This is a genomic window from Pantoea sp. DY-15, assembly GCF_019795935.1.
GTDB lineage: Bacteria > Pseudomonadota > Gammaproteobacteria > Enterobacterales > Enterobacteriaceae > Pantoea > Pantoea leporis.
Genome location: NZ_JAIMIF010000009.1, coordinates 1 through 114153 on the forward strand (window position 1 = coordinate 1; position 114153 = coordinate 114153).

The 114153-nt window shown below is 54.3% G+C and carries 111 protein-coding genes and 1 riboswitch (1 of these 112 only partly in view); of the genes, 70 read left to right on the forward strand and 41 right to left on the reverse strand.

All coding sequences use genetic code 11. From position 1 onward, the window contains the following. Positions 1 to 358: 358 nt before the first annotated feature. Together murI and btuB are read right to left on the reverse strand one after the other, a co-directional pair. A complete protein-coding gene (murI, locus tag K5Y32_RS23925) occupies positions 359 to 1210 on the reverse strand; it encodes a glutamate racemase (protein WP_008109644.1) in 852 nt (283 codons plus the stop codon). Continuing rightward, positions 1155 to 3035, reverse strand: a complete 1881-nt coding sequence (gene btuB / locus K5Y32_RS23930) for a TonB-dependent vitamin B12 receptor BtuB (RefSeq protein WP_222186064.1) — start codon at positions 3033 to 3035, stop codon at positions 1155 to 1157. Before btuB ends, murI begins: the two co-directional genes overlap by 56 nt. A 68-nt stretch (positions 3036 to 3103) precedes the next feature. After that, positions 3104 to 3286: riboswitch (cobalamin riboswitch) on the reverse strand. A gap of 112 nt (positions 3287 to 3398) precedes the next feature. On the opposite strand from btuB, the gene trmA reads away from it, so the two are divergent. After that, entirely contained in the window at positions 3399 to 4502 is a 1104-nt protein-coding gene (gene trmA, locus K5Y32_RS23935; protein WP_222186065.1) for a tRNA (uridine(54)-C5)-methyltransferase TrmA, read from the forward strand. Positions 4503 to 4534: 32 nt separating this feature from the next. Here trmA and K5Y32_RS23940 read toward each other — a convergent pair whose 3' ends face one another. After that, positions 4535 to 4891, reverse strand: coding sequence for a YijD family membrane protein (locus K5Y32_RS23940; RefSeq protein WP_061720276.1), 357 nt, complete (start codon positions 4889 to 4891; stop codon positions 4535 to 4537). A gap of 18 nt (positions 4892 to 4909) precedes the next feature. After that, positions 4910 to 5554: an HTH-type transcriptional repressor FabR gene (gene fabR / locus K5Y32_RS23945; RefSeq protein WP_008109648.1), complete on the reverse strand. Its 645-nt coding sequence runs from the start codon at positions 5552 to 5554 to the stop codon at positions 4910 to 4912. A gap of 194 nt (positions 5555 to 5748) precedes the next feature. Between fabR and sthA the strand changes: the two genes are divergently transcribed. Further along, positions 5749 to 7149, forward strand: a complete 1401-nt coding sequence (sthA, locus tag K5Y32_RS23950; protein WP_101760632.1) for a Si-specific NAD(P)(+) transhydrogenase — start codon at positions 5749 to 5751, stop codon at positions 7147 to 7149. Here sthA and oxyR read toward each other — a convergent pair. Continuing rightward, positions 7132 to 8049 (reverse strand): DNA-binding transcriptional regulator OxyR, encoded by a 918-nt coding sequence (gene oxyR / locus K5Y32_RS23955; protein WP_008109652.1) that lies wholly within the window; start codon positions 8047 to 8049, stop codon positions 7132 to 7134. The genes sthA and oxyR overlap by 18 nt on opposite strands. A gap of 129 nt (positions 8050 to 8178) precedes the next feature. Here oxyR and K5Y32_RS23960 point away from each other — a divergent pair, with 129 nt between their 5' ends. Beyond that, the gene (locus K5Y32_RS23960) at positions 8179 to 8913 is read left to right on the forward strand and encodes a glutathione peroxidase (RefSeq protein ID WP_176972232.1); all 735 of its coding nucleotides are present in this window, start codon (positions 8179 to 8181) and stop codon (positions 8911 to 8913) included. Between the two features lie 212 nt (positions 8914 to 9125). Here the strand turns inward: K5Y32_RS23960 and argH are convergent, their stop codons facing one another. The 4 genes from argH to argC form a co-directional block, all read right to left on the reverse strand. Then, complete coding sequence (gene argH, locus K5Y32_RS23965; protein WP_222186066.1) at positions 9126 to 10499, reverse strand: argininosuccinate lyase; 1374 nt, start codon at positions 10497 to 10499, stop codon at positions 9126 to 9128. Positions 10500 to 10574: 75 nt separating this feature from the next. Then, on the reverse strand, positions 10575 to 11792 hold the full coding sequence (locus K5Y32_RS23970) for an argininosuccinate synthase (protein ID WP_222186067.1): 1218 nt from the start codon (positions 11790 to 11792) through the stop codon (positions 10575 to 10577). A 14-nt stretch (positions 11793 to 11806) separates the two neighbouring features. Continuing rightward, on the reverse strand, positions 11807 to 12580 hold the full coding sequence (argB, locus tag K5Y32_RS23975; protein ID WP_007885411.1) for an acetylglutamate kinase: 774 nt from the start codon (positions 12578 to 12580) through the stop codon (positions 11807 to 11809). Positions 12581 to 12595: 15 nt separating this feature from the next. After that, positions 12596 to 13600, reverse strand: a complete 1005-nt coding sequence (gene argC, locus K5Y32_RS23980) for an N-acetyl-gamma-glutamyl-phosphate reductase (protein WP_222186068.1) — start codon at positions 13598 to 13600, stop codon at positions 12596 to 12598. Between the two features lie 169 nt (positions 13601 to 13769). Between argC and argE the strand changes: the two genes are divergently transcribed. Together argE and ppc are read left to right on the forward strand one after the other, a co-directional pair. Further along, a complete protein-coding gene (argE, locus tag K5Y32_RS23985) occupies positions 13770 to 14918 on the forward strand; it encodes an acetylornithine deacetylase (RefSeq protein ID WP_007885409.1) in 1149 nt (382 codons plus the stop codon). Between the two features lie 247 nt (positions 14919 to 15165). Then, positions 15166 to 17817: a phosphoenolpyruvate carboxylase gene (gene ppc, locus K5Y32_RS23990; RefSeq protein WP_222186069.1), complete on the forward strand. Its 2652-nt coding sequence runs from the start codon at positions 15166 to 15168 to the stop codon at positions 17815 to 17817. A gap of 124 nt (positions 17818 to 17941) precedes the next feature. Here ppc and metF read toward each other — a convergent pair whose 3' ends face one another. The 3 genes from metF to metB all read right to left on the reverse strand — a co-directional run bounded on the left by metF (position 17942) and on the right by metB (position 22652). Beyond that, a complete protein-coding gene (gene metF / locus K5Y32_RS23995; protein ID WP_222186070.1) occupies positions 17942 to 18838 on the reverse strand; it encodes a methylenetetrahydrofolate reductase in 897 nt (298 codons plus the stop codon). A gap of 218 nt (positions 18839 to 19056) precedes the next feature. Then, positions 19057 to 21489 (reverse strand): bifunctional aspartate kinase/homoserine dehydrogenase II, encoded by a 2433-nt coding sequence (locus K5Y32_RS24000; protein WP_222186071.1) that lies wholly within the window; start codon positions 21487 to 21489, stop codon positions 19057 to 19059. A 2-nt stretch (positions 21490 to 21491) separates the two neighbouring features. Next, entirely contained in the window at positions 21492 to 22652 is a 1161-nt protein-coding gene (metB, locus tag K5Y32_RS24005) for a cystathionine gamma-synthase (RefSeq protein WP_008109665.1), read from the reverse strand. Between metB and K5Y32_RS24010 the strand changes: the two genes are divergently transcribed. Together K5Y32_RS24010 and metJ are read left to right on the forward strand one after the other, a co-directional pair. Then, positions 22651 to 22881 carry a hypothetical protein gene (locus K5Y32_RS24010; protein WP_217550441.1) on the forward strand — a complete coding sequence of 77 codons (231 nt, stop codon included), beginning with the start codon at positions 22651 to 22653 and terminating at the stop codon, positions 22879 to 22881. The genes metB and K5Y32_RS24010 overlap by 2 nt on opposite strands. A gap of 45 nt (positions 22882 to 22926) precedes the next feature. Then, the gene (metJ, locus tag K5Y32_RS24015; RefSeq protein WP_007885403.1) at positions 22927 to 23244 is read left to right on the forward strand and encodes a met regulon transcriptional regulator MetJ; all 318 of its coding nucleotides are present in this window, start codon (positions 22927 to 22929) and stop codon (positions 23242 to 23244) included. Between the two features lie 77 nt (positions 23245 to 23321). On the opposite strand, the gene rpmE is transcribed toward metJ, so the two are convergent. Then, a complete protein-coding gene (gene rpmE, locus K5Y32_RS24020) occupies positions 23322 to 23537 on the reverse strand; it encodes a 50S ribosomal protein L31 (protein WP_007885402.1) in 216 nt (71 codons plus the stop codon). Between the two features lie 210 nt (positions 23538 to 23747). Here rpmE and priA point away from each other — a divergent pair, with 210 nt between their 5' ends. The 6 genes from priA to rraA all read left to right on the forward strand — a co-directional run bounded on the left by priA (position 23748) and on the right by rraA (position 30818). After that, positions 23748 to 25946 (forward strand): primosomal protein N', encoded by a 2199-nt coding sequence (gene priA / locus K5Y32_RS24025; RefSeq protein WP_110868178.1) that lies wholly within the window; start codon positions 23748 to 23750, stop codon positions 25944 to 25946. Between the two features lie 166 nt (positions 25947 to 26112). Continuing rightward, positions 26113 to 27150: a DNA-binding transcriptional regulator CytR gene (cytR, locus tag K5Y32_RS24030; protein ID WP_061720292.1), complete on the forward strand. Its 1038-nt coding sequence runs from the start codon at positions 26113 to 26115 to the stop codon at positions 27148 to 27150. Between the two features lie 151 nt (positions 27151 to 27301). Continuing rightward, the gene (gene ftsN / locus K5Y32_RS24035) at positions 27302 to 28210 is read left to right on the forward strand and encodes a cell division protein FtsN (RefSeq protein ID WP_222186072.1); all 909 of its coding nucleotides are present in this window, start codon (positions 27302 to 27304) and stop codon (positions 28208 to 28210) included. Between the two features lie 89 nt (positions 28211 to 28299). Further along, positions 28300 to 28836: an ATP-dependent protease subunit HslV gene (hslV, locus tag K5Y32_RS24040; RefSeq protein WP_101760642.1), complete on the forward strand. Its 537-nt coding sequence runs from the start codon at positions 28300 to 28302 to the stop codon at positions 28834 to 28836. 5 nt (positions 28837 to 28841) lie between these two features. Then, positions 28842 to 30179, forward strand: coding sequence for an HslU--HslV peptidase ATPase subunit (gene hslU, locus K5Y32_RS24045; protein WP_007885388.1), 1338 nt, complete (start codon positions 28842 to 28844; stop codon positions 30177 to 30179). 153 nt (positions 30180 to 30332) lie between these two features. Then, on the forward strand, positions 30333 to 30818 hold the full coding sequence (rraA, locus tag K5Y32_RS24050; protein WP_061720294.1) for a ribonuclease E activity regulator RraA: 486 nt from the start codon (positions 30333 to 30335) through the stop codon (positions 30816 to 30818). Positions 30819 to 30868: 50 nt separating this feature from the next. On the opposite strand, the gene zapB is transcribed toward rraA, so the two are convergent. Continuing rightward, on the reverse strand, positions 30869 to 31108 hold the full coding sequence (gene zapB, locus K5Y32_RS24055; protein ID WP_007885384.1) for a cell division protein ZapB: 240 nt from the start codon (positions 31106 to 31108) through the stop codon (positions 30869 to 30871). Positions 31109 to 31528: 420 nt separating this feature from the next. Here zapB and K5Y32_RS24060 point away from each other — a divergent pair, with 420 nt between their 5' ends. The 3 genes from K5Y32_RS24060 (at position 31529) to glpX (ending at position 35023) form a co-directional block, all read left to right on the forward strand. Beyond that, positions 31529 to 32377 carry an MIP/aquaporin family protein gene (locus K5Y32_RS24060; protein WP_061720295.1) on the forward strand — a complete coding sequence of 283 codons (849 nt, stop codon included), beginning with the start codon at positions 31529 to 31531 and terminating at the stop codon, positions 32375 to 32377. 30 nt (positions 32378 to 32407) lie between these two features. After that, positions 32408 to 33916, forward strand: a complete 1509-nt coding sequence (gene glpK / locus K5Y32_RS24065; protein WP_110868179.1) for a glycerol kinase GlpK — start codon at positions 32408 to 32410, stop codon at positions 33914 to 33916. 96 nt (positions 33917 to 34012) lie between these two features. Beyond that, positions 34013 to 35023 (forward strand): class II fructose-bisphosphatase, encoded by a 1011-nt coding sequence (gene glpX, locus K5Y32_RS24070; RefSeq protein ID WP_176972241.1) that lies wholly within the window; start codon positions 34013 to 34015, stop codon positions 35021 to 35023. Here glpX and emrD read toward each other — a convergent pair. After that, positions 35013 to 36209 carry a multidrug efflux MFS transporter EmrD gene (emrD, locus tag K5Y32_RS24075; RefSeq protein ID WP_225614599.1) on the reverse strand — a complete coding sequence of 399 codons (1197 nt, stop codon included), beginning with the start codon at positions 36207 to 36209 and terminating at the stop codon, positions 35013 to 35015. The two genes, glpX and emrD, sit on opposite strands and share 11 nt — an antisense overlap. A gap of 283 nt (positions 36210 to 36492) precedes the next feature. Here emrD and fpr point away from each other — a divergent pair, with 283 nt between their 5' ends. From fpr to tpiA, 3 genes are all read left to right on the forward strand, one after another. Next, positions 36493 to 37239: a ferredoxin--NADP(+) reductase gene (gene fpr / locus K5Y32_RS24080; protein WP_110868182.1), complete on the forward strand. Its 747-nt coding sequence runs from the start codon at positions 36493 to 36495 to the stop codon at positions 37237 to 37239. A 106-nt stretch (positions 37240 to 37345) separates the two neighbouring features. Further along, positions 37346 to 37936, forward strand: coding sequence for a YiiQ family protein (locus K5Y32_RS24085; protein WP_222186073.1), 591 nt, complete (start codon positions 37346 to 37348; stop codon positions 37934 to 37936). Positions 37937 to 38056: 120 nt separating this feature from the next. Further along, entirely contained in the window at positions 38057 to 38824 is a 768-nt protein-coding gene (gene tpiA, locus K5Y32_RS24090) for a triose-phosphate isomerase (RefSeq protein WP_008109693.1), read from the forward strand. Positions 38825 to 38906: 82 nt separating this feature from the next. On the opposite strand, the gene K5Y32_RS24095 is transcribed toward tpiA, so the two are convergent. From K5Y32_RS24095 to K5Y32_RS24115, 5 genes are all read right to left on the reverse strand, one after another. Then, positions 38907 to 39665 carry a CDP-diacylglycerol diphosphatase gene (locus K5Y32_RS24095; RefSeq protein WP_222186074.1) on the reverse strand — a complete coding sequence of 253 codons (759 nt, stop codon included), beginning with the start codon at positions 39663 to 39665 and terminating at the stop codon, positions 38907 to 38909. A 63-nt stretch (positions 39666 to 39728) separates the two neighbouring features. Further along, the gene (gene hisD, locus K5Y32_RS24100) at positions 39729 to 41027 is read right to left on the reverse strand and encodes a histidinol dehydrogenase (protein WP_222186075.1); all 1299 of its coding nucleotides are present in this window, start codon (positions 41025 to 41027) and stop codon (positions 39729 to 39731) included. Next, complete coding sequence (locus K5Y32_RS24105) at positions 41024 to 42178, reverse strand: ester cyclase (protein WP_061720303.1); 1155 nt, start codon at positions 42176 to 42178, stop codon at positions 41024 to 41026. The genes hisD (K5Y32_RS24100) and K5Y32_RS24105 overlap by 4 nt, the downstream gene beginning before the upstream one ends. A 152-nt stretch (positions 42179 to 42330) precedes the next feature. Next, positions 42331 to 43299: a nuclear transport factor 2 family protein gene (locus K5Y32_RS24110; RefSeq protein ID WP_110868187.1), complete on the reverse strand. Its 969-nt coding sequence runs from the start codon at positions 43297 to 43299 to the stop codon at positions 42331 to 42333. Continuing rightward, complete coding sequence (locus K5Y32_RS24115) at positions 43299 to 44366, reverse strand: LacI family DNA-binding transcriptional regulator (protein WP_222186076.1); 1068 nt, start codon at positions 44364 to 44366, stop codon at positions 43299 to 43301. Before K5Y32_RS24115 ends, K5Y32_RS24110 begins: the two co-directional genes overlap by 1 nt. 299 nt (positions 44367 to 44665) lie before the next feature. Between K5Y32_RS24115 and K5Y32_RS24120 the strand changes: the two genes are divergently transcribed. The 8 genes from K5Y32_RS24120 to K5Y32_RS24155 all read left to right on the forward strand — a co-directional run bounded on the left by K5Y32_RS24120 (position 44666) and on the right by K5Y32_RS24155 (position 53316). Beyond that, entirely contained in the window at positions 44666 to 45901 is a 1236-nt protein-coding gene (locus tag K5Y32_RS24120) for an MFS transporter (RefSeq protein ID WP_222186077.1), read from the forward strand. Next, entirely contained in the window at positions 45898 to 47199 is a 1302-nt protein-coding gene (locus tag K5Y32_RS24125) for an amidase (RefSeq protein ID WP_222186078.1), read from the forward strand. The genes K5Y32_RS24120 and K5Y32_RS24125 overlap by 4 nt, the downstream gene beginning before the upstream one ends. A gap of 170 nt (positions 47200 to 47369) precedes the next feature. After that, positions 47370 to 48689 carry a histidinol dehydrogenase gene (hisD, locus tag K5Y32_RS24130; RefSeq protein WP_137386759.1) on the forward strand — a complete coding sequence of 440 codons (1320 nt, stop codon included), beginning with the start codon at positions 47370 to 47372 and terminating at the stop codon, positions 48687 to 48689. 10 nt (positions 48690 to 48699) lie between these two features. Further along, positions 48700 to 49461 carry an SDR family NAD(P)-dependent oxidoreductase gene (locus tag K5Y32_RS24135; RefSeq protein WP_222186079.1) on the forward strand — a complete coding sequence of 254 codons (762 nt, stop codon included), beginning with the start codon at positions 48700 to 48702 and terminating at the stop codon, positions 49459 to 49461. Positions 49462 to 49471: 10 nt separating this feature from the next. Next, complete coding sequence (locus K5Y32_RS24140) at positions 49472 to 50653, forward strand: MFS transporter (protein ID WP_158238591.1); 1182 nt, start codon at positions 49472 to 49474, stop codon at positions 50651 to 50653. A 2-nt stretch (positions 50654 to 50655) separates the two neighbouring features. Beyond that, complete coding sequence (locus K5Y32_RS24145; RefSeq protein ID WP_222186080.1) at positions 50656 to 51372, forward strand: alpha/beta fold hydrolase; 717 nt, start codon at positions 50656 to 50658, stop codon at positions 51370 to 51372. Then, complete coding sequence (locus tag K5Y32_RS24150; protein ID WP_101760659.1) at positions 51354 to 52136, forward strand: HpcH/HpaI aldolase/citrate lyase family protein; 783 nt, start codon at positions 51354 to 51356, stop codon at positions 52134 to 52136. The genes K5Y32_RS24145 and K5Y32_RS24150 overlap by 19 nt, the downstream gene beginning before the upstream one ends. 10 nt (positions 52137 to 52146) lie before the next feature. Further along, complete coding sequence (locus tag K5Y32_RS24155) at positions 52147 to 53316, forward strand: cupin (protein WP_222186081.1); 1170 nt, start codon at positions 52147 to 52149, stop codon at positions 53314 to 53316. Between the two features lie 45 nt (positions 53317 to 53361). Here the strand turns inward: K5Y32_RS24155 and K5Y32_RS24160 are convergent, their stop codons facing one another. The 4 genes from K5Y32_RS24160 to cpxP form a co-directional block, all read right to left on the reverse strand. Continuing rightward, the gene (locus K5Y32_RS24160) at positions 53362 to 54351 is read right to left on the reverse strand and encodes a sulfate ABC transporter substrate-binding protein (protein WP_101760661.1); all 990 of its coding nucleotides are present in this window, start codon (positions 54349 to 54351) and stop codon (positions 53362 to 53364) included. 146 nt (positions 54352 to 54497) lie between these two features. Further along, positions 54498 to 55460 (reverse strand): 6-phosphofructokinase, encoded by a 963-nt coding sequence (pfkA, locus tag K5Y32_RS24165; RefSeq protein ID WP_101760662.1) that lies wholly within the window; start codon positions 55458 to 55460, stop codon positions 54498 to 54500. A gap of 209 nt (positions 55461 to 55669) precedes the next feature. Further along, positions 55670 to 56572, reverse strand: a complete 903-nt coding sequence (gene fieF / locus K5Y32_RS24170) for a CDF family cation-efflux transporter FieF (protein WP_008109699.1) — start codon at positions 56570 to 56572, stop codon at positions 55670 to 55672. 202 nt (positions 56573 to 56774) lie between these two features. Further along, positions 56775 to 57287, reverse strand: a complete 513-nt coding sequence (gene cpxP / locus K5Y32_RS24175) for a cell-envelope stress modulator CpxP (RefSeq protein WP_222186082.1) — start codon at positions 57285 to 57287, stop codon at positions 56775 to 56777. A 150-nt stretch (positions 57288 to 57437) separates the two neighbouring features. On the opposite strand from cpxP, the gene cpxR reads away from it, so the two are divergent. The 3 genes from cpxR to trmL are packed head-to-tail and all read left to right on the forward strand — an operon-like array spanning position 57438 to position 60018. After that, entirely contained in the window at positions 57438 to 58136 is a 699-nt protein-coding gene (gene cpxR / locus K5Y32_RS24180) for an envelope stress response regulator transcription factor CpxR (protein WP_222186083.1), read from the forward strand. Beyond that, a complete protein-coding gene (gene cpxA / locus K5Y32_RS24185; protein WP_101760665.1) occupies positions 58133 to 59509 on the forward strand; it encodes an envelope stress sensor histidine kinase CpxA in 1377 nt (458 codons plus the stop codon). The genes cpxR and cpxA overlap by 4 nt, the downstream gene beginning before the upstream one ends. Before the next feature lie 35 nt (positions 59510 to 59544). Continuing rightward, positions 59545 to 60018 carry a tRNA (uridine(34)/cytosine(34)/5-carboxymethylaminomethyluridine(34)-2'-O)-methyltransferase TrmL gene (gene trmL, locus K5Y32_RS24190; protein ID WP_101760666.1) on the forward strand — a complete coding sequence of 158 codons (474 nt, stop codon included), beginning with the start codon at positions 59545 to 59547 and terminating at the stop codon, positions 60016 to 60018. Here the strand turns inward: trmL and cysE are convergent. From cysE to K5Y32_RS24215, 5 genes are all read right to left on the reverse strand, one after another. Next, positions 60015 to 60830 carry a serine O-acetyltransferase gene (gene cysE / locus K5Y32_RS24195; protein ID WP_008109705.1) on the reverse strand — a complete coding sequence of 272 codons (816 nt, stop codon included), beginning with the start codon at positions 60828 to 60830 and terminating at the stop codon, positions 60015 to 60017. The two genes, trmL and cysE, sit on opposite strands and share 4 nt — an antisense overlap. 69 nt (positions 60831 to 60899) lie before the next feature. Continuing rightward, positions 60900 to 61919 (reverse strand): NAD(P)H-dependent glycerol-3-phosphate dehydrogenase, encoded by a 1020-nt coding sequence (gpsA, locus tag K5Y32_RS24200; RefSeq protein ID WP_154194956.1) that lies wholly within the window; start codon positions 61917 to 61919, stop codon positions 60900 to 60902. Then, positions 61919 to 62383: a protein-export chaperone SecB gene (secB, locus tag K5Y32_RS24205; protein WP_222186084.1), complete on the reverse strand. Its 465-nt coding sequence runs from the start codon at positions 62381 to 62383 to the stop codon at positions 61919 to 61921. Before secB ends, gpsA begins: the two co-directional genes overlap by 1 nt. Positions 62384 to 62423: 40 nt before the next feature. Continuing rightward, positions 62424 to 62678: a glutaredoxin 3 gene (gene grxC, locus K5Y32_RS24210; protein ID WP_007885328.1), complete on the reverse strand. Its 255-nt coding sequence runs from the start codon at positions 62676 to 62678 to the stop codon at positions 62424 to 62426. Positions 62679 to 62696: 18 nt separating this feature from the next. Then, complete coding sequence (locus tag K5Y32_RS24215) at positions 62697 to 63128, reverse strand: rhodanese-like domain-containing protein (RefSeq protein ID WP_222186085.1); 432 nt, start codon at positions 63126 to 63128, stop codon at positions 62697 to 62699. 249 nt (positions 63129 to 63377) lie between these two features. On the opposite strand from K5Y32_RS24215, the gene envC reads away from it, so the two are divergent. Genes envC through K5Y32_RS24235 form a run of 4 tightly spaced genes read left to right on the forward strand, consistent with a single transcriptional unit; the run spans position 63378 to position 67723 of the window. Next, complete coding sequence (gene envC / locus K5Y32_RS24220) at positions 63378 to 64679, forward strand: murein hydrolase activator EnvC (protein WP_222186086.1); 1302 nt, start codon at positions 63378 to 63380, stop codon at positions 64677 to 64679. A gap of 3 nt (positions 64680 to 64682) precedes the next feature. Next, positions 64683 to 65579, forward strand: a complete 897-nt coding sequence (locus K5Y32_RS24225) for a divergent polysaccharide deacetylase family protein (protein WP_222186087.1) — start codon at positions 64683 to 64685, stop codon at positions 65577 to 65579. Positions 65580 to 65598: 19 nt separating this feature from the next. Beyond that, positions 65599 to 66819 (forward strand): glycosyltransferase, encoded by a 1221-nt coding sequence (locus tag K5Y32_RS24230; protein WP_222186088.1) that lies wholly within the window; start codon positions 65599 to 65601, stop codon positions 66817 to 66819. Next, on the forward strand, positions 66812 to 67723 hold the full coding sequence (locus tag K5Y32_RS24235; protein WP_222186089.1) for a hypothetical protein: 912 nt from the start codon (positions 66812 to 66814) through the stop codon (positions 67721 to 67723). The genes K5Y32_RS24230 and K5Y32_RS24235 overlap by 8 nt, the downstream gene beginning before the upstream one ends. Before the next feature lie 30 nt (positions 67724 to 67753). Here the strand turns inward: K5Y32_RS24235 and tdh are convergent, their stop codons facing one another. Further along, the gene (tdh, locus tag K5Y32_RS24240; protein WP_101760674.1) at positions 67754 to 68782 is read right to left on the reverse strand and encodes an L-threonine 3-dehydrogenase; all 1029 of its coding nucleotides are present in this window, start codon (positions 68780 to 68782) and stop codon (positions 67754 to 67756) included. Then, positions 68779 to 69987: a glycine C-acetyltransferase gene (locus K5Y32_RS24245; RefSeq protein ID WP_222186090.1), complete on the reverse strand. Its 1209-nt coding sequence runs from the start codon at positions 69985 to 69987 to the stop codon at positions 68779 to 68781. The genes tdh and K5Y32_RS24245 overlap by 4 nt, the downstream gene beginning before the upstream one ends. A 231-nt stretch (positions 69988 to 70218) precedes the next feature. Between K5Y32_RS24245 and rfaD the strand changes: the two genes are divergently transcribed. From rfaD to rfaC, 3 genes are read left to right on the forward strand one after another with little or no spacing between them, the layout of a single operon-like run. Then, the gene (gene rfaD, locus K5Y32_RS24250; protein ID WP_222186091.1) at positions 70219 to 71151 is read left to right on the forward strand and encodes an ADP-glyceromanno-heptose 6-epimerase; all 933 of its coding nucleotides are present in this window, start codon (positions 70219 to 70221) and stop codon (positions 71149 to 71151) included. Positions 71152 to 71168: 17 nt separating this feature from the next. Then, the gene (gene rfaF, locus K5Y32_RS24255; RefSeq protein WP_222186092.1) at positions 71169 to 72212 is read left to right on the forward strand and encodes an ADP-heptose--LPS heptosyltransferase RfaF; all 1044 of its coding nucleotides are present in this window, start codon (positions 71169 to 71171) and stop codon (positions 72210 to 72212) included. Between the two features lie 2 nt (positions 72213 to 72214). Beyond that, the gene (gene rfaC / locus K5Y32_RS24260; RefSeq protein ID WP_222186093.1) at positions 72215 to 73183 is read left to right on the forward strand and encodes a lipopolysaccharide heptosyltransferase RfaC; all 969 of its coding nucleotides are present in this window, start codon (positions 72215 to 72217) and stop codon (positions 73181 to 73183) included. A gap of 19 nt (positions 73184 to 73202) precedes the next feature. On the opposite strand, the gene K5Y32_RS24265 is transcribed toward rfaC, so the two are convergent. Beyond that, positions 73203 to 74174 (reverse strand): polysaccharide deacetylase family protein, encoded by a 972-nt coding sequence (locus K5Y32_RS24265; RefSeq protein ID WP_222186094.1) that lies wholly within the window; start codon positions 74172 to 74174, stop codon positions 73203 to 73205. 318 nt (positions 74175 to 74492) lie between these two features. Here K5Y32_RS24265 and K5Y32_RS24270 point away from each other — a divergent pair, with 318 nt between their 5' ends. The 8 genes from K5Y32_RS24270 (at position 74493) to coaD (ending at position 82665) form a co-directional block, all read left to right on the forward strand. After that, a complete protein-coding gene (locus K5Y32_RS24270; protein WP_222186126.1) occupies positions 74493 to 75617 on the forward strand; it encodes a glycosyltransferase in 1125 nt (374 codons plus the stop codon). 42 nt (positions 75618 to 75659) lie between these two features. Then, positions 75660 to 76769, forward strand: coding sequence for a glycosyltransferase family 9 protein (locus K5Y32_RS24275; RefSeq protein ID WP_222186095.1), 1110 nt, complete (start codon positions 75660 to 75662; stop codon positions 76767 to 76769). Continuing rightward, positions 76766 to 77767, forward strand: coding sequence for a glycosyltransferase (locus tag K5Y32_RS24280; RefSeq protein ID WP_222186096.1), 1002 nt, complete (start codon positions 76766 to 76768; stop codon positions 77765 to 77767). Before K5Y32_RS24275 ends, K5Y32_RS24280 begins: the two co-directional genes overlap by 4 nt. A 73-nt stretch (positions 77768 to 77840) precedes the next feature. Then, on the forward strand, positions 77841 to 78917 hold the full coding sequence (gene rfaQ / locus K5Y32_RS24285; RefSeq protein ID WP_222186097.1) for a putative lipopolysaccharide heptosyltransferase III: 1077 nt from the start codon (positions 77841 to 77843) through the stop codon (positions 78915 to 78917). Continuing rightward, a complete protein-coding gene (locus K5Y32_RS24290) occupies positions 78910 to 80043 on the forward strand; it encodes a glycosyltransferase family 4 protein (RefSeq protein ID WP_222186098.1) in 1134 nt (377 codons plus the stop codon). The genes rfaQ and K5Y32_RS24290 overlap by 8 nt, the downstream gene beginning before the upstream one ends. 85 nt (positions 80044 to 80128) lie before the next feature. Further along, a complete protein-coding gene (gene waaA, locus K5Y32_RS24295) occupies positions 80129 to 81403 on the forward strand; it encodes a lipid IV(A) 3-deoxy-D-manno-octulosonic acid transferase (protein WP_101760684.1) in 1275 nt (424 codons plus the stop codon). Positions 81404 to 81406: 3 nt separating this feature from the next. Then, positions 81407 to 82183, forward strand: coding sequence for a glycosyltransferase family 2 protein (locus K5Y32_RS24300; protein WP_222186099.1), 777 nt, complete (start codon positions 81407 to 81409; stop codon positions 82181 to 82183). Beyond that, complete coding sequence (gene coaD, locus K5Y32_RS24305; protein ID WP_110868213.1) at positions 82180 to 82665, forward strand: pantetheine-phosphate adenylyltransferase; 486 nt, start codon at positions 82180 to 82182, stop codon at positions 82663 to 82665. The genes K5Y32_RS24300 and coaD overlap by 4 nt, the downstream gene beginning before the upstream one ends. 1 nt (position 82666) lies before the next feature. Here the strand turns inward: coaD and mutM are convergent, their stop codons facing one another. The 4 genes from mutM to radC form a co-directional block, all read right to left on the reverse strand. Further along, the gene (gene mutM / locus K5Y32_RS24310; protein ID WP_222186100.1) at positions 82667 to 83476 is read right to left on the reverse strand and encodes a bifunctional DNA-formamidopyrimidine glycosylase/DNA-(apurinic or apyrimidinic site) lyase; all 810 of its coding nucleotides are present in this window, start codon (positions 83474 to 83476) and stop codon (positions 82667 to 82669) included. A gap of 69 nt (positions 83477 to 83545) precedes the next feature. Beyond that, entirely contained in the window at positions 83546 to 83713 is a 168-nt protein-coding gene (rpmG, locus tag K5Y32_RS24315) for a 50S ribosomal protein L33 (protein WP_001051798.1), read from the reverse strand. Between the two features lie 11 nt (positions 83714 to 83724). Next, positions 83725 to 83961, reverse strand: coding sequence for a 50S ribosomal protein L28 (gene rpmB / locus K5Y32_RS24320; RefSeq protein WP_007885297.1), 237 nt, complete (start codon positions 83959 to 83961; stop codon positions 83725 to 83727). A gap of 243 nt (positions 83962 to 84204) precedes the next feature. Beyond that, positions 84205 to 84861, reverse strand: a complete 657-nt coding sequence (radC, locus tag K5Y32_RS24325) for a DNA repair protein RadC (protein WP_101760688.1) — start codon at positions 84859 to 84861, stop codon at positions 84205 to 84207. Between the two features lie 185 nt (positions 84862 to 85046). On the opposite strand from radC, the gene coaBC reads away from it, so the two are divergent. The 3 genes from coaBC (at position 85047) to slmA (ending at position 87415) form a co-directional block, all read left to right on the forward strand. After that, the gene (gene coaBC, locus K5Y32_RS24330; RefSeq protein WP_222186101.1) at positions 85047 to 86267 is read left to right on the forward strand and encodes a bifunctional phosphopantothenoylcysteine decarboxylase/phosphopantothenate--cysteine ligase CoaBC; all 1221 of its coding nucleotides are present in this window, start codon (positions 85047 to 85049) and stop codon (positions 86265 to 86267) included. Beyond that, the gene (dut, locus tag K5Y32_RS24335; protein WP_222186102.1) at positions 86245 to 86703 is read left to right on the forward strand and encodes a dUTP diphosphatase; all 459 of its coding nucleotides are present in this window, start codon (positions 86245 to 86247) and stop codon (positions 86701 to 86703) included. Before coaBC ends, dut begins: the two co-directional genes overlap by 23 nt. A 115-nt stretch (positions 86704 to 86818) precedes the next feature. Then, entirely contained in the window at positions 86819 to 87415 is a 597-nt protein-coding gene (slmA, locus tag K5Y32_RS24340; RefSeq protein WP_008109747.1) for a nucleoid occlusion factor SlmA, read from the forward strand. A gap of 57 nt (positions 87416 to 87472) precedes the next feature. Here the strand turns inward: slmA and pyrE are convergent, their stop codons facing one another. Both pyrE and rph read right to left on the reverse strand, forming a co-directional pair. Then, positions 87473 to 88114: an orotate phosphoribosyltransferase gene (gene pyrE / locus K5Y32_RS24345; protein WP_008109749.1), complete on the reverse strand. Its 642-nt coding sequence runs from the start codon at positions 88112 to 88114 to the stop codon at positions 87473 to 87475. Positions 88115 to 88163: 49 nt separating this feature from the next. After that, a complete protein-coding gene (gene rph, locus K5Y32_RS24350) occupies positions 88164 to 88880 on the reverse strand; it encodes a ribonuclease PH (RefSeq protein WP_101760691.1) in 717 nt (238 codons plus the stop codon). A gap of 144 nt (positions 88881 to 89024) precedes the next feature. On the opposite strand from rph, the gene K5Y32_RS24355 reads away from it, so the two are divergent. Beyond that, the gene (locus tag K5Y32_RS24355; RefSeq protein WP_222186127.1) at positions 89025 to 90209 is read left to right on the forward strand and encodes a NupC/NupG family nucleoside CNT transporter; all 1185 of its coding nucleotides are present in this window, start codon (positions 89025 to 89027) and stop codon (positions 90207 to 90209) included. Between the two features lie 30 nt (positions 90210 to 90239). On the opposite strand, the gene K5Y32_RS24360 is transcribed toward K5Y32_RS24355, so the two are convergent. Next, the gene (locus K5Y32_RS24360) at positions 90240 to 90683 is read right to left on the reverse strand and encodes a DUF3574 domain-containing protein (protein WP_210081787.1); all 444 of its coding nucleotides are present in this window, start codon (positions 90681 to 90683) and stop codon (positions 90240 to 90242) included. A 156-nt stretch (positions 90684 to 90839) separates the two neighbouring features. Between K5Y32_RS24360 and K5Y32_RS24365 the strand changes: the two genes are divergently transcribed. From K5Y32_RS24365 to K5Y32_RS24435, 15 genes are all read left to right on the forward strand, one after another. Then, positions 90840 to 91703: a YicC/YloC family endoribonuclease gene (locus tag K5Y32_RS24365; RefSeq protein WP_061720336.1), complete on the forward strand. Its 864-nt coding sequence runs from the start codon at positions 90840 to 90842 to the stop codon at positions 91701 to 91703. A gap of 676 nt (positions 91704 to 92379) precedes the next feature. Then, the gene (locus tag K5Y32_RS24370; protein ID WP_222186103.1) at positions 92380 to 92907 is read left to right on the forward strand and encodes a fimbrial protein; all 528 of its coding nucleotides are present in this window, start codon (positions 92380 to 92382) and stop codon (positions 92905 to 92907) included. 72 nt (positions 92908 to 92979) lie between these two features. Continuing rightward, entirely contained in the window at positions 92980 to 95508 is a 2529-nt protein-coding gene (locus tag K5Y32_RS24375; RefSeq protein WP_222186104.1) for a fimbria/pilus outer membrane usher protein, read from the forward strand. 69 nt (positions 95509 to 95577) lie between these two features. Beyond that, positions 95578 to 96330: a fimbria/pilus periplasmic chaperone gene (locus K5Y32_RS24380; RefSeq protein WP_370635138.1), complete on the forward strand. Its 753-nt coding sequence runs from the start codon at positions 95578 to 95580 to the stop codon at positions 96328 to 96330. Positions 96331 to 96332: 2 nt separating this feature from the next. Continuing rightward, positions 96333 to 96845: a fimbrial protein gene (locus K5Y32_RS24385; protein ID WP_222186105.1), complete on the forward strand. Its 513-nt coding sequence runs from the start codon at positions 96333 to 96335 to the stop codon at positions 96843 to 96845. Positions 96846 to 96856: 11 nt separating this feature from the next. Continuing rightward, complete coding sequence (locus tag K5Y32_RS24390; RefSeq protein WP_222186106.1) at positions 96857 to 97348, forward strand: fimbrial protein; 492 nt, start codon at positions 96857 to 96859, stop codon at positions 97346 to 97348. Beyond that, a complete protein-coding gene (locus tag K5Y32_RS24395) occupies positions 97349 to 97816 on the forward strand; it encodes a fimbrial protein (RefSeq protein WP_222186107.1) in 468 nt (155 codons plus the stop codon). 20 nt (positions 97817 to 97836) lie between these two features. Then, positions 97837 to 98340, forward strand: coding sequence for a fimbrial protein (locus tag K5Y32_RS24400; protein WP_255602833.1), 504 nt, complete (start codon positions 97837 to 97839; stop codon positions 98338 to 98340). After that, a complete protein-coding gene (locus K5Y32_RS24405) occupies positions 98340 to 99137 on the forward strand; it encodes a hypothetical protein (protein ID WP_222186109.1) in 798 nt (265 codons plus the stop codon). The genes K5Y32_RS24400 and K5Y32_RS24405 overlap by 1 nt, the downstream gene beginning before the upstream one ends. After that, positions 99103 to 100863: a PglL family O-oligosaccharyltransferase gene (locus K5Y32_RS24410; RefSeq protein WP_222186110.1), complete on the forward strand. Its 1761-nt coding sequence runs from the start codon at positions 99103 to 99105 to the stop codon at positions 100861 to 100863. The genes K5Y32_RS24405 and K5Y32_RS24410 overlap by 35 nt, the downstream gene beginning before the upstream one ends. 296 nt (positions 100864 to 101159) lie before the next feature. Further along, positions 101160 to 102083, forward strand: a complete 924-nt coding sequence (gene lpxP / locus K5Y32_RS24415; protein ID WP_222186111.1) for a kdo(2)-lipid IV(A) palmitoleoyltransferase — start codon at positions 101160 to 101162, stop codon at positions 102081 to 102083. Between the two features lie 16 nt (positions 102084 to 102099). Then, the gene (locus tag K5Y32_RS24420) at positions 102100 to 103242 is read left to right on the forward strand and encodes an alanine racemase (protein ID WP_222186129.1); all 1143 of its coding nucleotides are present in this window, start codon (positions 102100 to 102102) and stop codon (positions 103240 to 103242) included. A gap of 111 nt (positions 103243 to 103353) precedes the next feature. Then, complete coding sequence (locus tag K5Y32_RS24425; RefSeq protein ID WP_176971633.1) at positions 103354 to 103749, forward strand: polyketide cyclase; 396 nt, start codon at positions 103354 to 103356, stop codon at positions 103747 to 103749. A 434-nt stretch (positions 103750 to 104183) separates the two neighbouring features. Then, a complete protein-coding gene (locus K5Y32_RS24430; RefSeq protein ID WP_222186112.1) occupies positions 104184 to 104450 on the forward strand; it encodes a hypothetical protein in 267 nt (88 codons plus the stop codon). A 74-nt stretch (positions 104451 to 104524) separates the two neighbouring features. Beyond that, positions 104525 to 105169 (forward strand): oligosaccharide flippase family protein, encoded by a 645-nt coding sequence (locus K5Y32_RS24435; protein ID WP_222186113.1) that lies wholly within the window; start codon positions 104525 to 104527, stop codon positions 105167 to 105169. An 80-nt stretch (positions 105170 to 105249) separates the two neighbouring features. Here K5Y32_RS24435 and K5Y32_RS24440 read toward each other — a convergent pair whose 3' ends face one another. After that, the gene (locus K5Y32_RS24440) at positions 105250 to 105942 is read right to left on the reverse strand and encodes a LuxR C-terminal-related transcriptional regulator (protein ID WP_222186114.1); all 693 of its coding nucleotides are present in this window, start codon (positions 105940 to 105942) and stop codon (positions 105250 to 105252) included. A gap of 291 nt (positions 105943 to 106233) precedes the next feature. Between K5Y32_RS24440 and K5Y32_RS24445 the strand changes: the two genes are divergently transcribed. Beyond that, complete coding sequence (locus K5Y32_RS24445; RefSeq protein ID WP_008109765.1) at positions 106234 to 106851, forward strand: trimeric intracellular cation channel family protein; 618 nt, start codon at positions 106234 to 106236, stop codon at positions 106849 to 106851. Here K5Y32_RS24445 and ligB read toward each other — a convergent pair. Then, complete coding sequence (ligB, locus tag K5Y32_RS24450) at positions 106765 to 108534, reverse strand: NAD-dependent DNA ligase LigB (protein WP_222186115.1); 1770 nt, start codon at positions 108532 to 108534, stop codon at positions 106765 to 106767. The two genes, K5Y32_RS24445 and ligB, sit on opposite strands and share 87 nt — an antisense overlap. 240 nt (positions 108535 to 108774) lie before the next feature. Here ligB and gmk point away from each other — a divergent pair, with 240 nt between their 5' ends. The 5 genes in view from gmk to recG are tightly spaced (at most 57 nt apart) and all read left to right on the forward strand, a layout consistent with a single transcriptional unit that may run on beyond the window. Beyond that, on the forward strand, positions 108775 to 109398 hold the full coding sequence (gene gmk / locus K5Y32_RS24455; RefSeq protein WP_222186116.1) for a guanylate kinase: 624 nt from the start codon (positions 108775 to 108777) through the stop codon (positions 109396 to 109398). 57 nt (positions 109399 to 109455) lie between these two features. After that, positions 109456 to 109731, forward strand: a complete 276-nt coding sequence (gene rpoZ / locus K5Y32_RS24460; RefSeq protein WP_007885265.1) for a DNA-directed RNA polymerase subunit omega — start codon at positions 109456 to 109458, stop codon at positions 109729 to 109731. A 20-nt stretch (positions 109732 to 109751) separates the two neighbouring features. Further along, on the forward strand, positions 109752 to 111863 hold the full coding sequence (spoT, locus tag K5Y32_RS24465) for a bifunctional GTP diphosphokinase/guanosine-3',5'-bis pyrophosphate 3'-pyrophosphohydrolase (RefSeq protein WP_101760709.1): 2112 nt from the start codon (positions 109752 to 109754) through the stop codon (positions 111861 to 111863). 3 nt (positions 111864 to 111866) lie between these two features. Beyond that, on the forward strand, positions 111867 to 112562 hold the full coding sequence (gene trmH / locus K5Y32_RS24470; protein ID WP_210081773.1) for a tRNA (guanosine(18)-2'-O)-methyltransferase TrmH: 696 nt from the start codon (positions 111867 to 111869) through the stop codon (positions 112560 to 112562). Continuing rightward, positions 112559 to 114153 carry the 5' portion of an ATP-dependent DNA helicase RecG gene (gene recG / locus K5Y32_RS24475; RefSeq protein ID WP_222186117.1) on the forward strand. Its footprint extends 484 nt past the window's final position, so only the first 1595 of its 2079 coding nucleotides appear in the window; the start codon lies at positions 112559 to 112561; the stop codon falls past the right edge of the window. The genes trmH and recG overlap by 4 nt, the downstream gene beginning before the upstream one ends.

Here is a 114153-nt window from a genome sequence, read left to right on the forward strand (position 1 = left end):
TGTAAAACGTCATAATGAATTTCATTATGTGTTCACTCGTGAGGCTTTGATATTTTGTTGCGTCCGGAGACGCTGATATCAATCCTGCGAGTGCCCACACAGATTGTCTGATAAATTGTTAAAGAGCATGCCGCGATTTCTCTAGCGGCGCGGGATGCGTATATTACGCTTTCCGCATTCTCAGTCAAGCATTTATTTTTGCTTTTCTGAAGGTTGCCTTGAAGACCACCTCCTGAACACATCGCTTCGTAAGCCGTTGTTCCGTGTCAGTGGAGGCGCAGTATAGGGATTTCTTCGGAGCTGACAAGCGCTAATTACAAATTAATTTCCGAGTGCTGATTTTTTCGTCGAAACGCCACTAAACTGCTAATTTTTCCAACAATGGGAAGCCATAACGCTGTAAAATCGGTGACAATTTCGTCACTTCATCATCCATACGCGTACAGAACGCTAAATTCTGACCGGATGAAACCGCCTGCGGTGCTTCATGCTCTAATAACCAAACGGTACGACGCGCAATAGCCGCGCCCGAATCCACCAACCTTGTCCCTTCCGGCAGCACCAATTGCAGCTCATCACGCAGTAAAGGGAAATGCGTACATCCAAGGACCACGGTATCAGGTGGCTCTTTCATGCGTAGCCAGGGTTGCACGGCGCGTCGCACATCAGCTAACTCAACATCTTCGCCATGCAGCTTGGCTTCCGCCAGCTCCACCAACTCAGCAGAACCGAGCATTTCGATTTTGCAGTCGCGGGCAAATTGCGCCACTAACTCATGCGTATAAGGACGTTTGACCGTGCCGCGAGTTGCCAGCAATCCCACCACGCCATTACGCGTCAGGCGCGCAGCAGGTTTAATCGCAGGCACCACACCCACCACAGGGAATTCGAAGCGCTCACGCAGAGCCGGCAAAGAGATAGTGCTGGCCGAGTTACAGGCGATGATCACCAGCGCAAGCGGAAAACGCTGAGTGATAGCTGTCACCACCGCCACCACACGCTCGACAATAAAGTCCTCGGATTTTTCGCCGTACGGGAAACCTTCATTATCGAAGGCGTAGAGATAATGAAGATCCGGCAGTAAATGCCGGACCTCATCATAAACGGAGAGCCCACCCACGCCGGAGTCAAACACCAGCACGGTGGGGCGGAGATCAGAAGCTGTAGCTGGCGCTGAGGTAATACTCCGTTCCTGGAGTTGGATAGCCATACACTGTCTCGTAGTTTTTATCGAACAGGTTGGCAATTCTACCACGAACGGTAAGCTGTGATGTGACCGGATACGAAACTGCCAAATCCCATAAACTTACACCGCCCAAGTTGACGCGCTCCGCAGTATAGGAGTGGTTGTAGTCGGTATCGTAACGATCGCCAAGGTAGTGATAAGTCACAGACCAGTCAAAATCATAGAAGGTCCAGTCGAGCTGATATTTAACCTGCTGCTTAGCGCGGCGCACCAACTGCTGGTTGGTTTCTGCATCACGCGCATCAACATAATCATATGAAATCTGATGACTCAGCGGACCGGTATCAAATGAAGCCGTTGCCTCAACACCTTTAATACGCGCTTTATTAATATTGTAATAAACGTAGGTATTGGGATCGCTATCAATCAGATTATCGATATCGTTGCGATAACCCGACACTCGCCAGTTCACTGGACCAGTCAGACCGTCAAAGCCACCTTCCCACTGTTTGCTCTCTTCCGGCTTAAGATCGCTGTTGCCATAAGATCCATATAATTGGCCAAGACGCGGAGCTTTGTAGGCTGTGGCATAGTTAGCAAAGACGCTATAGCCTTCAACAAACTCCCAGGAAGCGCCACTCTGCCAGGTGCTGTGCCAGCCAAACTGGCTATTGTCATCACCACGTACCGCGCCTTCTACAGTGATGCTGCCAAACTGCTGCTGAGCCGTCGCATAAATGCCCGTATCGCGCTGTTCAGTGCTGCTGGTGACATACGCCGTTCCAGGCTCAGTAGTCTGTTTTTGCCAATCCACACCACCACTCACCGTACCAGCTCCAACCAGGAAGGTATTTCCCCATTGCAGGTTGTACTGCTTACTGTCATCAAGCGTGGTCGCCGGGCCATAGCGGCCGGTACGCGGATCGTAGTTAAAATCTTTCGTTCGGCTATAGCTGGCAATTAGCTGAGTTGAATAGATGTCATGGTTGTAACGCAGGCCGGTGTCCCAGGTCTGGCTATAAAGCTGGCGGGTATCATTCAGCCCCAGGATATTGAAGCTGCTGTCATAGCTATAAGTACCGTCGTAAGCCGTGCGATTATCAAAACCGTAGCCGCGCACGAAACCGCTCAACTCATCGCTAAACTGGTGCTCCAGTGAGCCATACAGTGATTTACTCATAAAGCCATCGCGATCTTTCTGCGCTGGATCGCCATATACGTCAGGCAGGTTAGCCACCACGTCGTAGCCTCTGCTATAGGTGTAATTACCCGCCATCGTCAGCTTAGTGGCATCACCGATCTGCTGCTGCGTCGAACCTTCATAACTCTGGTAGCCTTTAGAGCCCACGCCCGCCGTCAGTGTGGTACCTGGTTTTGCACGGCCGGTAATAATGTTAACTACTCCGCCAATCGCATCCGAGCCATATACCGCCGAGCGAGCCCCGCGCACATACTCAATGCGCTGCACCAGCGAAAGAGGAATCTGGCTGAGATCGGATGAACCCGAAACGCCAGCCTGATTAAGACGAATACCGTCGATCAGCACCAGCACATGGCTAGAGTTAGTTCCGCGAATAAACAGGGAGCTGTTCTGGCCTAATCCCCCATTCTGTGCAACATCTACACCCGGCAAGCGGCGCATTACATCCGTGAGGCTTTTTGACTGCCAGCGATCAATCTCTTCACGGGTTACAACGGTAGTCGGCGCCAGCACCGATGAGACCGGCTGTGCGAAGCGGTTAGCGGTAACGATTTGCGTATCATCATTCTGCTGAGCGTAGCCAAATTGCGCCCAGAGAGACAACGCCGTTGCACTGAAGGCAAACAGCGAAGCATGTGTTTTTTTCATTGTTATAGCATCCAAAAGACGAAGCAGGATGCCGCACGACTACAACCAATAGCTCGCGATGGTCGTATGTATTGCGACGTCACACCGGCAGGTCTTCGGGCTGAGAATCATAAATGGTGAAAAAACTTCCCATCCGGCAGGACAGTGTTTGTAATTGCCATCACCACGACATTCTTTACCGCTGCGCGTCAGCTCCAGATTCACACTGGATTCCCTTTTAACTCAAAGAGGCCGGCAGGCGCAGTCTACGGCCAGGAAGGCCGGAAATCCAGACTTCCAGCCATCTTGTTTTCCGCAGGGCTGGACATCAGCAGTTGAATGCCTACAATCGCCCGGCAAGCCAGCTTATTACCAGGATTAAAGATGACACCCGAACAGCTCCCGATTGAACAATACGACGCGCAACTGGCGGAAAAAGTCAGCCGCTTACAGGCGATGATGATGCCCTTTGCCGCGCCCGACGTGGAGGTGTTCCGTTCGCCGGTCAGCCACTATCGGATGCGTGCCGAATTCCGCATCTGGCACGACGGAGACGATCTCTACCACATCATCTTTGATCAACAGACCAAGCAACGTATCCGCGTCGATCAATTCCCGGCGGCCAGTGAATTGATCAACCAGCTGATGCCAAAACTGATCGCGGCGATCCGTGACAACCGCACGCTGCGTTTCAAACTGTTCCAGATCGATTACCTGTCGACGATGAGCAACCAGATTGTTATCTCGCTGCTCTATCACCGCAAGCTGGAAGAGGAGTGGACCGCCGCCGCCAGCGCCCTGCGCGACAGCCTGCGTGCTGAAGGCTTTGACGTGCAGCTGATTGGCCGCGCCACCAAAACCAAAATCTGCCTCGATCGCGATTACGTGGATGAGCGCCTGCCGGTCGCGGGGAAAGAGATGATTTATCGTCAGGTGGAAAACAGCTTCACCCAGCCAAACGCGGCGATGAATATTCAGATGCTGGAGTGGGCGCTGGACGTCACGCAGGATTCGCAAGGCGATCTGCTGGAACTCTATTGCGGTAACGGCAACTTCTCGCTGGCGCTGGCGCGTAACTTCCGCAGCGTGTTGGCCACGGAGATTGCCAAGCCGTCGGTCGCGTCCGCGCAATACAACATTGCCGCCAACCATATTGATAATGTGCAGATTATTCGTATGGCCGCTGAAGAGTTTACCCAGGCGATGACGGGCGTTCGCAGCTTCAATCGTTTAGAAGGCATCGACCTGAAGAGCTATCAATGCGAAACCATTTTTGTTGATCCGCCACGTAGCGGGCTGGATGAGGAAACTGTGAAGATGGTGCAGGCCTATCCGCGCATCCTTTATATCTCCTGCAACCCGCAAACGATGTGCGACAACCTCGCGGTGCTGGGAGAAACGCATGATGTCACGCGTCTGGCGCTGTTCGATCAGTTCCCGTATACCCATCATATGGAATGCGGCGTGCTGCTGACGCGCAAGGCCTAAACAACAACGGGAACCCCAAGGTTCCCGTTTTTTCACTGCTTGCTCTTCGCGCGGCGAAAACGCATACCAATCCAGAACACCAGCGCCACCATCAGAATGGTCGGGATGAAGTTAGAGCCGATATCCGGATATTCAGCCCGCACCAGCGCGCTATAAACCAAAATACCCAGCAGGAAGAACGCCGCCGCCAGTGAAGGCATGCCGTCTGGCATATTGCGGTTGAGATAACGCTGATGCAAACACCAGGCCGCGAGGCCAAGCGCAATCAGCGGGAATATCGAAAAGGGAACAAACGTGCTGAACAGCACCGAAAAGGAGCCGTTGATCGCTAAACCGGTGATAAAAGCCAATAAAAGCGTTCCTTTATCGCGTGGGTTTTGCTCAATCATTTCATTATCCTTATCACATTACTCTTCGGGTTTTTCCAGGGTAACCGCCAGACGCTCTTGCTCCCGGCGATACCAGTAATAAGCGCCTTTGGCGATCATGCGCAGCTGCAGCACTAATCGATCCTCAAGCTTACGGCGCTGCTCAATATCAACGTCCAGCGCTTCGGCACCCGCGCTAAACACAATCGTCACCATGGCTTCGGCCTGCGCTTCGGTGAAGCTGCGCGGCATGCGATTTTCTAATTCAAGATAATCGGCCAGTTCGGCGATGAAGTGCTGAATCTCACGCGCGACTGCGGCACGAAAGGCCGCCGAGGTTCCGGAGCGCTCGCGTAGTAAGAGCCGAAAAGCGTTGGGATTGTTCCCGATGAACTCCATAAAAGTTGCCACCGAGGTTTTGATAATGCTGCCGCCCTTGGCAATACGCTGGCGCGCCTGACGCATTAACTGGCGCAGCATCAAGCCGCTTTCGTCCACCATGGTCAGGCCCAGCTCATCGACATCGCGGAAGTGACGATAAAATGAGGTCGGCGCAATCCCCGCTTCGCGTGCAACTTCGCGCAAACTCAGGCTGGCAAAACTCCTTTCTGCACTTAACTGACTGAAGGCAGCCTCAATCAGTGAACGTCGTGTACGTTCTTTTTGTAGCGCTCTGACGCCCATTTTCCCGGCCTTTTAGGTGATTTGGCAGGCACTATAACAAACTTTTCAGCGTACAGCGGTGCAAACTTTGTGAACGCCTGTGAACCTCACGCTTTGTCAAACTTCAGCAATTTACGCTGTTAGAATTCAGATGTGCGCGGCGAGATGTTAGAATCTCGTTGTAAAAATGTGATAAAAAAATAGGACGTACTGGTATGCAAAAGTCTTACGATTACGATGCCATTGTGATTGGCTCCGGTCCGGGCGGCGAAGGTGCGGCGATGGGGCTGGTGAAGCAGGGAGCGCGTATTGCAGTGATCGAACGCTACCACAACATCGGCGGCGGTTGTACACACTGGGGAACCATCCCTTCCAAAGCCCTGCGTCACGCTGTTAGCCGTATCATCGAGTTCAATCAAAACCCACTTTACAGCGATCACACTCGCCTCCTGCGCTCCTCATTCGCCGACATTCTCAACCACACCGAGAACGTGATCAGTCAGCAAACCGCGATGCGTCAGGGCTTCTACGAGCGCAACCGCTGTGAACTTTATCAGGGCGATGCCCGATTTGTTGATGCCAACACCATCGAAGTGGAACAACCCGACGGCACCCGCGAGCGATTAACCGCGGCGAAATTCGTGATCGCCTGCGGTTCTCGTCCGTATCATCCCGCGGATGTCGATTTCACCCATCCGCGCGTTTACGATTCCGACTCCATCCTCAACCTGCATCATGAACCTGGCCACGTCATCATTTATGGCGCCGGCGTAATTGGCTGTGAATATGCCTCGATTTTCCGCGGCCTGAACGTCAAGGTTGACCTGATCAACACTCGCGACCGTCTGCTGGCATTCCTCGATCAGGAGATGTCAGATTCCCTCTCCTATCACTTCTGGAACAGCGGCGTGGTGATTCGTCACAACGAAGAGTTCGAGAAGATTGAAGGCGTTGATGACGGGGTGATTATTCACCTTAAATCGGGCAAAAAAGTGAAAGCCGATTGCCTGCTGTACGCAAACGGTCGAACCGGTAACACCGATTCACTGGCGCTGGAAAACGTCGGACTGGAAGCGGATGGTCGTGGCCTGCTGAAAGTGAACAGCATGTATCAAACCGCGCTGCCGCATATTTACGCGGTTGGCGACGTGATTGGTTATCCAAGCCTGGCTTCTGCTGCATACGATCAGGGCCGCATTGCCGCGCAGGCGATCATCAAAGGTGAAGCTACCGCGCACCTGATCGAAGATATTCCAACCGGGATTTACACCATTCCGGAGATCAGCTCAGTGGGTAAAACCGAACAGCAGCTGACGGCGATGAAAGTGCCGTATGAAGTGGGTCGTGCGCAGTTTAAACATCTGGCGCGTGCGCAGATTGTTGGCATGCACGTCGGCAGCCTGAAGATTCTGTTCCACCGCGAAACCAAAGAGATTTTAGGGATTCACTGCTTTGGCGAGCGTGCTGCGGAGATCATTCACATCGGCCAGGCCATCATGGAACAGAAGAACGGCGGCAACACGATTGAGTACTTCGTGAATACCACCTTCAACTATCCCACCATGGCCGAAGCCTATCGCGTGGCAGCGTTAAACGGCTTAAACCGCCTGTTTTAACGAGGTATCCAGATAACCCTTCATGTGGGTTTTGATTGCTTCTGCCAACTGCTCATAGCGGCTGCGCAGAGGCGATCCTGGACGATAGACCAACGCAATGGTGCGCTGCGGCACCGGCTTGTAACACGGTAGATAGCAGACGCCATCACGTTCGCGTTCATTCGGCACGGACAGCGCAGGCAGCAAGGTAATGCCGCTTCCGGCGGCAACCATGTTGCGCAGCGTTTCCAGACTGGTGGCGCGGAAATGCGTATCTTCATCGGCACCGGCTTCGAAGCAGAAGCCCATCGCCTGATCGCGCAGGCAGTGCCCATCTTCCAGCATCAGCAATTTCTCACCGGCCAGATCCGACATCGGCACGCGATCGCGATCGCGCCACGGATGATCGGCATACACCGCCAGCGTCATTGGCTCATCAAACAGCGGCACCTCAATAAAGGCTTCACTCTCTTTCACCAACGCCACGATGGCGCAATCCAGCTTGCCGCTGTCGAGCTGTGCCAGCAGTTGCTGCGTCTGCGCTTCATGCAGGTACATTTCGAGTTTGGGGAAGGTTTTGTGCAGCATCGGAATGATGTGCGGCAGCAGATACGGCCCGGTGGTTGGAATCAAACCAATGTGCAGCGGTCCAGACATCGCTTCGCCTTGCTGGCTCGCCATCTCCTTCAGCACTTTCACTTCGCGCAGCACGGTTCGCGCCTGATCCACCAGCAACAGTCCAGCCTGAGTAAACAACACCTTACGGCTGGTTCGCTCCAGCAGCATCACGCCAAGTTCATCTTCCAGCTTACGAATCTGTCCACTTAAGGTAGGTTGGCTGACATGACATGCGTCAGCTGCACGCCGGAAATGGCGATGCTCCGCAAGTGAAACCAGGTATTCGAGATCACGAATATTCATTGAAATCCTCCAAACCACGATAGCCCGTGGCGATAGATAGAATAGCAATGAACGATTGGCCCTATCAAGGCGCGAGCGGGAATAATACGCCTCATCTGATTTAAGACCATTGAATTGTGAGGAGAAGATATGTTCGCAAGCCAGGAAGGCAAAGCCGTACCGCAGGTCACCTTTCACACGCGTCAGAGCGATCGCTGGGTTGATATCACCACTGACGAACTGTTCAAAGACAAAACCGTTATCGTGTTCTCGCTGCCGGGTGCGTTTACGCCAACCTGCTCATCGAGCCACCTGCCGCGCTACAACGAGCTGTTCAGCACCTTTGCACAGCACGGTGTCGACAGCATTCTGTGCGTGTCAGTGAACGATACTTTTGTCATGAATGCGTGGAAAGCCGATCAGCGCGCTGAACATATCACCTTTATCCCGGACGGCAATGGCGACTTCACGCGCGGCATGAACATGCTGGTTGAAAAAGCCGATGTCGGTTTTGGTCCGCGCTCCTGGCGTTATTCGATGCTGGTGCGCAACGGCGTAATCGAGAAGATGTTTGTTGAGCCGAACAAGCCGGGCGATCCGTTTGAAGTGTCTGATGCCGATACGCTGCTGCGTTATCTGGCACCCGAATTTAAGGTGCAGGAATCTGTGTCGCTGTTTACTAAGCCGGGTTGTCCGTTCTGCACCAAAGCGAAACAGCTGTTGATCGATCACAGCATCGCATTTGAAGAAATCGTGCTGGGGCAAGATGCCACAACCGTGAGTCTGCGTGCCGTATCAGGCCGCGCAACGGTGCCTCAGGTGTTTATCGGTGGTCGTCATATTGGCGGTAGCGACGATCTGGAGCAGTACCTGCAATCTGCTTGAAACCAATCACTGTGCTGGCCGGGAGTGGCCAGCCCTTGATGATGTGCCTATAACAATATGTAATTCCGAAGCTAGAGGTTGGCGGGCTACCGAAGAGGTGCCCGCTTTTTTTTGCTTGTCGCTCGCCTGCTGGATATCAACAGAGCGCGATAAATCGCGCCGCTACGCATTCCTGCACATACCGTAGCGGCGCAATTTATTGCGCATAGCTTTTAACCCAAACGCTTCTGCGCTTCGCCGATGGCAAACGCAACTTGCTGCGGTGACACGCCGCCTTGCGCATTACGCTTATCCAGGCAGGATTGCAGCGACAGAATTGGATACACGTCATCCTCAATCACCGCGCTGAACTGCTTCAACTGCGTCAGAGTGAGCGCTTCCAGCGCCACGCCTTGCTTGATCGCTTCCACCACGGTTTCACCCACAATGTGGTGGGCTTCGCGGAACGGAACGCCTTTTGCCACCAGATAATCGGCCAGCTCGGTCGAGTTGGCGTAGCCCTGCTCAGCGGCTTCCTGGCAACGTGGACGTTTTACCTGAATGCCGTCCAGCACCAGCACCGACATATGCAGGCAGTCGAGCCAGGTATCAAGCGCATCGAACAGCCCTTCTTTGTCTTCCTGCATATCTTTGTTATACGCCAGCGGCAGGCCTTTCAGCGTCATCATCATGCCGGTCAGCGCACCTTGCACACGGCCACATTTGCCACGGATCAGCTCCAGCGCATCCGGGTTTTTCTTCTGCGGCATCAGCGAAGAGCCGGAAGTGACTTTATCCGACAGCTCAAGGAAGCCCGCTTCACCGGTGTTGAAGAAGATCAGGTCTTCTGCAAAGCGCGACAGATGCACCATGCCAATCGAGGCGTCTGACAGCAGTTCCAGCACGTGATCGCGATCGGAAACGGTATCAAGACTGTTACGCGTGGCAGAGGCAAAACCTAACCAGCCGGCCAGCTGCTGACGATCGATCTCGTAAGCGGTACCCGCCAGCGCGCCGCAACCCAGCGGACTGACATCCATACGCTTCAACGCATCCTGCAGACGGCTCTCGTCACGCGCCAGCATCTCAACGTACGCCAGGCACCAATGCGCGAAAGTCACCGGCTGCGCGCGCTGCAGGTGCGTATAACCCGGCATCACCGCGTCCTGATTGGCTTGTGCCGTGGCGACCAGCGCCGATTGCAGCTCGCGCGTCGCCTCCAGCAGCACCGCAACTTGCTCTTTGCACCACAATTTCAGATCGGTCGCGACCTGATCGTTACGGCTACGTCCTGTATGCAATTTCTTGCCCAGCGCGCCTACTTTGTCGATCAGCTTGCCTTCCACCCAGCTGTGAATATCTTCCGCATCGCTTTGCAGAATCTGCTCAGGATTGGCGCGTACCTCGGCCAGCAGCTCATTCAACGCGCTTTCCAGCTGTTGCTGCTCTTCATTAGTCAGCACGTTGACCGTCACCAGCGCTTTTGACCAGGCAATCGAGCCGGTAATGTCCTGCTCGGCCAGGCGATAGTCAAAACGCAGCGAGTCGTTGAACTGTTTAAACCGTTGGTCTGCTGCCTGCGAAAAACGTCCGCCCCAAAGTGCCATCTGAATTACTCCTGAATCCGTTATAGAAAAGGCGGCCCGAAGCCGCCCTTGCAAATTATGTCGATTGCTGCGGAATTACTTCTTCTGCTCGTTCAGCGCGCGAATGCGTGAAGAGAGCGAGAACAAGCGGATAAAGCCACCCGCGTGACGGTGATCGTAAACTTCGTCTTCGCCAAAGGTGGCGAACTCTTCTGAGTACAGGCTGTTAGCAGAGGTTTTCTGAATCGCCGTAGCTTGGCCTTTATACAGCTGCAGTACCACTTCGCCGTTCACCTCTTCTGCCAGTGATTCAGCAGCGGCCTGGACGGATTTACGCAGCGGCGCGAACCAGCGGCCATCGTAAACCACGTAAGACATTTCATGACCCAGTTGCTCACGCCATTTGAAGCTATCGCGATCCAGCACCAGCTGTTCAACCGCACGCAGCGCGTTAACCATGATGGTGCCGCCTGGAGTTTCGTAGCAGCCGCGGGACTTGATGCCTACCAGACGGTTTTCCACGATGTCGATACGGCCGACGCCGTGTTTGGCGCCCAGCACGTTGAGTTTTTCCAGGCACTGGAACGGGCTCAGCGTCTCACCATTCACCGCCACCACGCGACCTTTCTCCACGGTAACGGTGACGTTTTCTGGCTGATCTGGCGCTTCCAGCGGATCAACGGTCCACACCCAGCAATCTTTGTTCGGTGCGTTAGCTGGGCTTTCCAGCACGCCGCCTTCGGTAGAGATGTGCCATGCGTTCTCATCGCGGCTGTAGATTTTTTCCAGCGATGCGGTGGTCGGGATATTGCGCTCTTTCAGGTAATCCAGCAGCGCCTCACGTGAACGCAGGTCCCATTCACGCCATGGCGCAACCACTTTCAGTTGTGGTGCCAGCGCGGTGTAGGTGGTTTCGAAACGCACCTGATCGTTACCTTTACCGGTTGCGCCGTGGCACAGCGCATCTGCGCCCACTTTCAGTGCCAGCTCAACCTGGGCTTTAGCGATAATCGGACGCGCCATTGAGGTACCCAGCAGATAAGTGCCTTCGTACAGGGCGCCAGTCTGCAGAACCGGATACACGTAATCGCTGATGAACGCTTCACGCAGGTCAACCACGTGGCACTCAGACGCACCTGACTGCAGCGCTTTCTTCTCAACGCCTTCCAGATCGGCCGGATCCTGACCAATGTTCGCCACGAATGCCACCACTTCACAGCCGCCGTAGTTCTCTTTCAACCATGGAATGATGGCTGAAGTATCCAGACCGCCGGAGTAGGCCAGAACGATTTTTTTGATGTTTTGCGTGCTCATGTCTTAATCCTTGATTATGCGAGAATCCGGGTGCCAATCGACACGCCGTTGAAAAGGGTTGGCAGTTGTTCAGCATGACGCCAGCTGGCGATATCGACCGGGCGACCGAGCGTGCGGGCGGCATCAAGTGCCGCGTTCACTTTCACGATCATGCCATCGGTGATGATGCCCTGCGCAATCAGCTGCTCCGCTTTCGCGGCGGTCATCTCTTCGATGCGCTGACCTTTGCCGTCGAGAATACCGCTGACGTCAGACAACAGCACCAAATCGGCACCGATGGTCGCCGCCAGCGCGGTGGCGGCCTGGTCGGCGTTGACGTTCATCAACTCGCCGCCGTCGGTGATGCCAATCGAGCTGATCACCGGCATGTAGCCCGCCGCCAGCAGCGTGTTCACCAGCGCCGGATTGCCAGGCGTCGCGTTGCCAACGTGTCCCAGCTCTTCATCGAACTGCGCTACGTTGACCAGACCGGCATCGCCGAGGCACAAACCCACCGCGCCGATGCCATATTTCTTCGCCCACGCCAGCAGCGTTTTGTTGGCGGTACCGGCTAACGCGCCGGTAATAATGTCAATCTGATCGGCTGGCGTCACGCGCAAACCGTTCTTCTTTTTCACCGGCAGCGCGAGCTTCTTCATCAGCTCGTCCACCACGCAACCGCCGCCGTGCACAATGATCAGCGGACGCTGATGTTCGTTGCGGTATGCCAGCAGGGCATCAAACAGACGAGCCAGCGCTTCTTCGCTATCCAGCAGCACGCCACCCAGTTTAATGATCAATGGATTCATTGCGTTATCCGTTCGTTAAATCAGAGACAGCGTTTCGGGGAAGCCGAAACGAATGTTTAAACACTGAACCGCCTGCGATGAGGCGCCTTTCAGCAGGTTATCTTCGGCGGCCACCACAATCAGGTGCTCGCCTTGCATGGCGAAGCCGATGTCGCAGAACGGCAAACCGACCACCGCTTTCAGCGCCGGTACGCCTTTGTCATAGACGCGCACCAGCGGTTTGTCGTGGTAAGCGTTATGGAAGGCATCCGCCACATCCTGCTGCGTCACGCCCGCTTTCAGGCGGCAAGTGGTGGTCGATAAAATCCCGCGTGGGAAGCTGCCCAGATGTGGCGTGAAGATCACCGGCGTACCGAGATGCGCCACAATTTCCGGGTGATGACGATGATTAAACAGGCCGTAAGGCTGCAAGCTCACTTCACAGAAGCTGGTGCCAACGTTGGCTTTGCGCCCTGCGCCGCTCACGCCGCTGGTGGCGTTGATCACCGGCCACTGTGCATCGCTGAGCAGGCCCGCTGCGATCAGCGGTTTCAGCGAAAGCTGGGCTGCGGTTGGGTAGCAACCCGGCACCGCAACCAGCTCCGCATCTTTGATTTTGTCGTGCTGCCATTCGGCCAGGCCGTAAACAGCCTTGTCCAGCCAATCCTGATGCTGATGGCTGAAACCGTAATATTGCGTATAGAAAGCGTCGTCGTTTACGCGGAACGCGCCGGAGAGATCGAACACCACGCAACCGGCTTTGAGGAATTCAGGTGCCAGATCGTGGCTGACTTCGTGAGCGGTGGCGAGGAACACCACATCCACTTTGTCGGCCCATTCGGCGGCATCGCTCAGCGGCTGCAACGGCAAATCGACAATGCCTTTGAGCTGCGGATGCAAATCCGACAATAACTTTCCAGCATCCGGGCTTTGCGCTGAAACCGCCAAAGCGGTTATGTTCATATGCGGATGGCGATTCAGGTAGGTGGCAAGCTCTACGCCAGCGTAACCACTGGCACCAACGATCAGCGTATTCAACATCAGGCTGTATACCTTATTACAGTCACACGTATCGGGTCGCGGCCTTGCCCCGTTGCCCAGAATGCCGTTTGCAGAAGATTTGATGCTTCACATGCAAGCGACGTTATTGTATTTTTATTCACTATTAATGCATGAATATTGATACATCCTAACCCAAGGACCGTCAACAGTGAAGACAAAATTACCACCTTTTATCGAACTCTACCGCCAGTTGATTGCCACGCCATCAATCAGCGCAACCGATAGCGCACTGGATCAGAGTAATGAAACTTTAATCAATTTGCTGGCCGGCTGGTTCCGCGATATTGGCTTCAGTGTCGAAGTGCAGCCGGTGCCTGGCACGCGGCATAAATTCAACATGCTGGCGCGCAGCGGATTGGGCGCAGGCGGCTTGTTATTGGCCGGTCATACCGACACCGTGCCTTACGATGATGGCCGCTGGACGCGCGATCCTTTCACGCTGACCGAACACGACAACAAGCTGTACGGCCTGGGCACCGCCGATATGAAAGGCTTCTTCGCCTTTATTCTGGATGCGCTGCGTGACGTTGACGTGACCAAACTCAGCAAGCCGCTCTACATCCTCGCCACCGCCGACGAGGAGACCACCATGGCGGGCGCTAAGTATTTCTCTGAATCAACGCAGCTGCGTCCGGATTGCGCCATCATCGGCGAGCCCACCTCGCTTAAGCCGGTGCGCGCGCATAAAGGTCATCTGTCGAATGTGATTCGTATTCAGGGGCAATCAGGCCACTCCAGCGATCCGTCACGCGGCGTTAACGCCATTGAACTGATGCATGAATCCATTACCCAGCTGATGCAGCTGCGTAACACGCTGAAAGAGCGTTACAACCACGATGGTTTTGCCATTCCTTATCCAACCATGAACTTTGGGCATATTCATGGTGGCGACGCGGCCAACCGCATCTGCGCCTGCTGTGAATTGCACATGGATATTCGCCCGCTGCCGGGCTTAACCCTGAGCGATTTGGATGGTCTGCTGAATGACGCGCTGGCGCCGGTAAGTGCGCGCTGGCCGGGACGTCTCACCGTAGGCGAGCTGCATCCGCCGATTCCAGGCTACGAATGTCCGGCCGATCATGAGCTGGTGCAAGTGGTGGAGAAGCTGCTGGGCGTACCAACCGAAGTGGTGAACTATTGCACTGAAGCGCCTTTTATCCAGCAATTGTGCCCAACGCTGGTATTAGGCCCGGGATCTATCAATCAAGCCCATCAACCTGATGAGTTTATTGATACCGCATTTATCAAGCCGACTCATGCGCTTATCACCCAGGTCGTACAGCATTTTTGTCATTGATGAACAACAAATGGGGCATTTCACTGTTAAATCAGCAAATTGCCCCGTCATTGTTCGGGATTTGATAATAAGAATAACTTATCTCGCTTCGATGCAAGCAAATTCTTTGAATTTCCGCCATTTAGCAGCACATTTACGTAGATTTAAGGCAATTGACGCGCAGGAAGATACGTGGCTAGATAAAAGACGATGTTATGCCCGTTGGGCGTAAGAGTATTAAAAAAGACGATAAGGGTGTCAGGGTCCAATGAACGAACAATATTCCGCAATGCGAAGTAATGTCAGTATGCTCGGCAAACTGCTCGGGGATACGATTAAGGATGCACTAGGAGAGAACATCCTCGACCAGGTGGAGACCATCCGTAAACTCTCTAAGTCATCCCGTGCGGGAAATGACACTCATCGTCAGGAACTGCTGACCACGCTGCAAAATCTGTCGAATGACGAGCTGCTGCCGGTGGCGCGTGCGTTTAGCCAGTTCCTTAATCTCACCAACGTGGCAGAACAGTATCAAACCATTTCGCGTAGCGGCGATGGGGCGAACCATCCTGAGCTGCTGAAAAAGACTTTCGAGCGTCTGAAACAGCAAGGCGATATCAGCGAAGCGGCGATCCGCCAGTCGATTGAAGAGCTGTCGCTGGAGCTGGTGCTGACTGCGCACCCCACCGAAATTACCCGCCGCACGCTGATCCATATGCTGGGCGAAGTGAACAGCTGTTTGCAGCAACTCGATCACAGCGATATCTCTGACTACGAACGTACCCAGGTGATGCGCCGTCTGCGTCAGCTGGTGGCGCAAGCATGGCACACTGACGAGATCCGTAAATACCGTCCAACACCGATTGATGAAGCCAAATGGGGCTTTGCCGTGGTGGAAAACAGCCTGTGGCAAGGCGTGCCAGCCTTCCTGCGTGAGCTGAATGAGCAAGTGGAAGAGACTTTTGGCATTAAGCTGCCGGTCGATTTCGTGCCGATTAAATTTACCTCGTGGATGGGCGGCGACCGTGACGGCAACCCGAACGTTACCGCACCGATTACCCGCCACGCGATGCAGCTGAGCCGCTGGAAAGCCGCTGACCTGTTCCTGCGCGATATCGGCGTACTCATTTCTGAGCTGTCGATGTCCGAATGCAGCGACGAAGTGCGCGAGCTGTGCGGCGATGCGGACGCGCTGGAGCCGTACCGTATGGTGCTGAAGCGCATCCGCGGCCAGTTGATGACCACGCAGGCCTATCTTGGCCGTCGTCTGAAAGGCGAGCGCCTGCCGCGTCCGGCCGATCTGCTGGTCTCCAACGATCAGCTGTGGGATCCGCTGTTCGCTATCTATCAATCTCTGCAGCAGTGCGGCATGGGCATCATCGCCAACGGCCAGCTGCTGGATACGCTGCGCCGCGTGAAGTGTTTCGGCGTGCCGCTGGTGCGTATTGATATCCGTCAGGAGAGCACCCGCCATACCCAGGCGATTGCCGAAGTAACGCGCTATCTCGGCCTCGGTGATTACGAAAGCTGGTCAGAAGCGGATAAACAAGCCTTCCTGATTCGCGAACTGAACTCTAAGCGTCCGCTGTTGCCGCATCAGTGGGAGCCGGGCGATGAGACGCGCGAAGTGCTGGATACCTGCAAAGTGGTGGCCGAAGCGCCGCAGGGTTCAATTGCTTCCTACGTGATCTCCATGGCGAAAACGCCGTCGGACGTGCTGGCCGTGCATCTGCTGCTGAAAGAAGCCGGCATTCCTTACGCTATGCCGGTTGCGCCGCTGTTCGAAACCCTTGATGACCTGAACAACGCTAACGACGTGATGACGCAGTTGCTGAACATCGACTGGTATCGCGGCTTTATCAATGGCAAACAGATGGTGATGATTGGCTATTCCGACTCGGCGAAAGATGCCGGCGTGATGGCCGCCAGCTGGGCGCAATATCAGGCGCAGGATGCGCTGATCAAAACCTGTGAAAGCGCGGGCATCACGCTGACGCTGTTCCACGGACGCGGCGGCTCAATCGGTCGTGGCGGCGCACCAGCCCATGCGGCGCTGTTGTCACAACCGCCAGGCAGCCTGAAAGGTGGCCTGCGCGTAACCGAACAGGGCGAGATGATTCGCTTCAAATACGGTTTGCCAGAAGTCACCATCGCCAGCCTGTCGCTTTACACCGGCGCGATTCTGGAAGCCAACCTGCTGCCTCCGCCGGAACCAAAGCGCGAATGGCAGGAGATCATGAATGGCCTGTCGGCGCACTCCTGTGCGATGTATCGCGGCTATGTGCGTGAGAATCCGGACTTCGTGCCCTATTTCCGCTCGGCCACGCCAGAGCAGGAGCTGGGCAAATTGCCGCTGGGTTCACGTCCGGCTAAACGTCGCCCAACCGGCGGTGTGGAATCGCTGCGTGCCATTCCGTGGATCTTCGCCTGGACGCAGAACCGCCTAATGCTGCCAGCCTGGCTGGGCGCGGGTGCCGCGTTGCAGAAAGCGATGGATGAAGGTCATCAGGATGAGCTGGAGAACATGTGCCGCGAGTGGCCGTTCTTCGCCACACGCCTTGGCATGCTGGAGATGGTGTTCTCGAAAGCCGATCTGTGGCTGGCGGAGTACTACGATCAGCGTCTGGTGGATAAATCACTGTGGTCGCTCGGCAAGCAGCTGCGCGATCAGCTGGATGCGGATATCAAAGCGGTGCTGACCATCGCGAACGATGCCCATCTGATGGCTGACCAACCGTGGATTGCCGAGTCCATCGCGCTGCGTAACGTTTATACCGATCCGCTGAACGTGTTGCAGGCTGAACTGCTGCATCGTTCGCGTGCGCAGGAAGAGCGCGGTGATGAGCCAGATGCGCGTGTTGAACAAGCGTTGATGGTGACGATCGCAGGTGTTGCAGCGGGTATGCGTAATACCGGTTAATCTAGTGACATGATGTGAAAAAGGAGCCAACTGGCTCCTTTTTTATTGTTTTACCGGTGCGCATGAATGCGCACCCTACAAAACCGGCAATCAGTAGGGTCGCCATTCATGGCGACCACCAAACTTAACCACCTATCGCCGGACGCACGCCCAGCGTGTGGCAAATGGCGTAACTCAACTCGGCGCGGTTCAGCGTATAGAAATGGAAATCCTTCACCCCTTCCCGCGACAGGATTTTCACCATGTCCATGGCGACGCTGGCACCCACCATTTTGCGCGTTTCCGGATCGTTATCCAGACCTTCAAACATCGCACTCATCCAGCCCGGCACCCGCACATTGGTCATGGTGGCGAAGCGTTGTAGCTGTTTGAAGTTAGAGACCGGCAAAATACCCGGCACGATTTCCACGTCGATACCGGTTGCGACACAGCGATCGCGGAAGCGCAGGTAGCTTTCCACGTCGAAGAAGAACTGCGTGATGGCGCGGTTAGCACCGGCATCAATTTTGCGTTTCAGGTTAATCAAATCGGCCTGCGCGCTTTTCGCTTCGGGATGCACTTCCGGATAGGCCGCCACCGAGATGTCGAAATCGCCAACGTCTTTCAGCAGCGCCACCAAATCCGAACCGTACATCTCCGGCTTGCCGCTGCCTGGCGGTAAATCACCGCGCAGTGCCACGATATGACGAATGCCGCTATCCCAGTAATCACGCGCGATACCGCGCAACTCATCACGCGTGGCATCGATGCAGGTCAGATGCGGTGCGGCTTCCAGACCGGTACGATCTTTAATGCCTTTGATAATGCTGTGTGTACGATCGCGCTCGCCCGAGTTAGCGCCATAGGTGACGGAGACGAATTTCGGCTTTAGGCTGCTCAGTCGATCGATTGAGCTCCACAGGGTTTCTTCCATTTCACTGGTACGTGGCGGGAAAAATTCGAAAGAGACATTAATTTGCCCGTTCAGCTCAGCCAGGCTCTGGTTCAACGCTTCGCGTTGATTGGCGTGAAAGAAACTCATCCTAATTACCTCGTCATCACATATCGATTATTTTGCGGCCTTCGAACATCCATACGTTTAGACGTCCAGATGCACAAAATGAACGATTCACACGCCAGCGTCAACTGAAAATTAATGAACAGGCGTGACAAATCTTCACTCAAGGTGAAGGCGTTTCATGATGCGCGGGAGAAGGTGAAGAATGCAGACGGACGATGCCGTCTGCAGAGTGAGGCAGATTACAGCAGCTGTGCGAGGCGGTTGATATCCGATTGCAACGCGCCCGCCGTAACATCGCGGCCTGCGCCCGGTCCGCGAATCACCAGCGGATTATCGCGATACCAGCGGCTTTCGATGGCAAACACGTTATCGCACGGCAGCAATGCGGCCAGCGGATGCTCGGGGCGCACCGCTTCCACGCCGACGCGCGCTTTGCCATTGGCATCGAAGCGCGCCACGTAACGCAGCACTAAACCCATCTCCTGCGCCGCTTCCAGACGCTGCAGCATCTGGTCATTCAGCTCGTCGGCGTTTTCGAAGAAGTGATCAATCGACTCACCGTCGCAAATCGCCGGCACCAGCGACTCGACACGCACCTGATCCGGCTCGATGTCGTAGCCCGCTTCACGCGCCAGAATCACCAGCTTGCGCATTACGTCCTGCCCGGATAGATCAACGCGCGGGTCCGGTTCGGTCAGGCCTTGCTGCCACGCCTGATCGACCAGCTCGCTGAACGGCACCGTGCCGTCAAATTGCAGGAAAAGCCAGGAGAGCGTGCCAGAGAAAATGCCGCTGATCGCCAGAATGCTATCGCCGCTTTCGCGTAAATCGCGCACCGTGTGATTGACCGGCAAACCGGCACCGACGGTGGCGTTATACAGCCAGTGACGACCGGTTTTGGCGAAAGCATCACGCACCTGACGCCAGCTCTGACCGCTCGACGCACCAGCAACCTTGTTGGCGCTGATAACGTGGAAGCCGTGGCTGGCGAAATCGTGATACTGCTGCGCCAGCTGCTCGCTGGCGGTGACGTCCAGCACCACTAAATCATCGAACGGGTGCGCACGCATCCACAGGAACAGCGACTCTTCATCGCGCTCGATCGCTTCATCATCAAAGAACGCCAATGCGCGGCTGGCTTCCAGACCGTCGTAGCTCAGCAAACTACGGCTGCTGTCTGCCACGCCCGCCAACACATACTCAAATCCCGTACGCGCCGACAGCGTTTCCTGCTCGCGGGCAAACAGCTCCAGCCAGCGTGAACCGATGTTGCCTTTGCCGAACAACATCAAACCGATGCGTTTTTCTGCGCGGAACAGCGACTGATGCAGTCCCTGAATCAGGTGCTGCGTCGGGCCGACGCGCAGTACCGCCACGATGCTGATGTGATCTTCCGATTGCCAGACAAACTCCACCGGCTGATCTTTGATCTGCTGCCAGAAGCGGTGGCTGTGCAGCGGATTACGCGTCACGCCCGCGCCCACCAGCGCCACCAGCGCTAAGCCGTCGCGCAGCTGCAGATGGCCCGGCAGTGCGGCGTCCTGCAACAGGTTGAAGGCGCTATTCACCACTTCCGAGGTGTAACACAGCTGTAGCAGGCGACGATCGGGATGCACGCCGATCGCCAGCGGGCGCAGCTGCGCGCGCTTCAGCAGCAGATCGATCTCTTTCTGCTGGGTTTTGAAATCGTGATTATCGGGGATTTGAATCTCCACCAGACACACATCATCGTGGCTGGTGACGATACGCGCGCCTGTGCCGGAGGCCAGCACGCGCTCAATGCGCGTCGAGCCCTGCTCCGGTTGATAGCTGCAACGCAGCTGCAAGTCGATGTCGCTGTTAGAAACCGGCTGCAAGGTGCGGGTGTGTAGCACCGGCGCCGCCAGACGCGCCAGCTCGCTGGCTTCATCAAGACGCAGCAGCGGCAGCAGGCACGCATCAGAGACTTTACGCGGATCGGCGCTGTAAACGCCCGCCACATCGCTCCAGATGGTCACGCGCCCCACGCCCGCCAGCGCACCAATCTGCGTTGCCGAGTAGTCCGAGCCGTTACGCCCAAGCAGCACGGTTTCACCCGCTTCGCTGCGGCTGATAAATCCGGTCACCACTAAACGCTTATGCGGATGCTGCGTTAACAACTCCTGCAGCAGCGGCCAGGATTTGCCTTCATCAACCTGCGGCTGCGCGGCACGTTCAGCACGCAGGAAGTCACGCGCATCCAGCCAGGCGGCTTCGATCTCGCGCTGGCTCAAAACCGCAGCCATCAAGCGCGCTGACCAGATTTCGCCGTGCCCCACCACTTCGGCATATACCGCGTCGGTGATGGTGCCATCGAGCAGCGCCGCCAGTCTTTCCAGATCGCGTATAAAGGAAGACGTCAGGGTTTCGGCATATTCAGCAGGCAGCAGCGCAGCAATTAACTCGCTGTGAAAACGCCGTAAAGCCTGTTGCACCTGATGAGCAGATAAGCGATCGCTCTGGCTCAATTTCAGCCAGCTGATCAACTGGTTAGTGGTGCTGCCTGCGGCAGAGACCACCATTAAGTCGCCTGGCTGGCTGTAATCCGCCATGATGCTGGCCACGCGCTGATAGCAACGTGCGTCGGCCAGGCTACTGCCACCAAATTTATGCAACTGCTTGATCGGCGTTCCCGCGCCCACTGAACTCGTCATGATTACTCCTCGGCTGCGATCCGGAATGCATTATCCAGATCGGCGATTAAATCTTCGTGATCTTCAATCCCAACAGAAATACGCAGCAGTGTTTCCGAAATTCCCGCTGCCGCGCGCGCTTCTGCAGACATGCCGGCATGCGTCATGGTCGCGGTATGCGAAATCAAACTCTCTACGCCGCCCAGCGATTCGGCCAGTGTGAACAGCTGCAGCGCTTTCAGGAAGCGGCGCAGGCGAGCCTCATCGGCATCGATTTCGAAACTCAGCATGGCACCAAAACCACGCTGCTGACGTACCGCAAACTCATGACCGGCATTTTCCGGCAGGGACGGATGATACAGTTTTTTCACCAGCGGTTGTTGCTTCAGGTAATCAACGATCGCCAATGCATTGCGTTGTGCTGCGGCGATGCGCGGCGACAGCGTGCGCAAACCGCGCAGCAGCAGGTAGCTATCAAACGCCGCGCCGGTTACACCAATATTATTCGCCCACCACGCCAGATCGGTGGCCATCGCCGGATCTTTCGAAATCACCGCGCCTGCCACCACATCTGAATGACCATTCAGGTATTTGGTGCAGGAGTGAACAACCAGATCGGCACCCAGCGCCAGCGGGTTTTGCAACGCCGGGCTGAGGAAGGTGTTGTCCACCACGCTAATGGCACCCGCTTCACGCGCGGCGGCGCAGATGCTGGCGATATCGACCACACGCAGCAGTGGATTGCTTGGGCTTTCGACCAGCACCAGTTTTGGCTTCTCGGCCAGAGCAGCGGCCAGCGCCGCTTTGTCGCCCTGATCGACAAACTTCACGCGATACGCGCCGCGCTTGCTCAGGCTATCGAACAGACGATAGCTGCCGCCGTAACAGTCGTGTGGCGCCACCAGCAGATCGCCCGGCTTCAGGAACACGGTTGTCACCAGATGAATCGCTGACATGCCGGTATTGGTCAATACCGCGCCTGCGCCACCTTCCAGTTCTGCCAGCGCGCGCTGAACCACATCGCGCGTTGGGTTACCACGACGTGAATAGTCATGCGCACGCGGCTCATTGAAGTCGAGGAAGTTATAGGTGCTGGAGAGATGAATCGGTGGGACAACGCAGCCATATTGCTCGTCATCATTCAAACCGCTACGTACTGCGATGGTTGCCTGTTTACGCGTCATGGTGCTTACTGTTCCTGAAGAAAAAGAAGAGCAACAGGATAACATTCCGCACATAGACGTCAATACATCTGGACATCTAAATGTCTTTGCGTATAGATTGAGCAAATCATCAATAACCGCTAAAATTGTCCGTCATCGCCTGGTGTTCAGCGCGCTTTCCTTTGCAGAAGCGGTGCTCAAGCATAAAACCTGCGGTTTAAGGGGTCAGGCATCGAAAAATCGGGCATAATCAACGGATTTCCCAATATTCAACTTTTATTGATTAAGGTAACCCATGGCTGAATGGAACGGCGAATATATCAGCCCTTACGCTGAACATGGCAAAAAGAGCGAGCAGGTTAAGAAAATCACAGTTTCTATCCCGCTGAAAGTGCTGAAGATTTTAACGGATGAGCGTACCCGCCGTCAGGTGAACAACCTGCGTCACGCCACCAACAGCGAACTGCTGTGTGAAGCCTTTTTGCATGCTTTCACCGGGCAGCCTCTGCCAAACGATGTCGATTTGCGTAAAGAACGCAGCGATGAGATTCCGGAAGAAGCGAAACAGATTATGCGTGAAATGGGCATCGATCCCGATAGCTGGGAATACTGAAGCCAGAAATAAAAAAACCCAGCCGAGGCTGGGTTTTTTCTTGCTGCCGAATCGCGAAGATTCGACGGCCAAAAATCTTATTTCTTGCTTGCTGGCACGCTGAAACGCTTGTTGAAGCGATCTACACGGCCACCGGTGTCAGCAATACGCTGCTTACCAGTGTAGAACGGGTGGCATTTGCCGCACACGTCCAGGTTCAGACCAGAAGCCATGGTTGAACGGGTGTTGATCACGTTACCGCAAGAGCAAGTCATGGTTACTGCTTCGTACTTAGGGTGAATACCTTGTTTCATGGGAGAACCTCATAAAAGGCCGTGTCGCTCTCCGTGCCAGGCTCAGCCTGCACAGCACCACACGCGGTTGAACATTAAGTGTATGCTCCGACAAGTGATCTCATCGAAGGCGGCATAGTATACAGAAATTAACCGGTTTTAGCAAATAGCCGCTTCCTAATTAGCCGTGTACACTACTTCTCCTTAATTCAGAACCGGATAGAGATTCAGATGCCCGTTGTTCAGGTTGCCCTGCCCGTTCCGCTACCTCGTCTGTTTGATTACTTGCTGCCTGCCGATGCGCCGCAGCCGGTAGCGGGCGCACGCGTGAATGTGCCGTTCGGCAATCGCAAAATGATCGGCATTGTGATCGGTACGCGTGAGACCAGCGATCTGCCGCTGACGCAGCTCAAGCAGATAGAGAGCGTGCTCGACGATCAAAGTCTGTTCTCGCCCGCCCTGTGGCGCATTTTGCATTGGGCCGCCAACTATTATCATTCGCCGCTCGGCGAAGTGCTGAGCCATGCGCTGCCGGTGCTGCTGCGTCAGGGCAAACCCGCGCAGGAAGCGCCGCTGTGGCAATGGGTGATCAATGATGCTGGCCGTGAAGTGGCGATGGAGAGCCTGAAGCGCGCGCCGAAACAGCAGCAAGCGCTGGCGATGCTGCGTCAGCGACCGCTCTATCGTCATCAGGTCAGCGAACACGATTTTACCGATGCCGCGCTGCAAGCGTTGCGCGCAAAGGGCTTGTGCGAACTGCGTGAACACACGCCGCAGATGCACGACTGGCGTACCAGCTTTGCCGTCAAAGGGGATCGCCTGCGCCTGAACACCGATCAGGCGATGGCGGTGGGCGCGATGCGCAGTGAAGACGATCACTATGCGCCTTGGCTGCTGGCCGGGATTACCGGTTCGGGTAAAACCGAGGTGTATCTCAGTGTACTGGAGAACGTGCTGGCACGCGGCAAACAGGCTTTGGTGCTGGTGCCGGAAATCGGCCTGACGCCGCAAACTATCGCCCGCTTCCGCGAACGCTTTGATGCGCCGATTGATGTGCTGCACTCAGCGCTGAATGACAGCGAACGCCTCGCCGTCTGGCTGCGCGCGCGCAGCGGCGAAACGGCGATTGTTATCGGTACACGCTCGGCGCTGTTCACGCCGCTGGCGCGTCCCGGCGTCATCATAATTGATGAAGAGCACGACAGCTCGTACAAACAACAGGAAGGCTGGCGCTATCAGGCGCGCGATCTGGCGGTGTTCCGTGCGCATGAGGAAGATATTCCAATTGTGATGGGTTCCGCCACGCCGGCGCTGGAAACCTTGCACAACGTGCGCGTCGGCAAATATCGCCAGCTCAATCTCACTAAACGCGCGGGCAATGCTAAACCGGCGTTACAGCAGCTGATCGATCTTAAAGGCCAGCAGCTGAAAGGCGGATTGGCGCCAGCACTGCTCGGCAAAATGCGCCAGCATCTGCAGGCCGACAATCAGGTTCTGCTGTTCCTCAATCGCCGCGGCTTCTCTCCGGCACTGATGTGCCACGATTGCGGTTGGCTGGCCGAGTGCCAGCGCTGCGATAGCTACTACACGCTGCATCAGAACCATCGCCAGTTGCGCTGCCACCATTGTGATAGCCAGCGTCCGCTGCCGAATCAGTGCCCGAGCTGTGGTTCAACACATTTGATGCCGGTTGGCGTCGGTACCGAACAGCTGGAACAGCAGCTGGGTACGCTGTTCCCCGGCGTGCCGGTATCGCGCATCGATCGCGACACCACCAGCCGTAAAGGCGCACTAGAGCAGCATCTGGCCGATGTGCATCGCGGCGGCGCGCGCATTCTGGTAGGCACGCAGATGCTGGCGAAAGGCCATCATTTCCCTGATGTCACGCTGGTGTCGCTACTGGATGTTGATGGCGCGCTGTTCTCGGCCGATTTCCGCGCCGCCGAGCGTTTCGCTCAGCTCTATACGCAGGTCGCGGGTCGCGCCGGTCGTGCGGGTAAACAGGGCGAAGTGTTGCTGCAGACCCATCATCCGGAACATCCATTGCTGCAAACATTGCTGCATCGCGGCTATTTCGCCTTTGCCGATCAAACGCTGCTGGAGCGTCAGTCCGTTCAGCTGCCGCCGTGGACCAGCCATGCGCTGTTCCGCGCTGAGGATATGGATAACCAGCAGGCGGCGGAATTCCTCACACAGCTGCGTAATTTGCTGGAAGCCAGCCCGCTTAAAGATGAGGCGATGTGGCTGATGGGTCCGGTTCCGGCGTTGGCACCGAAGCGCAGTGGGCGCTGGCGCTGGCAGCTGCTGTTGCAGCATCCGTCGCGCAAACGTCTGCAACAGCTGCTGAGCGGATCGCTGCCGCTGATCGCCACCTTGCCGGCCTCGCGTAAAGTGAAATGGACGCTGGATATCGATCCCACCGAGAGCTAAGCCGCGCCACATCTGCGAGCCAGATCGAAAAAAGTCGCACAAGTCACAATTTTTATGCAAATTAAGTAACAACCCGACGCGACCTTGGGTTAACAATAGTGCCGACCCGGTTGAAGCCCGGTAATGTCTGAAAATCAATGCGCTGTACCGCGTCAGGAGTTATACGTTGGACCAGAAGCAACCCTCCACCGCCGCCACCATGAAAGATGTGGCCGAGAAAGCAGGCGTTTCAACCGCTACGGTTTCACGTGCGTTGATGAATCCAGAAAAAGTCTCTGCTGCTACCCGGCTCAAGGTCGAAAAAGCGGTGATTGCCGTGGGTTATGCGCCGCACGGTTTGGCGCGCAATGCCAAACGCGGTGAAACGCAAACCATTCTGGTGATTGTCCCGGACATCTGCGATCCCTTCTTCAGTGAGATCATTCGCGGCGTGGAAGTCACCGCTGCGCATGAGGGGTATCTGGTACTGATTGGCGATTGCGCGCATCAGAATAAACAGGAAAAAACCTTTCTGAATTTAATGCTGACGCGACAGATCGACGGCATGGTGCTGTTGGGTTCACAGCTGCCGTTTGAGGCGGGCATTGAAGATCAGCGCAACCTGCCGCCGATGGTGATGGGCAACGAATTTGCGCCGGAGATGGCATTACCAACGGTGCATATCGATAACCTGACCGCCGCCTTTGAAGCGGTGAATCACCTGCTGCAGCTTGGCCATCGCCAAATCGCCTGCATCACCGGGCCAGAACACATTCCGCTGAGCCAATATCGTTTGCAGGGCTACATTCAGGCGCTGCGTCGCAGCAGCATCGCCATCGACCCAACGATGATTGTGCACGGCGACTTCACCTTTGAAGCCGGCGCGAATGCGCTTAAGCAGTTGATGAGTTTGCCGCAGCCGCCGAAAGCGATTTTCTGCCATAGCGATTTGATGGCGCTGGGCGCGATGAATCAGGCACGCAAATTGGGCATGCGCATTCCGCAGGATCTGTCGGTGGTGGGCTTTGATGATATCGAACTGGCGCAATACTACGATCCGCCGCTGACCACCGTGGCACAGCCGCGCTTTGCCATTGGTCGTGAAGCGATGCTGCTGTTACTTGATGAGCTGCAGGGTAAACGCGTGAATAACGGTTCGCGCCTGCTGGATGCGGAGCTGCGCGTGCGCGGCAGTACGGCACCGGCGGCAAAACGTGAAAAATAGCGCTTAGACGCCTGCATTTTCAGCGGATTCTGAAGGCAGACTGTGCTGGTCAAAGTTCCAGCCCTTGCGTAACATGGCGCATTCATTGCCGGGCAATTAACAGCACATTTACATGCCCATTGGCATTTTTTTGAAGGGTAGCAGAACGAAAGTGGCACAGAAAGATTATGTAGGCCGCGGGCGTTCAACAGGGACGCGTCGCAAAAAACCCGCCAGCCGCAGCAAGAAAAGCAAAGGCGGATCAGGCACTTCAAAGCTCATGATGGTACTGGCCGCGGCCGTGCTGGTCACCTTTGCCGGTGGTTTATGGTTTATCTCGCATCATAAGAAAGAAGAGATTGAGGTCATTCCAAACCACAAAGCCAACGGTAACGGCCTGCCGCCGAAGCCGGAAGAGCGCTGGAAGTACATCAAAGAGCTGGAAAATCGCCAAATTACCGTTCCGTCGCCGACTGAGCCTTCGGCTGGTGGCGTGCAATCACAAACTCAGCTGACCGATGAACAGCGCCAGCTGCTGGAGCAGATGCAGGCCGATATGCGCCAGCAGCCGACGCAGCTGAATGAAGTGCCGTGGAACGAACAAACCCCGGCGCAGCGCCAGCAAACGCTGCAGCGTCAGCAGGTGCAGCAACAGCAGGTTCAGCAACAACAACAGCAGCAGTTGCAACGTCAGCAGCAACAGTTACAGCAGCAGCAGCGCCAGCAACAGTTGCAGCAACAACAGGCCGCGCGTCAGCAACAGCAACAGCAAGCTGCGCCGATCACGCGTGAGCCAACGCAGCAGACCAAACCACAGGAAACGGCCAAGGCGAAAGCGGAAGAGAAAGCCGCTTCACAACGCTGGATGGTGCAGTGTGGTTCGTTCAAAGGCACCGATCAGGCGGAATCAGTACGCGCCGGACTGGCATTTGAAGGATTTGAGAGCCGCATTACCACCGGCGGTGGCTGGAATCGCGTGGTGATCGGGCCGTTCAAAGATCGCAGCAGCGCCGACAGCACAGTCAAACGCTTACACAGTTCCGGCCACGGAAGTTGTATTCCCCTCGCTATCGGGGGTTGAAACCCTTCAAAGCTACCCCATATCTGGTTGCATGATACTCCGCGCTGAGTGCGCGGAGTTCCTTTTCTACTGCAACAAGGGGTCTGCCCGTGACAACAATAGTAAGTGTACGACGCAACGGCCAGGTAGTGATTGGCGGTGATGGCCAGGCTACGCTCGGCAATACCGTAATGAAAGGCAACGTTAAAAAAGTCCGTCGTCTTTACAACGATAAAGTGATCGCCGGCTTTGCTGGCGGTACCGCAGATGCCTTCACCCTGTTTGAACTGTTTGAGCGCAAGCTGGAAATGCACCAGGGCCATCTGGTGAAAGCGGCGGTCGAACTGGCTAAAGATTGGCGTACCGATCGCATGCTGCGCCGCCTTGAAGCGCTGCTGGCGGTGGCCGACGAAAACGCCTCATTAATCATCAGCGGCAACGGCGACGTTATCCAGCCGGAAAATGACCTGATCGCAATTGGTTCTGGTGGGCCTTACGCCCAGGCAGCGGCACGCGCGCTGCTGGAAAACACCGATATTGGTGCACACGATATCGTGGAGAAAGCGCTGAACATCGCTGGCGATATCTGTATCTACACCAACCACAATATTAACTTCGAAGCATTACCGTCTAAGGCTAAGGACTAAACATCATGTCTGAGATGACTCCACGCGAGATTGTCAGCGAGCTTAATCGCTTTATCATCGGCCAGGACGGCGCAAAGAAGGCGGTCGCGATCGCCCTGCGTAATCGCTGGCGCCGCATGCAGCTCGACGAAGAGCTGCGCCATGAAGTGACGCCAAAAAACATTCTGATGATTGGTCCAACCGGTGTCGGTAAAACCGAAATCGCCCGTCGCTTAGCCAAACTGGCGAACGCACCTTTCATCAAAGTGGAAGCCACCAAATTCACCGAAGTCGGTTACGTCGGTAAAGAGGTTGATTCCATCATTCGCGATCTGACCGATTCTGCCATCAAGATGGTGCGCAGCCAGGCGATCGAGAAGAACAAGTACCGCGCGGAAGAGATGGCGGAAGAGCGCATCCTTGATGTGCTGATCCCACCCGCGAAAAACAATTGGGGCCAGGCTGAACAAGCGGCGGAGCCATCGGCAGCGCGTCAATCCTTCCGCAAGAAACTGCGCGAAGGCCAGCTGGATGACAAAGAGATTGAGATCGATCTGGCCGCTTCCTCGGCTGGCGTTGAAATCATGGCGCCTCCGGGCATGGAAGAGATGACCAGCCAGCTGCAATCGATGTTCCAGAACCTCGGTGGGCAGAAGCAGAAACCGCGTAAGCTGAAAATCAAAGAAGCCATGAAGCTGCTGATTGAAGAAGAAGCGGCCAAGCTGGTGAACCCGGAAGAGCTGAAGCAGGATGCCATCGATGCGGTTGAGCAGCACGGTATCGTGTTCATCGACGAAATCGACAAAATCTGTAAGCGCGGCGGCCAGAATGCGGGCGGTCCAGACGTGTCACGCGAAGGCGTACAGCGCGACCTGCTGCCGCTGGTGGAAGGTTGCACCGTTTCCACCAAGCACGGCATGGTGAAAACCGACCACATTCTGTTTATCGCTTCCGGCGCGTTCCAGGTCGCCAGCCCGTCAGATCTGATCCCAGAACTGCAAGGCCGTCTGCCGATTCGCGTTGAACTGCAGGCGCTGACCGTCAATGACTTCGAGCGCATTCTGACCGAGCCAAACGCCTCGGTTACCGTGCAGTACAAAGCGCTGATGGGCACCGAAGGGGTCAATATCGACTTCACCGATGACGCAGTGCGGCGTATCGCCGAAGCCGCATGGCAGGTGAACGAGACCACCGAGAACATCGGTGCGCGTCGTCTGCATACCGTGCTGGAGCGTCTGATGGAAGATATCTCCTATGACGCCAGCGATCGTAACGGTGAGTCGATCACTATCGATGCCGAGTACGTTGGTAAGCATCTGGATGAGCTGGTGGCCGACGAAGATCTCAGCCGCTTCATTCTGTAAGCTTCACCCGCGAAATCTCTGCCCGGCCACTGTGCCGGGCTTTTTTTACGCAGGATATTGATGCAACGCTTTTTTTGGCGGTTGATGATTTTGCCAACAATCGCCAGATAGCGATATACTTAGCGCTCCTGTGGCAAACAGACGAAAACCCTCATGAAATACGATACATCTGAACTCTGTGACATCTACCACGAAGCTGTGAATGTTGTTGAACCGCTTTTTTCGAACTTTGGTGGGCGCAGCTCATTCGGTGGTCAAATCACCACAGTGAAATGTTTCGAAGATAACGGCTTACTCTACGATTTGCTGGAAGAGAACGGTCGGGGTCGCGTATTGCTGGTGGATGGCGGCGGTTCGGTCCGTCGCGCACTGGTCGATGCTCAGCTGGCGAGTCTGGCGGCGCAAAATGAGTGGGAAGGCATTGTGGTTTACGGCTCGGTGCGTCAGGTTGACGATCTCGAAGAGCTGGAAATCGGCATTCAGGCGATTGCGGCGATTCCGGTGGGTGCAGCGGGCGAAGGCATTGGCGAAAGTGACGTGCGCGTTAACTTCGGTGGCGTGACCTTCTTCTCTGGCGACCATCTGTATGCCGACAATACCGGCATCATCCTGTCTGAAGATGCGCTCGACATCGAGTAAGCCGCAACAAAAACGGGTGCCGCGGCACCCGTTGGTTTAAGCATTGACGCTTAAACTTCTTCCATTTTTCCCAGCAGTGCCCGCAGACGATCCTGCCAGACATGCTGCTCTTCTTTCAGATGCTGATTTTCACGCACCAGTGCATCCTGGTTGCCTGAAGCCTGGCTGACTTCATTTTTCAGCGTGTTGTTTTGCTCTTTCAGCTCTTCAATTTCCATCTGCAGCAGAGTGATGGTATCAATCGCCTGCTGTACTTTCGCTTCCAGTTTCTCGAACACTTCAAATGACATCTTTCTGACCTCTCCTAAATCTTGCAAGGCGTTGATGGGGCTAGTGCATGCCTTATTACAGTGCGCTCAGCCACGATGACTCGATTGTATGTAGCCAAACCCAGCAAGTCCAGCGGCACAAGGCCTGCGAGGGCAGTCTGTAACACTTTTCAGTCTATGCCTAAAAAAATGCGCATCTTCGCGCATCTGTGTGCGCGATCACGTCCGCATCGACCAGCCTGGCGGGGTGAATGGGCCTTATAGAAACGCAAAAGACGCGAAAACGCGCATTTTTATGACGCAGTACACAGATTTCAATTTCGCTATTTCTCGTTTATGCTCGTTAACGATAAATTCACATCAACCCTACATTGATAGCTGGGCGACTCATGGATGAGAACAAAAACTGATAAAATTTAACCTCGCTTCAGGAATGCCATTATGAGTCAGACAACTAACACACTAAAAGGTCAGTGCATCGCTGAATTTCTCGGTACAGGTTTGATTATCTTCTTTGGTGCAGGCTGCGTTGCTGCACTGAAACTGGCCGGTGCGTCATTCGGTCAGTGGGAAATTTGTATTATCTGGGGTTTAGCCGTCTCCATGGCAGTCTATCTGAGCGCAGGCGTTTCCGGCGCGCATCTTAACCCAGCCGTTACCGTCGCGCTGTGCCTGTTTGCTAATTTTGAAGGTCGTAAAGTTGTTCCCTATATTCTGGCGCAGGTTGCCGGCGCGTTCTGCGCTGCCGCGTTGGTTTACGGTCTCTACTACAATCTGTTCTTTGATTACGAAGCGGGCCATCAAATGGTGCGCGGCAGTGTTGAAAGCCTCGATCTGGCCGGTATCTTCTCGACTTACCCGAACCCGCACATCAGCGTAGCTCAGGCGTTCCTGGTTGAGATGGTGATTACAGCGGTGTTGATGGCGGTGATCATGGCGCTGACCGATGACGGCAACGGTGTGCCGCGTGGTCCGCTGGCTCCGCTGTTGATTGGTCTGCTGGTGGCGGTCATCGGTGGCTCAATGGGTCCACTGACCGGCTTCGCACTCAACCCGGCGCGTGACTTCGGTCCAAAACTGTTCGCCTTCTTCGCTGGTTGGGGCAACGTCGCCTTCACCGGTGGCAAAGATATTCCTTACTTCCTGGTTCCGATTTTTGGCCCGCTGGTCGGTGCTTGCCTCGGAGCCTTTGGTTACCGTTCACTGATTGGCCGCCATCTGCCAGTTAACGTCGCGGAAGCCAGCACAGCAGAAAAACCGGTTGCGCGCGCTCAGCAGCGTAAAGCGTAAGTTTCATCGATACCACATCAGGACAGCACAATGACTACTGATAAAAAATATATAGTTGCACTCGATCAGGGCACAACCAGCTCACGCGCCGTGGTGCTTGATCATGATGCCAACATCGTTGCGGTTTCTCAGCGCGAATTTACCCAGATCTACCCGAAAGCGGGTTGGGTTGAACATGACCCAATGGATATCTGGGCGTCACAAAGCTCCACGCTGGTGGAAGTGCTGGCGCACGCCGACATTAACTCCGATCAAATCGCGGCGATTGGTATCACCAACCAGCGTGAAACCGCCATCGTGTGGGATAAAGAGACCGGCAAACCGGTTTACAACGCTATCGTCTGGCAGGATCCGCGCACCGCAGATTACTGTAACAAACTGAAGAAAGAGGGTCTGGAAGAGTACATCCAGCACACCACCGGTTTGGTGATTAACCCGTACTTCTCCGGCACCAAAGTGAAGTGGATTCTTGACCACGTTGAAGGCGCACGTGAGCGTGCAAAACGCGGCGAACTGCTGTTCGGTACCGTTGATACCTGGCTGATTTGGAAAATGACGCAGGGACGTGTGCACGTCACCGATCACACCAACGCCTCACGTACCATGATGTACAACATCCACAAGCTGGAGTGGGATGAGCGCATGCTGGAGATCCTCGATATCCCGCGTGAAATGCTGCCAGAAGTGAAAGGTTCTTCAGAAGTGTACGGCCAGACCAACATTGGTGGTAAAGGCGGTACGCGTATTCCTATCGCGGGTATCGCGGGTGACCAGCAAGCGGCGCTGTACGGCCAGCTGTGCGTACAACCGGGTATGGCGAAAAACACTTACGGTACCGGCTGCTTCATGCTGATGAACACCGGCACCGAAGCCGTGACCTCAACGCATGGCCTGCTGACCACCATCGCTTGCGGCCCACGCGGCGAAGTGAACTATGCGCTGGAAGGTGCGGTGTTTATCGGCGGTGCGTCAATTCAGTGGCTGCGCGATGAGATGAAGCTGATCAGTGATTCAACCGACTCTGAATACTTCGCGTTGAAAGTGAAAGACACTAACGGCGTATATATGGTGCCGGCCTTCACCGGTTTGGGCGCGCCATATTGGGACCCGTATGCACGCGGCGCGATTTTCGGTCTGACGCGCGGCGCGAACGCTAACCACATCATCCGTGCCACGCTGGAGTCGATTGCGTACCAGACACGCGACGTACTGGAAGCGATGCAGAACGATGCCGGTACCCGCTTGCAGTCCCTGCGCGTGGATGGTGGTGCGGTTGCCAACAACTTCCTGATGCAGTTCCAGTCTGACATTCTCGGCACGCGCGTTGAGCGTCCGGAAGTGCGTGAAGTCACGGCGCTGGGTGCGGCCTATCTGGCTGGCTTGGCCGTCGGCTTCTGGGGCGACCTGGAAGAGGTCCGTGCTAAAGCGGTGATTGAGCGTGAGTTCCGCCCAAGCATCGAAACCACCGAACGTAACGTCCGTTACGCTGGCTGGAAGAAAGCCGTCGCTCGCGCCAAAGCGTGGGAAGACGAAGAGTAATATCCTGCTGACCCGCGGCGCCCTGCCGCGGGTTTTTCCCCCGTCCCGCTTCCCCGCTGTGTTAAACTGCCTGCCTGTTTTTTGTCAGGTGCCACCATGAAAAGAGAACTCGCGATTGAATTTTCCCGCGTGACTGAAGCCGCCGCTCTGGCGGGCTATCACTGGTTAGGACGCGGCGATAAAAATGCGGCCGACGGCGCAGCCGTTCACGCCATGCGCATTATGCTCAACACTATTGATATCGACGGCCAGATTGTGATTGGCGAAGGCGAAATCGACGAAGCGCCGATGCTGTATATCGGTGAGAAAGTCGGTACCGGCCGTGGCGACGCGGTGGATATCGCGGTCGATCCGATTGAAGGCACACGCATGACGGCGATGGGCCAGGCCAATGCGCTGGCGGTGCTGGCGGTTGGTGATAAAGGCAGCTTCCTGCACGCACCTGATATGTACATGGAAAAGCTGATTGTTGGACCAGGCGCACGTGGCGCCATCGACCTCAATCTGCCGCTTGATATCAACCTGAAAAACATCGCGCTGGCATTGGGCAAACCGCTCAGCCAGTTAACGGTGTCGATTCTAGCCAAGCCCCGCCACGATGCTGTGATTGCCCAGCTGCAGCAGCTCGGCGTGCGCGTGTTCACCTTCCCGGATGGCGATGTCGCGGCCTCAATTCTGACCTGTATGCCGGATAGCGAAGTGGATGTGATGTACGGCATCGGCGGCGCGCCGGAAGGTGTGGTGTCGGCGGCAGTCATTCGCGCAATGGATGGCGACATGCAGGCGCGTTTATTGGCACGTCACGAAGTGAAAGGCGATAGCGAAGAGAATCGTCGCCTCGGCGAGAATGAACTGCAACGCTGCGCCGAGATGGGCATTGAAGCGGGTCAGGTACTGAAGCTGGATCAGATGGCGCGTAACGACAACGTTATCTTCGCGGCCACCGGCATCACCACCGGCGATTTGCTGAAAGGCATTACGCGTAACGGCAACATCGCCACCAGCGAAACCCTGCTGGTGCGCGGTAAATCGCGCACCATTCGCCGCATCCAGTCAATCCACTATCTGGATCGCAAAGACGCGGCGCTGCATCAATTTATCCTGTAATCGCCTGCTTGCCGCTCTCTGGATGACGTGAGAGCGGCCACCAGCACAGCAGCATCACCAGCGACGTCACGAACATCAGCATGCCAAGGCTGGATTGATCGTGCTGCGGCAACAGCGCAGAAAGCCACGCCACCACGCCGGAACCGAGGTTCTGCAAGCCTCCGATTAACGCACCCGCGCTGCCCGCCAGCCACGCATACGGCTCCATAGCGCCCGAGGTTGCCAGCGGAAACAGCATGCCCGCGCCAAAGAAGAACAGCGCAGCCGGCACCAGCAACGTCCAGATGTTCATCACGCCAAACCAGGCCGGAACCCACATCAGCAAGCCCGCTAACAGGCAGCTGTTCACGCCGTACCACATCAGCGTGTGCCAGGATTTCTGCTCACGTCCGGCAAACCAGGCACCAAAGAACGCCGCCGGAATCGGCAGGATAAACAGGATGCTGACGGTCAATCCATCCAGCCCCAACACGCCGCCCATCAGTACGCCACAGCTGGCTTCAAACACCGCGATGCCCGCCAGCGCGCCAATCAGCAGCAGCAGGTAACGCACAAAGTTGCCGTCGCTCAGCAAAGTGGCATAACGGCGCAGGAACGGCGTGGCGGGCGTATCCGCTGGACGCGTTTCCGGCAGCCAGCGCGCCATCGAAGCGGTGACGCCAACGCACAGCAGCAGCAGGAAGGCGAAACAGGCGTGCCAGCCAAACAGATGCGTCAGCAGCGCACCAATCACCGGCGCCAGCAGCGGACTCACCAGAATGCCCATATTAAGCAGGCTGTTCGCCTGACGCAGTGCGATGCCGGAGTAGAGATCGCGCGGCATGGTGCGCGCCATCACGCCCGCTACGCCGGTACCTAAACCTTGCACCGCGCTGCCGAGCACCAGAATATCGAGCGAGGGCGCGAACATGGCGATCAACGCGCCGACAGCAAAGATCGTCATGCCAATCAGGATCACCGGACGACGGCCAAAACTGTCCGACAGCGGGCCGTAGATCAACTGCGATCCGCCGTAGGTCATCAGATAGGCGGCCATCACCTGCTGGATCGCGCCGCTGCGCACATTAAGCGTCTCGGCCATATTCGCCATCGCTGGCACATAGATGGTTTGCGCCATCTGCCCAACCGCCACCAGCACGATCAGCATGAATAACAGAAAGCGATTTTGCGTTTTACTTATCAACATGGAACAAAATGTCTGCCTGAGAAACAAAGAATAAGCAGCACAAAAAAGGCCGCCTCGGATTTATGGCGGCAAAAATATCAGGATTCAGTGACAAATCGAGAGGCGCGGGCAAAGCTGTATGTCTCAAGCCGTCAAGCTGTTTGTCCAGATTGTAAACCGCCCGCTACAGTTGCTGATCTGTGCGCTGCGTTTGTCGCTGAGAGCCCTTTGCCCGTGCATGGACTGGAAATCCGTTAGGCCGATGGCGATGATGTACCTAACTAAACAATATTAAGGAGCCAACATGGCAGAGTGGATCAATGCTGAAGTGAAAGAGGTAAAAAACTGGACCGATGCACTGTTCAGCCTGCGCGTTGCAGCGCCGATTGATACCTTTACCGCGGGACAATTTGCCAAGCTGGCTCTGGAGATTGACGGTGAGCGCGTGCAGCGTGCCTATTCGTACGTCAACGCGCCGCAGGATCCGCTGCTGGAGTTTTATCTGGTCACGGTGCCGGAAGGCAAACTGAGCCCGCGTTTGCAGGCGCTGCAGCCCGGCGAGCAGGTGATGATCACCAAAGAGGCGGCGGGTTTCTTTGTGCTCGACGAAATCCCAGATTGCCAAACGCTGTGGATGCTGGCGACTGGCACGGCGATCGGCCCCTATTTATCGATCCTGCAACAGGGCGAAGATCTGGATCGTTTCGACAATATTGTGCTGGTACATGCCGCGCGTTTCGCCGATGACCTGAGCTTTCTGCCCTTGATGCAGGCGTTGCAGCAGCGCTATCAGGGCAAGTTACACATTCAAACGGTGGTGAGCCGTGAAGAGATCGCCGGTTCGCTGCACGGCCGCGTTCCGCAGCTGATTGAAAGCGGAGAACTGGAGCGTGCGGTTGGCTTGCCGCTGACGGCAGAAACCAGCCATGTGATGCTGTGCGGCAACCCACAGATGGTGCGCGATACCCAGCAGTTGCTGAAAGATACGCGTGAAATGCGCAAACATTTCAAACGCAAACCCGGCCACATGACCAGCGAGCATTACTGGTAATCGGCGCGGAGCGAATAATCTGAGATTTTTCCCAGTGTGGGTTTTGACTTTGCCCGGTAAAAACCGTTCTAATCGTGGGCTAAGTGAATGATTTAGGGCCGAAGCAATGAACAACCTGCCAGTCGCGCTGCTGCTTAGCCTCGCACTGACATTTTCCGTCTGGGCGGAGGATGCCCCCGCGTTAGATCGTAGCGATCATCTGCCTGCTGCGCCCTATCTGCTCGCGGGTGCGCCGACCTTCGATATGACCGTTGCTCAATTCCGTGAGAAGTACAATGCGGCCAATCCCAATGCATTGCTGCAGGAATATCGCGCCATTGATAATCGCGGTGATAAAAGTAACCTGACGCGTGCCGCCAGTAAAATCAGCGAAACGCTGTATGCCTCAACGGCGCTGGAGCAAGGCACCGGCAAAATCAAAACCCTGCAAATCACCTGGCTGCCAGTTCCCGGACCCGATATGAAAGCCGCACAGGCACGCGCCATGGATTACATGACCGCCCTGCTGCGTTTCTTCATCCCCGGCTTATCGCCCGAAGATGGGCGTAAAAAACTCGATTCCCTGCTGAGCGCCGGCAAAGGCGCGCGCTATTTTTCCCGCACCGAAGGTGCCTTGCGTTTCGTGGTAGCAGACAACGGCGACAAGGGTTTGACCTTCGCCGTTGAGCCGATAAAACTGGCGCTCGCGACGCCCTGATCGCACCGGCAAAAATGACGAAAAGCAAAGCCAGCAACGCATTTGATCTCTATACTGTCTCGCAGACATCGCTGCCCGATGGCAGCGCTATTTCATGAATCGCGTTATGCGGAGGAAAGAATGCGACATCCACTGGTTATGGGTAACTGGAAACTGAACGGTAGCAAGCAGATCACTAAAGAGCTGATTGAAGGCCTGCGCAAAGAGCTGTCTGGTGTTGATGGTTGTGGCGTCGCGATTGCACCGCCAGCCATCTATCTGGACCTGGCGAAACACGCCATTTCCGGTAGCCACATTGCTCTGGGTGCTCAGAACGTTGACGTTAATCTGTCTGGCGCATTCACTGGCGAAACTTCCGCAGACATGCTGAAAGACGTTGGCGCGAAATACATCATCATCGGCCACTCTGAGCGCCGCACCTACCACAAAGAGAGCGACGAGTTCATCGCGAAGAAATTTGCCGTAGTGAAAGAAGCTGGCCTGGTGCCGGTTCTGTGCATCGGTGAAACTGACGCAGAAAACGAAGCGGGCAAAACGGAAGAAGTGTGCGCACGTCAGATCGACGCCGTGCTGGAAACGCAGGGCGCTGCGGCGTTCGAAGGCGCGGTTATCGCTTACGAGCCAGTTTGGGCTATCGGTACCGGCAAATCAGCTACTCCAGCGCAGGCTCAGGCGGTGCACAAATTCATTCGTGACCACATCGCGAAGAAAGATGCGGCTATCGCACAGCAAGTGATCATTCAGTACGGCGGTTCGGTCAACGACAAAAACGCCGCTGAGCTGTTCACCCAGCCAGATATCGATGGCGCGCTGGTTGGCGGTGCTTCATTGAAAGCGGATGCTTTTGCGGTGATCGTGAAAGCGGCAGCAGCAGCGAAAAACGCGTAACTTAGCGTTTAGATGCAGATTAAGGCGGCTGATTAGCCGCCTTTTTTTGGCCGCTATTAATTGCGTCCCTACGAAAAAAGGGTTATTGCGGCAATATGCTGCAGTTATGATCCTGCAGCTCTTCCGCCGAGCCGCTGTTCAGTTTCAGCCAGTTACGTTCCAGCGCCAGCAGCGCTAAACGGCCATCCGGCAGCTGTGCCAGCGCCAGGCCATATTTACCCATCTCGCTGCGCGCATGCGGCACTTCATCCGCCAGACGGATAAACGCACTCTGCTGCGCCAGCTCTTGCTTAGAAAGCGCCCGCACCAGATAACCATGCTTGCGCAGCGTTTCACTCTGCCACTGTGCATTCAGTCTCGGTGCCAGCGCATCCAGCTGCTGGCGCACATCCGGACGCAGACAGGAAATATGAATATGCAGCTGATTCTGCGTACGCCCGTATTGCGCATTGATGGCCAGCGACAGCGCGCTATCGGGAATCGGCGCACCGTGCCTTTGCGCCAGTAATGCGCGCTGTTGCCAGGCTTCGGCAAACAGATTTGGCGTTGCAGGTTCAAGAATGATGGGACTTTCCATGCCGGTGATTTTTTCGATCGGCATCAGCAGATACTGCAACGGCCCGTTGAGATCTTTCAGCGTGACGTAACCATGCGCGCTATTCACCTGCTGGCATGGCGCTGGGTTGCCCGTCGCCGCCATATTCGGCACGCACTTTTCGCTGATGATCTGCCATAAGGCGTTAGAGTTTTTATGGAAATGGATGGCGCCGGCGATGAGTCCGACAATCAACAGCACCAATAAAGCGGTAAGTAACTTCAGGGTACGACGACTGCCCTGCATAGCCCGATTCCTCTGTTCATCACCTGCCAGCATCCTCGCCTGGCAGGTGATGAAAGTCACGGACTAATCCTCCGCGCCACGCAGGATGGCGTCGAGTTTTTCTGGCTGCAAACGAATCTGCGCTGCACGACGATGCGCCTGCATCCCTTCGGTACGGCTCTGGCGCACCGCAGGAGCAGCGATGGCGGCGATGCCCTGATCGTCAATCCATTGATGCGTGCAGGTTTTCAGATACGCACCGACCCACAATCCGCCGGTGTAACGTGCCGCCGCCATGGTGGGCAGCGTGTGGTTGGTGCCGCAGCATTTATCAGAAAACACCACGCTGGCGTTTTGCCCGATAAACAGCGATCCGTAATTGCGGATGCGCGCCGCCAGCGCATGGGGATCGCGCGCATGGATTTGCAGATGCTCGGTGGCGATCTCATCGGTGTACGCCACCATCGCATCCTCGTCGGCACAGAGAACAATTTCGCCCTGACGCTGCCACGCCTCACCAGCCGTTTTCGCCGTCGGCAAGGATGCCAGCTGCGCCTCAATTTTCCGCAATGTTGCATGCGCCACGCGTTCGCTGGTGGTGGCCAGCCCAACACGCGTGCGCACGTCATGCTCCGCCTGCGCCAGCAGATCCGCTGCCAGCACGCGCGGATCAGCACTGTCATCGGCGACGATAAAGATTTCGCTCGGCCCCGCCAACGCATCAATACCTACTTTGCCAAATACCTGACGCTTCGCCTCATTGACGAAAGCGTTGCCCGGCCCGACGATCTTGTCCACCGCCGGCAGCGATGCGGTGCCGTATGCCATCGCGGCAATGGCCTGCGCGCCACCAACTTTGAAAATGCGGTGCGCTCCGGCTAAGTGGCAAATTGCAATCATTGCCGGATGAGCGCCCGGCGGCAGACAGGCGATGATGTTATCGCAGCCCGCCACCACCGCTGGCACGATAGACATCACCGGCGCGGAGAGGATCGGATAGCGTCCGCCCGGCACATAGCAGCCCACGGTTTCAATCGGGATGATGCGATGCCCCAGATGAACGCCCGGCAACGTCTCAATCTCCAGCGGCTGCAAGGTGGCGCGCTGCGCTTCGGCGAAGCGGCGCACCTGCGCAATAGCAAACTCACTGTCCTGGCGGGTTTGATCGGCGAGTTGCGCCAGCGCCTGCTCGATCTCTGCTGCCGAAACTTCCAGCTGCTCCGGCGCGACACCATCAAATTTCTGCGAATAATCACGCAGTGCCGCGTCTCCGTGCTGACGCACGTTGCTAATAATGTCGCTCACGGTGGCGATCAGGCTGGCATCCGCCTGCGCATCCTCGCCCGCGGCTTGCTTGATAAACTGCACGCGTTGTTTGCTCATGCTTCCGTCTCCGCCAGTTGTCCCAATTTGATCTGCGCCAGCATCGCCAGGTGATCGTAAACCACCCATTCATCAACAATTTTGCCGTTCACCACGTGATAGTGGCTCATACCCATCACCAGCAGACGCTGTCCCGTTGGTTTACCCAACTCGCCGTAGCCAAGATGATGCCCTTCCATTACCCAGCGCACCGCTACTTTGGTGCCGCCCTCTTCACATGGATTGGAGCAGATATGCTGCGGCATCCATGCGCCGTCTGGGATCATGCCGATCAGCGCCAGCGTCTGATGGATCACCGATGCCTGACCATATAACTCTTTCATCAGTGGGCCGTGCCACTGCACATTGCTGGCGTAAACCTCTTTCACTTTGCCCAGCATGCGTTTGTTGTAAATCTCGTGCAGCCAGCCCAGCACCTGCGCTTCGGTATCACTGTGCGCCAGCGTGTAATCCGGATCGCTTTCCGGCGGATACTGGCCGAGCAGACGACGGTTTTCGCCAATCTCCGTCAGTCGGAAACCCTTATCAAACTGCTCTTTCGCCATGTTGTAGGCGATCTGATCGGTATCCAGCCCCAACTGACGCATCAGCGACATGTTGTCGCTCACCACCCATTCGCGGTAAATCTTGTTTTCCAGAATCATGCAATCCGCCACGGTACGCGTGGTAAAGGTGCGATTAGTGGGTTTACCGTACTGGCTTGGCTGCGTGTGGCGGCCGCTACCGGTAACCAGATGCGAGGTGTAAAAACCGTCAACGTCGTTGCCGTTCCAGATCACCTGCGTTGCCATGCCGCGACGTTCCGGGAAGGCGACCAAACGTTGCAAGGTATCGAGCACCACTTGTTCACGGGTATAAATGGTGCCCAATGCGTTATATAACACGCAGTTATGGGTGTAATGGCTGTAGATCAGCCCGACATCGCGCTCATCCCAGATCTTGTGGGTACAACGCACAATGTAATCAACGATATCGGTATAGCAGGGATCGAAACCGCGCATTGGCTGCACCCGCGCACGGTTTTCTGGAACCAGATCGACAAAATCCCTTCGCTCAACCTGCAAAACCGGTTCGGCCTGGGTGCGTGCTGAGGTTTTTTCTGCGCTCTTTTCACTGGCGGTGGCTTTATTAGCCGTGTCCGTTGTAGACATAAACACTCCTGCTTTTGACGAATTAAGGGTGAGCGCGGTCCTCGCAATCAAGCGCTGCCGATTCACCCGGCTGAATTCAGGGTGCAGAACGCCGTCGGTAATTAAGGGATTAATTACCGTGACGTGATGCGTTATTTAAAAGTGCTGATTAATCAGCTGAGTAGCTGTAACCAGATTGAGAGTTCATCGATACCTAAATATTCCCGCATGATGACGCCATCACGTAATTCCAAATGAGAAATACCGGAAATACACACTGGCTTGCGCGACGGCGGACCAAACTTTCCGTAGCCGTCATGCCAGCTCAACAGTGACCAGCGCAGGCTGATGCGCACCGGTTCGTTGGCATCGCGGCGCACCACCAAATGATGCAGCTGCGTTTCGCTGTCAGCGAATGAGGCGCGATAGCCGGAAAGGAAGCTGCCAATCTCCTGCTCGCCGGTAAAGCTGCTGTGGCCCGGTCCGTGCAAGGTGGCGGCGGGATGATAAACACCTGGCACCACACCGCTGTTGCCGCCGGCCCACATGCTGAGATAGCGCTCAATCAAACCCGCGATGGTTCCTTCGGCATCATCGCCATCCGGGCCGCCAGCCCAACGCGCTTCCAGCTCTTCGGGCGCGGGCATCTCCAGCCCTTGTTGCTGGCGCATCTGCGTTAGATGCTGGGCAAACTCCGCCACGTTGGTACCAATCTGCGCAAGAATGCCCGCGCGATCCTGCAGCAGCCACTCTTGCTCCACCAGCCCATCACGACAAATACGATCGGCGAAAGTACGTACCCAAACCGTTTTGCCACTCGGCGCGCCAAAGAAGCCTTCGCCCAGATGCTGAATACGTGCCTGCGTGCGCTGCGAGGCGTACCAACAGGTATCGCCTTCACGCGCGGTGAGAATATCTTCGGTCAGCACCTGACGCTGCGGGAAGCAATGTAACGCTTCCAGCGTCAAACGCATGAAATCGCTGAGTTCGGTCAGGCGCTTTTCCGGCGTGTGAAATACCACCGGCGTGGCGTAGAAATCAGCCAGCTGCCCGATATCCTTCTGCTCCCATACCACGTGGGTTAACGTCAGAATAAACTGCTGAATAGAATCAAACTGGGGACTGAAACCCGGCAATCGCATTACTCAACCTCCTCTGAACGAAATAGCAGCTGGCCGTTCTCTTCTACCACGCCGTGACGCGGACGCCGCGCGGAGTGGCGTACTACCAACATGCCGGGAATAACAATTTGCTCGGGTGCCATCACCGCGCTGTCGATTTGCTGCATTAGCAGGCCAATGGTGCGTTGCACCATCACTTCAACCGGCTGACAGATAGACGTCAGCGCATACGAAGGCCAGCCCGCTGGACCAACATCGTCATAACCCACCACCGACACATCCTGCGGAATGCGCAGACCAAACTCGTAACGCGCCACATCCATAACCGTCAGCGCCATATGATCGTTGACGGCAAACACCGCATCGGGCGGCGTGCCGCTGCTGAACAATTGACGCGCCGCCTGTGCGGTTTGCTCGCTGTCGTTTTGACCCGCTAACACCGTGACGTCGATGTTGCGCGCGCGCAATGCCTCGCGAAAACCGTCCAGCCGTAGCTGATTTACCGAAGCGTTGTCCGCGCCGGTAATGCAGGCAAAGCGTTGATGTTCGCCTGCCAACAGAAATTCGGCGATCTGACGTGCGGCGGCACGGTTATCGGTATTCACGCTTGACGCCATTTCGCTTTCGGCGGTGCGGTTGAACAGCACCACCGGAATGCCCGCGCCGTGGCACTCTTCGGATAACGCATCGGATAACGCGCCGGATGCCAGCACAATGCCATCCACGCGGTACTGCATGATCTGATCGAAAATGCGGTCAACATTGCTATCCCGATCGCTGACGAACAGCAGCAGATGGTAGTTAAGCGCATCCAGTTCACGCCCCAACGCTTCCAGCACATGGGGATAAAACGGATTATCGAAACAGGAGATCACCACACCAACGATGCGCGAACGTGCGGTGTTCAGCGATCGCGCCAACGCGTTGGGTCGATAACCCAACTCACGGGCAGACTGCAGCACCTTTTCACGCGTGGCCGGTGAAATACTGGCGCCCGGCGTGAAGGTACGCGATACCGCAGACTGTGAAACGCCGGCGTGCTGTGCAACTTGTTGTGAGGTCACTGGACCGAAGGTCTTACGTTTCATGGCGTTATCTTCCTGTTTAGCACACTGATGCACGGGTGACTGCCGGGCATTGTAGCCAATTTCATCAACCGGACTCACCTGCTTCGGTGTGTGTTTTTTACTCTTACACCTTTTTTGCATGCGTATGCAACACTCAATAACTTTTTTTTTCACATTGCCAAGCACGCACTTTACAAACATGAAATCATTTCGTAACTTCGGCCGTTGAATACGTATTCAATGCATGCAACATAACCGACCCGGACTCAGGATGAAACCCGCGTTTTTAGTCACTTATCTGCGTTGATAAGAGGTTTAACATGTTTCGAGCACTGTTTAGCCGTCCCGAGCTGTTGACGTTTTTCACCATGAGCGTGCTGTTTTTTATCTGCATTCACGGCTTCGATGCCTTCATGGCGCCTTACATGGTGAGATTAGGTATTGAACCGCAAACCATCGGCATGATCATGGGCGCCTCTGGTTTAGCGTCGCTGTGCATCCGTTTTCCGCTCAGCGTCATCTCTGACGTGATGAAAAATCGCAAAGTGTTTATGCAGTTCGCCCTGCTGCTGCCGGTGATTGCCTGGCCGCTGGCGTGGATGTTCCCCGCTGCGCTGACATTCTGGCTGGCCAAGCTGGCCTGCGGCATCGCTGCCGCGAGTTGGGTGCTCTATAACATCATTTTCATTCGCTATTTTCGTCGTGACGACGCGCCGGCTGCGGTGGCGCTGTTGGCATTGGCCGGGCCGATTGGCGTGTTTATTAGCAATGCCATTTGCGGTGCCGTTGCCCTATGGCTGGGCAGTACGCAGGCGTTTTTTGTGCCGGCGATTGCCGGTTGCCTGGCGCTGCTTCTCAGCCTGCGCGTTCGTGAAGAGGAAGATAGCCACAAAGCGCCGCACCTCAAAGCCTGTATCGACAGCGCTAAACGCCAGCTAGCGGACCGCTCAATTTGGTTTATTGGGCTGCTGGCGACGGTGGTGATTTTGGTCCCGTTTGCCACTCGCGACACGCTCACGCCCATATACGCTCAGCAGTTAGGTGCCAAGGCGGGCACGCTGGCAGTGCTGAGTAATATCCACTTGTTGTTTTATGGTGTGGCCGTGGCATTGTGCAGTTCCGTGTTTTATCAGCGGCTGGGCTTGGTTAACACCGCGCTGGTGGGCATCGGATTACAAATCATCTCGTCAATTTTCGTCCCCTTGACCAGCAACATGTGGCTGATTTACCTGTGGCAAGCTCTGGCCGGTTTTTCCTTTGGCATGGCGTTTGCCGTGTTTATGTCCTTAAGCGTGGTTAACACTTCGGAACATGAACAAACCACCCGGATGGGGCTGTTTCAAACCATCTATTCGTGCGGCATGTTTTTCGGCCCGGTGCTGATGGGCGTGTTGTTGCAACACGTCAATGTCTACGCGGGTTATTGGGTGATTGGTGGCTTGTGTCTGATCGCTGGCGTGTTAACACCGCTAGCGGCAAAACGGGTGCAGCAGCGTCAGTTGCCGCCAGCGGCACGTAAAGCGAGCGGCATGCTGTCGCAGGATGCGGTGAAATGAGTGCCGCGCGCCTGCAACCGCAGCGCAACAGTGCGGAAGAGGTTGAACGCCGCTTAGCCGCTATCAACGCAGGTCGCGCACTCAACGCGATTATCAGTATTAATCCCCAGGTGATGAAAGAGGCACAGCGCTGCGATCGCTTATGGCGTAGCGGCGCGCCGGTTGGCGTGCTGCACGGCATTCCGCTGGTGATAAAAGATAATATTGATTGCGTCGGCATGGCTACCACGCTCGGCTGCCGGGCGCTGGGCGAAGCACAGCCACGTGAAGATGCGCGCGTAATTGCACGCCTGAGAACTGCGGGTGCGCTGATTCTCGCCAAAGCGAATCTGTCTGAGTTCGCCTTTGACGTACGTTCGCGCAGTTCGCTCGGCGGCGATGTGCGCAATCCCCTGAATCCACAGCTGACCGCCGGTGGCTCAAGCGGCGGCAGCGCGGCGGCGGTGGTGGCCGGTATGGCGGATGCGGCACTCGGCAGCGATACTGGCGGATCGATCCGCATTCCCGCGGCATGGACCGGTCTGGTGGGACTGCGTCCGGCATTTCGCCGCCGCCAGCTGCGCGGCGTCGCGCCGCTTTCGCTCAGCAAAGACACCGTTGGGCCGATGACATGGTGCGTGGCTGATGCGGCGCTGCTGCATCAGGTAACGCATGGGCTGCCGGTGCGCCCGCTAGCGCAGCGAACCTTGCGGGGTGTGCGGCTGGGTATGGTTAGCGATCTGTCAGGCGATGATGACGCGCAACGTCAGGCATTAGCACAGGCTTTCTCTCGTCTGCGGCGGGCAGGCGCCATACTGATTCCGCTGCGGTTACCGCTATCATCGCGCGTGGCGCAGGAACCTTGTCTCAGCCTGCGCGAATTCCATCCGGCGATGTCCCGCTGGCTAAGCAAAATGGACCATGCGCCTGCTTCGCTTTCGGATCTGCTGGCACGAGGCGAGCATCTCGCCGAGTTCGATGAACTGCTGCAATTACACCTCACGCGTAGCGCGCTGGTGTGTGCCGCATGGCGCGAGCAACGCCGTTTTCAACGCCTTTTGCGTCAGCAACTGCAACAGCAGATGCAGGATCAGCGGCTGGATGCGCTGATTTATCCCACCAGCCAGCGCACTCCGATTTCACTGGAGAAGATGCCGCCGGGCTGGGCGCCGGAGCTGGCGGCCATCAGCGGCTTACCCGCCGTAACGTTGCCGTTTGGTCAACTGACAAACGGTTTGCCGCTGGGGCTGGAATTGCTCTATCCAGCGCCTGATGAAGAAGCATTGCTGGCGCTCGCTTTGGCGATAGAGCGAATGTAAAACCTGAAAATTCATCATGTTACTCCCCGTTCTGCGGGGCTTTCTGCTGCCTGCGATTTGAAAAAACTGCGCACATTCTCACTTTTCATCTTTTCCCCTTTCAGCCTCTTTACGCTCTTTGCATACGTATGCAAATCTGATTAACGGCAATCAATGATGAGGAAAAGAGCATGGCAATCTGGTTAAAACAGGCGGCAGCGAAAGCAGAACGCCAACAGCAGCAACAGCGCGTTCGCAGCGATGTGGAAGCAGTGCTGGCGCAAATTGGAGCGCGCGGCGATGACGCGGTGCGCGAACTCTCGATTAAGTTCGATGGCTTTGCCCGCGATGATTTCCGCTTAACGCCGCAGGAGATTAATGCCTGCCTGCAACAGCTGACCAAACAAGATATTCGCGACATCGAATTCGCTCAGGAGCAGGTGCATAACTTCGCTCAGGCGCAAAAAAATTGCCTGACCGATTTGGCGATTGAAACGCGTCCGGGCGTGATACTTGGCCATCGCAACATTCCCATCAGCAATGTCGGCTGTTACGTGCCGGGCGGTAAATACCCGCTGCTGGCTTCGGCGCATATGTCGATCATTACCGCCAAAGTCGCAGGCTGCGATCGCATCGTGAGCTGCGCCCCGCCGTTTCACGGTAAACCGGCTGCAGCCATTGTTGCGGCGCAGTCGATGGCCGGCGCCGACGAGATCTATGCGCTCGGCGGCATTCAGGCGGTGGGCGCCATGGCGATTGGTACTGAGCGGATTGCGCCGGTCGATATGTTAGTCGGGCCGGGCAACGCGTGGGTGGCCGAAGCCAAACGCCAGCTATTTGGCCGCGTTGGCATCGACCTGTTCGCTGGCCCGACCGAAACGCTGGTGATCGCCGATGACAGCGTTGACGGTGAACTCTGCGCGACCGATCTGCTCGGCCAGGCGGAACATGGCCCCACCTCACCCGCGATTCTGCTGACCTGCTCACGCCAGCTGGCGCAGGAGACCGAGCGCTATATCCACCAGCTGTTGCTGCAACTGCCTACCGCCGATGTGGCGCAACAAGCCTGGCACGATTATGGCGAAATCATTCTCTGTGCCGATCACGATGAGATGCTGGCAGAAGCCAACCGCATCGCTTCTGAACACGTGCAGGTGATGACCGATCGCGATGACTGGTATCACCAGAACATGCGCAATTACGGCGCGCTGTTTCTCGGGCCGCGTACCAATGTGGCTTATGGCGACAAGGTGATCGGCACCAACCATACGCTGCCCACGCTGGGTGCATCGCGTTATACCGGCGGCTTGTGGGTGGGCAAATTTATGAAAACCTGCACCTGGCAGCGCGTCACCAGCGATGCGGCTTCGGCAGAAATCGGCGCTTACTGCTCGCGCCTGGCGCTGCTGGAGGGCTTTGCCGGTCATGCTGAACAGGCCAATATCCGCGTGCGCCGCTACGGCCAGCAGGAAGTGGCCTACGCCGCACCCGCGCCGGTTACGGTGAAATAAGGAGGCGCGCATGGTTCCGACTACCCCTTCATTTCGCCTGGATGGACAGCGCGCGCTGGTGACCGGCGGCTCGCGCGGTATCGGTTTTGCCGCCGCTATCGCGCTGGCCGACGCCGGAGCGCAGGTGTGGATTGCCGCGCGCGACGCCGATCGCCTGGCGCACGCCGTGCAGCAGGCGGCGAGCGCCGGCCTGACATTGCATCCGCTGCCGCTCGACGTCTGCAACACGCGCGCGGTGCGCCAGACACTACACGATTTGCCGAGCTTTCATGTGCTGGTCAACAGCGCCGGGCTGGCGCGCCATCAGCCGTTTAGCGAGGTCAGCGAAGCCAACTTTGATGCGGTGATGGACGTCAACCTGCGCGCCACGTTTTTCCTGTCGCAGCAGGTCGCAGCCGGTATGCAGGCCGCCAGACACGGCGGCAGCATTATCCATCTCTCTTCGCAGATGGCGCACGTCGGCGGCCCGCAGCGCAGCGTCTACTGCGCATCAAAAGCGGCGCTGGAAGGGCTGACGCGTGCCATGGCGCTGGAGTTGGGACGCGACGGCATTCGCATCAACACCTTGTGCCCCACCTTTATCGAAACCGAACTGTCGCAGGCCTCGCTGGCAGATGAAGCGTTTCGCCAGCAGACGCTGCGCCGCATTCAGATTGGTCGTCTTGGCACGCTGGAAGATGTGATGGGGCCGGTGGTGTTTCTGGCATCACCGGCCGCAGCGTTGGTCACCGGCAGCGCGCTGAAGGTGGATGGCGGCTGGACGGCTTATTGAGGAACTCATTATGAAAGCGTTATTGCGTCGTGATGTGCTGCTGTTTTTCATTATTAGCTTGCTGTTTTTTATCAGCATTCACGCCTTTGATCCGTTTCTCGCCCCCTACATCATGTCGCTGAATGTCGAGGCGCGCGTGATGGGAATCATCATCGGTGCGACCGGATTGGCCTCGATGCTGCTGCGTTTTCCGACCGGCATTCTGTCGGACCGCTTTCGCCGCCGCAAACGCATTATCCAGATTGGCTTATTGTTTACGCTTATCGCCTGGCCGGTGGTTTACCTTTGGCCGACACCGGAAACACTGTTTATCGCCAAGCTCGCCGATGGCGTCACCAGCGCAACGTGGGTGGTGTATAACGTGATGTTCGTGGCTTACTTCCCGCCGCTGGAAGCCGCCGCCGCGATCGCCATGCTGAGCGTCACCTCGCCGGTAGGCACTTTTATCGGGATTTCGGTGGCGGGATTTATTGCCCGTCATTTCGGTGCCGAATCGAGCTTTTTGGTGGCGTCCGCTGCCGCGCTGCTGGCTTTTTTGCTGACATTCTTTATCCGTGAAAAACGCCCGGAAGCGATGCCCACGGCGCAACGTCTCTCTGCGGTTCGCACTCAGCTGCGTGATCCTTCGGTGTGGTATCTCGGCGGACTCTGTGCACTGGTGATGATGGTGCCATTTGCCACGCGCGACACGCTGACGCCGCTACTGGCAGAAGGCTTTGGCATGGCGGCCGCTTCGCTGGCGACGCTAAGCGGCATCCATCTGTTCTTCTATGCGCTGGCCACCGCGCTGTGCGCGCCCTTCTTCTATCGCCTGCTGGGCTTACGCAACACGGCAATTATCGGCGGCGTGCTGCAAGGGGCCGTAGCGATAGCCATGCCTTACGCGCCCAATATCTGGCTGCTGTATGGCTTGCAGGCGCTGGCGGGCTGTGCCTTCGGCATGATCTCCACCGTGCTGAATTCGCTGATCGTCACCCGCACGCCCGCCTGGCAGCAATCCACTCGCGTTGGGCTATATCAAAGCATCTACTCCGCTGGGATTTTCTTTGGCCCGGTGCTGGTCGGCTACATCAAATACTACTTCGCGATGCAGCAGGGCTTTATGGTGATTGGCATTATTTCATTGCTGTCGCTGCTGCTGGTGCGCCATGTGATGCGGATGGTGAATGCCCGTCCTGTGGCGGAGGGCTAATCATGTCACTGCCTTTGGTGTTACTGGGCGGTACCTTGTGCGACGGCGCGTTGTGGCAACCGCTTTGCCGCCATCTACCGCAGCAGCCGATGATCATTCCCGAGATGAGCGGTGCTGACAGCGCCGAACAGCTCGCGGCGCAACTGCTGACTGACTTGCCGCCGCGCTTTTTACTGGTGGGATTCTCGCTGGGTGCGCTGGTGGCGCTGGAGATGCAGGCGCAAGCCGCGCAACGCATCGCGGGCCTCGCGCTGCTGGCGGTGAATCCGTTGGCGGATGCGCCGGTCAACGCTGCGGGACGTATTGCCTTGCTTGATCGGGCTGCGAAAAACGGTATGCGATCGGTGGTTGAGCAACTCTGGCCGCGCTATGTCCATGCATCGCGGCTGGCGGATCGCGAGCTGCTTGGCGCGCTGGTGACGATGGCAGAACGCAGCAGCGTTGAGCGCTTTCGTCAACAGACCGCCATCGCCCTACAACGTCGCGATTTACGGCATACCTTACTGGCGCTGCAGGCACCGCTGTTGATCCTCAACGGCGACAGCGACGCCATCTGCACCCCCGAACACCATCACCTGCTTGTCAAAGCGGCTCCCGCCGCACGCCACATCACGCTTGAACAGTGCGGACACTTTCTGCTGCTGGAGCAGCCGCAAGCCTGTGCCCGCGCGCTGCAAACCTGGATTAAGAGGAGTGAATTATGCGTATCAACCCTTTAAAACAACGCCGTGAACCGATTATTAACGGCTGGCTGGCGATCCCCAGCAGCTACAGCGCCGAGATTGCCGGACATCAGGGCTTTGATGCCGTCACCGTTGACCTGCAACATGGCCTGATCGATTTCGCCGCCGCGCTCAGCATGTTGCAGGCACTATCCTCCACACCCGCGACGCCGCTGGTGCGCGTCTCGCACAACGAGCCGGCGCAGATTATGCGCATGCTGGATGCCGGCGCCTACGGCATTATCTGCCCGATGATCAACGATGCCGCCGAAGCGCAGCAGTTTGTCGATGCCTGCCGCTATGCGCCGCAAGGTTCGCGCTCGTTTGGTCCAGCGCGTGCGCTGCTGTATGGCGGCAAAGATTATCCGCAGCATGCTAACCAGCAAATTCTGACGCTGGCGATGATTGAAACACGCGCGGGGTTGGCCAATCTTGATGCCATTCTCGACGTCGAGGGATTGGACGGCGTGTTTATCGGCCCCAACGATCTGTCTCTTACGCTCACCGGCCAGGCCAGCGCCGAATCGCAGCATCCTGAGATGTTAAATGCCATTGAACGGGTGCTGAGCCGCACCCGCGCCGGCCACAAACTGGCCGGTATTTTTTGTACCAGCGGAGAAGCCGCCGCACAGCGCATCGCACAGGGCTTTCAGTTGGTGACCCCCGCCAATGATGTGATGCAGCTAACGCATGCCGCACGCCACGCTGTCGCCACCGCGCGCGGTGAGGCGTTGCCTGTTCGTTCTGGTTCGGGTTATTGAGGAGAAGAAGATGAAACAGCAAACATTGTCCGCTACAGCAGCACGTGCGCGCCTGATCGCGCCGCAAGATATGGTGTCGTGCAATCTGGCGTTTATCGACTGCAAACTGCCGGGTTCGCATCTCAAGCAGAATTACTCGTTTATCGGGCCGGGCGTGACGCAGTCGTCTGAGCAGGTGATCAATATTCCTGAAGCGCACGGTTTTAATATTGGCGCGGCGGCGATGCCAAAAGGCGTGACCAATAATCTGCATCTGCATTTCACTGCCGAAGTCTTCCTGATCCATGAAGGCCGCTGGCGTTTCCGCTGGGGGAATAAAGGCGAAGAGTCGCTGGAGCTCGACGCTCCGGCGATTGTCAGCCTGCCAACATGGATTTTCCGTGGCTTCACCAATGTGTCGGCTACCGATACCGATGGCTGGGTATTTACCGTGCTGGGCGGCGATAACACCGGCGGCATTATCTGGCATCCCGATGTGATGTCGGCGGCGGCGGAATATGGACTCTATCTCAGCCCCAATAACATGCTGATCGATACCTCAACCGGCGCGGCGATCCCGCCGGTTGCAGAGCGTATGCCGCCGCTGCCCGAGGTGGAGATGGCGCAGTTACAGCATTTTACGCCCGAGCAGATGACGCAGTTTGCCGTCACCGGTGAGCAGCGCGCCTGGAGCGATCACGCGCTACTGGATGCCATGTTGCCGGGTCACGGTGCGCGTATGGCACCCGTCATCGGCTATGGCATCAATCAGGATCGTCAGGTCGCTCCACCCATCAACACGCCACACGGCTTCTCGGTAGAGTGGCTGGCTTTGCCACGAGCGGGCGAGATGGGTACGCACCGCTGCGCACAGGTGCAAGTACTCATGGTGTTTAAGGGCACGCTTACTGTGACCTTCAATCGTGATGGTGAAGAAGTGACGATGACCGCGCCGGAGCGTTCGGTGATTTCCGTGCCGGCAGGCAGCTGGCGTCGCTATCAGGCACCCGATCATGCGTGTGAAGTGGTGATTACCACTGCGGGTGACGGACGGAAAAAACTGGAATGGGATAAAGCGATTGTCGATGCCGCTGCTGCGTTAGGTTGGGGGCTGGATCCAGATGGCTATCTGGTACGTCAGGCATTGTTGCCGCTGGTGGCCCAGCGTGCCGGTCGGCGGTTGGCGACGCAAGAGGCGTAATGGTATGTAAAAAGGTCGCCATAAATGGCGACCTGACGATGTACGTTATGGCTTCATCACCTGGTCGTAGCTGCCACCATCGGCGAAGTGGGTTTTCTGGGCTTGCGTCCAGCCACCAAATTTGTTGTCGATAGTGAACAGTTTTACCGGGGCGAATTTATTGGCAAATTTCTCCGCAACGGCTTTATCACGTGGACGATAGAAATTTTCCGCCGCGATAGTCTGACCTTCCGGCGAGTAGAGATACTTGAGGTAATCTTCGGCTACTTTGCGGGTGCCCTGCTCGTCGACCACTTTATCCACTACCGAAACCGTTGGCTCCGCCAGAATCGATTCGCTCGGGGTGACGATCTCAAACTTGTCTTTACCCAGCTTATTAACCGCCAGATAGGCTTCGTTTTCCCACGCTATCAGCACATCGCCAATGCCGCGTTCTACGAAGGTGTTAGTGGCACCACGTGCGCCGGAATCCTGCACTTCTACGTTCTTAAACAGCGATTTCACGTAAGCCAGCGCTTTGGCTTGATCGCCGTTGTTCTGATCCAGCGCCCAGCCCCATGCAGCCAGATAATTCCAGCGTGCGCCGCCTGACGTTTTCGGGTTTGGCGTGATGACGGAAACGCCCGGTTTGATCAGGTCTGGCCAATCATGAATGCCTTTCGGGTTACCTTTGCGCACCAGGAACACGATGGTTGAGGTGTAGGGTGCGGAGTTGTCCGGCAGGCGTTTAATCCAGTCTTTATTGATACGACCACGGTCAGCAATAGCATCGACATCAGATTGCAGCGCCAGCGTAACCACATCAGCACGGATGCCATTGATCACTGAGGTCGCTTGTTTACCCGAACCGCCGTGCGACTGGCGAATCACCACGTTGTCGCCGGTTTCCTGCTTGTAATGCGCGCTAAACGCTTTGTTGTACTGCTCGTACAGCTCACGGGTTGGATCGTAAGAGACGTTTAACAGCTGAATATCCTTTGCCAGAACACTGGTTGAGGCCAGTAACAAGGTGACACCAATACTCCACTTATTCATTGCTTGCTCTCCCGAGGTCGTTATAGAACAAGACTGACACAAACTTATCCACGGATTAAAGAATTAAAAATAAGCTGTTATAACCGCATGGAATATGAGCAGGCATAAAAAAGGCGCGAATCGCGTCGCGCCTTGATGCTGAATAATCAGTAGAGTTTTTTCGCGGTATCCAGCCAGTCGCGTTTGAATGGACGCTTCATATTTTCAATCGCATCAATGATGTCGTGATGCACCATCTTCTCGTTCTGAATACCGACGCAGCGGCCGCCGTAGCCTTGTAGCAGCAGCTCGATGGAGTAGGAACCCATGCGCGAGGCCAGAATGCGGTCATAGGCACAAGGTGCGCCGCCACGCTGAATGTGACCGAGAACGGTGGCGCGGGTTTCGCGTTTGGTTTCAGCTTCAATGAAGTGAGCCAGATCGTCGATATCGCAGATGTGCTCGGTGATCGCCACGATGGCGTGCTTTTTACCTTTGGCAATGCCGGCTTTGATTTCAGCAACCAGCTCTTCGCGGGTATACGGGATTTCAGGCAGCACGATGAACTCGCAGCCACCGGCAATCGCTGCCGCCAGGGTTAAATCGCCGCAGTAACGGCCCATCACTTCCACGATGGAGATACGCTGGTGGGAAGATGAGGTGTCACGCAGGCGGTCAATCGCTTCAACCACGGTTTCCAGCGCAGTGAAGTAACCGATGGTGTAATCAGTACCTGCTACGTCGTTATCAATGGTGCCAGGCAGGCCGATGCACGGGAAGCCCATTTCAGTCAGGCGCTTGGCACCCATGTAGGAACCATCACCGCCGATAACCACCAGCGCATCAATACCACGCTTTTTCATGTTATCAATCGCGGTCTGGCGCACTTCATCGTTGCGGAATTCTGGGAAGCGTGCGGAACCGAGGAAGGTGCCGCCGCGGTTGATCATGTCTGACACGCTGTAGCGGTCAAGGTTGATCATGCGATCTTCGTACAATCCCAGATAGCCGTCGTAAATACCAAAAACTTCCAGTCCTTCACTCAGCGCGGAACGTACAACTCCGCGAATGGCTGCGTTCATGCCTGGGGCGTCGCCGCCGCTGGTCAGTACTCCGATTTTTTTGATCATGACAACCTCTGGATTGTTCAAAAACTAAGGATTATTCCTGCCATGTGTCCGGCGTGGACCAGCTCGCGATCGCATGGCTTAATAGTTGCAAAATAGTATATCAAACGCTTGATGCTGAATTGATTCAGGTCAGACAAGTTTTCGCTAATTTTTTACAGAGTTGTTAGCGTTACGTCACTTTTTTTGTGTAATTGCATGATTTTAAATCGCTAACCTTGAAAAAATCCGTGTTGATTGCTCGGCACAACAGAGCAGGGATCTTGATGGATGATCACGTCGGAACCGGGAAACTTCTTGAGTAACGCCTGCTCAATTTGATCGGCCACCTGATGCGCCTGCACCAATGGCAACTGATCTTCCATCTCCAGATGCAACTGGATAAAACGCGTGGGGCCTGATTGTCGCGTGCGTAATGCATGCGCGCCGCGTACGCCCGGCCAGTTGGTCACCACGTTGATAATCTCCTGCGTTTCATGCTCGGGCAGTACGCGATCCAACAGCGCCTGTACCGCGTCATAACCCATCCGCAAGGCGTTATAGAGAATATAAACGCCGATGCCGAGTGCGAACAAAGCATCCGCCCGTACAAAACCATAGCTGCTCAAACCGAGGGCGACCAATATTGCGCCGTTCATCACCACATCAGATTGATAGTGCAGCATGTCTGCGCGAATCGCCTGGCTGCGCGTGCGTCGCACCACCCAGCGCTGGAAGGCAACCAACGTCAGGGTTGAAAACAGCGCAATCACCGTCACCACAATGCCTACCAGCGGAGCATGTAAGGTTTCGGGCGAGGCCAGATGCTGAATGCCGGTGAGAAACAGAAATAGCGCCGAGCCGGAGATAAACATGCTTTGCGCCAGCGCGGCCAGTGATTCGGCTTTACCGTGCCCGAAGGTGTGATCGTCATCAGCTGGCTGCAGCGAATAGCGCACTACCAGCAAGTTAGTCAGTGAAGCGGCGATATCCACCAATGAATCCACTAACGCCGCCAACATGCTGACAGAACCGGTATGCCACCAGGCGAAAATTTTCACGATCAACAGCAGCGTCGCCAGCGTAGTCGCCGCCAGCGCCGCCCGATTAACTAACTTTGCATAGGAAGAATCCATGCTATGCCTCGCCGGGTCGCACGCTTCATAGGTGCGGCCTTTAGGTCTCAAGATTGCTAAAGTTTATCATTGGCATAAGTGTGCTGCGTGATTGAATTTTAAGGCAATGATGTTAGAGAGAAATGACAGGCAAAAAAAACCCCCGCATCATGCGGGGGAAGACAGGGATGGTGTCTATGGCAAGGAAAACAGGGATACTATGTTACTGGTTACTGCTGGTACTACTCACTGCTTGCAGCGGTGATGATGGCTGCAATCCTGAGAGCCGACAAACTTCAGCTAATCGTCGCTCATAATTTTTCTGCAATGTCGCTTGCTGTGCAGGCGTTAGCAGGTGGTACATCTGATTACGAACCCGAGCCATCTCGACTTGCTGCTCTACCGCTGCGCGGGCTTGTTTTTCTGCCTGCTGTCGGATAGCCGATTCGTTAAATTTGTCTGCAATGACAAGGTCATGCATAGTTTCTATATCTTGAACGCTGATTGTTGGGCGTTCGTGTCGCGCTTGCTGCATCAGGTCTCGCATCTGTTGCCGCTGTTGTTCAGTCAGCTCAATGCCATCGAACATGTAGCTTTGCGGATTTTGCGTCATACTGCCTGTCGTCAATCCGCTGTTCGGATGCATCTCGTCAATCGTCGTCGTGTCTGCTGCTTCGGCGCTGGCGTGACTGAGAACCATCGCTGAGGCAATGACGACGGCGGTTAAGTAGCGCATCGTTAACTCCCAGTTCGTTCCGTTTTGCGATTCAACGAGAGCCAGTGTACGGCGGTGGCTGCAAACATCCGTCAGGGGGTGTAAAACTACGTAAAGCGTTGGATTGCAAGTCAAGGAACACGGTATTTTGCCTGCGGAGGGCAATAAAAAATGAATAAAATCCTGTTGGTTGATGACGACCGCGAATTAACTTCGCTGCTTAAAGAACTGCTTGAGATGGAAGGTTTTGAAGTCGTTGTGGCAAGCGATGGTGAGCAGGCGCTTAACCTGCTAGACAACACCGTGGACTTGCTATTGCTTGATGTGATGATGCCGAAGAAGAACGGTATCGACACTTTGAAAGAACTACGCCAACAGCACCAAACTCCGGTCATTATGCTGACTGCACGTGGCAGCGAACTGGACCGTGTTCTGGGTCTTGAACTGGGTGCAGATGACTATCTGCCTAAACCGTTTAACGATCGTGAACTGGTAGCGCGTATTCGTGCCATTTTGCGCCGTTCAAACTGGAGCGAGCAGCAACAGCAGCACGATAACAGCTCACCAACGCTGGAAGTCGACTGCCTGCGCCTGAATCCGGGTCGTCAGGAAGCCAGCTTCGACAGCGAAACTTTGGATCTCACCGGCACCGAGTTCACCCTACTCTATTTGCTGGCACAGCATCTGGGTCAGGTGGTATCGCGTGAGCACCTTAGTCAGGAAGTGTTGGGCAAACGTCTGACACCGTTTGACCGCGCTATCGATATGCACATTTCTAACCTGCGTCGTAAATTGCCGGAACGTCGTGATGGTCATCCGTGGTTTAAAACCCTACGCGGACGCGGCTATCTGATGGTTTCGGCATCATGATTGGAAGTTTAACCACCCGCATCTTCGCCATCTTCTGGCTCACGCTAGCGTTGGTGTTGATGCTGGTTCTCATGGTGCCTAAACTCGATTCGCGCCAGATGACTGCGTTACTGGAAAGCGAGCAACGTCAGGGCACCATGATTGAACAGCACGTTGAAGCGGAGCTGTCTCAGGATCCGCCGAACGACTTAATGTGGTGGCGTCGCCTTTTCCGCTCTATCGACAAATGGGCGCCGCCCGGTCAGCGTTTATTATTAGTAACCAGCGAAGGCCGGGTGATTGGCGCGCAGCACAATGAAATGCAGATCATCCGCAACTTTATTGGGCAGTCGGATAACGCCGACCACCCACAAAAGAAAAAGTATGGTCGCGTGGAGATGGTTGGACCTTTCGCGGTCCGCGATGGCGAAGACAACTATCAGCTTTACCTGATTCGTCCTGCCACCAGCTCGCAGCTCGATTTCGTTAATCTGCTGTTTGACCGCCCGCTACTGCTGCTGATTGTCACGATGCTGATCAGCTCGCCGCTGCTGCTGTGGCTGGCGTGGAGCCTGGCACGCCCCGCGCGCAAACTTAAATATGCGGCGGATGAAGTGGCAAGCGGCAATTTGCGCCAGCATCCGGAACTGGAATCGGGGCCGCAAGAGTTTCTGGCTGCGGGTTCCAGTTTCAACCAAATGGTGAGCGCGCTCGAACGCATGATGACGGCGCAACAGCGTCTGCTGTCCGATATCAGCCATGAATTGCGTACGCCGTTAACTCGCTTGCAGCTGGCAACCGCGCTCCTGCGTCGCCGTAACGGTGAAGGCAAAGAGCTGCAGCGCATTGAAACGGAAGCGCAGCGTCTTGATGGCATGATTAACGATCTGCTGGTCCTGTCACGCACTCAGCACAATAACGCGTTGGTTAGCGAAGCGATGAAGGCCAATCAGCTGTGGAATGGCGTGCTGGAAGATGCCAAATTTGAAGCCGAGCAGATGGGCAAACTGATGGAAGTGCCCTATCCGCCTGGCCCGTGGCCGCTGTACGGTAATCCCCATGCGCTGGAGAGTGCGCTGGAGAATATCGTGCGTAATGCGCTGCGCTATTCGAATTCGCACATCAGCGTCAGCTTCTCGGTGGATATTGCGGGCATCACCATTCATGTCGATGATGATGGTCCAGGAGTCAGCCCAGAAGATCGCGAGCAGATTTTCCGTCCGTTCTACCGCACCGATGAGGCGCGCGATCGTGAGTCAGGCGGCACCGGATTGGGCCTGGCGATTGTCGAAACCGCCATCCAGCAGCATCGCGGCTGGGTTAAAGCGGATGACAGCCCGCTCGGCGGTTTACGCCTCACGCTGTGGCTGCCGCTGTACTCCGCCCGTCAATAATTTGTTATGCTTCGGCCCTCGTTTCTGGGGGCCTTATGCTAAACATTGTCTTATTTGAACCTGAAATTCCGCCAAATACCGGCAACATCATTCGCTTGTGCGCAAATACCGGTTTCCAGTTACACCTGATTGAACCGCTGGGCTTTGCCTGGGATGACAAGCGCCTGCGCCGCGCCGGGCTGGATTACCACGAATATACCGCCTTAAAAAAACACGCCAATTACGCAGAGTTTCTGGCAACAGAAACGCCACAGCGCATGTTCGCCCTCACCACCAAAGGAACGCCGGCGCACAGCGCGGTGAGCTATCAGAAGGGTGATTATTTGGTGTTTGGTCCGGAGAGTCGCGGTTTACCCGCAGAAATTCTCAACGCGCTACCCGCTGAGCAGAAAATCCGCATTCCGATGATGGCGGAGAGCCGCAGCATGAACCTGTCTAATGCAGTATCAGTGGTGGTGTATGAAGCGTGGCGCCAACTCGATTATGCTGGCGCACTGATCAAAGGCTAGATGCCGTCACCGTACTCAAAGCCTGCGCCGTTGAAGTGCTGATCCATATCCATCGACGGTTTATCGCTGGTCGGTTTACCGACAATGCGCGCTGGTACGCCGGCCGCCGTGGTATGCGGCGGTACAGGCTGCAGGACAACTGAACCGGCTCCGATTTTTGCGCCGCGCCCCACTTCAATGTTGCCCAGAATCTTGGCGCCGGCGCCAATCATCACACCTTCACGGATCTTCGGATGGCGATCGCCGCTGGTTTTACCAGTACCGCCGAGCGTCACCGATTGCAGAATTGAAACATCATTTTCAATGATTGCCGTTTCGCCGATGACAATGCCGGTAGCATGATCAAGCATGATGCCGCGACCAATGCGTGCCGCCGGGTGAATATCCACGGCAAATGAGACGGAGATTTCGTTCTGCAGATAGACAGCCAGTGCGCGGCGACCTTCTCTCCATAACCAGTTACCAATGCGATAGGCCTGTAAGGCGTGGAAACCTTTGAGATAGAGCAGCGGCGTGGAGTATTTATCAACAGCGGGATCGCGCTGACGCACAGCCTGAATATCGTAGGCCGCGGAGACAATCATCTCTGGGTCTTCACGATAGGCTTCTTCCACGATTTCGCGAATAGCGATAGCGGGCATGATCGGGTTCGCCAGCTTGTTAGCGAGCATGTAACTGAGCGCGCTGCCAAGGTTTTCGTGTTTGAGCAGTGTCGCATGGTAAAAGCTGGCCAGCATCGGTTCACAGTCGGCCAGGGCTCTGGCTTCGGCTTTGATATGGTTCCAGACCAGTTCTAACTCTTCAGACGACATTGCTGTTTGCTCCCGATAAAAAAAGCGCCTGATGGGGCGCTACAGGTGGTGACGCTGGCGCATCCTGCTTCAGCTTTGGCTGTTTTCGTCCTTCCTTGCACGGCCAAGTAAGGTCAATGCTGCCTCTCGCGCTGATTTTCCGCAATAGAGCACCTGATAAATCTGCTCGGTAATCGGCATTTCTACGCCGACGCGAGCGGCCAATGCTTTGACTTCTTTAGTGTTTCTGTAGCCTTCTACAACTTGTCCGATAATGCGTTGCGCATCGTCTACGCTCTCGCCTTGCCCCAGCATCATGCCGAAACGACGGTTACGCGACTGATTATCGGTACAGGTCAGCACCAGATCGCCTAAACCGGCCATGCCCATAAAGGTGGTGGCATCGGCACCCAGCGCTGCGCCGAGACGGCTCATTTCAGTCAGGCCACGGGTGATTAAGGCAGTACGCGCGTTGGCACCAAAGCCGATGCCGTCAGAAATCCCCGCACCAATCGCAATCACGTTCTTAACCGCGCCGCCTAACTGCACGCCGATGAAATCCTGATTGTTATAGACGCGGAAACTTTTACCACAGTGCAGCTTCTGCTGCAGGTCTTCAGCAAACTCCGCATCGGTCGATGCCAGTGCGATGGCCGTTGGCATGCCGGCTGCCAGCTCTTTTGCAAAGGTGGGGCCGGAAATCACCGCGAGCGGAATCGCATCGCCGAGGATTTCACGCGCCACATCCTGCAGCAAACGGCCGGTCTCTTTTTCCAGTCCTTTAGTCGCCCAGACAATCCGTGAATCGGCACGCAAATGCGGTTTAAGCTGCGTCAGCACGTCGCCAAATACATGGCTCGGCACCACGACCAGCAGATCGCGACTGGCGTTAACCACGGTTGCCAGATCGGCTTCAGGAACGAGATTATCAGGGAAAGGAACATCGGGCAGGAATGCGGCATTGCAGCGGTCAGCTTGCAGCTGCGCCACGCTTTGAGGATTGTGGCCCCAGAGCAGAACCGGATGGCCGTTGCGGGCCAGCGTGATGGCCAATGCGGTGCCGTACGAGCCGGCACCGATGACGCTAATTGAAGCGTTGAGTGTAGTCATCAGGCATCCTGATGTGGCGTTTCGCCTTCACCTTGCTGCTGCAGATAGTTCATGAACAGCGCATCAAAGTTCACTGGCGCCAGGTTGAGCTGCGGGAAAGTACCACGAGACACAAGGCTGGTTACACATTCGCGTGCATACGGGAACAGAATGTTCGGGCAGTACGCACCGAGGCAATGTGCCATCTGCGTGCCTTCGATACCGCTAATGGTGAAAATACCCGCCTGCTGTACTTCGCACAGGAATGCGGTCTCTTCGCCAACGGTTGCCGTTACGGTAACGCGCAGAACGACTTCAAAAACGCCATCAGCTAACTGAGAAGAGGCGGTGTCCAGATCCAGCTTCACTTCCGGTTCCCACTCTTTCTGGAAAACCTGCGGTGCGTTTGGCGCTTCGTAAGAAACATCTTTGGTGTAAACACGTTGAATCTGGAACTGCATTTCGCTGCTGCTTTGCTCTGACATGTGACTAAATCCTGTGAGTTAAAATTGTCTGACCGAAAAGTTATGCCTGGAGTAAAGGATCAAGTCCCTGACGCCCATCCAGCGCGTAAAGATCGTCACAGCCGCCAATGTGCTGCGCATCAATAAAAATCTGTGGCACCGTAGTGCGGCCGCTGCGTTGAATCATCTCTTCACGTTTCGCCGCGTTCCCGTCAATGGGAATCTCCTGGAACGACACGCCTTTCTGATCCAACAACGCCTTTGCACGGTGGCAATAAGGACAAGTGACTTTGGTGTAGATCTCTACATTCGCCATACGGTTACCTCTGAGAAATTATTTACCGCGCACCAGTGGCAGATTTTCACCACTCCAGCCGCTCACGCCATCTTTCAGTACGGAGACTTTTTCAAAACCCGCTGCGCTCAATTTCGCTGCAGATTCACCCGCACTTTGACCGGTCGCGCAAACTACAATTATGTGCTGTGACTTGTGCTTTTCCAGCTCACCAAAGCTCTCTTTTTTAATGTCTGCTGCCGCTACGTTGATAGCCCCAGAAATGTGTCCTTTGCGGTAATCGTCACGTGAACGAACGTCTACCACCACCGCGCCCTCTTTGTTAATCAGGTGGGTAGCTTCACCACGGCTGATGGTTTTTACTTTAGAGAACATACCTTTAACGGTGGTCACAATCACGAGAACGAGTAAAGCGACCCATGCCAGACTGAGGATGGGGTGATTGCTTGCAAACTGCATAATTTCTTGCATGAGGGGTAACGACTCCAAACCGGGCTGATAAGCTAAAACAAGGGTTCTGAGTATACCTGCGCCACTTCGCATGTACAGTCGCTAAGGGGACAGAGTTACGATTTGTGCGTCATTTTCCAAAAAAAGTGTTCTAATCCCAAAATTAAGACAAAGTTTATGCCGGTAAGCTCGGTACAGACATTTTTAGCAAAGTAAAACCCGGCCGGGCTAACTGGTAAGCGGCTGTTCATCGTGGAATAATTATCGACTATGAAGGGAAAAGCGACCGTTACACACACAAGGACCCGTCACAACGGCACTGCGCTTCCGTTGTCATTTCGCTGGTCCGAAATCTCCCTGAGTCTGCTTCTGGCGGGCACATTATTACTTCCTGCTGCCGCTCGCAGTGCGGATGACAGTAAAACGCAGTTGAAGTCCATTCAGCAGGATATCGCCGAGAAAGAGAAAAGCGTTAAAGCACAGAAAGTGCAGCGCAGTAAGCTGTTGGATCAACTGCAGAGTCAGGAAAAAGTGATTGCGCAGGCCAGCCGTCAGCTGCGCGAAACGCGTAACAGCCTCAGCACGCTCGAAGGTGAAATCGCGCAGGTCACCTCCTCTATTTCGCGGCTGGAAAAGCAGCAAGCGCAGCAGGAAAAACTGCTGGCACAACAGCTTGATGCCGCCTTTCGTCAGGGACAGCATAATGGTCTACAGTTGCTGCTTGGTGGCGAAGAAGCCCAGCGCAGTGAGCGTATTCTTGCCTATTTCGGCTATCTCAACGCCGCACGCCAGAAAAACATCGACGATCTCAAGCAAACCCAACAGCAATTAGCGGAACAGCGCCAATCATTGCAGGGTAAACAGGATCAGCAAAAATCGTTGTTAGCTCAGCAGCAGACGCAGCAAAACAAGCTGGAAGCAGCTAGCGCGGCGCGTAAGAAAACGCTAACCGCACTGGAAAGCTCGCTGGAGAAAGATCAGGCTGACCTGGTTGAGATGCGTGAGAACGAAAGCCGATTGCAGAGCAAAATCGCCAAGGCTGAGCGTGAAGCGCGTGAACGTGCCGAACGGGAAGCGCGCGAGGCGGAAAAAGTACGTCAACGTCAGGCACAGGCGAAAGCCAAAGGATCAAGCTATCAGCCAACGCAGAGTGAGCGCGAGCTAATGGCGCGTACCGGCGGATTAGGCAAGCCCGGCGGGCAAGCGGTTTGGCCGGTACGTGGACGCATTGAACATCGCTTCGGTGAATCGATGCAGGGCGAATTACGCTGGAAAGGTCTGGTGGTCGATGCGCCAGAAGGCACCGAAGTGAAAGCTATCGCAGATGGACGCGTACTGATGGCCGACTGGCTACAAGGCTATGGTCTGGTTGTGGTTCTGGAACACGGTAAAGGTGATATGAGCCTTTATGGCTACAACCAAAGCGCACTGGTGAGCGTGGGTGCTCAGGTGAAGGCAGGACAGCCTATCGCCCTTGTGGGCACCAGCGGCGGCCGCGGCACGCCTTCGCTCTACTTTGAAATCCGACGCCAGGGACAGGCCGTCAATCCACTACCGTGGTTAGGAAGATAAGTTTTGTTTCAACCCTCTAAGCTCTCGGCCGCCCTGTGCGGCCTGTTTCTATCACTTTCCGCCCATGCGGGAAAACTCTCCATCGTGATCGACGACTTCGGTTATCGGCCAAAAGAAGAGAATAAAGTGCTGCAGATGCCTACTGCGATTTCCGTTGCGGTCCTGCCGAATGCGCCACATGCGCGTGAGATGGCGACGAAAGCGCATCAGGGCGGTCGCGAAGTGCTGATTCACCTGCCGATGGCACCACTCAGCAAACAGCCGCTGGAGAAAGACACGCTAACGCCAGAGATGAGCAGCACGGAAATCGAGCGGATTATTCGCGAAGCCAGTGACAAAGTGCCTTACGCCGTCGGCCTGAATAACCATATGGGCAGCAAAATGACATCCAGCCTGCCCGGCATGCAGAAAGTGATGCAGGTGCTCAATCACTACAACTACTACTTTCTCGATAGCATGACGATTGGCAACAGTCAGTCGATCCCGGCCGCGCAAGGCACTAACGTTAAGGTACTCAAACGTCGCGTATTCCTTGACGATAGCCAGGATGAAGCTTCAATTCGCATACAGTTTACCCGCGCGGTGAAACTGGCGCAGCGCGATGGTTATGCCATCGCCATTGGCCATCCGCATCCCACGACGGTGCGCGTCCTGCAGCAGATGCTGCCGACATTACCCGCCGATATCACGTTAGTGCGGCCAAGCCAGTTACTGAATGAGCCGCTGCATCAGGGCACGACTCCGCCGCCATCCAAAACGCAGCCTCAACGCTTCCGCGCGCCAGGCGTATGTAAACCGAACAAACCGTTGGCGCCAGTGCCGCAGAGCCACGCCGTTGAGTTGATCAGTGAAAGCATTGCGCAAAGTCTATTGGTTCAGTCAATAAGGCAGCTCTTCTGAGCTCGGGAAAAGAAATTCAATGAGAAGAAAAATTCTGCTGTTGGATACCGGCCGCGAATGGGGCGGCGGTACCAACAGTATGCTCGAATTGCTCAAGCGCATTGATCGGCAGAGGTTCGATATTACCTGCTGTTTCTACAACAACTATTCGCGCGGTAACAGTGAAACCATTGAGTCAATCTTAAATTCGATAGGTATTCCGGTGGTATTTATCGCCCAGCGTCGTCAGCCGAAATGGGCGAAAATCGCTAAAGAATTGTTGCGAACGCTGTTCATTTTTAACCGTTCGTTGAAAAAACAGATGATTGATCGGGTCGATGAAAAATGGCGTGTGTTGCCAAACGCCCAACAGATTTCATCTCTTTTGCAAGCTGGGCAATATGACGCGCTGTATATGAATAATCAACCGAGCACAAATGTTGAAGGCTATCGCGCGGTTGAGGATTTGCAGGTTGCACTGATTCAACATTGCCGCATTGAGCCACAGTTAAATTCAGTGTTAGTGGACATGGTTAATAAACGCGTTGATGCCGTTATTGCGGTTTCGCATGGCGTAAATCAGACTTTGCGCCAAAGCGGCATTGATGCGCAGCGTTGCTTCACCGTTTCAAATGCTATTGATATCCATCAGGCCTTACCGGATCGCGAGGAAGTGCGCGAGCGCTTTGCTTACTCGCCTGATACTTTTATTTTTGGCTCCATCGGCTCTCTTATTACGCGTAAAGCGAACCATCATATCTTCCAGGCGCTGGGCCAATTCAAACGCATACATCCCGAAGCCAACTGGAAAATGGTGGTGGTGGGTGCCGGGCCGGAACAGGAGAATTTGGTTTTGCTGGCGCGCAAAGAGAACATTGCGTCGAATATTGTGTTTACTGGCTTTCAAAATAACCCTATGGATTACCTCGCGGCGTTTGACACTTTTATTCTCGCTTCAAGTAGTGAAGGCCTACCGCGCGTCGTGTTGGAAGCCATGCTGGTGAAAACGGCCGTGATTGGTTCGAACGTAGTTGGAACGGCAGAACTAATTAGCCACAACGAAACCGGATTATTATTTGAATACGGCGATATTAAACAATTAAGTGCGCATCTTGCCGTATTATGGCAAGACGCAAGTTTACGCCAGCGTCTCATTAACACCGCCGAAGAACGTGTACGCGAATGCTACGCCATTGAAAACTATGTGGCCGGGGTAGAGACAATATTGGATAAAAGTATTAAAAGGAAAACTCATGTTTGATTTTTTGAACAAAAATCGTCGGCATATTCGTGCACGTCATAATATTCCTTATGCGCAAAGCAATACGCAAGGCGACGTTACGGTTACCTCGGTTGTTATACCTTGTACTGGCGCGGATTATGTTGAAGAAGCGTTATTAAGCGCTGAGTTTGCTCGTCGGTTTGCGCCGGAAATGGAAGAGATTGTTATCGTGAGCGACCAATCTGAGCAGGCTTTTGGCAAACTTCCACATAATTGTCGCGTGGTAACGCTCAATGTTCCGCATCGCGAGGAAAGCTATCGCTATAAGCAAATCTATCGCAGTCGACTAATTAAAATTCAGGCGCCTTTACAAGCCAAAGGCGACGGTATTTTAATGATTGATTCGGATCTTAATTTGCTTAAATCGCCTGATATTCGTATGCATCCAGGCCACCTTTACTCCAGTTTCCGTAACGGGAAAATGATCGCCAAGCTAGAGGGCGCGGAAGCCCAGGCCATTCCCGCCTATTACCGGCCATCAATAAGACCTTATTTTGAAGATCACGTTAATGGTGCGTACCTGGCGGCAACCCGACAAACCTGGAAACGTATTTGTCCACTCTGGTTAACGCTCTTTCAGGATACCTGGGAATTAATGAATGACAGCCAACCGCCGACGGATCAGCTTCCCCTCGCCGCTTTGTTGGATATGTTGGATCTTCGCACCGTCAATTTAGGAGAATGGGCAAACTGGCCGGTTTCCAAAAAGATTGGCGGTAGCTCAGCAACCATTCCGGCAGACGTCATTGGCGCGCACGGTGGCTTTCCCTTGAGTGAATGGCAAAAGTATTTGAATGATCCCACTCAGCCACTCACCTTTAAAGGCCAGGATTACACGCGCAAAGTACGCTATCTGACGGATGATGAAAAGAAACAATCCTGAAACTCTCCGGCCACCAGGCCGGAGGATGAATTAATCCCAGCTCAACACCACTTTGCCGGATCTTCCCGAGCGCATCTCATCAAAGCCCTGCTGGAACTCATCGATGTGATAGCGATGAGTAATGATGGGCGTGAGATCGAGGCCGGACTGAATTAGCGCCGCCATCTTGTACCAGGTTTCGAACATCTCGCGGCCGTAGATGCCTTTGATGAACAAGCCTTTAAAGATCACCTGATTCCAGTCGATGGACATCTCGCCCGGCGGAATGCCCAGTAGCGCGATGCGGCCGCCGTGGTTCATCACCTCCAGCAGGGTGCGGAACGCCGGTGGCGCACCAGACATCTCCAGACCGACATCAAAACCTTCGGTCATGCCGAGTTCGGCCATCACGTCACGCAGGTTTTCCTGCGCTACGTTGACGGCGCGCGTTACACCCATTTTGCGCGCCAGATCGAGGCGATAGTCGTTGATATCGGTGATCACCACATGGCGTGCGCCGACGTGCTTACACACCGCCGCCGCCATGATGCCAATCGGCCCGGCACCGGAGATCAGCACATCTTCGCCCACCAGATCGAACGACAGCGCAGTGTGCACCGCATTGCCAAAGGGATCGAAAATCGCCGCCAGTTCGTCAGAAATGTTGTCGGGAATTTTGAAGGCATTAAACGCCGGAATCACCAGATATTCGGCAAAGCAGCCCTGACGATTGACGCCAACGCCTACCGTGTTGCGGCACAGATGCGTGCGTCCAGCGCGGCAGTTGCGGCAATGGCCGCAGGTGATGTGGCCTTCACCGGAAACACGATCGCCAACGGCAAAGCCCTTAACTTCCTGGCCCATTCCCACCACTTCACCCACATATTCGTGGCCGGTGATCATCGGCACCGGAATGGTTTTGCGCGACCAATCATCCCAGTTGTAGATGTGCACGTCGGTGCCGCAGATAGCGGTTTTGCGAATCTTAATCAGCAGGTCGTTATGGCCGGGTTCAGGTATTGGCGCGTCCTTGACCATCCAAATGCCTTCTTCGGCTTTTAATTTGGCGAGTGCTTTCATTTCCCTGCTCCTGAGATAACGCCCAGCTGTTGACCAATGCGGGTGAAGGCTGCCACGGCGTGCTCCAGCTGCGCCTGCGTATGTCCGGCAGAGATCTGCGTGCGGATACGTGCCTGACCTTGCGGTACCACCGGATAGAAGAAACCTGTGACGTAGATTCCTTCCTGCTGCAACAGGCTGGCAAATTGCTGCGCCACTTTGGCATCGCCCAGCATCACCGGGATGATGGCGTGATCGGCGCCGGCCAGCGTGAAGCCTGCGGCCGTCATCTGTTCACGGAAGAAGCGGGCGTTTTCCCACAAACGCTGACGTAAACCGTCGCCTTCACTCAGCAGCTCCAGCACGCGCAGCGAGGCAGCCACAATCGCAGGCGCCAGCGAGTTGGAGAACAGATACGGACGCGAGCGCTGACGCAGCCACTCAACCACTTCTCTTTTCGCCGCCACGTAGCCGCCCGATGCGCCACCCAGCGCTTTACCCAGCGTGCCGGTCAGAATGTCGACGCGATCCATCACGCCGCAATATTCGTGCGTGCCGCGTCCGGCAGAACCCACAAAGCCCACCGCATGGGAATCATCGACCATCACCAGCGCATCGAACTCATCGGCCAGATCGCAAATGCCCTGCAGATTGGCAATCACGCCATCCATCGAGAACACGCCATCGGTGGCAATCAGGATGTGGCGCACGCCTTTGTCGCGTGCTTCCTGTAAACGCGCACGCAGCTCACTCATGTCATTATTGGCGTAACGATAGCGCTGCGCTTTACACAGACGCACACCATCAATGATCGATGCGTGATTGAGGGCGTCTGAAATAATCGCGTCTTCGGCGCTGAGCAGCGTTTCAAACAGGCCGCCGTTGGCATCAAAGCAGGACGAGAACAGAATCGCCTCTTCCATGCCGAGGAACTCAGCCAGCTTGTGTTCCAGCTGCTGGTGGATGTCCTGCGTGCCGCAGATAAAGCGCACCGACGCCATGCCAAAACCGTGCGAATCCATGCCGTCTTTCGCCGCCTGGATCAATGCCGGATGATTGGCTAAACCCAAATAGTTATTGGCGCAGAAGTTGATGACAGGTGGGCTGTTGGCAACGTTGATTTCTGCCTGCTGCGCCGACGTGATGGTGCGTTCTTGTTTGAACAATCCGTCCTGACGTGTTGTCTCAAGCTGTTGACGAATTTGCGAATAAAACTGACTGGACATGATTCTGCTCCTCAGATAGCAAAATTTTGGCACATATTACTGATCGAAAAGCGAATAGACGATATTTCAGCCATCAATATCTCGGTTTTGCAGCATAGTTCACGCTGCGAACAGGATTTGTGCAGCGCATACGGAGTCATCTGGCTGCCTGCGTCTGGCTGAAATGTTATGATGATAGGCATTCGTGGGTGAAACCTCCTGTTTCCCCCCAACTCTTTAAAGGCAAAGCATATGATTATCGTAACCGGTGGCGCTGGCATGATTGGCAGCAACATTGTTAAAGCGCTGAACGACCGTGGTCTGACCGACATTTTGGTGGTGGATAATCTGAAGGATGGCACCAAGTTCGTGAATCTGGCGGATCTCGACATCGCCGATTACATGGATAAAGAGGAATTCCTCAGCTACATCATGTCTGGCGAAGATCTCGGCCCCATCGAAGCCGTTTTCCATGAAGGCGCCTGTTCCGCAACCACCGAGTGGGATGGCAAGTACATGATGGATAACAACTATCAGTACTCGAAAGATCTGCTGCACTTCTGCCTCGAGCGTGAAATTCCGTTCCTTTACGCCTCTTCTGCTGCCACTTACGGCGGACGCAATGAGAACTTCATCGAAGAGCGCCAGTACGAGCAGCCGCTGAACGTCTACGGCTACTCTAAAATGCTGTTCGATCACTATGTGCGCCAGATTCTGCCAGAAGCCGAATCACCGGTATGCGGCTTCCGCTACTTCAACGTGTACGGTCCGCGTGAAGGCCACAAAGGCGGCATGGCGAGCGTCGCGTTCCACCTCAACACGCAGATCAGCAATGGTGAAAATCCGAAACTGTTTGAAGGCAGCGACGATTTCCGCCGCGACTTCATCCACGTTAATGACGTGGTTGCGGTAAATCTGTGGTGCTGGGAAAACGGTGTTTCCGGTATCTACAACTGCGGAACTGGCCGTGCTGAATCTTTCCAGGAAGTGGCGGATGCGGTGCTGAATTTCCATCAGAAAGGCCAGATTGAATACATTCCGTTCCCGGATAAGCTGAAAGGCCGTTATCAGGCGTTTACTCAAGCCGATCTCACTAACCTGCGTGCAGCCGGTTACGACAAGCCGTTCAAAACCGTCGCGCAAGGCGTGGGCGAATACATGGCCTGGTTGAACCGTAACGCATAAGGAAACCGGCAGCAGCGATGAAAATTCTGGTTATTGGCCCATCATGGGTCGGCGATATGATGATGTCGCAAAGTCTCTATCGCACGCTCAAGGCTGAGCATCCTGAAGCGGTGATCGACGTGATGGCGCCGGCCTGGTGCCGCCCATTGTTGTCGCGTATGCCGGAAGTGAATCAGGCGCTGGCGATGCCGCTCGGCCACGGCGCATTGGCGCTGGGCGAGCGTCGTCGTTTGGGGAAAACCCTGCAGGCCAGTGGCTATGACCGCGCCTATGTGCTGCCGAACTCCTTTAAATCTGCGCTGGTGCCGTTTTTCGCCGGGATCAAACGTCGCACCGGCTGGCGCGGCGAGATGCGCTATGGCGTATTGAATGATGTCCGCGTGCTGGACAAAGCGGCCTTTCCGTTGATGGTTGAGCGCTATGTGGCGCTCGGCTATGACAAACCGGTTGCTTCCGCGCAGCAGCTGCCGCAGCCGTTGCTGTGGCCGCAATTACGTGTCGATGACGATGAAAAGCGGATGACGGCGGCGCAGTTTGCGCTGTCCGCCGAACGTCCGGTGATTGGGTTTTGTCCGGGCGCAGAGTTTGGCCCGGCGAAGCGCTGGCCGCATTATCATTATGCCGCGCTGGCAGAGCAGCTGATTGGCGAAGGTTATCAGGTGGTGCTGTTCGGTTCGGCGAAAGATCGTGAAACCGGCGACACCATTGTGCAGACGCTGTCAGAAGCGGCGCGTGCGCACTGTAAAAATCTGGCGGGTGAAACGCAACTTGAGCAAGCCGTGATTCTGCTGGCGAACTGTGCGGCGGTGGTCAGTAACGATTCCGGCCTGATGCATATCGCTGCGGCGCTTAATCGTCCGCTGGTGGCGCTGTATGGCCCAAGCAGCCCGGACTTCACTCCGCCGTTGTCTCAGCAGGCGCGCATTATTCGTTTGATCACCGGCTATCACAAAGTCCGCAAAGGTGATGCCGAACAAGGTTATCACCAGAGCCTGATTGATATTCAGCCAGCGCGCGTCCATCAGGAACTGAGCGCGCTGTTGCATCCGGTGCAGGAGTAAAGATGCACGTTTTGATTGTTAAAACCTCCTCGATGGGAGACGTGCTGCATACCTTGCCAGCGCTCACGGATGCGATGCAGGCGATTCCTGGCATCAAGTTTGATTGGGTGGTTGAAGAAAACTTCGCTCAAATCCCCGCCTGGCATCCGGCGGTGGATAAAGTAATGCCGGTGGCGATTCGCCGCTGGCGCAAGCACTGGTTCGGTAGTCAGCAGCGTGAAGAGCGTGTGCAATTTAAGCGTGAGCTGCAATCGCGTCAGTATGATGTAGTGCTGGATGCGCAAGGTTTGATCAAAAGCGCCGCGCTGGTGACGCGCCTGGCAAAAGGCGAGAAGCACGGGCAGGACAGCCGCAGCGCACGCGAACCTTTCGCCAGCTGGTGGTATGACAAACGCCATGAAATCAACAAGCAACAGCATGCCGTAGAACGCACGCGCGAGCTGTTTGCCAAAAGCCTCGGCTATGAAAAACCTGCAACGCAGGGCGACTATGCGATTGCCGGCCATTTCCGCTCTACGCTACCTAACGATGCACAGCCTTATTTGGTGTTTCTGCACGCCACCACGCGAGATAACAAACACTGGCCGGAATCACATTGGCGTGCGCTGATTGAGTTGGTGCAGCCAACAGGATTACGCGTGAAATTGCCGTGGGGCGCAGAGCATGAACATCAACGCGCACAGCGTCTGGCCGAAGGCTTCGACCATGTTGAGGTATTGCCTAAGTTAACGCTGGAGCAGGTAGCGCAAGAATTAGCTGGCGCGCGCGCGGTGGTGTCGGTAGATACCGGTTTAAGTCATCTGACGGCGGCGCTGGATCGTCCGAATATCACGCTGTACGGCCCAACCGATCCCGGTCTAATTGGTGGCTATGGCGAGAATCAGTACGTGCTGCGCCCTGCAGAAGGCCACAGCATGGCGGATATTCAAGCCATAGATGTCGCAACAATGATTAAAGAAATCACCGTATAGTTTTATAACGTACCGTAATTTAGCGTGACTGGTAACTTTTCTTTAAAAGCGCGTATTCTGTTAGCGTCATGCCCTGAGTACGTGGTTGTAACCAGCTAAATAGCTGCTCTAAATCATCGTAAAGGTGCTCAATATCAGCCTCATTTTTAAACGTGGGGCTGCCATCGGGCATAAATTCTGATGAATGCAGCATGAACTCAACGTAATCATTTCCCTGGCTAAGTGTTTGCTCAACCACCTGTTTCATCTGCTGCACATTGCCCCCCACCGGACGTAGCCAATTAACAGATGGACCGCGCTTCTTGCCGCGCATGTCATTCCACGCTTTTTTTAGCTGATTAGTGAAAGCGCCATAGCGGTACTGAATGCTCATCGGCAACTCCAGCAATGGACTATCACCCGCGCGGGAAATATCACTAACATCAAGGTAATAGGCATGATCCGGGAAACGGCTGTAATCGGTGCCGCCTTTACCTTGCGGCGCGCCAGATGAATTGCGCCAATCCACGCGAGGTGTGACGGAGCAATCAACTAAATAACCGTTGTCGATCAATGCTCGGGCGTAAACTTCATTAAAAGCCCAGCGTCCGGCACGATGACTGGTCATCTTCTGCCGAAAAGCGCTTTCCAGCAAATCGGTCATGTAAGCGACCTTGTCGCGCAGGATATTTTCTGGAAATTCAATCAAATAAGGCTGATAGCGCCAGTCATCATCGGTCAACGCGTATTCCGGCGGGCTATACCATGCATGAAGATGCATGCCGATTTCACCTTGCCCACGCGCCAGCAGATCGCGACCAAATTCAACATACGCCGCATCGCTCGCCATTTCGTAATTCGTTAGCCAGGTGGGTTTAAAACCGTATTTCTCACATAAGGCTTGAAAGCGCGGCAGAAACTGAACATTTCGCGTGGTAACCTTGCCGCTGCGATTGCGCCAAAGATTATCGCCTTCAGTATCGAGAGTGATTAAAAACGCAGGCTTATCCATAACTTATCCGATAAAATGAGCACTTTCTCATCGCTATGGTACGCAAGCCCATGAATGAGGGCAAACTTTTCATTTGCTGCAATGAGCAGATGTTGGTAGCAGTATAATAGCGGTTAAACTAGAGTAAATTAGAATGCACATCGGCCCTAATACGCAGAATACTCATCTTAAGAGCAATGCGTAATGTCTGAAGCCAAACATACCTAATAAATTGATTTATCTTATATTCAGTCCTGTTTTATCAGGGGATGATAGATATTTTGTCATACAAAACAGGCTGGCGATTAGGAGCACAAGAATTTGTCGAAGCGCATTCTGATGGTGATTGATGGCCTGCCGGGCGGCGGTGCCGAAAAAGTCGTACTGACGCTGGCTGAAGGTTTTGTCAGCCAGGGGCATCGGGTGTCGCTCTTCTCATTGCGCAAAGTATGTGAATACCCGATTCCCGCAGGCGTGGATTATCAGACCGTGATTGATAAAAGTACACGTCCGTGGCGCAAACTGACTGAAACCCATCGTCGTGCGTATTTGCTTGATGAAGCCGTTCGTCAAAGCGAAGCACTGCACGGAAAATTCGATTTGGTTTTGTCTAATCTGCATAAAACCGATCGCATTGTCCGCTATGCGCGTGCGCTAGATGCGACTAAAACCTGGTATTGCCTGCACGGCGTGTTTTCCGCCTCCTATCTTGCTCGCAAATCGGGCTTCTCTTTGTGGCTCAAGCGGCTGAAAATCCGTGATACTTATCGCGGCAAGCAGCTTGTCGGTGTATCACAATATGTGATTGATGATGTGATTCAGAACATCGGCGTGAAGCCCAGCAAAGCGCAGGTAATCTATAACCCGTTCGATTTCGATCTGATTTCGCGTCTGGCAGCAGAACCTTGTCCGTTAGCAGGGAGTAATTTTGTCCTTCATGTTGGCCGTTTTCATGAAACCAAACGCCACGATCGTTTGCTGACCGCCTATGCCCAGAGTGGCATCACGGCTCCACTGGTGTTATTGGGTCAGGGAAGCGAAAAAATCACGGAAAGATTACGCCAGCAAGCCGCGGATTTAGGCATCGCCGAACGCGTTCGTTTCGAAGGTTTCCATAAAAATCCTTATCCATGGATTCGCCATGCTCGCTTGTTAGTGGTGAGTTCAGACAGCGAAGGATTTGGCAATGTGCTGGTCGAAGCCTTAAGCTGCGGCACACCGATAGTGAGCACACGTTGCCCCGGCGCGCCATCGACTATCATGAGCGGTGATCTTGCACGCGGGCTGGCTGATTTGAATGCTGATTCTCTGGCGCAGAAAATGCGCGAGATTTATGCCGCTCCGCCTGAGTTGCAACATCTGGACTTAAGCATTTATAGTCTCAAGGTTATTTGTCAGCAATATTTGCAACTGGCAGAAGTGGAAGAACCCGCATTTTCAGGCACTCAGCACGTTTCAGATTAACAGGTCCCCATGTCGGTGTGGCCGTATCATGGGGATAGATCGTTGACGTATGTGATTCTCTTTTTACTCTTTTTGCCGGTCAAATGGGTGATGAAAATCTTCCATGGCCGAACCGGTAAAAATTTGGTGATTCAAACAGCAAAAATCGGTGATTTCATCAATATCACTCCGCTGTTAACTCATTTGGGGAAAAGCGACGCACTGTTAAGCAATAGCGTTGCCGCGCTCGCTTCGCGCGATAACACGCTGGAAAATATTTGGTATATTGAAGAGCATCGCTCCGGCCTCATTAAGAAAATTAAACTGGTCTGGCAACTGCTCAACCGTTACGACAACATCTATCTGTTACATCCCACCAACCTCAACCTGTTCATTGCCGCTTGCTGTAATGCCAGCAACAAACAGTTTCTTTCCAGCTACCGCCGCAAAGGTTATCAGGGATTGTTTTATCTCACCGCAAGCGGTGTGGTGGAGCATGAGCAAAATACTCTGACGCTGGAAAATTACCTAAAACTCGCCGATCGCTCGTTCACTAAAGAGAGTTATCCGAAGCATGCGACACAACCACTTTGGCACCCCAACTCGCTGCCGGATGAAATCTTCCAGCATGATGGCATTCGCATTGGCATCAGTATCACCGCAGGCAATCAGGCAAAAACCATTCCACCGAAAATCTGGCAGCGACTTTTTGACCACTTAAGCGATTTACCCTGCCAGTTTTATGCCTTTGGCGCACCGAATGAACAATCACGCTTGCAGGAGCTGTATAAAGTTGTCGGCGCGCGCGAGAACCTGACAAGCCTGGTAGGCAAAGTGCAGTTGGAGGACGTCCCTGCGGTCATTAGCGAGATGGATTTCTATATCGCGTCAGATTCCGGCAATGTCTATATTGCCGATGCGCAACAAGTGCCGATCATTTTGATTTACGGCCCATGTTGCGTCGAAGAGCAGCGGCCGCTGGGTGATGTGTTGTTGATTGGCCCAAATCATATTGCGCCCTCATCCTTTGTGTTCGCCGCGCAGTACAAATTTATGCATCCCACTGAACAGCTGTTTGAACTGGATCAGCGGAAGCTTGACGATATTCACGATTTTATTAGCACGCGGCAGCAACAACGCCTGGCGCGACGGAAGAACATGAAAACAGCATGACAACGCAGCCCGAAAGCTCAGCCCCGTTACTCAGTCTCATTATTCCTATGTTTAACGCAGGCAGCGATTTTGCTGCCTGTGTGCAAGCGCTACTGGCTCAAACTCTCACCTCACTGGAAATTATCATTGTCGACGATGGTTCCACTGACGGTTCGGGGGAGCGTGCTGATGCTTATGCGCAGCAGCATCCCCATGTTCGTGTTATCCATCAGACCAATGGCGGCGTATCGCGCGCGCGTAATGCGGGCTTAGCGGTGGCGCGCGGTAAGTACGTTTCGTTTCCGGATGCTGACGACACCATGGATGCCGCGATGTATCAAACGCTGGTTGAGATGGCGGAGCGCGACAACTTGGATGCCGCACAGTGCAACGCGGAATGGTTTTTCAAAGCCAGCCAGCAAGTAAAACCGCTGATTCCGCTCGATCGCCTCACCAGCACCGAGGTACTGAGCGGCCCTGATTGGCTTAATAAGGCGCTGCAAACGCATCGCTACATGCATGTGGTTTGGCTGGGCATTTACCGCCGAGAGTTGATCGAACAGCTCAAACTCTACTTTGAACCTGGCCTGCATCATCAGGACATTCCATGGACCACCGAGTTCATGCTCAACGCACAACGTGTGCGTTACACCGATAAAGTGTTGTATTGCTACTACATGCATGATGCTTCCATCAGCAACCGTAAGCGCACCGGCCAGCGTAATGTGGAATATCAGCGTCACTACCTGAGAATCGCGCAGTTGCTGGAAGAGCTCAATGCACGCTACCGTCATAAGGTAAAAATCTACCCGGCATTTCACTACCAGATTACGCATGAGGCGCTCAGCGTCTGCCACTGTATCCGACGCGAACCCGAAGAGAGCGCACGTCAGGCGATGATTGCCGATCTGTTCGCTACGCAAACTCACCGGCGCATGCTGCGTAACGCGCGCGGTATAAAGCAATGGTATCAACTGCTGCTATGGCTAAGCCGGATTTACCGCTGGCGCAAGAAATAAGCGCCGCGTCCGGCTTTCACGCCTTTGGGGTTTGCCTTACAATCAGCTGACTGAATTCTGAGATCATTTGAGTATGGCAAGCCCGATTCCAGACCAATTTGCACCGAAAAATATTCTGCTGATCAAGCTGCGTCATCACGGCGATATGCTGCTGACCACGCCCGCGATTAACGCGCTGCACCAACGCTATCCTCAGGCGAACATCGACGTTCTGCTCTACAAAGAAACCCGTCCAATGCTGGAAGCGCACCCGGCCATTCGCCAGTTGCACATCATCGATCGCAACTGGAAGAAGGAAGGCGGCTGGCAGAAATTCCGGCATGAAATGGCCCTGCTTTCCGCGGTGCGCGCGTGCCATTATGACCTGGTGATTAACCTCGCCGATCAGTGGCGCAGCGCCATCATTACCGGATTCTCTGGCGCGCCGGTGCGTATCGGTTTTGCCTTCCGCAAACGTGATAACGCCTTATGGCGCTGGATGCACAACCATCTGGTCAGTACGGAAGATCATCATCAGCTGCATACGGTTGAACAGAATATGGCCGCGCTGAAGCCGCTGGGCATCAGCGCCGCCGGCGCAAAAGCCTCGATGCATTTCAGCACAGCCGATCAACAAATAGTGCAGGATGTACTGGCTCATCATGCGGTGAAAATGCCGTTTGTTGTGCTGCAACCCACTTCACGCTGGCTGTTCAAATGCTGGGAAGATGAAAAAGTCGCACAGCTAATTGATGCGCTCGGTGCCGAAGGCCGCACCGTGGTACTGACGGCGGCGCCGGACCAGAAAGAAATGGCAATGATCGCCAATATTCAGTCGCTGTGTCGCAGCCACAACGTGGTGTCGCTGGCGGGAGAATTATCCTTGCCGCAGCTGGCGGCGCTGATTGATGCGGCACAGCTGTTTATCGGCGTAGACTCTGCGCCGATGCACATGGCCGCCGCGCTGGAAACGCCGTGTCTTGCGCTGTTTGGACCCACCAAGCTGCAACACTGGCGTCCGTGGGGCGATCACAATCGCGTGATTTGGGCCGGTGATTATGGCCCGCTACCCTCGCCAGACGACATCGATACCAACACGCAACAGCGCTATCTTTCTGCCATTCCCGTTGAGGATGTGTTGGCTGCCGCCCGGAGTTTTTTGCATGAGTAAGTTACGCCTGGCGATTGTCCGGCAGAAATACCGCCCAGACGGCGGCGCCGAACGCTTTATCTCGCGTGCGCTGGAAGCGCTGGACAGTGAGCAGCTCGATCTCAATATCATCACTCGCAGCTGGCAGGGCACGCCGAATCCGGCCTGGCATCTGCACATCTGTAATCCAGCGAAATTCGGTCGCATCTCGCGCGAGCGCGGTTTTGCGCGTGCCGCGCGTGAATGCTGGCAACGCGAGAAGTTTGATATTGTGCAGAGCCACGAACGCATCGCCGGTTGCGATATCTTTCGCGCCGGTGATGGCGTGCATCGCGTCTGGCTAGAGCAGCGCGCGCGCATCGTGTCACCGTGGCAGCGCTTAAGCGCCCGCCTCAGTCCTTATCATCGTTATGTGTTACAGGCAGAAACCGACATGTTCAACGCGCCGTCGTTGAAAGCGGTGATCTGTAATTCAGAGATGGTAAAGCAGGATATTTTGCGTCACTTCAGGCTCGATGCCAGCAAGATCCATGTGATTCACAACGCCATTGATAGCCAACGCTTCCAGCCGGCCAGCGAAGCGCTGCGTCATGCGGCACGTCAGCAGCTCAAACTGCCGCAGGATGCCACGGTAATGATTTACGTAGGTTCAGGCTTTGAGCGCAAAGGCTTAAAAGCGGCGATTGAAGCGGTGGCGAAAAGCGATCGCTATCTGGTGGTGGTCGGCCAGGATAAGCAGCTGTCGCGCTATCAGCAGCTGGCAAACCAGCTCAATTGCCTCGATCGCTTACGCTTCGTCGGCGTGCAGCAGGACGTGCAACCGTTCTACCATGCAGCCGATGCGCTGCTGCTGCCCACGCTTTATGATCCCTTCCCAAATGTGGTGCTGGAAGCGATGGCTTGCGGCCTGGCGGTGATCACCAGCACCGGCTGCGGCGGCGCGGAGTTTATCACCGTGGGTCAGGAAGGTTTTGTCTGCGATGCATTAGATATCAACGCGTTAAACGAAGCCGTACTGGCAACACCGGCGCTTTCACACAATTCTGCCATGGGCGAAGCCGCACGTCGCAGAATTGAACCTTATGGTCCGCAGCGGCTGGCGCAAGCGCTGACCTCGCTGTATCAGCAAGTGCTGCAGACCAGCTGACGAAGTGGTATGAGCAGGCGGTTAATTTCTGATAACATGCCGCCTTTCATCTGTTTTTTGACGCGATTCTGTCGTAACGGTAACTATGACGACTCTATACACAGCCTTGCTCTACCTGATTCAGCCACTGATCTGGCTGCGCCTGTGGCTGCGCGGTCGAAAAGCACCGGCCTATCGTAAACGCTGGGCAGAACGCTACGGCTATTGCAGCGGAAAAGTACTGCCGCATGGCATTGTGCTGCACTCGGTTTCCGTCGGCGAAACGCTGGCGGCAGTGCCGCTGGTGCGCGCGCTGCGCCACCGCTATCCAACGCTGCCGATTACCGTCACCACCATGACGCCAACCGGCTCCGAACGTGCGCAGTCCGCGTTTGGCAAGGATGTGCACCACGTTTACCTGCCCTACGATCTGCCAGGTTCGATTAACCGTTTCCTCGATACCGTCGATCCGCGACTAGTAATCATCATGGAAACCGAGCTGTGGCCAAACATTATCCGTATTCTGCATCAGCGCAAGATTCCGCTGGTGATTGCCAACGCGCGCCTGTCTGAGCGCTCGGCCAAAGGCTACAAGAAGCTCGGCGGCTTTATGCGCGACCTGCTGCAGCGCATCACGCTGATTGCCGCGCAAAACGCCGAAGATGGCGACCGTTTCCTCAGCCTTGGCCTGAAACGTTCGCATCTCACCGTTACCGGCAGCCTCAAGTTTGATATCTCCGTAACGCCAGAGCTGGCGGCAAAAGCGGTCACGCTGCGTCGTCAGTGGGCGTCGCGTCGTCCGGTGTGGATCGCGACCAGCACCCACGAAGGCGAAGAGGCAATTGTGCTCGATGCTCATCGTCGTCTGCTGCAGCAGTTCCCCGATCTGCTGCTGATTTTGGTGCCGCGCCATCCGGAACGTTTCAAAGATGCCTGCGACCTGACACAAAAACGCGGCTTCAGCTTTATCCTGCGTAGCAGCGGCGAAATTCCATCAAGCTCCACGCAGGTGGTCATTGGCGACACCATGGGCGAACTGATGATGCTGTACGGCATCGCCGACCTCGCCTTTGTTGGCGGCAGCCTGGTTGAGCGCGGCGGCCACAATCCGCTGGAACCGGCAGCACATGCCATTCCGGTATTGATGGGCCCGCACATCTGGAACTTCAAAGATATCTGCGCCAAGCTGCAGCAGGCCGAAGGGCTGATTACCGTCACTGACGTGGTATCGCTGCAGAAAGAGGTCGCTAACCTGCTGCAGGATGACGATTATCGCCGCTATTACGGCCGTCATGCTGTGGAAGTGCTGCATCAAAATCAGGGCGCATTACAGCGTCTGCTACAGTTACTCGAACCTCACTTACCGCCGCGAGCTCACTAATTCATGTCGCAACGCCAACGTCTCTCCGTGGTGATGATCGCCAAAAACGAAGCTGAACTGCTGCCGGAGGCGCTGGCTTCTGTCAGCTGGGCGGATGAGATTGTGGTGCTCGATTCCGGCAGCAGCGACAACACGGTGCAGGTCGCACGCGAACAGGGCGCGCAGGTTTTCCAGGCTGAAGGCTGGCAGGGATTTGGCAAGCAGCGCCAGCGCGCTCAGGCCCATGCGCAAGGCGAGATGATTTTGATGATCGATGCCGACGAGCGCGTTACACCCGAATTGCGTCGCGCTATCGAGCAGGTTCTCGCACAGCCTGCCTCGGACAATGTTTACAGCCTCGGTCGCAGCAACCTGTTTCTTGGCCGCTTTATGCGCCACAGCGGCTGGTATCCCGATCGCGTTATGCGCCTCTATCCGCGCAAGTTCAATTACAACGACAATCTGGTGCATGAATCACTGGAGACGCAGGGTGCGCCGGTAGTGAAGCTGGCGGGCGATCTGCAACATCTCACCTGTCGTGACCTGATTGCGTTTCAGCGTAAGCAGATGAACTATGCCGAAGCCTGGGCAAATGAGCGTTTCCAGCGCGGCAAACGCTGCGGCTTGTTGTCGATCTTTAGCCACACGCTCGGCGCATTCGTTAAAACCCTGCTGCTGCGTGCGGGTTTTCTCGATGGCAAACAGGGCTGGATTCTGGCGGTGGTTAATGCGCAGTACACTTTCAACAAATACTCGGCGCTCTGGGCGCTGCATCACACCTCAACACAAGGTCGCGTATGAGTACGAAAGCGATTTATCCCGGCACCTTTGATCCCTTCACGTTGGGTCATCTGGATATTGTGACGCGCGCAGCGAAGATGTTTGACCGCATCGTCGTGGCGATTGCCGCCAGCCCGAGTAAAAAGCCGCTGTTTAGTCTCGATGAGCGCGTAGATATGGCGCGTCAGGTGACGGCACATCTGCCGAATGTCGAAGTAATCGGGTTTAGCGACCTGATGGCGAACTTTGCCCAGGCGCAGAATGCCAATGTGCTGGTGCGTGGATTGCGTGCGGTATCGGATTTCGAATATGAGCTGCAGCTGGCGCAGATGAATCGTCATCTGTTGCCCACGCTGGAGAGCGTGTTTCTGATGCCGTCAGAAGGTTTCTCGTTCGTCTCTTCTTCGCTGGTCAAAGAAGTCGCGCGCCATGCCGGTGACGTGCAGGCATTTCTGCCTGCCGTTGTGCACAAGGCGTTACTGGCGCGACTGGCGCAGCCTTAACTCAGTGCTGGCAGCGTGGACACCAGAAGGTGCTGCGCTGACCATGTTTGCCGCTGACAATCGGCGTACCGCAGGCACGACAAGGTTCGCCGGCGCGACCATAAACCTGCAACTCCTGCGCGAAGTAGCCTGGCTTACCGTCCGTTTGCAGGAAATCTCGTAGCGTGGTGCCGCCCTGCTCAATCGAACGTAATAACACCGCTTTAATGGTGTTAACCAGCAGCTCGGCCTCTTCCTGACTCAAACTCATTGCCGAACGATCGGGCAAGATCCCGGCGGTAAACAGCGATTCGCTGGCGTAGATGTTCCCGACGCCCACCACCACTTTGTTATCCATCAGCCACTGTTTAATCACGGTGCGTTTGCCGCGTGACTTTTCAAACAGATAGGCGCCATCAAATTCGCTGCTGAGCGGTTCCGGACCGAGATGCGCCAGCACGCTGCTGCCTGCGAGGTCATTGCTCCACAGCCAGGCGCCAAAGCGACGTGGATCGGTGTAGCGCAACACTTTGCCGTTGCTCATCACCAAATCGACGTGGTCATGTTTGGCGGCCGGTTGTTCGCCGGGTAGCACGCGCAGACTGCCGGACATGCCGAGGTGAATGATGATCCAGCCATGCGGCAGTTCGAGCAGCAGATATTTAGCGCGACGCTGCACGCTCAATACGGGTTGGTCGCTCAGCGCGTGGATTTCATGCGAAACCGGCCAGCGCAAACGTGAATTGCGCACCACCGCATGCAGAATCGTGGCACCGACCATGTGGGGTTCGATACCGCGACGACTGGTTTCTACCTCAGGTAATTCAGGCATCTCATCTCCTCAACGAATCGCAGAAACAAAAAACCCGGCCGAAGCCGGGTTTTTCACAGAACACTAAAATTACTTAATTTTAGCTTCTTTGTAGATCACGTGCTGACGTACAACCGGATCGAACTTTTTCAGTTCTAATTTCTCTGGTTTAGTACGTTTGTTCTTCGTGGTGGTATAGAAGTGACCTGTACCAGCAGAGGAAACCAGCTTGATCTTCTCACGAATACCTTTAGCCATGATTCAGTTCCTTAGTACTTCTCACCACGGGCGCGGATTTCGGTCAGAACCGTATCGATGCCCTTTTTATCAATAACACGCATACCTTTAGCAGATACACGCAGAGTAACGAAGCGCTTTTCGCTCTCAACCCAGAAACGGTGAGAGTGCAGGTTCGGCAGGAAACGGCGTTTCGTCGCGTTCATTGCGTGGGAACGGTTATTACCCGTTACCGGACGCTTTCCAGTTACCTGGCAGACTCGTGACATTTCTATTCTCCAAAAATCAAATCAGCTCGAGCTTTAAAAACTAGGTTTTGGCCGCCTCGTCAGGCCTTAGCCCGCCCAGGCGAGTTCCATGTGAACCCGCTAAGCTGGCCCAAACGCCAAACCCGAGATTCTCAAAGGTGGCGTAGTATACGCCGCTCAGCCCGAGTGCTCAAGTCCCGAACAGATAAAGATCCCTCTGGATCGCGCAAAAATGCCCTATTTCTGTTCAGTTGAATCGATGAATTACAACCAACCGCGCTCGGCGAAAGAGGTAAACTCGCCGTGACCAATCACCAAATGATCAAGTAAACGGATATTGAGCAGCGCGCACGCTTGCCCGACTTTTCCCGTAATATCGCGGTCGGCGCGACTGGGTTCAGCGATTCCCGACGGGTGATTGTGCGCCAGAATCACCGCCGCCGCGTTAAGTTTCAGCGCTTCGCGCACGATTTCGCGCGGGTGAACCTCCACGCTGGCAATCGAGCCGGAAAACATCTTCTGCGCCTGCAACACGCGGTGCTGATTATCGAGGAACAGCGCCATAAACACTTCGCGCTCCTGATGCGCCAGCACGCTTTGCAGGTAATGGCGCGTCACCTGCGGATTCTCCATCACGTTTTCCCGCGCCAGCTGGCTGGCAAAAAATCGCCTTCCCAGCTCGGCGATGGCATACAGCTGCGTCATTTTGGCACTACCCACGCCTTTAATCTGCCCGAGTTCCTCTTTGCTGGCCGTCATAATGCGATAGAGCGAACCAAACTCGTTCAACATCTGATGCGCCAACAGCAGCACGCTGGTGCCGCTGATGCCGGTACGCAAAAAAATCGCCAGCAGCTCAGCATCACTCAACACTTCAGCGCCCATTAACATCAGTTTTTCCCGTGGTGCCAGTTCCGTCATGACCATCTCCTCCCTGCGATGCGGCGATTCTGCGCGTCAGCCACCGTCAGCGCCAGCACGCGCTGAACGATTTCAGAGCCAGCTCGCAAAGGCCGCAGGCAGTGAAAAGGCGCACTGCGGATTTTGTGATAAAGTTGCCTGCATCTGCCGCCCCTGACGCGGCAATCTGCTTTGAGGCGAACAACATGACGGGATTAGCTGGAAAGAAAATTCTGCTGGGCGTGAGCGGCGGCATTGCTGCATACAAAGCGCCGGAGCTGGTGCGTCGGCTGCGCGATCGCGGTGCTGATGTGCGCGTAATGATGACCGAAGCGGCCAGGGCCTTTATTACTCCGCTGAGCCTGCAGGCGGTTTCCGGTTATCCGGTATTTGATGATTTGCTCGACCCGGCAGCCGAAGCGGCGATGGGCCATATTGAACTGGCGAAATGGGCCGATTTAATTGTGCTGGCGCCGGCTAGCGCCGATCTGATTGCCCGCGTCACTGCCGGCATGGCGAATGATTTGGTCACCACCGCGTGCCTGGCAAGCGCAGCGCCGGTTGCCATCGTCCCGGCCATGAATCAACAGATGTACCGCGCGGCGATCACGCAAGAGAACCTGCAGCGTCTGCAGCAGCGCGGCATGCTGATCTGGGGCCCCGACAGCGGCAGCCAGGCGTGCGGCGATGTGGGTCCCGGCCGCATGCTCGATCCGCTGGCGATTGTGGCGCACGCACTGGAGTGGGCTGCGCCCGTCAACGATCTGCAACATCTCAGCATTATGATCACCGCCGGTCCAACCCGCGAAGCGCTGGACCCGGTGCGGTATATCAGCAATCACAGCTCGGGCAAGATGGGCTTTGCGATTGCTGCGGCTGCGGCCAAACGCGGTGCGAAGGTGACATTGGTTACCGGCCCGGTGGCGCTGCCAACGCCAGCTGGCGTACAACGCGTGGACGTTGACAGCGCGCTGGAGATGGAGGCGGCGGTGATGGCGCAAATCCAGCAACAACATATTTTCATTGCCAGCGCAGCCGTGGCAGACTACCGGGCGGCTAACATTGCCGCAGAGAAAATCAAAAAACAGGGTGGCGACGATAGCGTCACGCTGCAGTTGGTGAAGAACCCCGATATTGTCGCAGGCGTCGCGGCGCTGCAGGAAAATCGCCCTTATGTTGTGGGATTTGCTGCCGAAACCCAGAATGTGGAAGAATACGCGCGGCAAAAACGGGTGCGAAAAAACCTGGATCTGATTTGTGCCAACGATGTGGCGCAGGCGGGTCAGGGCTTCAATAGCGACACCAATGCTCTTCACCTTTTTTGGCAGGAAGGAGAAAAAGTCTTACCGCTCAGTGATAAGACGCTCCTTGGCCAACAATTAATAGACGAGATTGTCAGCCGTTATGATGAAAAAAATCGACGTTAAAATTCTTGATGCACGCGTGGGCAACGAATTCCCGCTGCCGACTTATGCAACCTCTGGTTCCGCAGGCCTCGATTTACGCGCCTGCCTGGATGATACACTGGAAATCACACCCGGCATGACCACACTGGTTCCCACCGGTCTGGCGATTCACATTGCCGATCCTGCTCTTGCAGCCGTGATTTTGCCGCGCTCCGGTCTTGGCCATAAACATGGCATCGTGTTGGGCAACCTGGTCGGTTTGATCGACTCCGATTATCAGGGTCAGCTGATGGTTTCCGTGTGGAACCGCGGCCAGGACAGCTTCACGCTGCAGCCAGGCGACCGTTTAGCACAACTGGTCTTCGTGCCGGTCGTGCAGGCCGAATTTAACCTGGTGGAAGATTTTGACACCAGCGACCGCGGCGCAGGCGGCTTCGGTCACTCAGGCCGTCAGTAACACGCGACACTTTTCGCTTAGCCATCTTTTTATTTCTTGTCGCCACAGGCCGCTATATCTGTGGCAGATGAGGCAGTATTGCCTGTTTTGGTGAATTTCAGGGGTGTTGAAGGTCATGGCAGAAAAAAAAGTCGCGAAACGGAATCGTCGCGAAGAGATTTTGCAGGCGCTGGCGCAAATGCTGGAGTCGGGCGATGGCAGTCAGCGCATCACCACCGCGAAGCTGGCTGCGAATGTCGGCGTGTCGGAAGCGGCGCTTTATCGCCACTTTCCCAGCAAAACGCGCATGTTTGACAGCCTGATCGAGTTTATTGAAGACAGTCTGATTACCCGCATCAATCTGATCCTGAAAGATGAAAAAGAGACGCTGACGCGCCTGCGTTTAATCGTGCAGCTGATTCTGGGATTTGGTGAGCGTAATCCGGGGCTGACGCGTATTTTGACCGGCCACGCGCTGATGTTTGAACAGGATCGCTTGCAAGGGCGTATTAATCAGCTGTTTGAGCGTATTGAAGTGCAGCTGCGTCAGGTAATGCGCGAGAAGAAAATGCGTGATGGTGAAGGTTTCCAGAACGACGAAACGCTGCTGGCGAGCCAGTTACTGGCGTTTTGTGAAGGGCTGTTGTCGCGCTATGTGCGCTCCGAATTCCGCTTTCGCCCGACCGCAGATTTCGAGAGCCGCTGGCCGCTGATGGCGGCGCAGTTGGTTTAAAAGGGCCAGGTCGGCATAAATGCCGACCTCATTACCGAACGCACCTTTCCCGAATAATTAAATCCCGTACTCTTTACGATACGCGCGCACTTTCGCCAGATGGTCAGCCATCTCCGGCTTCTCTTCCAGGTAATCAATCAGCTCAGCTAGGGTAATAATCGCCGTGACTTTGCACTTATAGTCACGTTCCACTTCCTGAATCGCCGAAATATCGCTGCGGCCGCGTTCCTGACGATCCAGCGAAATCAACACGCCCGCCAATGTCGCGTTGTGCGCACTGATGATATCCATTGATTCACGAATCGCGGTACCGGCGGTGATCACATCATCCACCAGCATCACTTTGCCTTGCAGCGGGCTGCCCACCAGCAAACCGCCTTCGCCGTGATCTTTGGCTTCTTTGCGGTTGAAGCAGTAAGGCACGTCACGTTCATGATGATCGGCCAGCGCCACCGCGGTAGTGGTGGCAATTGGGATGCCTTTGTACGCCGGGCCAAACAGCAGATCGAAATCAACGCCGCCATCAACGAGCGCCTGCGCGTAGAAACGGCCTAACAGCGCTAAATCGCGACCGGTATTAAACAGACCGGCATTGAAGAAATAGGGGCTTTTACGTCCCGATTTCAGGGTGAACTCACCAAACTTCAGCACCCCTTTGTTCAGGGCGAATTCAATAAACTGACGCTGCCAGGCTTTCATTTCTCACTCCTCAAATAAAGAAAAGGCGACTCTATGGTCGCCTGTTACATCAATTAGTTAGCGCCGCTTTCTGCGCCTGAATCAACTGCTCAATGCCGCCTCGCGCCAGCGCCAGCAGCTGCAGTAACTCGTCGTGGCTGAAGGGCTCACCTTCTGCGGTGCCCTGCACTTCAATCATGCGGCCGTCTTCGGTCATCACCACGTTCATGTCAGTTTCTGCGGCGGAATCTTCCACATACTCCAGATCGCACAGCGCTTCACCGCCGACGATGCCCACAGAAATCGCCGCCACCATGCCTTTCAGCGGGCTGGCTTTCAGCTTGCCCGCAGCAACCAGCGCATTCAACGCATCGGCCAGCGCCACACAGGCGCCGGTAATAGATGCAGTACGCGTACCGCCATCGGCCTGAATCACGTCGCAATCCAGCGTGATGGTGAATTCACCCAGCGCTTGCAAATCCACTGCTGCGCGCAGTGAACGGGCGATCAGACGTTGAATCTCTAGCGTACGTCCGCCCTGTTTGCCTTTGGCGGCTTCACGCGCCATGCGGCTATGGGTCGAACGCGGCAGCATGCCGTATTCCGCGGTGATCCAGCCTTGACCTTTGCCTTTGAGGAAACGCGGCACGCTCTCTTCGACGGTTGCGGTGCACAACACTTTGGTTTCGCCGAATTCAACGAGCACAGAGCCTTCTGCATGTTTGGTGTAGTGACGAGTGAGTGTGACGGGACGTGTTTCAGATGCACTACGGCCTGCTGGACGCATGGTTTCTCTCCGGCTTGCTTAGGTTTGGCTGCGCATTATACGGGCTTCAGCTGCGGCTGTCCCGTCCGCGATCGCCACAATCCTGGATGAAATTCTGTGGTGGCTGTGGCTAAATGCGCGTTTCCTCCCTTAAAAAGATAAATGATGATCGCGATACTCCATTTCCTGCTGGCGCTGGTGGTGATTTTTGCCCTTGCGCTATTGGTCAGCCACGACCGCAAACGCATTCGTCCCCGCTTTATTATTCAGCTGCTGATTGTCGAAGCCGCGCTGGGCTGGTTCTTCCTGCACTCGGCGGGCGGCCAATCGGTAGTCACTGCGGTGGGCGGCTTCTTTGAAATCTTATTAACCTACGCCGCGCAAGGGACCAACTTTGTCTTCGGCAATATGGCAGATCAGGGATTAGCCTTTATTTTCCTCGGCGTGCTCTGCCCGATTGTGTTTATTTCCGCACTGATCGGCATTTTGCAGCACTGGCGCATTCTGCCGCTGCTGATTCGCGCCGTTGGCACTCTGTTGTCAAAAGTGAATGGCATGGGCAAGCTGGAATCGTTTAACGCCGTCAGCACCTTGATTCTCGGCCAGTCGGAAAACTTCATTGCCTATAAAGGCATTCTCGCCGATATTTCCGCGCCACGCATGTACACCATGGCGGCGACGGCGATGTCGACGGTTTCGCTGTCGATTGTTGGCGCGTATATGTCGATGATTGATGCCAAATATGTGGTTGCGGCGCTGCTGCTTAATATGTTCAGCACCTTTATTATCCTGTCGATCATCAATCCAACCCGCCCGGAAAACGAGGAGCAGATTGCGCTGGATAAGCTGCATGAAGATCAGAGCTTCTTTGAGATGCTGGGCGAATACATTCTCGCCGGCTTTAAAGTGGCGATGATCATCATGGCGATGCTGATTGGCTTTATCGCGCTGATTGCGGCGATCAATGCGCTGTTTGCGTCAGTATTTGGTTACAGCTTCCAGCATTTACTCGGCTACGTTTTCTATCCGTTTGCGTGGCTGGTTGGCATTCCCTCCGCCGATGCTTTGCAGGCGGCGAGTATTATGGCCACCAAACTGGTAGCGAATGAATTTGTCGCGATGATCGAGCTGAAGAAAGTGGCGGCTGAAATGACGCCACGCGGACTGGGGATTCTGTCAGTGTTCCTGGTGTCGTTCGCTAACTTCGCCTCAATCGGCATCGTTGCCGGTGCGATTAAAGGCCTGAACGAAAAACAGGGCAATGTGGTTTCACGCTTTGGCTGGAAGCTGGTGTATGGCTCCACGCTGGTGAGCTTGCTGTCGGCCGCATTCGCCGGGTTGTTTATCTGATAACGCATGGCGGCTGCATGGCCGCCATTTTTAAAACGCCACGCACACCAGCGAATCAACCCGCATCACCGATTCCTGCTCGAAACGCTGTTTATAAACGTCACGAAGCTTATTGATGCTGTCAGAGCTCGCCACATCCGGAGTGTGAATCAGCATCAACGCTTTGCTGTTTTCCCGCGCCAGCTTACCGTTCTCGCCCAGCCACTGACCTTTGGCGTCATATACCGATAAACCGTCTTTGAAACGCGGCGTCACATCGTTATCGACAAACTGCTGCCATTCGCTGCTGCTGACGATGCCACCTTTCGGTTTGTTCATGCCAAACCACAACGTTGTTTGCATCATCACGTCACCAGAACCGCATACCGCAACCGGCGCGGTGTTGGGCGGGATCTGATGCGTTTTCGTCGACGGAGCCTGACAGCCAGCGAGCAGTAAGGTTAATAAAGCAGGAAGAGCCAGAGAGCGGAACATCACTTCATCCTTTTAAGCGAACCAGCGCTAAGCATAAGTGTCTGTCGGTAAAAGAGGTAATTTTTTGTTATTCACGCTTAAGTGCGCTTATGCCTGTTAGCGTCGAGGCTGCCTCGCTATACTTCACCCAACATTTCTGAAAAAGAGAAGACGATTATGATCCGCAGTATGACCGCTTACGCCCGCCGCGAAGCCAAAGGCCACTGGGGCAGCGCCGCCTGGGAAATCCGTTCGGTTAACCAGCGCTATCTGGAAACCTATATCCGTCTGCCGGAGCAATTTCGTGGCCTGGAGCCGGTCATCCGCGAGCGCATCCGTAATCGCCTGACGCGCGGTAAAATCGAATGCAACCTGCGTTATGACGCCGATGCCAGCGCGCAAGGCGAACTGCAGCTGAATGAATCGCTGGCCAAACAGCTGGTGCAGGCCGCCAACTGGGTGAAGATGCAGAGTGATGAAGGCGCGATTAATCCGCTGGATATTCTGCGTTGGCCAGGCGTGATGTCCGCGCAAGAGCAGGATCTCGACGCCATCAACGCCGAACTGCTGGTGGCGCTGGATGGCGCATTAGATGACTTTATCGAAGCGCGTGAAAGCGAAGGCACCGCGCTGAAAGCGATGATTGAACAGCGTCTGGAAGGCGTATCGCACGAAGTCAGCAAAGTGCGCGCGCAGATGCCAGAAGTGATCAAATGGCAGCGCGAGCGTCTGGTCACCAAGCTGGAAGAAGCCGAAGTGCAGCTGGAAAATAATCGCCTCGAGCAAGAGCTGGTGATGATGGCGCAGCGCACCGATGTTTCGGAAGAGCTGGATCGCCTGGATGCGCACGTCAAAGAGACCTACAACATCCTGAAAAAGAAAGAAGCCGTTGGCCGCCGCCTCGACTTTATGATGCAGGAGTTCAACCGCGAGTCGAACACGCTGGCTTCGAAATCGATTAATGCCGAGATCACGACATCAGCGATTGAGTTGAAAGTGTTGATTGAGCAGATGCGCGAGCAGATTCAGAATATTGAGTAATCACGCATTCCATTAATAACGTCAAGTCTGTAATCCTACGGGCTTGACGATGAATGCTGGTTACCGATTGCTCATACCGTAATTAGGATTGCCCGTCAGAACCAAAATTTTGGCCCCCATTTGTACCAAACGGCAGGCGTTTTCCGCTGTTGCCGCGCCCCAGGCACCATTTTTGATCCATCGAGATGCGTGCCATTAAAACCCGGATCTACCGCTTCAAAATTGCCCCCTATCATACGCCCGGTCAGCCGGCATTATTCATATAAGGTTTGTTCCATCACAATGTTTGCGGGCATGCCATGAATAACAGCGTATTCACTGTCGAATATATTGATTAATACAATATAACCCCCGCTAAGGGGCAGAGAAAGCTATCCATAAAAAGACCATAATTCTTATCAGGCAATGCATAAGAATCACATTAAATAATTCTAAAAAAATTTATTTCCTTCGCTGCGCATAAGGCCTGTCTTTAAAAAAAGAAAAGACGTTCTATTTATAAACATTTTTTATGACATTAAAATTTTATTTCTCCTATTAATTTATCGAGAAACCTGTCGCCATACTATTAGGCACATGCAATGGATCGTATAAGGAAAATGAATTTTATGTTCATCACTGACGTGGTTCATTTCCTTTGTGCCTTCAAAAATCAACATAGGAATAGGTAAACATTATGAAATTTAACAAAATCGTAGTTGCACTCGGCTTGGGAGTGATGATTACCGCTAGCCTGGCTAACGCTGCCATTAGCCAGGGCGGGGGTACTGTCACCATCAAGGGCTCAATTATTGATGCACCTTGTTCAATCAACCCAGGCTCGCAGGATCAAACCATTGATCTGGGCCAGGTATCGAAAAAGCAGCTGGCAGCGGGTGGTAAATCAACACCGGTACCGTTCAACATCAAACTGGAGAATTGCGATTTCACCGCAGGTAAAGATGTGAAAGTGACCTTTACCGCCATGGCATCTGAAGCCGCACCGACTCTGATTGGGATGACCGGTACCGTTGGTGGGGCAAGCATTGGCCTGACAGATGGCTCAGGCAAGCTAATTAAATTGGGTCAGCCATCAACCATGACTCTGCAGAGTGGTAGCAATACTTTGTCGTTCTCTGCATATCTACAGGGCGATGGTCCCTCTGCAACCATCACACCGGGGGTATATCAGAGCACCGTCGATTTTGGCCTGGATTATCAGTAATTATTTCCCAAGCTAATCAGAGACATGCGCAATCTACGCATCTCTTTTTAATTTCGCCAAGGTGTTAGTAGTATGTCAGTCCATACCAGGAACTCATTTTCTTTTCAAAATAACTGGCGCTTACGCCCGTTAGTTGCTGGTTTGTCATTGGCTTTTTTTACCAGTGCAATTAGCAGCACATTAGCAGAGGAAGTTGAGTTTAACCTGGACAATATGGATCTCTCCGATCGGGAAAATATTGATATGAGTCAGTTTTCCCGCGCAGGTTATATGATGCCTGGTCAATATGACATGGCAATTAAGATTAATGATATTGAATCGTCCGCAGAGGAGATAATCTTTTTACCGTCTGAACATGATGAAAAGGAAACCGTCGCCTGTTTGACGCCACAAATGATGGCAGGCTTCGGTTTAAAGAAGGCTTGGTTAGATAAAGTTACCTACTGGAATAATGAACAATGTGCCCGGCTTGATATTATGCCGGGTATCATTTTGCGTCCTGATTTAGCGTCATCAACGCTCTACGTGAGTGTTCCTCAGGCGTATATTGAATATCAAGCCGCTAACTGGGATCCCCCTTCACGCTGGGATGAGGGGATTGCTGGATTTATTGCAGATTATAACACCAATTTCAATTACTCCTCCCCGACAAAAGGCAGTGAAACACGCGAATTAAGCGGTAATGGCGTGGTGGGTGTCAACGCCGGTCACTGGCGTATGCGTGCGTTCTGGAATGGTAATTATTACACTGCCAATAACACCAAAACCTCTACTTTTAACTGGAATCAATATCAGGCATTCAGAGCAATCAAGCCCTGGGGCGCAAAATTAACTGTTGGCCAAAATGACCTCGCCAGTGATGTGTTTGAGAACGCACGCTATGTTGGCGCCGGCCTTTTCAGTGATGACAACCAGTTACCCCCCAACTTGCGTGGCTACGCACCGGAAGTCCGCGGCATAGCGAAGACCAATGCAAAAGTCACCATTAGCCACGCTGGACGTGTGTTATATGAAAGCCAGGTTGCTCCCGGTCCTTTTATTATTCAGGACTTAAGCGACTCTATTAGTGGCACTCTGGATGTCAAAGTTGAAGAGCAAGATGGCAGCGTTCAGACCTTCCAGGTTGAAACCGCATCCATTCCCTATCTTAGCCGCCCAGGCCAGGTTCGCTTTAAAGCGGCGGTAGGGCAAACGACAGACGATAGATTTCATCTGCAGAATGAAATGTTAATGGCAGGGGAATTTTCATGGGGTATTAGTAACGGTTGGTCGCTGCTCGGGGGCGGATTATCTTCTGGAAATTATCATGCCGCGTCACTGGGTGCAGGGCGTGACCTCTTCTCGTTTGGGGCGTTAGCACTCACCGCAACTCAATCTTATGCAAAGCTGCCTCACAACAAAGCACGCTCTGGCGGCTCCTATAGCCTGAGTTATTCTAAACGCTTCGAGAACTATGACACGCAAGTGACCTTCACAGGTTATCGCTTTTCGGAGAAAAGCTATCTCAGTCTAAATCAATATCTTGAGGCAAGCCGTAAAAATTTGCTTATTCGCAATAATGCAGCGAATAAGCACACCTATACCGTTTCACTTAATAAGCAATTCCGCACACTCGGCGTCAGCGCATTTTTAAATTATAACTATCAGACTTACTGGAATCGTCAGGCGATCAGCCGTTGGAATATGTCGTTTGCGCGCTATTTCGATGTGGGGAATTTTAAAAACGTCAGTCTCAATCTCTCCGCCTATCGCACACAAAATTCAGGTATACAAGATGACGGGGTGTTTTTGAGCCTGAACGTACCTTTCGGGACCTCGTCGGGCTTAAATATCAATGCTCAGAATTCGGATACCGGCCCAATGAATAGCCTGAGTTGGTATAACCGCATGGATGAACGCAACAGCTATCGCTTAGGCGCCAATGTCGATCACCAACAACGAAGCACTTACAGTGGCTATTACACGCATACCGGCGATACCACGCTGACGAACTATAGCGCCAGTTATAAACCAGGTCAGTATCGCTCTGCGGCCCTGTCCATGCTGGGGGGATTAACGGCCACAGCGCATGGTGCAGCATTACATCGCACTACAATACCTGGTGGCACACGTCTGATGCTGGATACTGAAGGCATCAGTGATGTGCCCATTAAGTCTTCCGGTGTGTCCACTCATAGCAACAAGCTTGGAAAAGCCGTACTGACGGATTTCAGTAGCTATACACGTAATCAGGCACATCTGGATATCAACCAACTTAGCGATGAGATTGAAGCGGAGTCGCCCGTTCTGCAATTAACCTTAACCGAAGGAGCCATTGGCTATCGTCGCTTTAAATTAATTAAAGGGCAAAAGCTAATGGCGGTGATTCGCCTGAGTAATGGCAGTTATCCTCCGTTTGGCGCGAGCGTATTAAGTAAAGGGCGTGAGACCGGTATTGTTGATGAGATGGGCAGCGTCTGGCTTAGTGGTGTAAACCCTGAAACGCTGATGGATGTCCGTTGGAACGGCAGTATTCAATGCCAAATTGCCATGCCAAAAGTACTACCCACTGATGAGAGTGGAGAAACGAATCTGCTGCTTCCGTGTACAGAAAGGGAATAATTCTTACACATTAAAGTTTGTTGAATATTTGTCGCTCTATCACACCAGACATATAGAGTGAGTAATAATATTATGAACCTGAAGGCTTCTCTCGCTACCGTGGCGATGCTGTTTGGCGCTATGATCTTTTCGCAGAGCGCGCTGGCTGCTATTGCATTGGATCGGACCCGCGTCATTTATGATGGCGCTGAACGCTCAATCAGTTTGAATATCAGCAATGAAAATAAAGCGCGTCCGTATCTGGCGCAAAGCTGGCTGGAAGATAAGCAAGGAAAAAAAATAAAGTCGCCGCTTATGGCGCTCCCTCCCGTTCAGCGTATTGAGCCAGGACATAAAAGCGCCATCAAAATCCAATCTTTACCTGCCGCAAAATCATTGCCTCAGGATCGTGAATCTTTGTTTTACTTTAATTTGCGAGAGATTCCGCCACGCAGTGAAAAACAAAACGTGTTACAAATTGCGTTGCAGACACGCATCAAATTGTTTTATCGCCCAGAAAAATTAATGATCGATCCACAGGCTTCAATCAAACCTGTACAAAATCAACTCACCTTGAAAAAAAACGGTGATCAATACACGGTGATAAATCCTACCGGTTATTATGTCACGCTGATTACTGCAGCCAGTCATGTTGATGGTAAAGAAGAGAATGATTTTGATCCGATTATGATTGCGCCACAAAGCAGTGCCGCTATTAACCTCAAAGCCAGTAAGTTAGGTTCGCATCCGGTATTAAGCTATATCGACGATTTTGGCGGTCGGCCAAAATTGATATTCAGTTGCAATGCCAATGTGTGTCGTGTCACTGATAGCCGCGAATAACCATGAACAGCTTGAAGTGGCTGTTCATATCTTTCGCACTACTGCGCTGCGAAATGCTCTTCTCAGCGCCGATCACGCCGTATGAAGAAGTTATCCCCGGCACCACCAGATATCCAATTAATGTGTCGGGGATTATCGTCAGCTCCCAATGCACTTTGAATGGTGAGCAAGAAAGTAGCGTGAACTTCGGCGATATCATTATTCAATTAATTGATGGTATCCGGTTCAGCAAATCAGTGCCGTTCACCGTCTCTTGTCCGGATGCTTTCAACGGAGAGCAGGAAGTTTATATCGCAGCTACAGCGGCGGCGTTTGATACTAATGTCATTTATACCACCAACAGCAACGTGGGTATTAAATTAATTTTGAACGGTAAAAACATTGAAATAAATAAAGCACACAATATTGATTGGCGAACATCAAACACATTGATTGCCGTGCCGATTAAAAACAATGTCAACGTCACAGCAGGTAACTTTACTGCAACCGCTACCATGGTATTAAATGTTCGTTAAGGAGACGTGGAATGCAGATTACAAAAAAACTGCTCTGTATACTGATCATTGCCTCTGCATTGCATAGCACGTTGTCTAACGCCAGTGCAGGTGTCAACTTTTCAGGAAAGCTGATTAACGTCCCGTGTAAAATTGACAATAGCAAAGATATAGATGTCAACTTTGGTGACAGAGTGGATATTAATGAAATAGATGGCCTGAAATACACGGAATTGCTGACACTGTCGATTAAGTGCGACGAAAACTATTCCGAAAACCTTTACTTCAGTGTATCTGGTAGCGCAGCAATATTTGATAAAGCAGCAATACGCACTAACATCACTAACGTGGGAATAAAATTCATCAATGGTAAAGATGGCACTCCACTTGAAATAAACAAAAAATACAATTACGTGCAGACGGGGGATTTTTCGCTAAAGGTGGTTCCTGTTAAAAAATCTGGTTCAATACCGTTGCCGGGTAAGCTAACGATAAGCGCACAACTGATTGTCGAGCCTCAGTGAATGAAAACTGCATTACTCATATTGCCACTCTTTATTTATTGTTGTTATTCTTATGCTGTGAAAATAAACTTTTCAGCCACCCTTATCAGGGTCAATTGCGTAGTAAATAATGACAAGCCGGCAGAGATTGATTTTGGTGATACTGTAGGAGTAAATCATATTGATGGTGTGAGATATCAACAGCGTATTCCCATCAGCATCGTGTGCCGGACCCCTCCGGGAAAACAGTTGGAACTGGCGTTTTCGGGCATAACCAGTAATTTTGATGCCAGTGCGTTATTCACAGGGATGGAAGATTTAGGCATCAGGATAATGCAAAATAATCAACCCATTATAATTAATCAACGCTTTACGCTTGATGATGCCACGCAACCTGTGTTTTATGCCGTTCCGGTAAAGCGGGCTGGCAGCGATCTGAAAAGCGGGCGTTTTAATGCGCTGGCAACGCTTATTATTCAGTCCGAGTAGTGATTATGCGCTTCCATATTATGTTAACCATAGCCCTGCTATCGACATGTTCTGTGACCGCTTATGCAGCTGCTGACTTCTCATTTAAGGGCGGATTGGTGCAGGAACCCTGCATGCTCGCCCCCAACAGCAGTGATATTTTCATTGATTTTGGAAGCGTTATTAATAAATTTCTTTATCGCTATCAACGTACCGCAGGTATTCCCATAACGCTTATTTTACAGGGTTGCGATACCTCAGCAACCGATAAACTCTCAATCACCTTTAAGGCAACGGAGGATGCGCAACAAGCAGGCATGATAATGCTTGATCCATCCAGTACCGCAAAAGGCATCGCCATTGGCGTTGAAGAAAAAGGGATCTTCATTCCGATAAATAAAAGCGTCGAGAAAAATTTCCATTCTGGTGAAAACAAAATGGTTTTTGACTTGTTCCTGTCTGCTGACAATGAAAGCATTAAAAATAACGCATTGCATCCCGGAACAATCAATGCCAATGCAATTTTGGAACTGGAGTATCACTAATGCGCATTTTAAATTTAATCTCTTTTTTTATTTTCATAATTACTTCTGCATCATCACAAGCCATCATCATCGGTCATAATAGTTATTTGTCCTGGGGCGGGAAATTTACTACATTTTCTGTATATGTTGACCACTGGGATGAAGATAGCTCTTTGAAAAATCCGTGTTATAAGCAGCCGGGCTGTAAAATCGCGTCTTTTCCGGGAGTAAATAATGTACCCGTTGACATTAATGCACCAAATGTCTTGTCTGCGGAAAACTATGAAACCATTGGTGAACTGGGAAAAGCGTATAAAGCTAAGTATCCTTTATCGACAGCACATAATTTTCAAATAGATGGAAGATCACCTGAATATAAATGTTTCCGATTGGCAACGTTTCAAAATGATTGGCATGATGCAACCTTCCTGCCTGATAATATATGTATCAGAGATCATAAATATCCCGTTAGCTGTTCACTTTTGGGTGATACTAATCTCTATCACGGCTATGTTTCTGATAAAACCATAAATGGTAATACTGCTCAAACGCAGTTAACACTTTCCTGTAGCAAAGCGGCAACGGCAAAAATTTACGCGACAGGGTTTGAGGCTAATATTGTCTCGCTCCGTTCGGATGACAGTTTGCAGACTGAATTAAATGTCAATGATCAAGATGCTTCTGAAGGCATTAATATTGAGGTGAATTCGGCCAACTCGCTGGCAACTTTTACGCTTAGCTCAACGCTGCGTACTCATGGTACGGTCGCACCTGGCGCATTTAATGGCGCCGGCACGCTCATCATCTCAGCTTATTAATTTGAAGAAAACCATGTATTTTAGTCCTATTTTTTCCAAGCGCCCATTTACTACATTGCTCGTCTCACTGATCGTGGCGATCGACTTAATGTTGATGCTGCAAGTCTACGTTGCCAATATGGGCGGTTCAGGTTTTCGCCTGCCGCAAAATCTTATTACGCTCATTTTTATGGCCATCTGTATTTTTATCGTGGCAATAAAATACCTCTTTTTCTCCCCCTCAACGGGCGGGGTGCGAGTGGCAAAGGTGACACCGATATGGCTGCTAGCGTTTCTGCTCCTTAGCCAGCCCATACTCTGGACGTTTTACGGCAATCATGATGTGACCTTACTCCCCCAGTTAACTGCCTATGCCCTGGCAATGCTATTTTACCTGGCCATGCTACAAATCCCCCTTTCACCGAACGTGAAGAGGTTCTGGCTGGTATGCATTCTGATTGCGGCCGTAGCGCAAGCGATGCTGGCGCTATGCCAACTCTTCATGACGGGAGCGAATAACTGGATGGAATTTCCGGCAGATGGCACCCGCGTCTATGGCATTTTCCAGCAGGTAAATTTGCTGGGTAGTTTTCTGGCTACAGGCTGGACGTTAGCACTATATTTTAGCTTTAAGGCGCGTCATGGCGTGCTTCGTTTACTGCTGGCAGCGATCATGGCTGTATTGCTGGTGATTTTAGTGACCATCCAGTCTCGTGTTGCCTGGCTTGGTGCGTCGGCCAGTAGCGCTTTACTTATCTGGGCATTCCGCCGGCATCGCCATTGGCGGCAACACCTCATGATTGGCTTCCCCATTGCATTAGCAATTGTGGTAGCTTGCCAGACCCTGCTCGCGTATGCCCCCATTGCAGGATTAAATAAAGTGGATAAAACCCATTCAACGGCAGTTCGAGTGAAGATGATTATGCACAGCCTGCATATGATCGCCGAACATCCTTTAAGCGGTTGGGGTGCTGGTCATTTTGAACACGATTATCTGCTGCACGTGCGTGAGGAAACGGCGCATTCATTGAACTCTCGTCCCCCAACGCACCCGCATAATGAAATCCTTTTTCAATGGGTGGAAAATGGCGTTATTGCGCTGGCGGGAATGGCGCTAATAATATTGGCTTGGTTCAAGCCCGTCGTAACCGGCAGCCCTTATGCAAGGCGACGCGCCTTTAGGGTATGGACGATGACCTTACCTATCGTGATACATCTGCTTTTTGAGTATCCGCTCTACCAGTCCGCGCCGCATGGTCTGGTATTACTACTGCTGATCCGTCTGATGCAGTCTGAGTCAGATCTGCGAAGCCTGACTCTGCACCCGTGGGCACATTATGCCGCAGCTGGGTTTGTCGCCCTTTTTGCACTCGCGTTGATGGTTTTTGCGGCAACAGGTTTGCACACCAATGCCATCCTGACGCAAATTGAGCGCAATAGGTTTGCTGATTTTTCCCATGCTGAGCAACTTATTAATCCTTACGCCCAATGGGAGCGCTATCAGTTTGATGCAAGCCTTCATCGTCTAATGACGTTCAACAGCACAAAAGATGTCGGGCAATTAATCCAATTCAAACTGTGGGCAAAGGAATATCTGAAAAAGCACCATGATGCCAACGTTACCTTCTCACTACTTGAGATCGCCATATTGCAGGGAGACATGGAATGGCAACAGAGACTGCATCAGCGCGGTCATCAGCTTTTTCCAGAAGACAAACGCTTTAATCTTCCTGTGCAAAGTAAATAAAGCGTAAAGATTAATGTTTCCTTATTAACAGACAGTTCCTAATCCACCACGTGATGGGTAATTTGACTTCTTTAAGATGAGATTACCCTGCTGTTTTTAAAGGGAATGAATAAAAGGTGATAGAATGAGCCCGTTCTAACCGTAAATGTGCTCAATCCTGAGGATTGCAGAGATAGGGTAACATTGACGGCACTTTTTGCTAAAGTGGTGGTCGTAATCAATACAGTTGTACCGCTCCAGGAACTCAGGGACCCTTTTTCTTCGTGCGATACATTTTTCCCCGACATGAAGGCGTTATGACGAAATCCAGGCAGTTCCGTTCCAAACTTCTGCATCCCCGTTATTGGTTTACCTGGTTTGGGCTAGGTGTTCTGTGGCTGCTGGTGCAACTTCCTTACCCCATTCTGATCCGGCTTGGCGCTGGCGCTGGCAAATTGTCACGTCACTTCCTGAAGCGGCGCGAACGCATTACCCGTCGCAATATCGAGCTGTGCTTCCCTCATATTGATGAAGCGAAGAAAGAAGCGATGATCGCCGGCAACTTCGAATCACTGGGTATGGCGCTGGCAGAAACCGGCATTGCCTGGTTCTGGTCCGATACGCGCGTACGTCGCTATTTCAACGTTAGCGGTCTCGAAAATCTGCAGCAGGCACAAAGCCACCAGCGCGGTGTGATGGTTATTGGTGTGCACTTTATGTCGCTGGAACTTGGCGGCCGCATTACTGGTTTATGCCAGCCAATGATGGCGATGTATCGTCCACATAATAATCAAGCGATGGAGTGGGCACAGACTAAAGGTCGCATGCGTTCAAACAAAGCAATGATCGATCGTCGCGATCTGCGCGGAATGGTGCAGGCGCTGAAAAAAGGCGAAGCGGTTTGGTTCGCACCGGATCAGGATTATGGCCCGAAAGGTAGCGTGTTTGCCCCGCTGTTTGCTGTTAAACAAGCGGCGACCACCAACGGCACCTATGTTTTGTCTCGATTGGCAAAACCGGCGATGCTGACTATCGTGCTGATTCGTAATCAGGATAAAAGCGGTTATCAGCTGATCATTCAGCCTGAACTTGAAGGCTATCCCTATGAGGACGAAGCCGCTGCGGCAGCGTTTATGAACAGAGTCATTGAGAAAGAGATTCTGCGCGCCCCCGATCAATATTTGTGGCTGCATCGCCGCTTCAAAACCCGTCCGCCGGGTGAGTCTTCGCTCTATATCTAATGTGTGGACAATGACAATGGAACATACTATTGAGGCTGGCTGGCTGCGGCCTCTGATTGCCGACCGACTCACGCCTTACCTCGAAATTGATGCAGCGCGCCTGCAACGCAACCTGCAACAGATGCAACAAAAAGCCGATGCCGCTGGCGTCACGCTACGTCCTCATATCAAAACCCATAAAAGCGTCTGGATAGCTGAGCACCAGCGAAAGCTCGGCGCGCGCGGCATTACCGTATCTAAACCGAGTGAAGGTATCGCTTTTATTCTCGGTGGCGAACGCGATCTGCTGCTGGCTTACCCAGTTGTGCATGCCGATACGCTGAAAGAACTTTTGGCGGTAGCCGCACAACATAAGGTGCGTATTACCTGCATTGCGGATTGCGCGCATGGCGTGGCAGCAATAGCGGCTGCACATCAGCGCCAGCCCGATTGCCAGCTGGCGTTAGCCATCAAAGTGGATGTGGGATTACATCGTATCGGTGTTGATCCGCACGGCGATGCCGCCGTTACGCTGGCGCAACAGATTCACGATGCGCGCCTCACGTTTGCCGGGCTGGTTTCTCATGCCGGTCACGCTTATGGCGCGGGCAACGCCGCAGCGATTGCCGACGTTGCCCTGCAGGAAATCGCATTGTTGCGTGATCTGCAGCAGCGCCTGATTGTCGCTGGTTTTGCGCACTGCCCGATTTCGGTCGGTTCAACGCCAACGGCATTGGCAGCGCCTGTCGCGCAGGGCAGCGATGAAATCCGCCCCGGCAATTACGCGCTGCTCGATCTCACCGCATGGCGTTTGGGTCTCTGCACGCCAGATGCGTTGGCGCTGAGCGTGGTGACACGCGTGGTGGCGGTCAATCCGCACTTCGCTATTATTGATGCCGGTTCCAAAATGCTCAGTTCTGACAAAGGCCCGCACGGCACCAATGCTAGCGGATTTGGTATCGCCGTGGACGAGCAAGGCAATCATTATGAAGTGTTGAAGCTGTCGGAAGAGCATGGTTTCCTGCAGTACGCAGAGCAGGCGCCCACCGTTGGCGCGCTGCTGCGCATCTTCCCTAATCACAGCTGCGCGGTGGTTGCGCAGTCCGATCGCTTCGTGCTGCGCCATGCTGATGGTGCAGGTAAAGAGCAGGACATTCAGGGGCGCGGCAAGTTTATCTGATTACAGCATTTTCACGGAAACCGCTGCTGTCCCACACTTCCATGACCGGGCCGTTTGCAGCCCGGTATCAGCGTGCTTTAATGACTTCTTGTTAGCTCATCAGGAGGTTCCATGCTGCCATCTCAGACAGTCACACTCACGGTCCCACGCAACTGGTTAGATTTGTATGAAACCATCTGGAAACCGGAATGCTTTGCCAAATGGGCTAGCGGACTAAGCGCCAGTACGCTTACACAGGAAGGGAACAGCTGGAAAGCCAAAGGTCCCGAAGGAACGGTGAAGATTCGCTTTACCCCGCACAATCCATTTGGCGTGATGGATCACTGGATTGATACCGGAACCGGTAAAGAGATTTATATGCCGATGCGGGTGATTGCTAATGAGCAAGGCGCGGAAGTCGTGATGGTGGTTTACCGTCAACCATTCATGTCTGACGAGAAGTTTGCCGAGGATGTTGCATGGGTAAAACGCGATCTGGAACAGCTTCTTCATCTGTTAACTCATTAGAATCAATGGATTATGAAGATCTCACCTCTTTAACGCACGCTGGAATCAATCAATAAAAATCGGTTACTTTTTTGCACAGTAGCGTTTAACTGTTTTGCTCAAACCTTCATGTATTTATCTGCTAATCACCAGTCTGGCTTAAGCATCCTCAGCAGGAAAATTCCTGGTGAGGATGTGCAGAAAAATGCTGAGTACCTCTGATTTATCGAAGTTTTTTCTTTTTTGCTTAATCACCGATTCATTCACCTGTCTGGAATGAAGAAAAGCACTAATAAATAGTAAATCACTCGCCTTATATATTCTGATGCAAATTCTGAAACCATTTATTCCTGCGGTGAATTTATAGGAGTTTTCTGATGGTGTTAATTTAATTAAAACACGGTATAACTCTTTCCACACACAGCAGTAACCTATAATAACAACAGGGAAATAACATGGATCGCTCAACCTATCCTTTGTTATCAGAAAAAGAATTTGTTGAGATTGCCAGTCGGATGCTGGCCGGGGAATATATAAACTCAAAGGGATTTTATAATGATCTTACGGATTTCCTCCGCACAGGAGGAGATACCATTAAGACAACAACACCATTAAGCGCCAGGGGCATCTTAATAAATTCAGAACATCATTTAATTGAACGCATCTTTACGTGGCAAAACCTGAAAGGTATATCAGGGCTACGTCAGGAAGCGCTGCATTGATGTAAGCTGTGCTTTGGCCTGCGGCCAGGGTAAACCCTTAATTGCACTGGTACATGTACCATAATGAGCAGAATATGGCGATAAGAGAAAAAAATCTGGCCAACGCTAAATGGTCAATTTTGTCATCGATTAAAATCGTCGGCATTGGTGTTTTACAACTTTCACTTCTGGCACAAATACTCCAGGCAAACGAGTTAAATTTACTCGCCATTGCTATTGTGATGTTATTGATTATTGACACACTGGCCGATCGCGGATTTGGCAATACCATTATCAGAAGTAACGACCTGAACAATAGCGATCTCTCAATATTGTATTGGGGGAATGTATTAAGCGGACTCGCTATTTTTGCCGCGCTGTTTATTGGCAGCGACATTTCTAGCAGAATAATGAATCAACCCGAAATGGCAATAATGCTGGAAATGATTTCGGTCATCTTCATTATTATTCCGCAGGGACAACATTATCGCGCCATATTACAGCGGGAAAACCAATTTTCGCGCATCGCATTTGCGGAAATAGCTTCTGTGCTGGTGGGATTGGGCGTCACGCTGTTTACCGTGTGGCTAACACCTTCAGTGCTATGCGCCATCTGGGGCTACCTCGCCATGGTATCCATCAGAATGCTGATTTACTGCTACTACGGTCGCTCTTGGTTCCAGCCAGAATACCGTTTTAGCCTGAAAAGTTTCGCTAACGTGCGAGCAAGAAACGGATAATAAAAACAAGTCTGTATGGTGGGCTCTGGGCATCTGAAAAGATGCGTTCGCGTGCTGGTCGCCAGCACGCTTTTTTCTTTTTAGGCTTCCAGTAACTCTTCCAGTGACTGAAAACTGAGTTCATTTAACTTGCCGTTACGCTGCAAACGCAGCCAACTCACTATCATGCGTAACTCATCAATCACCATGTAGAGATCGGCCATATCATTCTTGCTTTTGACCTGCAGCCGCGCCAGTGCATTGAGTTTGTGTGCATTCACTGTTTTATGACTGATGCCCAGGCGAATTCCGATGTGCTCAATGCTGTAACCCCACGCCATCATCAGTAGCACCCGTAATTGCCTGTCTGGCAGAAGAATATCCGCGCCTTCAACTAACTGAATTTGGGCATTAGTATTGATGCTGGTGAGAAGACGGCTGGAAAGTATCTGACGAGAGGATTTTAAGTCTAACACCGTGAGCGAAGGCAGGTAACGACTGAGCGCATGCATCAGCGGTAACAAACGCCGCGTGAGCACCACGATTTGCATCGCGGGAAACTGCTGCTGTAAGGCGTAAAGTACTTTTAAAGTGCCGGTTAGCGGCATATTTTCATGAAAGATACACACCAGCAAACGCGGTTTCATCTTTTCGCACTTCGCCATGACCGTGCTGAGAGACCATAGCTCATGCAGCTGACACGCAACGGGTAACGTGGACAAAAGACTCTCCAGCCCCAGCGCCGCCAGTTTGTCAGAGGAGAAAAAGAGAATGTCTTCGTTGCGAGTTTTCATGCCTGTCCAATAGTTGCTACGCGTGATACCTGAGAGCGGAAAGCCGGATTTATTTGCCAGTAATCACGTACGACACAAACTGGATGGAACTTAAGAAGAAAGGCTCTTAGCCTCTTCGCATCATTTATACTTATGCGAAAGGGTCATTAACTACCGATTTATCCCGCCCGCTAAGCCTGTTATCAGGCTCGCCATCAAAATGCCTAATCCGATAGCGCTGTATTTAGAAAATCTCAGTGGTCTACACTCTGGGAAATCTTTAGCCTTGCCGCCAATATACTGGAGTGCTCTATGTTATTAACCGTTCTCTATATTATTGGTATTACGGCCGAAGCCATGACCGGCGCGCTGGCGGCAGGACGTCGTAAAATGGACCTGTTCGGCGTGATTATCATCGCCTCGGTCACCGCCATTGGCGGCGGTTCGGTGCGTGACATTCTGCTGGGCCACTATCCGCTCAGTTGGGTTAAGAATCCTGAATACATCATGATCGTTGCTGCGGCTGCGGTTGTGACTACCTTTGTCGCACCGCTGATGACGCACCTGCGCAAAGTGTTTCTGGTGCTGGATGCGCTGGGTTTAGTGGTGTTCTCGATTATTGGCGCCCAGGTTGCACTGGATAGCGGGCACGCCTCCATCATTGCAGCCATCGCCGCCGTGATCACCGGCGTATTCGGCGGAGTGCTGCGCGATATGTTCTGCAATCGCATTCCGTTGGTGTTCCAGAAAGAGCTGTATGCCGGTATCGCTTTCGCCTCGGGCTGGATGTATATCCTGTTGCTGAAAACGCCGCTGGCGCATGAAGCGGTGGTGATCATCACGCTACTGTTCGGCTTCTTCGCCCGCTTGCTGGCGCTGCGTTTCCGCCTCGGTTTGCCGATCTTCAACTATCCCCATCCTGAACATTGAATCAGTTGCAGGAATCTCCTGCTGCTGCAGAAAGTGAATCAACTGCTGCAGGTGCGCATCCTGCAGCATCATCACAATCCGTTGTGCCAACACGCTACCGATACCGGGCAGCTGCTGCCAGCTTTCCGCCGTTCGCGTCAGCAACTGCGACCACTGCGCATCCGGTAAAGCCTGTAACGCCGTGCGCGGTAACGGCAAGCCAAGTGCGCTCACCCAGCGCCGCAGCGGCTGTTGGCGCGTCAGGTTAAAGCGGTGCCAGATAAGTTGTGCGCGAGCTGGCGTGATGCCATTGGCCTGCGCAATCTGCTCCGGCGTCAGTGTCAGCCAGGAAAAAAGATGGGTGATAGCCCCGCTATCCAGCAGGCGCTGCCAGCTGCTGCGCTGTACGCCCGCAATATCGAGTACCGACTTCTGGCTGAGCCAGCTGAGGCGAGACAAAAACTGCGCCCGGCAGTCGGCGCTAAAGTGCAGACAGGTTAAGCCGTGGAATTCGCCCTCCTGTGGCGACGCTGGATAATCGCGCTGCGCCACACGCCAAATCACGCGCTCCAGTCGCGGAATGCCTAATCCCGCCAGCGTGAGCGTCACCTCATCACCCGCGATCACATCCAGTTCCCGCCAGCGTCGCAGGGAACCAATGTTTACCCGGCGTACCGTTTTGTCCTCCAGTTGCACCGGTATTAGATCTAGCACCACGGCGATCTTGCCCGTGCGGCCCACATTAAAATCCACTGACAGCACTTCGCTGCTGACTTCTGCTGGTTGATACTTCCATGCCGCTGACCAACTGCCCTGGCCGGGCTGCCAATCGCGCCCTGCGCTGACGGGTGATTGATGGATTACCACGCCGTCGGTGACAAACGGCAGCGATTCGCGGAACCAACGATCGCGCCATACCGCGACCTCTTCTTCATTACTCACCTGACGGCTCCAGCTCTGCGCCAGCCCAAATCCCCATTGTGTGAGTTGTGCCAGACGATCGGGCATCGAATTGGGCCCATCCGGCCACGCCCAGATAAATATACCAAGCTGCTCAAGTAGCGGGCTGTTGTCGTGGCGCATCATCGCTCCCGCCACCTGCGCGCGCGCGTTCTTGCCGCCGTCACGCGCCTGTTGATGATCGGTCATTTGCAGAAACAACTCACCTTGCAGCACCACTTCCTCGCGCAAGGTATCCAGCTGCTGCGGGATGGAGGGAATATGTGCGGATTTGGCCAGCCACTCTTCCCCACGTAAACCATCACCGCGGCTGATTAATGACGCCAACTTACCCTGTCGATATACCAAAGTAACGGCGACGCCATCGACTTTCGGCTGCAGCCATAGCGCAGATTTGTCCTGCATCCAGTACGCCACCGCCAGCTTATCGCGCAATTTGCGCACGCCGGTATGCGCCACCGGATGATGTGTGCTGCCATCGGTGGTAAGTTGTGCATCGTAGGTGGCTTGCGCCGGCGTGAAACAGCGCTGCCACTGCTGTAATCGCTGTTGCAGGCTGTCGTAATCGGCATCGGTCACCAGATTAGTGCCCTGCCGGTAATATGCGTCATCCCACTGCCGTAGCTGGGTTTGCAGCTGTGTGATTTCCTGCCCCGCACGCATCGGCGACCAGTTCGGGCAGAGCGCTTCGGCCCAGCAACCGATGCTGAATAAGCAACACAATAGACTCAGGCATCCTTTCATCTTCGCTCTCCTTTTTTGCTATTGGAAAGCGCAGCGCTGCCATTTACCAGCCATGAAAATTGCGTGCTGGAAACAGATTCAAGGCATTTAATCGCTGTTGCAGCCTGCTACATCAGCCTCTGGCGCGGCTTCACAGAAAAAAGAATTGCCTCAGCCAAGCGGCAAACGCTGCGTGACCACCCCAAGCCGTGTATACTGTGCAGGAAATCGACTCCGCTCTTTACTCAATTCAAGATAACCATGGCTCAAGGCACGCTTTATATAGTTTCCGCCCCCAGCGGCGCGGGTAAATCCAGCCTGATTCAGGCGCTGTTAAAGACACAACCGCTGTACGATACGCAGGTGTCTATTTCTCATACCACCCGTGGCGTGCGTCCCGGTGAAGCTCATGGTGAGCACTACTTTTTCGTCTCTAAGTCCGAATTCGAGACCATGATTGCAGCAGACGACTTCCTCGAACATGCGGAAGTGTTTGGCAATTATTACGGTACGTCACGCGCTGCAATTGAGCAGGTGCTGGCGACCGGCGTGGACGTCTTCCTGGATATCGACTGGCAAGGTGCGCAGCAGATTCGCAAGAAAATGCCTGCCGCACGCAGCATCTTTGTGCTGCCGCCTTCTACCGAAGAGTTGGATCGTCGCCTGCGTGGCCGCGGTCAGGACAGCGAAGAGGTGATTGCCCGTCGTATGCAACAGGCCGTGGCAGAAATGAGCCACTACGCCGAGTATGACTATTTAATTGTTAATGATGATTTCGATCTGGCGCTGTCAGATCTGAAAACCATTATTCGCGCAGAACGTCTGCGTATGGGTCGCCAAAAATCGCGACATGATGCTTTAATCAGCAAACTATTGGCAGTCTGAATTCACTTTCAGTATTATGCCCAGTCATTTCTTCATCATCTGTGGAGTAGCACACCTATGGCACGCGTAACCGTTCAGGACGCAGTAGAGAAAGTTGGTAACCGTTTTGACCTGGTGTTGGTCGCTGCACGTCGTGCACGTCAGATGCAGGTAGGCGGTAAAGATGCGCTGGTTCCGGAAGAGAACGATAAGCCAACCGTTATCGCCCTGCGCGAAATCGAAGAAGGTTTGATCACTACCCAGATTCTGGATGTCCGTGATCGTCAGGAACAGCATGAGCAGGAAGCCGCTGAGTTACAAGCCGTTACCGCTATCGCTGAAGGTCGTCGTTAACAGCACTTCGCAGGTCGCCCTTGTATCTGTTTGAAAGCCTCAATCAACTGATTGAAAAATACTTGCCTGAGGAGCAAATTAAGCGCCTCAAGCAAGCTTATCTAGTCGCGCGTGATGCCCACGAGGGTCAAACACGCTCCAGCGGCGAGCCTTATATCACCCATCCTGTTGCTGTCGCCTGCATTCTGGCCGAGATGAAACTCGACCATGAAACGCTAATGGCGGCGCTGCTGCATGACGTGATCGAAGATACGCCCGCCACTTACCAGGATATGGAACAGCTGTTTGGTAAAAGCGTTGCCGAACTGGTGGAAGGTGTATCCAAGCTCGATAAGCTGAAGTTCCGCGACAAGAAAGAAGCGCAGGCTGAAAACTTCCGCAAAATGATCATGGCGATGGTGCAGGATATCCGCGTCATCTTGATCAAACTGGCTGACCGCACGCACAACATGCGCACGCTCGGCGCGTTACGTCCGGATAAAAAACGCCGTATCGCGCTGGAAACGCTGGAGATTTACAGTCCTCTGGCGCACCGCCTTGGTATTCATCACCTGAAAACAGAACTGGAAGAGCTCGGCTTTGAAGCGCTCTACCCGAACCGTTTCCGCGTGATTAAAGAGGTGGTGAAAGCGGCGCGCGGTAACCGTAAAGAGATGATTCAGAAGATCCTTGCTGAAATCGACGGTCGCTTACAGGAAGCAGGTATTCCCTGCCGCGTAAGTGGACGCGAAAAACATCTCTACTCGATCTACCGCAAAATGCACCTGAAAGAGCAGCGTTTTCACTCGATCATGGATATCTACGCTTTCCGCGTCATCGTGAAAGATCTGGATACCTGTTATCGCGTGCTCGGACAGATGCACAGCTTGTACAAACCGCGTCCCGGACGCGTGAAAGATTACATCGCCATTCCCAAGGCCAACGGCTATCAATCGCTGCATACTTCAATGATCGGCCCACACGGCGTACCGGTTGAAGTGCAGATCCGTACTGAAGATATGGATCAGATGGCAGAAATGGGTGTGGCAGCACACTGGGCGTATAAAGAGAGCGGCGAAGTCAGCGGTACTACCGCGCAGATTCGTGCTCAGCGCTGGTTACAAAGCCTGCTGGAGCTGCAACAAAGCGCCGGTAGCTCGTTTGAATTTATCGAAAGCGTGAAATCCGATCTCTTCCCGGATGAGATCTATGTGTTCACGCCGGAAGGCCGCATTGTCGAATTGCCGGCTGGCGCCACGCCGGTCGATTTCGCCTATGCGGTGCATACCGATATCGGTCATGCCTGCGTCGGCGCACGCGTCGATCGCCAGCCTTACCCGCTGTCACAATCGCTGACCAGCGGTCAAACCATTGAAATTATTACCGCGCCGGGTGCTCGCCCGAACGCTGCCTGGCTCAATTTCGTCGTCAGCTCGAAAGCGCGCGCCAAAATCCGTCAGCTGCTGAAAAACCTCAAACGTGAAGACTCCGTCAACCTGGGTCGTCGTCTGTTGAGCCACGCGCTCGGCGGCAGCAAGAAGCTGGCAGAGATTCCGGTTGAGAACATTCAGCACGAACTTGAGCGCATGAAGCTGACCGCCATCGATGATTTGCTGGCAGAAATCGGCCTGGGCAACGCCATGAGCGTGGTGGTGGCAAAGAACTTGCTGCAGTCAGGCAGTGAAGAGCCGCAGAGCAACAGCAAACGCAAAAAGCTGCCGATCAAAGGCGCGGATGGCGTGCTGATTACCTTTGCCAAATGCTGCCGTCCAATTCCTGGTGACCCGATTGTGGCGCACGTTAGTCCCGGAAAAGGTTTGGTGGTGCATCACGAATCCTGCCGTAACATCCGTGGCTACCAAAAAGAGCCTGAAAAGTTCATGCCGGTTGAGTGGGATAAAGTGACCGACCAGGAATTTGTCGCAGAGATTAAAGTCGACATGTTCAATCATCAGGGCGCACTGGCGAATCTGACCGCGGCAATCAACACTGCCAGTTCCAATATTCAGAGCCTGAATACCGAAGAGCGTGATGGTCGCGTGTATAGCGCCTTTATCCGCCTCACCGCGAACGATCGCGTCCATCTGGCGAATATTATGCGCAAAATCCGCGTAATGCCGGACGTGATCAAAGTTCACCGCAACCGTAATTAGCCCATGAACGCTCAACGTTTTGCCCGAATTCAGGAGATGCTGGCCCTGCGCCAGCACGATCTTACCGTTTGCATGGAACAGGTGCATAAACCGCATAACGTCTCGGCAGTGATCCGTACCGCCGATGCGGTGGGCATTCATGAAGTGCACGCCGTCTGGCCAAGCGTGCGTATGCGCACCATGGTTTCCGCTTCGGCCGGCAGCAACAGTTGGGTGAAGGTTAAAACGCATCAGCATATTGCAGATGCAGTGCGTCATCTGAAGGATGAAGGCATGCAGGTGCTGGCGACTAATCTGTCCGCCAAAGCGGTAGATTTTCGCGACATCGATTACACCAAACCGACCTGCATTCTGATGGGTCAGGAAAAAACCGGTATTACCGCTGAAGCGCTGGCGCTGGCCGATCAGGACATCATTGTGCCGATGGTCGGCATGGTGCAGTCGCTCAATGTCTCGGTGGCTTCCGCGCTGATTTTGTATGAAGCGCAGCGTCAGCGACAGAACGCCGGCATGTATCAGCGCACCTATAGCCTGCTGGATGAAGATGAGCAGCAGCGTTTGCTATTCGAAGGCGGTTACCCGGTGCTGGCACGCGTCGCCAAGCAGAAAGGCCTGCCGTATCCGCACATCAATGGTCAGGGCGAAGTAGAAGCCGACGCCGAGTGGTGGGCCACCATGCAATCTACAGGTAGAAAATGAAAGGCCGTCTGCTGGATGCCATCCCGCTCAGTACCCTGACCGGCGTCGGCGCCAGTCAGGCGGGCAAGCTGGCCAAACTTGGCCTGTTCACCATTCAGGATCTACTGCTGCATCTGCCACTGCGTTACGAAGATCGCACCCAACTGTATAAAATCAATGACCTGCTGCCCGGCGTTTATGCCACGGTGGAAGGTGAAGTGCTGAGCAGCGAAATCACTTTTGGTCGCCGCCGCATGTTGGTGTGCCAGATCAGCGATGGCAGCGGCATGCTGACCATGCGCTTCTTCAATTTCAATGCCGGGATGAAAAGCAGCCTGGCGCCGGGCCGCCACGTTACCGCCTATGGCGAGATTAAGCGCGGCCAGCGCGGTGCAGAAATCATTCATCCCGAGTATCGCGTGCAGGGCGAACAAGGTGGCGTAGAGCTGCAGGAAACCCTGACGCCGGTTTATCCCACCACCGAAGGCATTCGCCAGGCGACATTGCGCAATCTCACCGATCAGGCGTTGACGCTGCTGGAGAGTTGCCCGATTGCCGAGCTGCTGCCATCGGAACTGAGCGGCGGGCTGATTAGCCTGCCGGATGCCCTGCGAACGCTACATCGTCCACCGCCGGATCTGCGTCTGAGCGAGTTGGAAACCGGCCGCCATCCGGCACAGAAACGCCTAATTCTGGAAGAGCTGCTGGCGCATAACCTCAGCATGCTGGCGGTACGCGCCGGTGCACAGCGCCATCATGCGCTGCCGATGACGGTGCGCCACGAGCTGGCTGATCAACTTCTGGCGGCGCTGCCCTTCTCGCCAACCGGTGCGCAAAAGCGCGTGGTGGCAGAAATCGAAAAAGATTTGGCCAACGATTTTCCGATGATGCGTTTGGTGCAGGGCGATGTCGGCTCCGGTAAAACACTGGTAGCCGCATTGGCGGCACTGAACGTCATCGCACACGGCAAACAGGTAGCGCTGATGGCGCCGACCGAACTGCTGGCCGAACAGCATGCCAACAACTTCCGCCAATGGTTTGCACCGCTGGGAATTGAAGTGGGCTGGCTGGCGGGCAAGCAGAAAGGCAAAGCGCGCGAAGCGCAGCAGGAAGCCATTGCCAGCGGCCAGGTTGCGATGGTGGTCGGCACCCACGCGCTGTTCCAGGAGCAGGTGAAATTCAACGGCATGGCGCTGGTGATCATCGACGAACAGCACCGCTTTGGCGTACATCAGCGCTTAGCATTGTGGGAAAAAGGCGAGGAACAAGGCTTCCATCCGCATCAGCTGATCATGACCGCCACGCCGATTCCGCGCACGCTGGCGATGACCGCTTACGCCGATCTCGATACCTCCACCATCGACGAATTACCGCCAGGTCGTACGCCGGTGACCACGGTGGCGATTCCCGATAGCCGCCGAAGTGAGATCATCACGCGCGTGCAAAGCGCCTGTCACGAAGGGCGTCAGGCATATTGGGTATGTACGTTGATTGAAGAGTCAGAAGTGCTGGAAGCGCAGGCGGCGGAAGCAACCTGGGAAGAGCTGAAAGTGGCGCTACCCGATTTGCAGGTTGGCCTGGTGCATGGCCGCATGAAGCCCGCCGAAAAACA

What these genes read in the sequence shown, in the direction of transcription:
- K5Y32_RS24425 (WP_176971633.1), top strand. Translation starts at nt 103,354, where the DNA reads ATGCTGCCATCTCAGACAGTCACACTCACGGTCCCACGCAACTGGTTA.
- K5Y32_RS24245 (WP_222186090.1), bottom strand. Translation starts at nt 69,987, where the DNA reads ATGTCCAGTCAGTTTTATTCGCAAATTCGTCAACAGCTTGAGACAACA.
- K5Y32_RS24400 (WP_255602833.1), top strand. Translation starts at nt 97,837, where the DNA reads ATGTTAACCATAGCCCTGCTATCGACATGTTCTGTGACCGCTTATGCA.
- coaBC (WP_222186101.1), top strand. Translation starts at nt 85,047, where the DNA reads ATGACGGGATTAGCTGGAAAGAAAATTCTGCTGGGCGTGAGCGGCGGC.
- K5Y32_RS24370 (WP_222186103.1), top strand. Translation starts at nt 92,380, where the DNA reads ATGAAATTTAACAAAATCGTAGTTGCACTCGGCTTGGGAGTGATGATT.
- K5Y32_RS23970 (WP_222186067.1), bottom strand. Translation starts at nt 11,792, where the DNA reads ATGAGCACGCAAAACATCAAAAAAATCGTTCTGGCCTACTCCGGCGGT.
- rraA (WP_061720294.1), top strand. Translation starts at nt 30,333, where the DNA reads ATGAAATACGATACATCTGAACTCTGTGACATCTACCACGAAGCTGTG.
- dut (WP_222186102.1), top strand. Translation starts at nt 86,245, where the DNA reads ATGATGAAAAAAATCGACGTTAAAATTCTTGATGCACGCGTGGGCAAC.
- gpsA (WP_154194956.1), bottom strand. Translation starts at nt 61,919, where the DNA reads ATGACTACACTCAACGCTTCAATTAGCGTCATCGGTGCCGGCTCGTAC.
- priA (WP_110868178.1), top strand. Translation starts at nt 23,748, where the DNA reads ATGCCCGTTGTTCAGGTTGCCCTGCCCGTTCCGCTACCTCGTCTGTTT.
- zapB (WP_007885384.1), bottom strand. Translation starts at nt 31,108, where the DNA reads ATGTCATTTGAAGTGTTCGAGAAACTGGAAGCGAAAGTACAGCAGGCG.
- K5Y32_RS23960 (WP_176972232.1), top strand. Translation starts at nt 8,179, where the DNA reads ATGTTCGCAAGCCAGGAAGGCAAAGCCGTACCGCAGGTCACCTTTCAC.
- K5Y32_RS24365 (WP_061720336.1), top strand. Translation starts at nt 90,840, where the DNA reads ATGATCCGCAGTATGACCGCTTACGCCCGCCGCGAAGCCAAAGGCCAC.
- K5Y32_RS24000 (WP_222186071.1), bottom strand. Translation starts at nt 21,489, where the DNA reads ATGACGAGTTCAGTGGGCGCGGGAACGCCGATCAAGCAGTTGCATAAA.
- lpxP (WP_222186111.1), top strand. Translation starts at nt 101,160, where the DNA reads ATGACGAAATCCAGGCAGTTCCGTTCCAAACTTCTGCATCCCCGTTAT.
- tdh (WP_101760674.1), bottom strand. Translation starts at nt 68,782, where the DNA reads ATGAAAGCACTCGCCAAATTAAAAGCCGAAGAAGGCATTTGGATGGTC.
- radC (WP_101760688.1), bottom strand. Translation starts at nt 84,861, where the DNA reads ATGACGGAACTGGCACCACGGGAAAAACTGATGTTAATGGGCGCTGAA.
- glpK (WP_110868179.1), top strand. Translation starts at nt 32,408, where the DNA reads ATGACTACTGATAAAAAATATATAGTTGCACTCGATCAGGGCACAACC.
- K5Y32_RS24375 (WP_222186104.1), top strand. Translation starts at nt 92,980, where the DNA reads ATGTCAGTCCATACCAGGAACTCATTTTCTTTTCAAAATAACTGGCGC.
- metB (WP_008109665.1), bottom strand. Translation starts at nt 22,652, where the DNA reads ATGACGCGTAAACAGGCAACCATCGCAGTACGTAGCGGTTTGAATGAT.
- trmH (WP_210081773.1), top strand. Translation starts at nt 111,867, where the DNA reads ATGAACGCTCAACGTTTTGCCCGAATTCAGGAGATGCTGGCCCTGCGC.
- hisD (WP_222186075.1), bottom strand. Translation starts at nt 41,027, where the DNA reads ATGAGCAAACAACGCGTGCAGTTTATCAAGCAAGCCGCGGGCGAGGAT.
- argC (WP_222186068.1), bottom strand. Translation starts at nt 13,600, where the DNA reads ATGTTGAATACGCTGATCGTTGGTGCCAGTGGTTACGCTGGCGTAGAG.
- K5Y32_RS24265 (WP_222186094.1), bottom strand. Translation starts at nt 74,174, where the DNA reads ATGGATAAGCCTGCGTTTTTAATCACTCTCGATACTGAAGGCGATAAT.
- cysE (WP_008109705.1), bottom strand. Translation starts at nt 60,830, where the DNA reads ATGTCGTCTGAAGAGTTAGAACTGGTCTGGAACCATATCAAAGCCGAA.
- K5Y32_RS24300 (WP_222186099.1), top strand. Translation starts at nt 81,407, where the DNA reads ATGTCGCAACGCCAACGTCTCTCCGTGGTGATGATCGCCAAAAACGAA.
- trmA (WP_222186065.1), top strand. Translation starts at nt 3,399, where the DNA reads ATGACACCCGAACAGCTCCCGATTGAACAATACGACGCGCAACTGGCG.
- K5Y32_RS24290 (WP_222186098.1), top strand. Translation starts at nt 78,910, where the DNA reads ATGAGTAAGTTACGCCTGGCGATTGTCCGGCAGAAATACCGCCCAGAC.
- rfaQ (WP_222186097.1), top strand. Translation starts at nt 77,841, where the DNA reads ATGGCAAGCCCGATTCCAGACCAATTTGCACCGAAAAATATTCTGCTG.
- rpmG (WP_001051798.1), bottom strand. Translation starts at nt 83,713, where the DNA reads ATGGCTAAAGGTATTCGTGAGAAGATCAAGCTGGTTTCCTCTGCTGGT.
- oxyR (WP_008109652.1), bottom strand. Translation starts at nt 8,049, where the DNA reads ATGAATATTCGTGATCTCGAATACCTGGTTTCACTTGCGGAGCATCGC.
- fabR (WP_008109648.1), bottom strand. Translation starts at nt 5,554, where the DNA reads ATGGGCGTCAGAGCGCTACAAAAAGAACGTACACGACGTTCACTGATT.
- K5Y32_RS24360 (WP_210081787.1), bottom strand. Translation starts at nt 90,683, where the DNA reads ATGTTCCGCTCTCTGGCTCTTCCTGCTTTATTAACCTTACTGCTCGCT.
- K5Y32_RS24385 (WP_222186105.1), top strand. Translation starts at nt 96,333, where the DNA reads ATGAACAGCTTGAAGTGGCTGTTCATATCTTTCGCACTACTGCGCTGC.
- metF (WP_222186070.1), bottom strand. Translation starts at nt 18,838, where the DNA reads ATGAGTTTCTTTCACGCCAATCAACGCGAAGCGTTGAACCAGAGCCTG.
- cpxR (WP_222186083.1), top strand. Translation starts at nt 57,438, where the DNA reads ATGAATAAAATCCTGTTGGTTGATGACGACCGCGAATTAACTTCGCTG.
- ppc (WP_222186069.1), top strand. Translation starts at nt 15,166, where the DNA reads ATGAACGAACAATATTCCGCAATGCGAAGTAATGTCAGTATGCTCGGC.
- slmA (WP_008109747.1), top strand. Translation starts at nt 86,819, where the DNA reads ATGGCAGAAAAAAAAGTCGCGAAACGGAATCGTCGCGAAGAGATTTTG.
- btuB (WP_222186064.1), bottom strand. Translation starts at nt 3,035, where the DNA reads ATGAAAAAAACACATGCTTCGCTGTTTGCCTTCAGTGCAACGGCGTTG.
- K5Y32_RS24435 (WP_222186113.1), top strand. Translation starts at nt 104,525, where the DNA reads ATGGCGATAAGAGAAAAAAATCTGGCCAACGCTAAATGGTCAATTTTG.
- envC (WP_222186086.1), top strand. Translation starts at nt 63,378, where the DNA reads ATGAAGGGAAAAGCGACCGTTACACACACAAGGACCCGTCACAACGGC.
- rfaF (WP_222186092.1), top strand. Translation starts at nt 71,169, where the DNA reads ATGAAAATTCTGGTTATTGGCCCATCATGGGTCGGCGATATGATGATG.
- glpX (WP_176972241.1), top strand. Translation starts at nt 34,013, where the DNA reads ATGAAAAGAGAACTCGCGATTGAATTTTCCCGCGTGACTGAAGCCGCC.
- mutM (WP_222186100.1), bottom strand. Translation starts at nt 83,476, where the DNA reads ATGCCTGAATTACCTGAGGTAGAAACCAGTCGTCGCGGTATCGAACCC.
- emrD (WP_225614599.1), bottom strand. Translation starts at nt 36,209, where the DNA reads ATGTTGATAAGTAAAACGCAAAATCGCTTTCTGTTATTCATGCTGATC.
- ligB (WP_222186115.1), bottom strand. Translation starts at nt 108,534, where the DNA reads ATGAAAGGATGCCTGAGTCTATTGTGTTGCTTATTCAGCATCGGTTGC.
- K5Y32_RS24390 (WP_222186106.1), top strand. Translation starts at nt 96,857, where the DNA reads ATGCAGATTACAAAAAAACTGCTCTGTATACTGATCATTGCCTCTGCA.
- waaA (WP_101760684.1), top strand. Translation starts at nt 80,129, where the DNA reads ATGACGACTCTATACACAGCCTTGCTCTACCTGATTCAGCCACTGATC.
- K5Y32_RS24405 (WP_222186109.1), top strand. Translation starts at nt 98,340, where the DNA reads ATGCGCATTTTAAATTTAATCTCTTTTTTTATTTTCATAATTACTTCT.
- argH (WP_222186066.1), bottom strand. Translation starts at nt 10,499, where the DNA reads ATGGCACTTTGGGGCGGACGTTTTTCGCAGGCAGCAGACCAACGGTTT.
- K5Y32_RS24135 (WP_222186079.1), top strand. Translation starts at nt 48,700, where the DNA reads ATGGTTCCGACTACCCCTTCATTTCGCCTGGATGGACAGCGCGCGCTG.
- K5Y32_RS24440 (WP_222186114.1), bottom strand. Translation starts at nt 105,942, where the DNA reads ATGAAAACTCGCAACGAAGACATTCTCTTTTTCTCCTCTGACAAACTG.
- grxC (WP_007885328.1), bottom strand. Translation starts at nt 62,678, where the DNA reads ATGGCGAATGTAGAGATCTACACCAAAGTCACTTGTCCTTATTGCCAC.
- K5Y32_RS24110 (WP_110868187.1), bottom strand. Translation starts at nt 43,299, where the DNA reads ATGCGATTGCCGGGTTTCAGTCCCCAGTTTGATTCTATTCAGCAGTTT.
- pyrE (WP_008109749.1), bottom strand. Translation starts at nt 88,114, where the DNA reads ATGAAAGCCTGGCAGCGTCAGTTTATTGAATTCGCCCTGAACAAAGGG.
- K5Y32_RS24270 (WP_222186126.1), top strand. Translation starts at nt 74,493, where the DNA reads ATGGTGATTGATGGCCTGCCGGGCGGCGGTGCCGAAAAAGTCGTACTG.
- rpmB (WP_007885297.1), bottom strand. Translation starts at nt 83,961, where the DNA reads ATGTCACGAGTCTGCCAGGTAACTGGAAAGCGTCCGGTAACGGGTAAT.
- K5Y32_RS24060 (WP_061720295.1), top strand. Translation starts at nt 31,529, where the DNA reads ATGAGTCAGACAACTAACACACTAAAAGGTCAGTGCATCGCTGAATTT.
- cpxA (WP_101760665.1), top strand. Translation starts at nt 58,133, where the DNA reads ATGATTGGAAGTTTAACCACCCGCATCTTCGCCATCTTCTGGCTCACG.
- K5Y32_RS24420 (WP_222186129.1), top strand. Translation starts at nt 102,100, where the DNA reads ATGGAACATACTATTGAGGCTGGCTGGCTGCGGCCTCTGATTGCCGAC.
- K5Y32_RS24120 (WP_222186077.1), top strand. Translation starts at nt 44,666, where the DNA reads ATGTTTCGAGCACTGTTTAGCCGTCCCGAGCTGTTGACGTTTTTCACC.
- gmk (WP_222186116.1), top strand. Translation starts at nt 108,775, where the DNA reads ATGGCTCAAGGCACGCTTTATATAGTTTCCGCCCCCAGCGGCGCGGGT.
- coaD (WP_110868213.1), top strand. Translation starts at nt 82,180, where the DNA reads ATGAGTACGAAAGCGATTTATCCCGGCACCTTTGATCCCTTCACGTTG.
- K5Y32_RS24155 (WP_222186081.1), top strand. Translation starts at nt 52,147, where the DNA reads ATGAAACAGCAAACATTGTCCGCTACAGCAGCACGTGCGCGCCTGATC.
- cpxP (WP_222186082.1), bottom strand. Translation starts at nt 57,287, where the DNA reads ATGCGCTACTTAACCGCCGTCGTCATTGCCTCAGCGATGGTTCTCAGT.
- argB (WP_007885411.1), bottom strand. Translation starts at nt 12,580, where the DNA reads ATGAATCCATTGATCATTAAACTGGGTGGCGTGCTGCTGGATAGCGAA.
- K5Y32_RS24145 (WP_222186080.1), top strand. Translation starts at nt 50,656, where the DNA reads ATGTCACTGCCTTTGGTGTTACTGGGCGGTACCTTGTGCGACGGCGCG.
- K5Y32_RS24410 (WP_222186110.1), top strand. Translation starts at nt 99,103, where the DNA reads ATGGCGCCGGCACGCTCATCATCTCAGCTTATTAATTTGAAGAAAACC.
- pfkA (WP_101760662.1), bottom strand. Translation starts at nt 55,460, where the DNA reads ATGATCAAAAAAATCGGAGTACTGACCAGCGGCGGCGACGCCCCAGGC.
- tpiA (WP_008109693.1), top strand. Translation starts at nt 38,057, where the DNA reads ATGCGACATCCACTGGTTATGGGTAACTGGAAACTGAACGGTAGCAAG.
- K5Y32_RS24125 (WP_222186078.1), top strand. Translation starts at nt 45,898, where the DNA reads ATGAGTGCCGCGCGCCTGCAACCGCAGCGCAACAGTGCGGAAGAGGTT.
- K5Y32_RS24215 (WP_222186085.1), bottom strand. Translation starts at nt 63,128, where the DNA reads ATGCAAGAAATTATGCAGTTTGCAAGCAATCACCCCATCCTCAGTCTG.
- K5Y32_RS24395 (WP_222186107.1), top strand. Translation starts at nt 97,349, where the DNA reads ATGAAAACTGCATTACTCATATTGCCACTCTTTATTTATTGTTGTTAT.
- trmL (WP_101760666.1), top strand. Translation starts at nt 59,545, where the DNA reads ATGCTAAACATTGTCTTATTTGAACCTGAAATTCCGCCAAATACCGGC.
- hslU (WP_007885388.1), top strand. Translation starts at nt 28,842, where the DNA reads ATGTCTGAGATGACTCCACGCGAGATTGTCAGCGAGCTTAATCGCTTT.
- K5Y32_RS24430 (WP_222186112.1), top strand. Translation starts at nt 104,184, where the DNA reads ATGGATCGCTCAACCTATCCTTTGTTATCAGAAAAAGAATTTGTTGAG.
- secB (WP_222186084.1), bottom strand. Translation starts at nt 62,383, where the DNA reads ATGTCAGAGCAAAGCAGCAGCGAAATGCAGTTCCAGATTCAACGTGTT.
- K5Y32_RS24160 (WP_101760661.1), bottom strand. Translation starts at nt 54,351, where the DNA reads ATGAATAAGTGGAGTATTGGTGTCACCTTGTTACTGGCCTCAACCAGT.
- metJ (WP_007885403.1), top strand. Translation starts at nt 22,927, where the DNA reads ATGGCTGAATGGAACGGCGAATATATCAGCCCTTACGCTGAACATGGC.
- K5Y32_RS24150 (WP_101760659.1), top strand. Translation starts at nt 51,354, where the DNA reads ATGCGTATCAACCCTTTAAAACAACGCCGTGAACCGATTATTAACGGC.
- fieF (WP_008109699.1), bottom strand. Translation starts at nt 56,572, where the DNA reads ATGGATTCTTCCTATGCAAAGTTAGTTAATCGGGCGGCGCTGGCGGCG.
- K5Y32_RS24095 (WP_222186074.1), bottom strand. Translation starts at nt 39,665, where the DNA reads ATGCAGGGCAGTCGTCGTACCCTGAAGTTACTTACCGCTTTATTGGTG.
- K5Y32_RS24105 (WP_061720303.1), bottom strand. Translation starts at nt 42,178, where the DNA reads ATGTCTACAACGGACACGGCTAATAAAGCCACCGCCAGTGAAAAGAGC.
- rpmE (WP_007885402.1), bottom strand. Translation starts at nt 23,537, where the DNA reads ATGAAACAAGGTATTCACCCTAAGTACGAAGCAGTAACCATGACTTGC.
- rfaD (WP_222186091.1), top strand. Translation starts at nt 70,219, where the DNA reads ATGATTATCGTAACCGGTGGCGCTGGCATGATTGGCAGCAACATTGTT.
- K5Y32_RS24445 (WP_008109765.1), top strand. Translation starts at nt 106,234, where the DNA reads ATGTTATTAACCGTTCTCTATATTATTGGTATTACGGCCGAAGCCATG.
- sthA (WP_101760632.1), top strand. Translation starts at nt 5,749, where the DNA reads ATGCAAAAGTCTTACGATTACGATGCCATTGTGATTGGCTCCGGTCCG.
- murI (WP_008109644.1), bottom strand. Translation starts at nt 1,210, where the DNA reads ATGGCTATCCAACTCCAGGAACGGAGTATTACCTCAGCGCCAGCTACA.
- K5Y32_RS24280 (WP_222186096.1), top strand. Translation starts at nt 76,766, where the DNA reads ATGACAACGCAGCCCGAAAGCTCAGCCCCGTTACTCAGTCTCATTATT.
- fpr (WP_110868182.1), top strand. Translation starts at nt 36,493, where the DNA reads ATGGCAGAGTGGATCAATGCTGAAGTGAAAGAGGTAAAAAACTGGACC.
- K5Y32_RS24010 (WP_217550441.1), top strand. Translation starts at nt 22,651, where the DNA reads ATGGTGCTTACTGTTCCTGAAGAAAAAGAAGAGCAACAGGATAACATT.
- K5Y32_RS24140 (WP_158238591.1), top strand. Translation starts at nt 49,472, where the DNA reads ATGAAAGCGTTATTGCGTCGTGATGTGCTGCTGTTTTTCATTATTAGC.
- rfaC (WP_222186093.1), top strand. Translation starts at nt 72,215, where the DNA reads ATGCACGTTTTGATTGTTAAAACCTCCTCGATGGGAGACGTGCTGCAT.
- K5Y32_RS24235 (WP_222186089.1), top strand. Translation starts at nt 66,812, where the DNA reads ATGTTTGATTTTTTGAACAAAAATCGTCGGCATATTCGTGCACGTCAT.
- K5Y32_RS23940 (WP_061720276.1), bottom strand. Translation starts at nt 4,891, where the DNA reads ATGATTGAGCAAAACCCACGCGATAAAGGAACGCTTTTATTGGCTTTT.
- hisD (WP_137386759.1), top strand. Translation starts at nt 47,370, where the DNA reads ATGGCAATCTGGTTAAAACAGGCGGCAGCGAAAGCAGAACGCCAACAG.
- rpoZ (WP_007885265.1), top strand. Translation starts at nt 109,456, where the DNA reads ATGGCACGCGTAACCGTTCAGGACGCAGTAGAGAAAGTTGGTAACCGT.
- K5Y32_RS24355 (WP_222186127.1), top strand. Translation starts at nt 89,025, where the DNA reads ATGATCGCGATACTCCATTTCCTGCTGGCGCTGGTGGTGATTTTTGCC.
- K5Y32_RS24115 (WP_222186076.1), bottom strand. Translation starts at nt 44,366, where the DNA reads ATGAAACGTAAGACCTTCGGTCCAGTGACCTCACAACAAGTTGCACAG.
- K5Y32_RS24230 (WP_222186088.1), top strand. Translation starts at nt 65,599, where the DNA reads ATGAGAAGAAAAATTCTGCTGTTGGATACCGGCCGCGAATGGGGCGGC.
- rph (WP_101760691.1), bottom strand. Translation starts at nt 88,880, where the DNA reads ATGCGTCCAGCAGGCCGTAGTGCATCTGAAACACGTCCCGTCACACTC.
- K5Y32_RS24085 (WP_222186073.1), top strand. Translation starts at nt 37,346, where the DNA reads ATGAACAACCTGCCAGTCGCGCTGCTGCTTAGCCTCGCACTGACATTT.